General features: G+C 63.6%; 107 protein-coding genes, 1 tRNA gene and 1 pseudogene (2 of these 109 only partly in view). 52 read left to right on the top strand and 57 right to left on the bottom strand.

All coding sequences use genetic code 11. The annotated features are described in order from the left end of the window. Positions 1-679, bottom strand: partial view of an Hsp33 family molecular chaperone HslO gene (hslO, locus tag FS665_RS04320; RefSeq protein WP_145183955.1) — the 5' portion only. It extends 221 nt beyond the left edge of the window; 679 of the gene's 900 nt are visible here — the first part of the coding sequence; it begins with the start codon at positions 677-679; its stop codon lies beyond the left edge, outside the window. A 119-nt stretch (positions 680-798) separates the two neighbouring features. Here hslO and FS665_RS04325 point away from each other — a divergent pair, with 119 nt between their 5' ends. Next, the gene (locus tag FS665_RS04325) at positions 799-1,593 is read left to right on the top strand and encodes a phosphatase PAP2 family protein (protein WP_145183958.1); all 795 of its coding nucleotides are present in this window, start codon (positions 799-801) and stop codon (positions 1,591-1,593) included. 36 nt (positions 1,594-1,629) lie between these two features. Here FS665_RS04325 and FS665_RS04330 read toward each other — a convergent pair whose 3' ends face one another. Beyond that, positions 1,630-2,031, bottom strand: coding sequence for an RNA-binding S4 domain-containing protein (locus FS665_RS04330; RefSeq protein ID WP_145183961.1), 402 nt, complete (start codon positions 2,029-2,031; stop codon positions 1,630-1,632). Positions 2,032-2,140: 109 nt separating this feature from the next. Here FS665_RS04330 and FS665_RS04335 point away from each other — a divergent pair, with 109 nt between their 5' ends. Both FS665_RS04335 and rimK read left to right on the top strand, forming a co-directional pair. Next, positions 2,141-2,623, top strand: coding sequence for an ATP-dependent zinc protease (locus tag FS665_RS04335; protein ID WP_145183964.1), 483 nt, complete (start codon positions 2,141-2,143; stop codon positions 2,621-2,623). Then, entirely contained in the window at positions 2,620-3,525 is a 906-nt protein-coding gene (gene rimK / locus FS665_RS04340) for a 30S ribosomal protein S6--L-glutamate ligase (protein ID WP_145183967.1), read from the top strand. Before FS665_RS04335 ends, rimK begins: the two co-directional genes overlap by 4 nt. Positions 3,526-3,575: 50 nt before the next feature. Here the strand turns inward: rimK and FS665_RS04345 are convergent, their stop codons facing one another. Further along, positions 3,576-4,889 carry an ATP-binding protein gene (locus FS665_RS04345; RefSeq protein WP_145183970.1) on the bottom strand — a complete coding sequence of 438 codons (1,314 nt, stop codon included), beginning with the start codon at positions 4,887-4,889 and terminating at the stop codon, positions 3,576-3,578. A gap of 13 nt (positions 4,890-4,902) precedes the next feature. Next, positions 4,903-5,643: a two-component system response regulator OmpR gene (gene ompR / locus FS665_RS04350; protein ID WP_145183972.1), complete on the bottom strand. Its 741-nt coding sequence runs from the start codon at positions 5,641-5,643 to the stop codon at positions 4,903-4,905. A gap of 216 nt (positions 5,644-5,859) precedes the next feature. Between ompR and FS665_RS04355 the strand changes: the two genes are divergently transcribed. From FS665_RS04355 to FS665_RS04365, 3 genes are all read left to right on the top strand, one after another. Continuing rightward, positions 5,860-8,184: a Tex family protein gene (locus FS665_RS04355; RefSeq protein ID WP_145183975.1), complete on the top strand. Its 2,325-nt coding sequence runs from the start codon at positions 5,860-5,862 to the stop codon at positions 8,182-8,184. Positions 8,185-8,430: 246 nt separating this feature from the next. Then, positions 8,431-10,008, top strand: a complete 1,578-nt coding sequence (gshA, locus tag FS665_RS04360) for a glutamate--cysteine ligase (RefSeq protein WP_178108290.1) — start codon at positions 8,431-8,433, stop codon at positions 10,006-10,008. Then, positions 10,008-10,640, top strand: coding sequence for a TetR/AcrR family transcriptional regulator (locus FS665_RS04365; RefSeq protein ID WP_145183981.1), 633 nt, complete (start codon positions 10,008-10,010; stop codon positions 10,638-10,640). Before gshA ends, FS665_RS04365 begins: the two co-directional genes overlap by 1 nt. A 36-nt stretch (positions 10,641-10,676) precedes the next feature. Here the strand turns inward: FS665_RS04365 and FS665_RS04370 are convergent, their stop codons facing one another. The 7 genes and pseudogenes from FS665_RS04370 to FS665_RS04400 form a co-directional block, all read right to left on the bottom strand. Continuing rightward, complete coding sequence (locus FS665_RS04370) at positions 10,677-10,892, bottom strand: molybdopterin-binding protein (protein WP_003255829.1); 216 nt, start codon at positions 10,890-10,892, stop codon at positions 10,677-10,679. A gap of 45 nt (positions 10,893-10,937) precedes the next feature. Next, a pseudogene (gene ssuB, locus FS665_RS04375) lies at positions 10,938-11,775 on the bottom strand (aliphatic sulfonates ABC transporter ATP-binding protein). Further along, positions 11,747-12,544, bottom strand: a complete 798-nt coding sequence (ssuC, locus tag FS665_RS04380; protein WP_145183986.1) for an aliphatic sulfonate ABC transporter permease SsuC — start codon at positions 12,542-12,544, stop codon at positions 11,747-11,749. The pseudogene ssuB and the gene ssuC overlap by 29 nt, the downstream one beginning before the upstream one ends. Before the next feature lie 10 nt (positions 12,545-12,554). Then, complete coding sequence (gene ssuD, locus FS665_RS04385; protein WP_145183989.1) at positions 12,555-13,703, bottom strand: FMNH2-dependent alkanesulfonate monooxygenase; 1,149 nt, start codon at positions 13,701-13,703, stop codon at positions 12,555-12,557. 60 nt (positions 13,704-13,763) lie between these two features. Continuing rightward, positions 13,764-14,729 (bottom strand): sulfonate ABC transporter substrate-binding protein, encoded by a 966-nt coding sequence (locus tag FS665_RS04390; protein ID WP_145183992.1) that lies wholly within the window; start codon positions 14,727-14,729, stop codon positions 13,764-13,766. 175 nt (positions 14,730-14,904) lie between these two features. Further along, positions 14,905-15,543, bottom strand: coding sequence for a peroxiredoxin (locus FS665_RS04395; protein ID WP_145183994.1), 639 nt, complete (start codon positions 15,541-15,543; stop codon positions 14,905-14,907). 160 nt (positions 15,544-15,703) lie between these two features. Beyond that, positions 15,704-17,059: an OprD family outer membrane porin gene (locus FS665_RS04400; protein ID WP_145183997.1), complete on the bottom strand. Its 1,356-nt coding sequence runs from the start codon at positions 17,057-17,059 to the stop codon at positions 15,704-15,706. A gap of 499 nt (positions 17,060-17,558) precedes the next feature. Here FS665_RS04400 and tauA point away from each other — a divergent pair, with 499 nt between their 5' ends. From tauA to tauD, 4 genes are read left to right on the top strand one after another with little or no spacing between them, the layout of a single operon-like run. Then, positions 17,559-18,530 carry a taurine ABC transporter substrate-binding protein gene (gene tauA / locus FS665_RS04405; RefSeq protein WP_145184000.1) on the top strand — a complete coding sequence of 324 codons (972 nt, stop codon included), beginning with the start codon at positions 17,559-17,561 and terminating at the stop codon, positions 18,528-18,530. A 24-nt stretch (positions 18,531-18,554) separates the two neighbouring features. Continuing rightward, positions 18,555-19,343, top strand: coding sequence for a taurine ABC transporter ATP-binding subunit (gene tauB / locus FS665_RS04410; protein WP_145184003.1), 789 nt, complete (start codon positions 18,555-18,557; stop codon positions 19,341-19,343). After that, on the top strand, positions 19,340-20,179 hold the full coding sequence (gene tauC, locus FS665_RS04415) for a taurine ABC transporter permease TauC (RefSeq protein ID WP_145184006.1): 840 nt from the start codon (positions 19,340-19,342) through the stop codon (positions 20,177-20,179). Before tauB ends, tauC begins: the two co-directional genes overlap by 4 nt. 39 nt (positions 20,180-20,218) lie before the next feature. Beyond that, the gene (gene tauD / locus FS665_RS04420) at positions 20,219-21,052 is read left to right on the top strand and encodes a taurine dioxygenase (protein WP_145184009.1); all 834 of its coding nucleotides are present in this window, start codon (positions 20,219-20,221) and stop codon (positions 21,050-21,052) included. 75 nt (positions 21,053-21,127) lie between these two features. Here tauD and betT read toward each other — a convergent pair whose 3' ends face one another. Beyond that, complete coding sequence (gene betT / locus FS665_RS04425; protein WP_178108300.1) at positions 21,128-23,089, bottom strand: choline transporter BetT; 1,962 nt, start codon at positions 23,087-23,089, stop codon at positions 21,128-21,130. 108 nt (positions 23,090-23,197) lie between these two features. Here betT and FS665_RS04430 point away from each other — a divergent pair, with 108 nt between their 5' ends. Continuing rightward, the gene (locus tag FS665_RS04430; protein ID WP_178108288.1) at positions 23,198-23,371 is read left to right on the top strand and encodes a hypothetical protein; all 174 of its coding nucleotides are present in this window, start codon (positions 23,198-23,200) and stop codon (positions 23,369-23,371) included. A 19-nt stretch (positions 23,372-23,390) separates the two neighbouring features. On the opposite strand, the gene epsC is transcribed toward FS665_RS04430, so the two are convergent. Next, positions 23,391-24,323, bottom strand: a complete 933-nt coding sequence (gene epsC / locus FS665_RS04435; RefSeq protein WP_145184018.1) for a serine O-acetyltransferase EpsC — start codon at positions 24,321-24,323, stop codon at positions 23,391-23,393. Between the two features lie 273 nt (positions 24,324-24,596). Here epsC and tcyJ point away from each other — a divergent pair, with 273 nt between their 5' ends. The 9 genes from tcyJ (at position 24,597) to FS665_RS04480 (ending at position 33,420) form a co-directional block, all read left to right on the top strand. Continuing rightward, positions 24,597-25,391, top strand: coding sequence for a cystine ABC transporter substrate-binding protein (gene tcyJ / locus FS665_RS04440; RefSeq protein ID WP_145184021.1), 795 nt, complete (start codon positions 24,597-24,599; stop codon positions 25,389-25,391). Next, complete coding sequence (tcyL, locus tag FS665_RS04445) at positions 25,388-26,056, top strand: cystine ABC transporter permease (protein WP_145184023.1); 669 nt, start codon at positions 25,388-25,390, stop codon at positions 26,054-26,056. Before tcyJ ends, tcyL begins: the two co-directional genes overlap by 4 nt. Positions 26,057-26,058: 2 nt before the next feature. Then, entirely contained in the window at positions 26,059-26,820 is a 762-nt protein-coding gene (tcyN, locus tag FS665_RS04450) for an L-cystine ABC transporter ATP-binding protein TcyN (RefSeq protein WP_145184026.1), read from the top strand. A gap of 172 nt (positions 26,821-26,992) precedes the next feature. Then, positions 26,993-28,234 carry an SfnB family sulfur acquisition oxidoreductase gene (locus tag FS665_RS04455; RefSeq protein WP_145184029.1) on the top strand — a complete coding sequence of 414 codons (1,242 nt, stop codon included), beginning with the start codon at positions 26,993-26,995 and terminating at the stop codon, positions 28,232-28,234. Positions 28,235-28,309: 75 nt separating this feature from the next. Next, on the top strand, positions 28,310-29,491 hold the full coding sequence (locus tag FS665_RS04460; RefSeq protein WP_145184032.1) for an SfnB family sulfur acquisition oxidoreductase: 1,182 nt from the start codon (positions 28,310-28,312) through the stop codon (positions 29,489-29,491). Continuing rightward, positions 29,491-30,882, top strand: a complete 1,392-nt coding sequence (locus tag FS665_RS04465) for an LLM class flavin-dependent oxidoreductase (protein ID WP_145184034.1) — start codon at positions 29,491-29,493, stop codon at positions 30,880-30,882. The genes FS665_RS04460 and FS665_RS04465 overlap by 1 nt, the downstream gene beginning before the upstream one ends. Then, the gene (locus tag FS665_RS04470; protein WP_145184037.1) at positions 30,875-31,675 is read left to right on the top strand and encodes a MetQ/NlpA family ABC transporter substrate-binding protein; all 801 of its coding nucleotides are present in this window, start codon (positions 30,875-30,877) and stop codon (positions 31,673-31,675) included. The genes FS665_RS04465 and FS665_RS04470 overlap by 8 nt, the downstream gene beginning before the upstream one ends. A 1-nt stretch (position 31,676) precedes the next feature. Beyond that, positions 31,677-32,786 carry a methionine ABC transporter ATP-binding protein gene (locus tag FS665_RS04475; RefSeq protein WP_145184040.1) on the top strand — a complete coding sequence of 370 codons (1,110 nt, stop codon included), beginning with the start codon at positions 31,677-31,679 and terminating at the stop codon, positions 32,784-32,786. Next, complete coding sequence (locus tag FS665_RS04480; protein ID WP_145184043.1) at positions 32,776-33,420, top strand: methionine ABC transporter permease; 645 nt, start codon at positions 32,776-32,778, stop codon at positions 33,418-33,420. Before FS665_RS04475 ends, FS665_RS04480 begins: the two co-directional genes overlap by 11 nt. Before the next feature lie 14 nt (positions 33,421-33,434). Here the strand turns inward: FS665_RS04480 and dibA are convergent, their stop codons facing one another. After that, positions 33,435-35,330, bottom strand: coding sequence for a phosphodiesterase DibA (gene dibA / locus FS665_RS04485; protein WP_145184045.1), 1,896 nt, complete (start codon positions 35,328-35,330; stop codon positions 33,435-33,437). Between the two features lie 148 nt (positions 35,331-35,478). Here dibA and desA point away from each other — a divergent pair, with 148 nt between their 5' ends. After that, positions 35,479-36,663, top strand: a complete 1,185-nt coding sequence (gene desA, locus FS665_RS04490; RefSeq protein WP_145184048.1) for a delta-9 fatty acid desaturase DesA — start codon at positions 35,479-35,481, stop codon at positions 36,661-36,663. Positions 36,664-36,806: 143 nt separating this feature from the next. Continuing rightward, a complete protein-coding gene (locus tag FS665_RS04495; RefSeq protein WP_145184051.1) occupies positions 36,807-37,787 on the top strand; it encodes a sensor domain-containing diguanylate cyclase in 981 nt (326 codons plus the stop codon). A gap of 15 nt (positions 37,788-37,802) precedes the next feature. Here FS665_RS04495 and FS665_RS04500 read toward each other — a convergent pair whose 3' ends face one another. From FS665_RS04500 to FS665_RS04520, 5 genes are all read right to left on the bottom strand, one after another. Continuing rightward, positions 37,803-39,050: a response regulator gene (locus FS665_RS04500; protein WP_145184054.1), complete on the bottom strand. Its 1,248-nt coding sequence runs from the start codon at positions 39,048-39,050 to the stop codon at positions 37,803-37,805. A gap of 138 nt (positions 39,051-39,188) precedes the next feature. Then, positions 39,189-40,466 (bottom strand): 4-aminobutyrate--2-oxoglutarate transaminase, encoded by a 1,278-nt coding sequence (gene gabT, locus FS665_RS04505; protein WP_145184058.1) that lies wholly within the window; start codon positions 40,464-40,466, stop codon positions 39,189-39,191. Between the two features lie 181 nt (positions 40,467-40,647). Next, positions 40,648-42,090: an NADP-dependent succinate-semialdehyde dehydrogenase gene (gene gabD, locus FS665_RS04510; protein WP_145184060.1), complete on the bottom strand. Its 1,443-nt coding sequence runs from the start codon at positions 42,088-42,090 to the stop codon at positions 40,648-40,650. 237 nt (positions 42,091-42,327) lie between these two features. Then, entirely contained in the window at positions 42,328-44,004 is a 1,677-nt protein-coding gene (locus FS665_RS04515) for an aryl-sulfate sulfotransferase (RefSeq protein ID WP_145184063.1), read from the bottom strand. A 19-nt stretch (positions 44,005-44,023) separates the two neighbouring features. Further along, a complete protein-coding gene (locus FS665_RS04520; protein ID WP_145184067.1) occupies positions 44,024-46,360 on the bottom strand; it encodes a TonB-dependent receptor in 2,337 nt (778 codons plus the stop codon). Positions 46,361-46,554: 194 nt separating this feature from the next. On the opposite strand from FS665_RS04520, the gene FS665_RS04525 reads away from it, so the two are divergent. Then, on the top strand, positions 46,555-47,469 hold the full coding sequence (locus FS665_RS04525; protein ID WP_145184070.1) for a LysR family transcriptional regulator: 915 nt from the start codon (positions 46,555-46,557) through the stop codon (positions 47,467-47,469). Between the two features lie 30 nt (positions 47,470-47,499). Here FS665_RS04525 and FS665_RS04530 read toward each other — a convergent pair whose 3' ends face one another. After that, a complete protein-coding gene (locus tag FS665_RS04530; protein WP_145184073.1) occupies positions 47,500-48,405 on the bottom strand; it encodes a TauD/TfdA family dioxygenase in 906 nt (301 codons plus the stop codon). Between the two features lie 36 nt (positions 48,406-48,441). After that, positions 48,442-49,479, bottom strand: a complete 1,038-nt coding sequence (locus FS665_RS04535) for an ABC transporter substrate-binding protein (protein ID WP_145184076.1) — start codon at positions 49,477-49,479, stop codon at positions 48,442-48,444. 297 nt (positions 49,480-49,776) lie between these two features. Here FS665_RS04535 and FS665_RS04540 point away from each other — a divergent pair, with 297 nt between their 5' ends. Next, on the top strand, positions 49,777-51,366 hold the full coding sequence (locus FS665_RS04540; RefSeq protein ID WP_256674967.1) for an ABC transporter permease: 1,590 nt from the start codon (positions 49,777-49,779) through the stop codon (positions 51,364-51,366). Next, positions 51,363-52,226, top strand: a complete 864-nt coding sequence (locus tag FS665_RS04545) for an ABC transporter ATP-binding protein (RefSeq protein WP_145184079.1) — start codon at positions 51,363-51,365, stop codon at positions 52,224-52,226. Before FS665_RS04540 ends, FS665_RS04545 begins: the two co-directional genes overlap by 4 nt. On the opposite strand, the gene FS665_RS04550 is transcribed toward FS665_RS04545, so the two are convergent. From FS665_RS04550 to FS665_RS04585, 8 genes are all read right to left on the bottom strand, one after another. Further along, entirely contained in the window at positions 52,200-52,514 is a 315-nt protein-coding gene (locus FS665_RS04550) for a gamma-butyrobetaine hydroxylase-like domain-containing protein (RefSeq protein WP_145184082.1), read from the bottom strand. The genes FS665_RS04545 and FS665_RS04550 overlap by 27 nt on opposite strands. Further along, the gene (locus FS665_RS04555; RefSeq protein ID WP_145184085.1) at positions 52,514-53,479 is read right to left on the bottom strand and encodes a HEAT repeat domain-containing protein; all 966 of its coding nucleotides are present in this window, start codon (positions 53,477-53,479) and stop codon (positions 52,514-52,516) included. The genes FS665_RS04550 and FS665_RS04555 overlap by 1 nt, the downstream gene beginning before the upstream one ends. Further along, positions 53,476-54,327: an ABC transporter ATP-binding protein gene (locus FS665_RS04560; protein ID WP_145184088.1), complete on the bottom strand. Its 852-nt coding sequence runs from the start codon at positions 54,325-54,327 to the stop codon at positions 53,476-53,478. The genes FS665_RS04555 and FS665_RS04560 overlap by 4 nt, the downstream gene beginning before the upstream one ends. After that, positions 54,327-55,109: an ABC transporter permease gene (locus tag FS665_RS04565; RefSeq protein WP_145184090.1), complete on the bottom strand. Its 783-nt coding sequence runs from the start codon at positions 55,107-55,109 to the stop codon at positions 54,327-54,329. The genes FS665_RS04560 and FS665_RS04565 overlap by 1 nt, the downstream gene beginning before the upstream one ends. A gap of 15 nt (positions 55,110-55,124) precedes the next feature. After that, entirely contained in the window at positions 55,125-56,531 is a 1,407-nt protein-coding gene (locus tag FS665_RS04570) for an ABC transporter substrate-binding protein (protein WP_145184093.1), read from the bottom strand. A 122-nt stretch (positions 56,532-56,653) separates the two neighbouring features. Continuing rightward, positions 56,654-56,899, bottom strand: a complete 246-nt coding sequence (locus tag FS665_RS04575) for a ferredoxin family protein (RefSeq protein WP_046616397.1) — start codon at positions 56,897-56,899, stop codon at positions 56,654-56,656. Between the two features lie 38 nt (positions 56,900-56,937). Continuing rightward, the gene (locus FS665_RS04580; protein WP_145184096.1) at positions 56,938-58,662 is read right to left on the bottom strand and encodes a fumarate reductase/succinate dehydrogenase flavoprotein subunit; all 1,725 of its coding nucleotides are present in this window, start codon (positions 58,660-58,662) and stop codon (positions 56,938-56,940) included. After that, positions 58,659-59,408: a GntR family transcriptional regulator gene (locus tag FS665_RS04585; RefSeq protein WP_145184099.1), complete on the bottom strand. Its 750-nt coding sequence runs from the start codon at positions 59,406-59,408 to the stop codon at positions 58,659-58,661. Before FS665_RS04585 ends, FS665_RS04580 begins: the two co-directional genes overlap by 4 nt. A 205-nt stretch (positions 59,409-59,613) precedes the next feature. Here FS665_RS04585 and FS665_RS04590 point away from each other — a divergent pair. The 6 genes from FS665_RS04590 (at position 59,614) to FS665_RS04615 (ending at position 63,809) form a co-directional block, all read left to right on the top strand. Beyond that, positions 59,614-59,690 (top strand) — tRNA-Arg (locus FS665_RS04590). A 210-nt stretch (positions 59,691-59,900) separates the two neighbouring features. Then, on the top strand, positions 59,901-60,404 hold the full coding sequence (locus FS665_RS04595; RefSeq protein ID WP_178108291.1) for a hypothetical protein: 504 nt from the start codon (positions 59,901-59,903) through the stop codon (positions 60,402-60,404). 10 nt (positions 60,405-60,414) lie between these two features. Next, positions 60,415-60,945, top strand: coding sequence for a DUF5384 family protein (locus tag FS665_RS04600; RefSeq protein WP_145184105.1), 531 nt, complete (start codon positions 60,415-60,417; stop codon positions 60,943-60,945). Positions 60,946-61,001: 56 nt separating this feature from the next. Continuing rightward, entirely contained in the window at positions 61,002-61,325 is a 324-nt protein-coding gene (locus FS665_RS04605; protein WP_145184109.1) for a hypothetical protein, read from the top strand. Positions 61,326-61,475: 150 nt separating this feature from the next. After that, positions 61,476-63,206 carry a dipeptidase gene (locus FS665_RS04610; RefSeq protein ID WP_145184112.1) on the top strand — a complete coding sequence of 577 codons (1,731 nt, stop codon included), beginning with the start codon at positions 61,476-61,478 and terminating at the stop codon, positions 63,204-63,206. A gap of 165 nt (positions 63,207-63,371) precedes the next feature. Beyond that, on the top strand, positions 63,372-63,809 hold the full coding sequence (locus FS665_RS04615) for a CBS domain-containing protein (protein ID WP_145184115.1): 438 nt from the start codon (positions 63,372-63,374) through the stop codon (positions 63,807-63,809). Positions 63,810-63,817: 8 nt separating this feature from the next. Here the strand turns inward: FS665_RS04615 and FS665_RS04620 are convergent, their stop codons facing one another. From FS665_RS04620 to FS665_RS04635, 4 genes are all read right to left on the bottom strand, one after another. Then, complete coding sequence (locus FS665_RS04620; protein WP_145184118.1) at positions 63,818-64,456, bottom strand: NADH:ubiquinone oxidoreductase subunit N; 639 nt, start codon at positions 64,454-64,456, stop codon at positions 63,818-63,820. A gap of 69 nt (positions 64,457-64,525) precedes the next feature. Further along, the gene (locus tag FS665_RS04625; RefSeq protein WP_145184120.1) at positions 64,526-64,768 is read right to left on the bottom strand and encodes a DUF2789 domain-containing protein; all 243 of its coding nucleotides are present in this window, start codon (positions 64,766-64,768) and stop codon (positions 64,526-64,528) included. A 153-nt stretch (positions 64,769-64,921) separates the two neighbouring features. Beyond that, positions 64,922-65,554 carry a LysE family transporter gene (locus tag FS665_RS04630; protein WP_145184123.1) on the bottom strand — a complete coding sequence of 211 codons (633 nt, stop codon included), beginning with the start codon at positions 65,552-65,554 and terminating at the stop codon, positions 64,922-64,924. A 131-nt stretch (positions 65,555-65,685) separates the two neighbouring features. After that, a complete protein-coding gene (locus tag FS665_RS04635) occupies positions 65,686-67,596 on the bottom strand; it encodes an ATP-binding cassette domain-containing protein (RefSeq protein WP_145184126.1) in 1,911 nt (636 codons plus the stop codon). Positions 67,597-67,646: 50 nt separating this feature from the next. Between FS665_RS04635 and FS665_RS04640 the strand changes: the two genes are divergently transcribed. Continuing rightward, a complete protein-coding gene (locus tag FS665_RS04640; protein WP_145184128.1) occupies positions 67,647-68,129 on the top strand; it encodes a TIGR02444 family protein in 483 nt (160 codons plus the stop codon). On the opposite strand, the gene FS665_RS04645 is transcribed toward FS665_RS04640, so the two are convergent. After that, entirely contained in the window at positions 68,105-69,022 is a 918-nt protein-coding gene (locus FS665_RS04645) for an AlgP family protein (RefSeq protein ID WP_145184131.1), read from the bottom strand. The genes FS665_RS04640 and FS665_RS04645 overlap by 25 nt on opposite strands. A 223-nt stretch (positions 69,023-69,245) precedes the next feature. On the opposite strand from FS665_RS04645, the gene FS665_RS04650 reads away from it, so the two are divergent. Then, on the top strand, positions 69,246-69,911 hold the full coding sequence (locus FS665_RS04650) for an FKBP-type peptidyl-prolyl cis-trans isomerase (protein WP_145184133.1): 666 nt from the start codon (positions 69,246-69,248) through the stop codon (positions 69,909-69,911). A 9-nt stretch (positions 69,912-69,920) separates the two neighbouring features. Here FS665_RS04650 and rsd read toward each other — a convergent pair whose 3' ends face one another. From rsd to FS665_RS04685, 7 genes are all read right to left on the bottom strand, one after another. Next, the gene (gene rsd / locus FS665_RS04655; RefSeq protein ID WP_145184138.1) at positions 69,921-70,391 is read right to left on the bottom strand and encodes a sigma D regulator; all 471 of its coding nucleotides are present in this window, start codon (positions 70,389-70,391) and stop codon (positions 69,921-69,923) included. 227 nt (positions 70,392-70,618) lie between these two features. Further along, a complete protein-coding gene (locus tag FS665_RS04660; RefSeq protein WP_145184141.1) occupies positions 70,619-71,131 on the bottom strand; it encodes a disulfide bond formation protein B in 513 nt (170 codons plus the stop codon). Positions 71,132-71,351: 220 nt separating this feature from the next. Further along, positions 71,352-72,590, bottom strand: a complete 1,239-nt coding sequence (locus FS665_RS04665; protein WP_145184144.1) for a heme biosynthesis protein HemY — start codon at positions 72,588-72,590, stop codon at positions 71,352-71,354. Next, positions 72,587-73,687, bottom strand: a complete 1,101-nt coding sequence (locus FS665_RS04670) for a uroporphyrinogen-III C-methyltransferase (RefSeq protein WP_145184146.1) — start codon at positions 73,685-73,687, stop codon at positions 72,587-72,589. The genes FS665_RS04665 and FS665_RS04670 overlap by 4 nt, the downstream gene beginning before the upstream one ends. 35 nt (positions 73,688-73,722) lie before the next feature. After that, positions 73,723-74,490 carry a uroporphyrinogen-III synthase gene (locus tag FS665_RS04675; protein WP_145184149.1) on the bottom strand — a complete coding sequence of 256 codons (768 nt, stop codon included), beginning with the start codon at positions 74,488-74,490 and terminating at the stop codon, positions 73,723-73,725. Next, complete coding sequence (gene hemC / locus FS665_RS04680; RefSeq protein ID WP_145184152.1) at positions 74,487-75,428, bottom strand: hydroxymethylbilane synthase; 942 nt, start codon at positions 75,426-75,428, stop codon at positions 74,487-74,489. Before hemC ends, FS665_RS04675 begins: the two co-directional genes overlap by 4 nt. Before the next feature lie 95 nt (positions 75,429-75,523). Next, positions 75,524-76,267, bottom strand: coding sequence for a LytTR family DNA-binding domain-containing protein (locus FS665_RS04685; protein ID WP_145184155.1), 744 nt, complete (start codon positions 76,265-76,267; stop codon positions 75,524-75,526). A gap of 310 nt (positions 76,268-76,577) precedes the next feature. On the opposite strand from FS665_RS04685, the gene argH reads away from it, so the two are divergent. Further along, a complete protein-coding gene (gene argH / locus FS665_RS04690) occupies positions 76,578-77,972 on the top strand; it encodes an argininosuccinate lyase (RefSeq protein ID WP_145184158.1) in 1,395 nt (464 codons plus the stop codon). A gap of 83 nt (positions 77,973-78,055) precedes the next feature. Here the strand turns inward: argH and FS665_RS04695 are convergent, their stop codons facing one another. Next, positions 78,056-78,718: a glutathione S-transferase gene (locus FS665_RS04695; RefSeq protein ID WP_145184161.1), complete on the bottom strand. Its 663-nt coding sequence runs from the start codon at positions 78,716-78,718 to the stop codon at positions 78,056-78,058. Positions 78,719-78,865: 147 nt separating this feature from the next. On the opposite strand from FS665_RS04695, the gene FS665_RS04700 reads away from it, so the two are divergent. The 4 genes from FS665_RS04700 to FS665_RS04715 all read left to right on the top strand — a co-directional run bounded on the left by FS665_RS04700 (position 78,866) and on the right by FS665_RS04715 (position 83,421). Continuing rightward, positions 78,866-79,165 (top strand): hypothetical protein, encoded by a 300-nt coding sequence (locus FS665_RS04700; RefSeq protein ID WP_145184165.1) that lies wholly within the window; start codon positions 78,866-78,868, stop codon positions 79,163-79,165. Positions 79,166-79,234: 69 nt separating this feature from the next. Continuing rightward, positions 79,235-79,480 carry a TIGR02647 family protein gene (locus FS665_RS04705; RefSeq protein WP_145184168.1) on the top strand — a complete coding sequence of 82 codons (246 nt, stop codon included), beginning with the start codon at positions 79,235-79,237 and terminating at the stop codon, positions 79,478-79,480. 155 nt (positions 79,481-79,635) lie between these two features. Further along, a complete protein-coding gene (locus tag FS665_RS04710; RefSeq protein WP_145184171.1) occupies positions 79,636-82,500 on the top strand; it encodes a class I adenylate cyclase in 2,865 nt (954 codons plus the stop codon). A 78-nt stretch (positions 82,501-82,578) separates the two neighbouring features. Beyond that, a complete protein-coding gene (locus FS665_RS04715) occupies positions 82,579-83,421 on the top strand; it encodes a hypothetical protein (RefSeq protein ID WP_145184174.1) in 843 nt (280 codons plus the stop codon). A 13-nt stretch (positions 83,422-83,434) separates the two neighbouring features. Here FS665_RS04715 and rnk read toward each other — a convergent pair whose 3' ends face one another. The 3 genes from rnk to cyaY form a co-directional block, all read right to left on the bottom strand. Next, a complete protein-coding gene (rnk, locus tag FS665_RS04720; protein ID WP_145184177.1) occupies positions 83,435-83,845 on the bottom strand; it encodes a nucleoside diphosphate kinase regulator in 411 nt (136 codons plus the stop codon). Between the two features lie 132 nt (positions 83,846-83,977). Continuing rightward, complete coding sequence (locus FS665_RS04725; protein WP_371921224.1) at positions 83,978-84,190, bottom strand: DUF1289 domain-containing protein; 213 nt, start codon at positions 84,188-84,190, stop codon at positions 83,978-83,980. Next, complete coding sequence (gene cyaY, locus FS665_RS04730) at positions 84,190-84,522, bottom strand: iron donor protein CyaY (RefSeq protein WP_145184183.1); 333 nt, start codon at positions 84,520-84,522, stop codon at positions 84,190-84,192. Before cyaY ends, FS665_RS04725 begins: the two co-directional genes overlap by 1 nt. 175 nt (positions 84,523-84,697) lie before the next feature. Between cyaY and FS665_RS04735 the strand changes: the two genes are divergently transcribed. The 6 genes from FS665_RS04735 to FS665_RS04760 are packed head-to-tail and all read left to right on the top strand — an operon-like array spanning position 84,698 to position 89,314. After that, positions 84,698-84,913: a lipoprotein gene (locus FS665_RS04735; protein WP_145184186.1), complete on the top strand. Its 216-nt coding sequence runs from the start codon at positions 84,698-84,700 to the stop codon at positions 84,911-84,913. A 9-nt stretch (positions 84,914-84,922) separates the two neighbouring features. Beyond that, positions 84,923-86,170, top strand: a complete 1,248-nt coding sequence (gene lysA, locus FS665_RS04740) for a diaminopimelate decarboxylase (RefSeq protein WP_145184189.1) — start codon at positions 84,923-84,925, stop codon at positions 86,168-86,170. A gap of 4 nt (positions 86,171-86,174) precedes the next feature. Then, positions 86,175-87,005 carry a diaminopimelate epimerase gene (gene dapF, locus FS665_RS04745; protein ID WP_145184192.1) on the top strand — a complete coding sequence of 277 codons (831 nt, stop codon included), beginning with the start codon at positions 86,175-86,177 and terminating at the stop codon, positions 87,003-87,005. Between the two features lie 13 nt (positions 87,006-87,018). Then, positions 87,019-87,723, top strand: coding sequence for a DUF484 family protein (locus FS665_RS04750; RefSeq protein WP_145184195.1), 705 nt, complete (start codon positions 87,019-87,021; stop codon positions 87,721-87,723). Beyond that, the gene (gene xerC / locus FS665_RS04755) at positions 87,723-88,622 is read left to right on the top strand and encodes a tyrosine recombinase XerC (protein WP_145184198.1); all 900 of its coding nucleotides are present in this window, start codon (positions 87,723-87,725) and stop codon (positions 88,620-88,622) included. The genes FS665_RS04750 and xerC overlap by 1 nt, the downstream gene beginning before the upstream one ends. Next, a complete protein-coding gene (locus FS665_RS04760) occupies positions 88,619-89,314 on the top strand; it encodes an HAD family hydrolase (RefSeq protein WP_145184201.1) in 696 nt (231 codons plus the stop codon). The genes xerC and FS665_RS04760 overlap by 4 nt, the downstream gene beginning before the upstream one ends. A 72-nt stretch (positions 89,315-89,386) precedes the next feature. Here FS665_RS04760 and sutA read toward each other — a convergent pair whose 3' ends face one another. The 3 genes from sutA to glnK form a co-directional block, all read right to left on the bottom strand. Further along, positions 89,387-89,716 carry a transcriptional regulator SutA gene (gene sutA / locus FS665_RS04765; RefSeq protein ID WP_011536349.1) on the bottom strand — a complete coding sequence of 110 codons (330 nt, stop codon included), beginning with the start codon at positions 89,714-89,716 and terminating at the stop codon, positions 89,387-89,389. Positions 89,717-90,150: 434 nt separating this feature from the next. Beyond that, complete coding sequence (locus FS665_RS04770) at positions 90,151-91,485, bottom strand: ammonium transporter (RefSeq protein ID WP_145184204.1); 1,335 nt, start codon at positions 91,483-91,485, stop codon at positions 90,151-90,153. 48 nt (positions 91,486-91,533) lie between these two features. Beyond that, positions 91,534-91,872 carry a P-II family nitrogen regulator gene (gene glnK, locus FS665_RS04775; protein ID WP_002555808.1) on the bottom strand — a complete coding sequence of 113 codons (339 nt, stop codon included), beginning with the start codon at positions 91,870-91,872 and terminating at the stop codon, positions 91,534-91,536. Positions 91,873-92,247: 375 nt separating this feature from the next. Here glnK and FS665_RS04780 point away from each other — a divergent pair, with 375 nt between their 5' ends. Both FS665_RS04780 and FS665_RS04785 read left to right on the top strand, forming a co-directional pair. Beyond that, on the top strand, positions 92,248-92,511 hold the full coding sequence (locus tag FS665_RS04780) for an accessory factor UbiK family protein (RefSeq protein WP_145184207.1): 264 nt from the start codon (positions 92,248-92,250) through the stop codon (positions 92,509-92,511). Between the two features lie 99 nt (positions 92,512-92,610). Continuing rightward, on the top strand, positions 92,611-94,101 hold the full coding sequence (locus FS665_RS04785) for a YifB family Mg chelatase-like AAA ATPase (protein ID WP_145184210.1): 1,491 nt from the start codon (positions 92,611-92,613) through the stop codon (positions 94,099-94,101). Positions 94,102-94,104: 3 nt separating this feature from the next. On the opposite strand, the gene FS665_RS04790 is transcribed toward FS665_RS04785, so the two are convergent. Continuing rightward, positions 94,105-94,470 (bottom strand): response regulator transcription factor, encoded by a 366-nt coding sequence (locus tag FS665_RS04790; protein ID WP_145184213.1) that lies wholly within the window; start codon positions 94,468-94,470, stop codon positions 94,105-94,107. Continuing rightward, on the bottom strand, positions 94,467-95,447 hold the full coding sequence (locus FS665_RS04795; RefSeq protein ID WP_145184216.1) for a response regulator: 981 nt from the start codon (positions 95,445-95,447) through the stop codon (positions 94,467-94,469). Before FS665_RS04795 ends, FS665_RS04790 begins: the two co-directional genes overlap by 4 nt. Before the next feature lie 238 nt (positions 95,448-95,685). Here FS665_RS04795 and FS665_RS04800 point away from each other — a divergent pair, with 238 nt between their 5' ends. After that, on the top strand, positions 95,686-100,743 hold the full coding sequence (locus tag FS665_RS04800) for an ATP-binding sensor histidine kinase (protein ID WP_145184219.1): 5,058 nt from the start codon (positions 95,686-95,688) through the stop codon (positions 100,741-100,743). Positions 100,744-100,782: 39 nt separating this feature from the next. Here the strand turns inward: FS665_RS04800 and ycaC (FS665_RS04805) are convergent, their stop codons facing one another. Continuing rightward, positions 100,783-101,409, bottom strand: a complete 627-nt coding sequence (gene ycaC, locus FS665_RS04805) for an isochorismate family cysteine hydrolase YcaC (RefSeq protein WP_145184221.1) — start codon at positions 101,407-101,409, stop codon at positions 100,783-100,785. A gap of 74 nt (positions 101,410-101,483) precedes the next feature. Next, positions 101,484-101,846 (bottom strand): AraC family transcriptional regulator, encoded by a 363-nt coding sequence (locus FS665_RS04810; protein WP_145184224.1) that lies wholly within the window; start codon positions 101,844-101,846, stop codon positions 101,484-101,486. Positions 101,847-101,977: 131 nt separating this feature from the next. On the opposite strand from FS665_RS04810, the gene FS665_RS04815 reads away from it, so the two are divergent. The 4 genes from FS665_RS04815 to FS665_RS04830 all read left to right on the top strand — a co-directional run bounded on the left by FS665_RS04815 (position 101,978) and on the right by FS665_RS04830 (position 107,299). Then, positions 101,978-102,952: a GlxA family transcriptional regulator gene (locus FS665_RS04815; RefSeq protein WP_145184227.1), complete on the top strand. Its 975-nt coding sequence runs from the start codon at positions 101,978-101,980 to the stop codon at positions 102,950-102,952. Positions 102,953-103,081: 129 nt separating this feature from the next. Next, positions 103,082-104,869: a monovalent cation:proton antiporter-2 (CPA2) family protein gene (locus FS665_RS04820; protein ID WP_145184230.1), complete on the top strand. Its 1,788-nt coding sequence runs from the start codon at positions 103,082-103,084 to the stop codon at positions 104,867-104,869. A gap of 138 nt (positions 104,870-105,007) precedes the next feature. Then, on the top strand, positions 105,008-105,919 hold the full coding sequence (locus FS665_RS04825; RefSeq protein ID WP_145184234.1) for a LysR substrate-binding domain-containing protein: 912 nt from the start codon (positions 105,008-105,010) through the stop codon (positions 105,917-105,919). A 111-nt stretch (positions 105,920-106,030) separates the two neighbouring features. Next, positions 106,031-107,299 carry an OprD family outer membrane porin gene (locus FS665_RS04830; RefSeq protein ID WP_145184237.1) on the top strand — a complete coding sequence of 423 codons (1,269 nt, stop codon included), beginning with the start codon at positions 106,031-106,033 and terminating at the stop codon, positions 107,297-107,299. Positions 107,300-107,390: 91 nt separating this feature from the next. On the opposite strand, the gene FS665_RS04835 is transcribed toward FS665_RS04830, so the two are convergent. The 4 genes from FS665_RS04835 to ycaC (FS665_RS04850) all read right to left on the bottom strand — a co-directional run bounded on the left by FS665_RS04835 (position 107,391) and on the right by ycaC (FS665_RS04850) (position 111,429). Next, positions 107,391-109,373, bottom strand: coding sequence for an amidohydrolase (locus tag FS665_RS04835; protein ID WP_145184240.1), 1,983 nt, complete (start codon positions 109,371-109,373; stop codon positions 107,391-107,393). A gap of 144 nt (positions 109,374-109,517) precedes the next feature. After that, entirely contained in the window at positions 109,518-110,336 is an 819-nt protein-coding gene (locus FS665_RS04840) for an alpha/beta fold hydrolase (protein ID WP_145184243.1), read from the bottom strand. Positions 110,337-110,376: 40 nt separating this feature from the next. Next, positions 110,377-110,685, bottom strand: coding sequence for a hypothetical protein (locus tag FS665_RS04845; protein ID WP_145184246.1), 309 nt, complete (start codon positions 110,683-110,685; stop codon positions 110,377-110,379). Positions 110,686-110,799: 114 nt separating this feature from the next. Then, complete coding sequence (ycaC, locus tag FS665_RS04850) at positions 110,800-111,429, bottom strand: isochorismate family cysteine hydrolase YcaC (protein WP_145184248.1); 630 nt, start codon at positions 111,427-111,429, stop codon at positions 110,800-110,802. Between the two features lie 220 nt (positions 111,430-111,649). Between ycaC (FS665_RS04850) and FS665_RS04855 the strand changes: the two genes are divergently transcribed. Then, positions 111,650-113,077 carry a mechanosensitive ion channel family protein gene (locus tag FS665_RS04855; RefSeq protein WP_145184251.1) on the top strand — a complete coding sequence of 476 codons (1,428 nt, stop codon included), beginning with the start codon at positions 111,650-111,652 and terminating at the stop codon, positions 113,075-113,077. 8 nt (positions 113,078-113,085) lie between these two features. Here the strand turns inward: FS665_RS04855 and FS665_RS04860 are convergent, their stop codons facing one another. Continuing rightward, positions 113,086-113,246, bottom strand: partial view of an FAD-binding oxidoreductase gene (locus FS665_RS04860; protein WP_145184254.1) — the 3' end only. The gene runs 1,126 nt beyond the window's last position; the window shows 161 of its 1,287 coding nt (coding positions 1,127-1,287); the start codon falls outside the window, past its right edge — the gene reads right to left on this strand; it ends in the stop codon at positions 113,086-113,088.

Genomic DNA, 113,246 nt, shown 5'->3' on the forward strand with positions numbered 1-113,246 from the left:
TATCGAACAGGCGCACGGCGTCTTCGTGGTACAGGCGGTGCAGCAGGGTTTCGTTGTCCAGGCTCCACTCCTCGGGCTTGAGTGTGCTGGCCAATGCCACCACGTGCTGCCAGCTTTCCTCGCGCTCCTCATCGTCAGGCTGGCGATCGCGCGGCAGCTGCTGCAGCAGCAAGCCACGCGCCTTGCCATCCTGGGCATTGAGCCAGAAACGGGTATTGAGTTGCTGCGACTGCACGAAGTAGTTGGTGAAGCACTCCGACAGGGTGGCGCCGTCGAGATCGACGGTGCCCTGGTAGCGCTGGCCTTTGACCGGGTCGATGGTCAAGGTCAGATGGCCGTCGGGCATCAGTTGCGAAAGAGTGGCATCGGCCGGGATCTGCTCGGCCTCATAGCGGGCCATGCCGCGGATGTCGCGCTCACCTGAGCATTCGACCATCAACAGCGGAATCGGCCCGGCCGAGCGCGCCTGCAGAATCAGCAAGCCGTCGAATTTCATGGCGCCGACCAGCAGGGAAGTGGCGGCCATCAGCTCGCCGAGCAGGGTCTGCACCGGTTGTGGATAAGCATGACGCGCCAGCACCGCGGCGTAGCTGTCATCGAGAGACACCCACTCGCCGCGCACATCGCGCTCGTCGAAGATGAAACGTTGGGTGAAATCGGTATCTGGCATATCGCTCATAGGTTTTGGCTATCTAAAAAATGATGACAAAATGGTTACATCGGGCGTCGGATTTGCCGATGTCCAATGGCGGAGCGTTCTTGAGACGCTCCGGGTCCTGTTTGAAATAGAGGTATTTTATGGACAATCCACCGCTGTTCCAAGCAAGGTGGTCCTGGGGTCCTTTGGCAGTCTGCACGCTGCTGCCCATCGCCCTACTGTGTTTCTGGTTGTGGCCTTTTGGCCAGATCTTGTGCCTGACTTTCGACGAGTGGCTGTTCCACAGCCTCAACGCACCGTTGGCCGACAATACGCTGTGGCGCACGATCTGGACGGTTGGCAGCCTGCGCCCGTTCGACATCGTCGTCGGCCTGATCCTGCTCGCCGTGCTGATCCGTGGCGACTGGGTGTTCAAGGCAGGCCAGGTGCGTCAGGCGTTCTTTGCCTTTCTGGTCACGCTGATCCTGTTAGTGGTGATTCGCGCGCTGTTTTCCAAGTGGGTCGATGCAATGGGTTGGCAGCATGACAGCCCGTCCATGGTGTTCGACAACGCCGTGCACCTGAGCGACTACTACCCGAATCTGGAAAAGGCCTGGGAATTGAAAGACCGCTCCAGCAAGAGTTTCCCAGGCGATCACGCCTCGGTGCTGTTGATCTGGGCGTTGTTCATGAGTCTGTTCAGCCGGCGCCTGGTGCAATACCTGGTGATCTGGGGTTTGGCCTTGCTGTTCATGCTGCCGCGCCTGGTAGCGGGCGCGCACTGGGGGCAGGACGACTACATCGGCGGTCTGCTGATGGCCGTGCTGGCGCTGGGCTGGAGCTGTCACACGCCGCTGGCGGCCAAGAGCAGTGCGGCGCTGGTGCGCTGGACGGCGCCGCTGTTCGCCCTGGGCCGCAAGATACCATTGATCGGCCGCCTGGCCGTGATGCGTTGACTGTACGACGGGGTCGCAGCGCGGCCCCGTCTGCTTTCACTCGAAGCTGCCATGCAGCTGATGGATCTGGCGCCGCTGCTTCTTGTTCGGTCGCCCATCGGTGGTCACTCCCATCGCCCCGGCCTTGCGCAACTGCGCAGCCTGTTCGCGGCGCTGGATACTGGCTTCGGTTTCCTCATACAGCGTCTGCGCCTCAGGCGCACCCCGGCGCACCAGCGACAGTGCCTTGACCACCACGGTGCGCTCATCGAAACCTGTGCGCAGCACGAATTCATCGCCCACCCGTGGCTCCTTGCCAGGTTTGCAGCGCTCGCCGCGGCAATGCACCTTGCCGCTCTCGATGGCCGCCTTGGCCAAGGCGCGGGTTTTATAAAAGCGCGCCGCCCACAACCATTTGTCCAGACGGACCTTGTCGTCGTCCTCGGCTTTTTGTGCCATGTCGTTTCCTCGAATACAGTCGTTCATCGAACTGTACTACCGTAACGGACGGATGCAAAAAGTCGCGGGCCTGCTTACAGTTCACCACCTTACCCACAGGGTGTGCTTAGTGAAGAAATTTGACCATCTGACGGTGATCGGCCTGCGCGAGTGGGTGGCGCTGCCCGACCTTGGCGTCGCCGGCCTGCGCGCCAAGATCGACACCGGCGCCAGCACCTCCAGTCTGCATGCGACCGACATCGAGCCCTTCGAGCGCGACGGCGAGCCCTGGGTCCGCTTCACTGCGCACCTGGGCTCGGTGGTGCAGCTGCGTCATCGCCGCTGCGAGGCACCGCTGGTGACGATGAAAACCATCAAGAGCTCCAACGGTCACGCGCAAATCCGCTATGTCATTCGCACCGCGCTGGCACTGGGCGATGCGGTATGGGAAATCGAATTCACCCTGGCGTGCCGCAAGAGCATGCGTTACCGCCTGCTGCTGGGCTCCAAAGCCCTCATCCAGGGGCAACTTGTGGTCAACCCGGGGCTCAAATACGTGCAAGACAAACCGGCCTATCCGGCCACCCTCTCTCCTGTCACAGGTGCTGCATGAAGATCGCTGTGCTTTCGCGCAATCCGCGTCTGTATTCCACCCGCCGCCTGGTCGAAGCCGGCACCCAGCGGGGCCACGAAATGGTGGTGATCGATACCTTGCGGGCCTACATGAACATTGCCAGCCACAAGCCGCAGATCCATTACCGAGGCAAACCGCTGGAAGGGTTCGATGCGGTCATCCCGCGCATCGGTGCTTCCGTGACGTTCTATGGCTGCGCGGTGCTGCGCCAATTCGAGATGATGGGCGTCTACCCACTGAACGAATCGGTGGCGATCGCCCGCTCGCGTGACAAGCTGCGTTCGCTGCAGTTGCTGTCACGCCGCGGCATCGGCCTGCCGATCACCGGCTTTGCGCATTCGCCGGACGATATCCCCGACCTGATCCAGATGGTCAATGGCGCGCCCCTGGTGATCAAGGTGCTCGAAGGCACCCAAGGCATCGGCGTGGTGCTGTGCGAAACGACCAAGGCCGCCGAGTCGGTGATCGAGGCGTTCATGGGCCTGAAGCAGAACATCATGGTGCAGGAGTACATCAAGGAAGCGGGCGGCGCCGATATCCGTTGCTTCGTGGTGGGCGACAAGGTGATCGCGTCGATGAAGCGTCAGGCCAAGCCAGGGGAGTTTCGTTCAAACCTGCACCGCGGCGGCGTGGCCAGCCTGATCAAGATCACCCCCGAGGAGCGCATGACGGCGATCCGCGCGGCCAAGGTGATGGGCCTGAGCGTGGCAGGCGTGGATATCCTGCGCTCGAACCACGGGCCGTTGGTGATGGAAGTCAATTCTTCACCGGGCCTGGAGGGCATCGAAGTGACCACCTCCAAGGATGTGGCAGGCATGATCATCGAGCATCTGGAAAAGCACGGCGTGCCGAACCAGACCCGCACCAAGGGCAAGGGCTGAACCGAACGAGCGGCCCGGTCGCGCTTTCAAGGCGACCGGGCCGCTAGCCCTCACACCGCGTTACGCGGCAGCAGCAGCCCCAATGGCAAGCGCACTCGCGCTTCGATGCCGCCACCGGAACGGTTGCGCAGCTCGACATTGCCGCCATGCTGTGCGGCGATGCGCTTGACGATGGCAAGCCCCAGGCCAGTGCCTTTGCCTCCCCGCGCGCGGTCGCCACGAATGAACGGGTTGAAGATGGTTTCCAGCTCGGACTCGTCGATCCCGGTGCCGCGGTCGAGCACGCTGAGCACCACATAGGGCGCGCTCTCGTCGCCCGACACATAAGCGGCCACCTCCACGCCCTTGCCAGCATGGTGCAGCGCATTGCCGATCAGGTTGTCGAGCATGCGCTTGAGCGAAACCCGGCGCAGCGGGAACGGCGGGATAGGCTCGAGGCACAGGCGCACGCGCTCTTCTGGCTGGTTGTAGGGCGCTACTACTTCACGCACCAGGTGGGCCAGGTCGACCTCTTCGACCGGCTCGTCCCGGCCATCGCGGATAAACGCCAGGAACTGATCGAGAATCGCGTCCATGTCCTCGATATCGCGCACCATATCGTCACTCAGCTCGCTGTCGCTGCCCAGCAACGAGAGCGACAGGCGCAGGCGCGTCAGTGGCGTGCGCAGGTCGTGGGACACGCCGGCCAACATCAGTTCGCGCTCTCGCCCGGCTTGTTCGACGTCCTCGGCCATTTGATTGAAGGCGCGGTACACCTCGGTCATCTCGCTCGGCGTATCGCTGATCGGCAGGCGCACGCTGCGCCCCTGGCCCAGTTGCCGCGCAGCGAACACCAGGCGCTTGAGCGGCTGGTTGAGCTGACGTACGAAAATCCACGCCGACGCCGTGGACAGTAAACCGATTGCCAGGAACCATCCCAGCACGTTCCAGATTTTTTGCCCGCGCAGCGGGTGCGGATACAACGGCACTTTCAGCCAGCCCGGGCCCAGGCTCGGCGCATTCACCCACAGCGCCGGCGGGGCATGGATGCGCAGGCGCACTTCGGTGTCTTCACCCAGTTCGGCCTGCATCTGGCGCTGGTAGATTTCGCTGTAGGGCCAGTGTTGCTCGCCCTCCGGCACGCCCGAACCCGTCACGCGGATCAGGCCAGCGGCCTCGGCGATCTTGTCCCGGTTTTCTTCGTCGGCCGCCCAATAGGCGCGCAGGGTCAGCGCAACGCCGTGGCTGTACTGGCGATCGACCAGCACGTCCTCGTTCATTAGGAGGTACACCAGCGTCAATGCCTTGGAAAACAGCACGACGATCAGCACCAGCCACAGCGTGCGGGCGAAGAAGCTCTGCGGGAACCACAGCGGCGTTTTCATCGACGACGCTGCATCATTTGCCGGCGTTTCCGTCTGGCACGAACACGTAGCCCACACCCCACACCGTCTGGATATAGCGCGGCTTGGACGGGTCCGGTTCGATCATGCGGCGCAGACGCGAAATCTGCACGTCGATGGAGCGCTCCAGTGCATCCCACTCGCGGCCACGCGCCAGGTTCATCAGCTTGTCGCGGGTCAGCGGCTCGCGCGCATGCATGACCAGGGCCTTGAGCACGGCGAATTCGCCGGTGGTGAGCATGTGCACTTCGTCGCCACGCTTGAGTTCGCGGGTCGCCAGCGACAGCTCGTAGTCGCCGAACGTGACCGACTCGTCCTCGCTGCCTGGGGCACCAGGCACGCTCGGCGCCTGGCGGCGCAACACGGCCTTGACCCGCGCCATCAGCTCGTCGGGGTTGAAAGGCTTGCCCAGGTAGTCGTCGGCGCCCAGCTCCAGGCCCTTGATGCGGCTGAGCTCGTCACCCTTGGCGGTGAGCATGATGATCGGGATCTGGTTGTTCGACTGGCGCAGGCGCTTGCACGCCGAGAGGCCGTCTTCGCCTGGCAGCATCAGGTCGAGCACCACCAGGTTGAACACCTCGCGTTGCAGCAGGCGGTCCATCTGTTCGGTATTGGGCACCGCACGGGCGCGATAGCCCTTGCTGGTGAAGAAACGCTCCAGCAGGCTGCTCAGCCCCGGATCGTCGTCGACGATGAGAATCTTGTCACCTTCAGCGGTGTTCGCAGTGCCGGTCATGAATAACTCCTCTGATGTCGCCGCGCATTATGGCGTAGCCAATGCTGCCCGTTGCGTGAGCATTGTTAGCAGATTTTTCCCCGGGCGCCACTGCCGGGTGGCCGGGCGCCATCACCGCAAGGCGCTGGCGATGGGTATAATGCGCCGCTTCGATCCAGCGCCACTGGGCCAATGCCCCTGCGGCGCCCCCGTATTCACAAATGTCAGGTGGTTCACATGGACAGCATCAACAGCCGTATCGCCGAAGAACTGGGCGTACGCCCCCAGCAGGTCGAGGCGGCCGTGGGCTTGTTGGACGAAGGCTCGACCGTGCCCTTCATTGCCCGTTATCGCAAGGAAGTCACCGGCAGCCTCGACGACACCCAGTTGCGCCATCTGGAAGAACGCCTGCGTTACCTGCGTGAGCTCGACGACCGCCGCGCCAGCATCCTCTCCAGCATCGAGGAGCAGGGCAAGCTGACCCCCGAGCTGGCCCGCGAGATCAAGCTGGCCGATACCAAGACCCGTCTCGAAGACCTCTACCTGCCGTACAAGCAGAAGCGCCGCACCAAGGGCCAGATCGCCCTGGAAGCCGGCCTTGGCGCGCTGGCCGACGGCCTGTTCGAAAACCCCGACCTGGCCCCTGAAAGCGAAGCCGCGCGTTTCGTCGATGGCGAAAAAGGCGTTGCCGATGTAAAAGCGGCGCTCGAAGGCGCCAAGTACATCCTCATGGAGCGCTTCGCCGAAGATGCCGCCCTGCTCGACAAGCTGCGCAACTTCCTCAAGCAGGAAGCCGTGCTCAGCGCGCGCGTGGTGGCTGGCAAGGAAGACGAAGGCGCGAAGTTCCGCGATTACTTCGCCCATGACGAGCTGCTGCGCAATGCCCCCTCGCACCGTGCCCTGGCGATCTTCCGTGGCCGCAACGAAGGCGTATTGAGCGCCTCGCTCAAGGTCGGCGAGGAGCTGCCCGGAACCCTGCACCCGTGCGAGCTGATGATCGGCCAGCATGTCGGCATCGAGAACCGCGGTCGGGCGGCCGACAAGTGGCTCGGCGAAGTGGTGCGTTGGACCTGGAAGGTCAAGCTCTACACCCACCTGGAAACCGACCTGTTCGGCGAGCTGCGCGACAACGCCGAGGGCGAGGCCATCAACGTCTTCGCCCACAATCTGCACGACTTGCTGCTGGCCGCACCGGCAGGCCCACGGGCGACGCTGGGCTTCGACCCGGGCCTGCGCACCGGCTGCAAGATCGCCGTGGTCGATGCCACCGGCAAGTTGCTCGACTACACCACGGTCTACCCGCATGCGCCGAAGAACGAATGGGATCGCACCCTCTCGGTGATGGCGGCGCTGTGCGCCAAGCACTCGGTCGAATTGATCGCCATCGGCAACGGCACCGCCAGCCGCGAGAGCGACAAGCTGGTGGCAGACCTGGTCAAGAAATACCCAGCGCTGAACATCACCAAGATCATGGTTTCCGAAGCCGGCGCCTCGGTGTATTCGGCTTCCGAACTGGCTGCCCGCGAATTCCCCGACCTCGACGTCTCGATCCGTGGCGCGGTGTCGATCGCCCGGCGCCTGCAGGACCCCCTGGCCGAGCTGGTCAAGATCGACCCGAAATCCATTGGCGTCGGCCAATACCAGCACGATGTCTCGCAGGTGAAACTGGCGCGCGGCTTGGACGCGGTGGTCGAAGACTGTGTGAACGCCGTGGGCGTGGACGTCAACACGGCCTCGGTGGCGCTGCTGACGCGCATCTCCGGCCTCAATGCGACCCTGGCCCAGAATATCGTCGCGCACCGCGACGCCAATGGCCCGTTCGCCACCCGAGCGGCGCTGAAAAAGGTCAGCCGCCTGGGCGAGAAGACCTTCGAGCAGGCGGCCGGCTTCTTGCGTGTGATGAATGGCAGCAACCCGCTGGACGCCTCGGCCGTGCACCCTGAAGCCTACCCGCTGGTACAGCGCATCGCCGCCGACACCGATCGCGACATTCGCTCGCTGATCGGTGACAGCAGCTTCCTCAAGCGCCTGGACCCGAAGACCTTCACCGATGAGACCTTCGGCTTGCCTACCGTCACCGACATCCTCCAGGAACTGGACAAGCCTGGCCGCGACCCGCGTCCTGAGTTCAAGACCGCCACCTTCCAGGATGGCGTCGAGGACCTCAAGGACCTGCAGCCGGGCATGATCCTCGAAGGCGTGGTGACCAACGTCACCAACTTCGGTGCTTTCGTCGACATCGGCGTGCACCAGGATGGCCTGGTACACATCTCGGCGTTGTCGGAGAAGTTCGTCAAGGATCCCCGCGAAGCGGTCAAGGCCGGCGATGTGGTGAAGGTCAAGGTCATGGAAGTGGATATCCCGCGCAAGCGCGTCGGCCTGTCGATGCGCATGGGCGATACCCCGGGTGAAAAGGTCGAGGGCAACCGCGGTGGCAGCCGTGGCGGCGCCGGCAACCGCCAGCAACCAGCGCCGCGCGCGCGTGAAACCGCCGCCGCTGCGCCGAGCAACAACGCCATGGCCGCACTGTTCGCCAATGCCAAGCAACTGAAGAAGAAATAGGCCCGTCACGCCCTGCCCTGGGCGGGTCGACGTCGACGTAGCTCAAGGCGACAAGCGCGTCGCCATGGCTAGGGAACCTTCACGGTTCTCTAGCTCACCAAGGGGTAACTGCGGTATTTTTCGGCAGTGGTTGGCACTGCCGGAACCGCGTAAACCAGGCGACAACGCCAGTTCCTTTCTTCCTACCCTTGTAGACCGTCATTTCTACCCCCATATTGGGGCGACTGATGCGTGAAGGAATACACCTTGAGCGACCTCCTCAACCGCCGCCTGAGCCTGCTCGGCGCCAATCTTCCCCTGCTCGAGCAGTGCCTGCACGGTATTGAGCGCGAATGCCTGCGCGTAACCGATGAGGGCCGCCTGGCCCAGACCCCGCATCCCGAAGCGCTGGGATCGGCGCTGACCAACGAGCAGATCACCACCGATTATTCCGAATCGCTGCTGGAATTCATCACCCCGGCCCTGGCCGATCCGGCGCAGGTGCTCGAAAGCCTCGAACAGACGCACCGCTTCGTCTACAGCAAGCTTGCCCACGAGTACCTGTGGAGCCCTTCGATGCCGTGCACCCTGCCGGCAGAAGAAGACATCCCGATAGCCGAGTACGGCAGCTCCAACATCGGCAAGCTCAAGCATGTCTACCGCAAGGGCCTGGCCCTGCGCTACGGCCGTACCATGCAGTGCATCGCCGGTATCCATTACAACTTCTCGTTGCCTGAAGCGCTGTGGCCGTTGCTGCGCGATGCCGAAGGCGACCAGCAGAGCGATCGCGAGTACCAGTCTTCTGCGTACATCGCGCTGATTCGTAACTTCCGCCGCTACAGCTGGCTGCTGATGTACCTGTTCGGGGCATCGCCCGCACTGGACAAAGGTTTCCTGCGCGGCCGCCCGCATCAGCTCGAAGAGCTCGACGCCGATACCCTCTACCTGCCTTACGCCACCAGCCTGCGCATGAGCGATCTGGGCTACCAGAGCAACGCCCAGGCTGGCCTGACGCCGTGCTACAACAACCTGGCCAGCTACACCGACAGCCTGCGCAAGGCCGTCGGCACGCCCTACCCGCCCTACGTCGAAGTCGGTACCCACGTCGATGGCGAGTGGGTGCAGTTGAACACCAACATCCTGCAGATCGAGAACGAGTACTACTCGAACATCCGCCCGAAACGGGTCACCTACACCGGCGAGCGGCCGATCCAGGCCTTGACCTCGCGTGGCGTGCAGTACGTCGAGGTGCGCTGCCTGGACATCAACCCGTTCCTGCCGGTCGGCATCGACCTGACCGAAGCACGCTTTCTCGATGCCTTCCTGTTGTTCTGCGCGCTGGATGAAAGCCCGCAGCTGGACAACGCCGAATGCGGCCAATGCACGCATAACTTCCTGGCCGTGGTCAAGGAAGGCCGGCGTCCGGGGTTGCATTTGCAGCGCCATGGTCAGCCGGTCGCGCTCAAGGAATGGGCCAGCGCCCTGCTGGCCGACATCGGCCAACTGGCGCAACTGCTCGACCAGGCCCACGGCGGCGATGCCCATGCCAAGGCCATGGAAGCGCAGCAGGCCAAGGTCGACGACCCGTCGCTGACGCCTTCCGCGCAAGTGCTGGCGCGCATGACCGAACACGACGAGAGCTTCATCGCCTTCTCCCTGCGCCAGAGCCGCCTGCACGCCGAGAGCTTCCGCGAACAGCCGCTGCCAGCCGAGCAGCAGGCGCATTTCGAAACCCTCGCCCGTGAGTCGCTGGCCAAGCAGGCTGAACTTGAGCAAGAGGAGGTCGGCGACTTCGACCTGTTCGTCGGCGCCTACCAGGCTAGCATCCTGGCAATCAGCAACTGATGAACCGTGTCGCCGCCCCGCGCCGACCGCGCGCCAGTAGCCAGGCGAGGATCGAAGCGATTCTGGCTGCGGCGCGGGCGCTGCTGGCCGAGCATGGGATGGCAGCGCTGTCGATCTACAGCGTGGCCGAACGGGCGCAGATTCCGCCGTCGTCGGTGTACCACTTTTTCGCCAGCGTGCCGTCCCTGCTCGAAGCCTTGACCGGCGATGTGCACCGGACGTTTCGCGAAGCCTTGAGCGCGCCAATCGACAGCAGTGCGTTCAGCACCTGGCATGAACTGGCGCGACTGATCGAACAGCGCATGCTGGATATCTATCACCAGGACACTGCCGCACGGCAGCTGATCCTGGCCCAGCATGGGCTTAGCGAAGTGGTGCAGGCCGACCGTCACCACGACCTGGAACTGGGCGAACTGATGCACAGGCTGTTCGACCAGCACTTCCATTTGCCGGTGATGCCGCTGGATGTGGATGTGTTCACCCTGGCCATGGAGCTGAGCGACCGGGTGTATGCGCGCTCCATGCAATTGCACGAAAGCATCACCCCACGCATGGCCGAAGAAGGCAAACGCGTGTTCGAGGCTTATCTGGGCCTGTATCTACCGCCCTTTCTGGCCAAGCGACACGCCTGAGCTGCTGGGACTGCCAGGCAGTCCCAGTTCGCGCCATCACAACTTGGCGATGGACACTTCCGTCGATTTCACGAAGGCAATCACTTCACTGCCCACTTGAAGCTCCAGCTCACGCACCGAGCGGGTGGTGATCACCGAGGTGACGATGCCCGAGGCGGTTTGCACGTCGATTTCCGACAGAACCGGGCCTTCGAGGATTTCCTTCACGGTGCCTTTGAACTGGTTACGCACGTTGATCGCTTTGATAGTCATGGCTTGTTTCCTTCTCGTTGGCGTTGAGTCTGATAGGTAGGGGATTCAGTGCGCCCAACGCAGCTGCGTGGGCAATGGGGCTACAGGGTCGGGCTCGGGCGCGGTGCCCGGCACCGACAACACACGGTTGAGCACTTCGCTTTCCAGCGCGGCCAGGCGATGCGAACCTCGCGCCCTGGGCCGGGCCAGTTCGACCTCGAGGTCCAGGCCGACTTCGCCGTCCTCGATGAGAATCACCCGGTCGGCGACCGCCACCGCCTCGCTGACGTCATGGGTGACCAGCAGCACGGTAAAGCCATGGGTGCGCCACAGCCGCTCGATCAGTTGCTGCATTTCGATGCGCGTCAGGGCATCCAGCGCGCCGAGCGGTTCATCGAGCAGGAGCAGGCGCGGTTGATGGATCAATGCCCGGGCCAGGGCCACGCGCTGCTTCTGGCCACCTGACAAGCCGGCGGGCCATTCATTGGCGCGATCTGCCAGGCCTACTGCTTCGAGAGCATCGAGGGCGCGCTGGCGCCAGTCACCGGTCAGCCCCAGGCCGACGTTGTCGATGACTTTCTTCCAAGGCAACAAGCGTGCGTCCTGGAACATCAAGCGGGTTTCTTCGCGGGCGTCGCTCAGCGCGGCGGCACCGGCCAGTAGCTGCCCGGACGTCGGCTGGTCGAGCCCGGCCAGCAGGCGCAGCAAGGTGCTCTTGCCACAACCACTGCGGCCCACGATGGCCACGAACTGGCCGGCAGGAATGTGCAGGTCGATGCCCTTGAGCACTTCGCGGGCGCCGAATGCCTTGCGCACGCCCTTGGCCGCCAGGGGGATGCCACGCAACAGGCGTGGCGGCTGATCCTTGAGCACAGTCATGCGCCCTCCTTCTTCGCGGTCTGATAGGCCGGGTGCCAGCGTAGCCACACCCGCTCCAGGCCTCGGGCAGCCAGGTCGGCAAGCTTGCCGAGCACCGCGTACAGGACAATGGCCAGTACCACCACGTCGGTTTGCAGAAATTCACGCGCGTTCATCGCCAGGTAGCCGATGCCGGCGTTGGCCGAAATGGTTTCGGCGACGATCAAGGTCAACCACATGAAGCCCAGGGCGAAGCGCACACCAACCAGAATCGACGGCAGGGCGCCAGGCAGGATCACCTGGCGAAACAGGCCAAACCCGGACAGGCCATAGCTGCGCGCCATTTCCACCAGCGCCGGGTCGACGTTGCGGATACCGTGATAGGTGTTCAGGTAGATCGGGAACAGCGTGCCCAATGCGACCAGAAAGATCTTCGCCGACTCATCGATGCCGAACCACAGGATCACCAGCGGAATCAACGCCAGGTGTGGCACGTTGCGGATCATCTGCACCGAGCTGTCGAGCAGGCGCTCGCCCCAGTTGGACAGGCCGGTGATGAAGCCCAGCGCCAGGCCCAGGCTGCCGCCAATGACGAAGCCCAACCCGGCACGCCAGCCACTGATGGCCAGGTGGGTCCAGATTTCACCGCTGCGCACCAGCTCGACGCCGGCGCTGACCACCGCGCTCGGTGCCGGCAGGATGCGCGTGGACAGCCAACCGGCGCTGACCGCCAGTTGCCAGATCGCCAGCAGCAATACCGGCAGGGCCCAGGGCGCCAGGCGCTGGCTGAGGGTAGTGGAAGTTGCACGACTCATGATCCGGCCCTCAGCTCTGCGCGACCGACTTGGGCAGGATGTCGTTGGCGACCATCTCGCCGAACGGGCTTACGTAGCCGCCGCTCTTGGCCTGCTCCGGGCGTTGCACGTCCAGGTGCGGGAACAACAGCTCGGCAACCCGGTAGGACTCCTCCAGGTGGGGATAACCCGAGAAGATGAAGGTATCGATACCGAGTGCCGCGTACTCCTTGACCCGGGCAGCCACGGTCGGCCCATCGCCAACCAGCGCGGTGCCGGCGCCACCGCGCACCAGGCCGACGCCGGCCCACAGGTTGGGGCTGACCTCCAGCTGGTCGCGGTTACCGTTGTGCAGGGCCGCCATGCGCTGCTGGCCGACCGAATCGAAGCGTGCCAGCGAGGCCTGGGCCCGGGCGATGGTTTCGTCGTCCAGGTGCGAGATGAGTTTGTCGGCCGCCGCCCAGGCTTGTTCGTTGGTTTCCCGCACGATTACGTGCAGGCGGATGCCGAAGCGCACCTGACGCCCCTGTGCGGCGGCCTTTTCCCGCACCTGGGCGATTTTTTCAGCCACCGCGCTCGGCGGCTCGCCCCAGGTCAGGTACAGCTCGACCTGTTCGGCAGCCAGGTCCTGGGCGGCTTCGGACGAGCCACCGAAATACAGCGGTGGACGCGGCTGCTGGATGGGTGGATAGAGCAGCTTGGCGCCTTTGACCTGGATGTGCTTGCCGTCGTAGTCGACCACTTCCCCTTCGAGCACCTTGCGCCAGATACGGGTGAACTCGACAGACGCCTCGTAGCGTTCCTGATGATTCAGGTGCAGGCCGTCGCCGGCCAGCTCGTCCGGGTCGCCGCCGGTCACCAGGTTGAACAGGGCGCGGCCGTTGGACAGCCGATCCAGGGTTGCCGCCTGGCGCGCGGCCACGGTCGGCGAAATGATGCCCGGGCGCAGGGCGACCAGGAACTTCAGGCGCTGGGTCACCGGGATCAGCGATGCGGCCACCAACCAGGAGTCCTCGCAGGAACGCCCGGTGGGGATCAGCACGCCGCCGAAACCGAGGCGGTCGGCAGCCTGGGCGATCTGTTGCAGGTAACCATGGTCGACCGCGCGGGCGCCGTCGGCGGTGCCGAGGTACTTGCCATCGCCATGGGTGGGCAAGAACCAGAAGATGTTAAGGCTCATTGGAGTTGTCTCCTCAAGGGTAACGCTGGTCAGGGCATGGCCCTGACGCAGGCGAGTCATTCAAGGCGCGCTGGCGACCTTGGCGGGGGGTGTCCAGATCACATCCTTGATACTCAGCGGCTTGGGGATCAGCTTGAGCGCTTGGAAAGTGTCGGCAATCTTCTGCTGCGCTTGCACCACTTGCGGAGTGAGCGGCGCGGCACCGTAGCCCTGGCGCTTGACCGAGGTCAGGGTGATGTCGGCGGGCAGGCCCAGCAGGGGCGCAACCTGATCGGTCACTTGCTGGGGGTTGGCCTGCGACCACTGGCCCACGGCGCGCACTTCGTCGATCAAGGTGCTGATCACTGCCGGGTGCTGGGTGGCGTAGTCCCGGGTCGCCAGGTAGAACTGATGGTTGTCGACAAGGTCCTGACCGTCGCGCAGGGTCCGCGCCTGCAACTGCTGCTCGGCAGCGGCCTGGTAAGGATCCCAGATGACCCAGGCGTCGATGCTGCCGCGCTCGAAGGCGGCGCGGGCGTCGGCCGGGGGCAGGTATACCGGCTGGATATCGCTGTACTTGAGGCCCGCGTCTTCCAGGGCGCGAACCAGCAGGTAGTGAACGTTGGAGCCCTTGTTGAGGGCGACTTTCTTGCCTTTGAGTTCCTTCACCGAGTGGATCGGCGAGCCCTTGGGCACCAGAATCGCTTCGCTGTGCGGGGCCGGTGGTTCATAAGCCACATACAGCAGGTCGGCCCCTGCCGCCTGGGCAAAGACGGGCGGCGTTTCACCGGTCACGCCGAAGTCGATCGAGCCGACGTTGAGGCCTTCGAGCAACTGCGGGCCACCGGGGAACTCGGTCCACTGCACCTGCACACCTTGCTCGGCCAGGCGTTTTTCCAAGGTGCCTTTGGCCTTGAGCAGCACCAGGGTGCCGTATTTCTGATAACCGATGCGCAGGCTTTCGGCCTGGGCTTGAGTAATGACGCCGAAGGACACAGCCGCCGCAAACAGGGCGACCAGACCACGACGCAAGAAGACAGTGCGCATGGCGCTCTCCTGTGCGGATTGGGTTCAGGTTGCACCTGCTTGCCTCGTTGTCGGGCGAGTAAGGTACTGGGGAGCAGCAGCGGCAAGTTTCAGGGGCAAGCTGCAAGAAGAAGCAGTCGCCCATATCGCTCATACTTGCCGCTTGCCGCTTGCCGCTTATGACTTGCAACTGCTTTCAGCGATTGGGTTGAGGGGTCAGGCGCAGGTAGGGTTTGACTGCGCGGTAACCCTTGGGAAAGCGTTGCTTGATCTCGTCTTCGTCTTTGAGCGAAGGCACGATCACTACATCGTCGCCGTCCTGCCAGTTGCCTGGGGTGGCCACCTTGTGGGTGTCGGTCAGTTGCAGCGAGTCGATCACTCGCAGGATCTCATTGAAGTTACGCCCGGTGCTGGCCGGGTAGGTGATGGTCAGGCGCACCTTCTTGTTGGGATCGATGACGAACAGCGAGCGAACGGTCAGCGTATCGCTGGCATTGGGATGGATCAGGTCGTACAGATCAGAAACCTTGCGGTCGGCGTCGGCGATGATCGGGAAGTTGACCACGGTGTTCTGCGTTTCGTTGATGTCCTCGATCCACTTGTGGTGCGAGTCGACCGGGTCTACCGACAGCGCAATGGCCTTGACGCCGCGCTTGGCGAATTCATCCTTGAGCTTGGCGGTCAGGCCCAGCTCGGTGGTGCACACCGGCGTGAAATCGGCCGGGTGGGAGAACAGCACACCCCAGCTATCGCCCAGCCATTGGTGAAAGCGGATCTTGCCTTCGCTGGAGTCCTGCTCGAAGTCGGGGGCGATGTCGCCGAGTTTGAGGCTCATGGGTGCTGCTCCTGTGCTGTCCGGGCTTATGGGATAAATGTGCCTGCATTCGAACCAAAAGAAAAAGAATAAATAATGATTTATTTATAACTTTTAGGGATACAAAATTGCAGGCACAAAAAAGCCTCGCGCTAGACGAGGCTTTTGGGTGAATCGACGCTTACATGAAGTTGTAAGTGTAGTTCACGATGAAGCGAGTCTGGTCCTTGTCGACAGGAGCCTCACCTTCGCCGCGGTAGATACCGTGGCGCAGGCTGGCGCCCAGACCCTTGAGGGTGCCTTCCTGAATCACGTAGTCGACGCGAGCATCACGTTCCCACTCGTGGTAGGTGCCGTTGCCCGAAGCATTGCGAATATCAGTACCGCGCAGGTACGAAATCGAAGCTTTCAGGCCTGGCACACCCAGACGTGCGAAGTCATAGCTGTACTGACCGAAGGTAGTGTTGGTACCCGCACGCGCGAACTGGTTGATCATGCTGTCGGTGAACAGGTAGAAGCTGGCACCACCGGCACCTTCCGGACGACCGTTGCCGTCGACCACGGAGCCTTGGTTCAGCCAGACGAAACCACCGTCGTCGCTAACTTGCTGATGACCGAGCATCAACGCGTGGCTACCCAAGGTGTACGTGAACATGGCCGACCAGGTCTTGTTGTCGACCTTGCCGTCGTTCTTTTCGTAACCACCGTTGTTGTTGAAGTTGTACGCGCCCGGACCGCCGTTCTTGCCATCGCTGCTGCTATCGAAGTAACGCAGGTCGGTCTTGAACGACTGATCGTCAGCGATCTTGAACACGTGAGTCGCGCCCAGGAAATGCTGCTTGTAGAAATCTTTGAGGTTCGAGTAGTAGTACTGCAGGGTCAGGTCAGGAGTGAGCTTGTAGTCCAGACCGCCGTAGACGAACTTGTTGCTGTCGGCGGTGGCGCCGTTGACAGACAGGCCGGTACGGTTGCTCGATGCACGACCCATTGCGTGGGTCAGCTGACCAGCATTGACGGTCAGGTTATCGATTTCCTTCGACTGGATGGTGCCCCCCTCGAAGGTCTGCGGCAGCAGACGACCATCGTTGGCTACGAGGATTGGCAGGTTCGGTGCCAGTGCACTTCCGTAGTGAACTTCGGTCTTGGAGAAACGAGCTTTAGCGTTGCCGCCGATGCGCGCCCACTGGCTAACAGCCGACCCATCGGTGTCGCTTGGGAAGAAGGTGCTGTTGTTCGGGTGCTTGCCGCGGCCACCATCAAGGTGAATACCCCACAGCGCCTGCACATCGACACCAAAACCTACGGTGCCCTGAGTGAAGCCCGACAGGTAATCCAACTTGAAGCCTTGACCAACTTCTCGGCTATCGCCACCACGGCCGCGGGCCGAGGCAGGAAGATTCACCTCACGGTTATCATCATTGAAATACATGGTGCGCGAGCTGAGCGACAGTTTGCTGTCTTCAACGAAACCGGCAGCGCCTGCAGATTGGGCGATAACCCCCATTGCCACGGCCAGGGCCAGGCTGGACTTGTACATGTCTTGCTCCTCTACGTTCTAATTCTTGTGTATCTCTGGCGGCAGGATCTGATGCCCTGCTCTACCGTGGATGGGCGATTAGCCCCAAAGCGTGACCATTTAGTCAATCATTTCTAAACGTTTCTCGACTTTGGTCTAAGACGCCCCCTGCGCTACAGGATAATGACAATCCTATAAATCCAAAATGACCGTTTTGTGAATTTCTAAGATTTTTAAGGAATATCCAAGGAACCTTTACTACCAAACGGTGTATCGACCTCGTCAACCATACCTTTAGGTTATTTGCAAACGTTTGCCGACCGTCTGCTCAACGTCGCTGCCTCGCGAGCGATGCAAGGCTAGCAGCAATTCTGCCGCGCGCCATTGCGCCGCATCAGGCGCAGACACCCTCCTGCGCTTCCTTCCTAAGCTAATTCCTAAAAGTTATTTATTTTTCAATTCTTATATCATTTAGCCTTCTCGCCATCCAAGACATCGCTTGCCTGCCGAGAGGTTCACCATGATCCCGCATGCTCCATTGCGTCTAATCGCAGCCCTGACCCTCGCCAGCGCCAGCTGGTTGGCGCACGCCGCTGACTTGACGGTCGCCTACCAGACCACAGTCGATCCGGCCAAGGTCGCCCAGGTCGATGGCACTTATGAAAAAGCCAGCAAGGCCAGCATCGACTGGCGCAAGTTCGATAACGGCGCCGATGTGATCACCGCCGTGGCCAGCGGCGACGTACAGATCGGCTACCTCGGCTCCAGCCCACTGGCGGCAGCCGCTACTCGAAAGCTGCCGGTGGAAACCTTCCTCATTGCCACCCAGATCGGTGCCGGCGAAGCGCTGGTCGCGCGTGACAGCATCACGACGCCGCAGGACCTGATCGGCAAGAAAGTCGCCGTGCCCTTCGTCTCCACTGGCCACTACAGCCTGTTGGCCGCGCTGAAGGCCTGGAACATCGACCCTGGCAAGGTGCAAATCCTCAACCTGGCGCCCCCCGCGATCATCGCTGCGTGGAAACGCGGCGATATCGATGCCACGTATGTCTGGGACCCCGCCCTGGGCGTGGCCAAGGAAAACGGCAAGGTGCTGATCACCTCGGGCGAGCTCGCCAGCAAAGGCGCGCCTACCTTCGACGCCTGGATCGTGCGTAAGGACTACGCAGACAAACACCCTGACGTGGTCAAGGCGTTCGCCCAGGTGACCCTGGATGCCTACGCCGACTACCGCAAGGATCCCCAGGCATGGCTGGCGAACAAGGACAACGTCGCCAAGCTGGTCAAGTTGTCCGGCGCCAAACCCGCAGACATTCCAGTGTTGTTGCAGGGCAACGTGTACCCGCTGGCCGGCGATCAGGTCCAGGCGCTGGGCGCACCCACCACCCAGGCGCTGACCGACACCGCCACTTTCCTCAAGCAACAGGGCAAAGTCGATGCTGTGCTGCCGGACTATTCGCCCTACGTCAGCGCCCAGTTCATCCCCAACTAAGCCTGCCACCGTACGGAGCCTGCCATGGCCTTGCTCGAACTGGAGCGCATCAGCGCACAGTACCCCGGCACCACCGCCCCGGTGCTGACCGACATCAACCTGAGCCTGGGGCCGCGCCAGTTGCTGGTGGCCCTCGGGCCATCGGGCAGTGGCAAGACCTCGCTGCTGAACCTGATCGCAGGCTTCGTCACCCCCAGCGCCGGACGCATCAGCCTCGACGGCGTAGCGGTCACCGGGCCGAGCGCCGAGCGCGGCGTGGTATTCCAGGACGACGCCTTGCTGCCCTGGCAGAACGTGCTGGGCAACGTCGCCTTCGGCCTGGAGCTGGCCGGCGTACCGCGCCCCCAGCGCGAAGCCAAGGCACGCGAAATGCTGGCATTGGTCGACCTGGATGGCTTCGCCGAGCGCCGCATCTGGCAACTGTCGGGCGGTCAGAGACAACGCGTGGGCCTAGCCCGAGCGTTGGCGGCCGACCCGCGGGTGCTGCTGATGGACGAGCCTTTCGGCGCCCTCGACGCCTTCACTCGCGAGCAGATGCAGGCGCTGCTGCTGCAAGTCTGGCAACGCACCGCCAAGCCGGTATCGCTGATCACCCATGACATCGAGGAAGCGGTGTTCCTGGCCACCGATCTGATCCTGCTGGCCCCCAACCCAGGCCGGGTGGTCGAGCGTCTGCAACTGGACTTCGGCCAGCGCTATGCCGCTGGCGAATCGGCACGCGCGATCAAGTCCGATCCGCGTTTCATCGAAACCCGCGAGCACGTGCTGGCGCGGGTGTTCTCACAACGGCAGAACGCCCAGGAGCGCGCATGAACAGCCTGAATCTACCGGTCGCCGGCAGCCGCGAAAAAACGCCCGCGCCTGCCTGCAAGGCGCGCCGCCCTTGGCCTACCCGCTGGATCAGCGCCGTCACCCTGGCCAGCTTGCTGAGCCTGTGGTGGCTGGTCACCGCGGCCGGTTGGGTCGAACCACTGTTTCTCCCCGCGCCTGGCGACATTCTGGCCAAGGCCTGGATCCTGCTGACCCAGGGCTACATGGACGCAAGCCTGTGGCAACACCTGGGCGCCAGCCTTGGGCGCATCGGCCTGGCCTTGATCGCCGCGAGCCTGACCGCCATTCCGGTCGGCTTGGCCATTGGCTCCAACCGCGTAGCGCGCGGCATTCTCGACCCGCTGATCGAGTTCTACCGGCCGATCCCGCCCTTGGCCTACCTGCCGTTGATCGTCATCTGGTGCGGTATCGGCGAGCTGTCCAAGGTGCTGCTGATCTACCTGGCGATCTTCGCCCCGATGGCCATCGCCACCGCTACCGGCGTGCGCACGGTCGACCCGGCCAAGCTGCGCGCGGCGCAATCGCTGGGTGCCAGCCGGGCCCAGCTGATTCGCCACGTGATCTTGCCCAGCGCCCTGCCCGACATCCTCACCGGCGTGCGCATCGGCCTGGGCGTCGGTTGGTCGACCCTGGTCGCTGCCGAGCTGATCGCGGCCACCAGCGGCTTGGGTTTCATGGTGCAGTCGGCCGCGCAGTTTCTGGTTACCGATGTGGTGGTGCTGGGCATCTTGCTGATAGCGCTGATCGCCTTCGCCCTGGAAATGGGCCTGCGCGCGCTGCAGCGCAAGCTGGTGCCCTGGCACGGGCAGAGCCACTGATACCGACTTCCTTGACGCAAGCTGATTGAAGAGACCGCCATGAGCCTGACCATCACTCCCCTGAGCCCTGCGCTCGGTGCGCAGATCAGCGGCGTGGACCTCAGCCGCGAGCTGAGCGACGCGCAGCGCGATGCCATCGAGCAGGCACTGCTCGAGCACCAGGTGCTGTTCTTCCGCGACCAGCCCATCGAGCCGCAGCAGCAGGCACGCTTTGCCGCCCGCTTCGGCGACCTGCACATTCACCCGATCTACCCGAACGTGCCGCAAACGCCCCAGGTGCTGATCCTCGACACAGCAGTCACCGACGTGCGCGACAACGCCGTATGGCACACCGACGTCACTTTCCTGCCGACCCCGGCACTGGGCGCGGTGCTCAGCGCCAAGCAGCTCCCTGCGTATGGCGGTGACACGTTGTGGGCCAGCGGCATCGCGGCCTTCGAGGGCCTGTCGGCGCCGCTGCGCGCGTTGCTCGACGGCCTCACCGCCACCCATGACTTCACCAAGTCGTTTCCGCTCGAGCGCTTCGGCACCACACCCGAAGACCTGGCGCGCTGGGAGGCGACCCGGCGCAACAACCCGCCGCTGTCCCACCCCGTGGTGCGTACCCACCCGGTCAGCGGGCGCAAGGCGTTGTTCGTCAATGAGGGGTTCACCACCCGTATCAACGAGCTGAACGAGCTGGAGAGCGAAGCACTGCTCAAGCTGCTGTTCGCCCATGCGACGCGGCCGGAGTACAGCATCCGCTGGCGTTGGCAGGAGAATGACGTGGCGTTCTGGGACAACCGCGTGACCCAGCATTTTGCCGTCGATGACTACCGGCCCAATCGGCGGGTGATGCATCGCGCCACCATTCTGGGCGATGCACCCTATTGAAACGTCTGGGCGAGGCCGCGAAGGGGCCTCGCCGCAGCGGTCGGTGCAGGGGGCCGCAAAACGGCCCCCGAGGCTCTAGCGAACCAGGTGCAGGAACTGCATGTGCCGTTCGTACTGATCGAGGATGTCGTTGATGATCTGCTCCTTGCTGTAGCCCACCAGATCGTAGTTCTGGCTGCCTTCGCTCAGGTGCACCTCGGCGCGGTAGTAGCGGCGGTTCTTCAGCTCCTGCGAGCCGATCCCACCCAGGGCGAACGACGGCGTGAAGTAACCGCGCATCTGCACCTGGTAGATGAACGGCTGCTCCTCGCCATGGCCGACCTTGAGGCTGACGTTGTCATGGCTTGGGTCATCCTGGGTCACCAGCACCAGGCCTTTCTGCTCGAATACCTCGCGCACCTCGGCAATCGCCGGGCGCACCACGTCATCCATGAAGCGGTACACCTCATCGCGCGAGGGGAAGTACACCGCCTGGCTCAGGCGCTGACGCCAGCCTCCACGGCCGCGGCGGGTCTGGGCGAACGGCGCCAGCGAGTGCATCTGCGCGATCTGCCGCTGGCCTTCGAGATAGAACGCCTTGTGCAAACCCCACATCATGCACAGCAGGATCAACGAGAACGGCAGCGAGGTCAGCACCACCGCCGATTTCAGCGAGTCGATGCTGCCGGCGAACAACAGCCCGCTGGTGATCAGCGCAGTCATCGCGCCCCAGAAGATGCGCAGCCAGTTCGGCCCGTCTTCGTCGGCATCGCCACCCTTGGCCGACAGCGTCGACAGCACGACGGTGCCGGAGTCGGCGGACGTGACGAAGAACACGAAGCTGATGAACACCGTCACGGCGATCACGGCCTTGCTCCACGGGTAGGTTTCCAGCAGCAGGTACAAGCTCATCGACGGGTTGTCCAACGCCGACTGGCCAAGCGCGGTCAGGCCGTGGTTGAGCACCTGGTCCAGCGCGCTGTTGCCGAAGATCGACATCCACGCCAGGGTGAAGCCCAAGGGAATCAGCAACACGCCGAAGACGAATTCACGAATGGTGCGGCCACGCGAAATGCGCGCAATGAACAGCCCCACGAACGGCGCCCAGGCAATCCACCAGGCCCAGTAGAACACCGTCCAGCCACCCAGCCAGTCGCGCTGCTCACCGTAGGCGTAGACATCGAAGCTCTTGCGCGGCAACGCGCCGAGGTAGTCGCCCAGGTTCTGGATCAGGGTGTTGAACAAGTGTTGGGTCGGCCCGGCGAACAGCACGAACAGCAGCAGCGCACAGGCCAGGAACAGGTTGATGTCGCTCATCACCCGCACGCCCTTTTCCACCCCGGCTACTGCCACGGCCACCGCTGCCCCCATCATCAGCGCGATCAGCGTCACCTGCACCCACTGGCTGTGGCTGATGCCGAACAGGTAGTCCAGGCCGGCATTGAGGTGCAGCACCCCAAAGCCCATGTCGGCGCCCAGGCCGAACACCGTGGCGATGATACCGAAGCCGTCCACCGCATAGCCGATCGGGCCATTGATGCGCTTGCCGATCAGCGGGTACAGCGCCGAGCGCAACGCCAGCGGCAGGTTATGCCGGTAGGCGAAATAGGCCAGGGCCATGCCAACGAAGGCGAACACGCCCCAGCCATGCAGGCCCCAGTGCAGGAACAGGATCTGCATGGCCTGGCGCCCGGCCTCGGCAGTGCCGCCCTCGCCCTGAGGCGGGGTGAGCATGTGGGTCAACGGCTCGGAAACGCAGAAGAAGAACAGCGTGATGCTGATGCCGGCAGCGAACAGCATGCCGGCCCACGACAGGTAGCTGAATTCCGGCTCGTCATGATCGGCGCCGAGCTTGATCTTGCCATAGCCCGACAACGCCGTGACCACCACGAATACCAGGTACAGACTCATGGCCAGCATGTAATACCAGCCAACCGTATTGGCCGCCCAGTTTTGCGCGGCCATCAGCCACTGCCCGGCAGCCTCCGGGAAGGCGATCACGATCAGGCCAAAGAGCAGAATGAAGCTTGCCGCGAAATAGAACACCGGCGGGTTCATGCGGACCTTGCCAGCGGCAAGGGAAGAAGACGGTGCACTCATGAATCAGGCACCTCGTCGCTCGACGTGAGGTTCGGAATAAACGGGTTCAGCAAAGGAATCCTCCTGTTGAACACCGGCAACGGACCAGCGTTATTTTTAGTTGAACAAGCGTTCAAGTTAAACATGGATTGTCGGACATTGCTAACCGAGGCGCCGACCGGTGCCTGCTGCGACAGTCAGATCCCGGCCACAGCAGTGCTGCACGACGCACACGACGTTGCGCAGAAACTGCTTGAGTAGAGAGGCTGTGCCAGCTGCTTCAGTGTTTGTCCTGACAATCGAGCTGAAGGTTCGCTTGAGTGATGTTGCTGTCGGCCGGCACGCTGCGGGTCAGCCAGACGTTACCGCCGATGGTGGACCCTTTGCCGATGGTGATGCGCCCCAGAATGGTCGCCCCGGCGTAGATCACCACGTCGTCCTCGACGATGGGGTGGCGCGCCAGGCCTTTGTGCAGCGTGCCGGATTCGTCGCTCGGAAAACGCTTGGCGCCCAGGGTGACCGCCTGGTAGATGCGTACCCGTTCGCCAATGATCGCGGTTTCGCCGATCACGACGCCGGTACCATGGTCGATGAAGAAGCTGGGGCCGATCTGCGCGCCAGGGTGGATGTCGATGCCGGTGGCCGAGTGCGCCAGCTCCGAGCTGATCCGTGCCAGCAGCGGCAGGCCGGCGCGGTACAGGTGGTGAGCCAGACGGTGGTGAATGATTGCCAGAATGCCCGGATAGCACAGCAGCACCTCATCGACACTGCGCGCGGCCGGGTCGCCGTGATACGCCGCGAGCACATCGGTGTCGAGCAACACGCGCAGGGCTGGCAAGGCGGCGGCGAAATCCTGGACCAGGCGCAGGGCCTGGGCGTCGATACTGGCGGTCTCTTCCTTGCTCTGGCGCGCGGCATAGCGCAGCTCCAGGCGCGCTTGGGTCAGCAGCGAAGTCAGCGCGGTATCCAGGGTATGGCCGACGTAGAAATCCTCGCTTTCTTCTCGCAGGTCAACCGGGCCCAGGCGCATCGGGAACAACGCCCCGCACAATTGTTCGAGAATCTGCCGCATGGCCTCGCGCGAGGGCAGCTCGCGCCCGCCTTGCTCGCCAATGCTGCGGCCATTGCGGCTACGCCATTGCTCACGGGCACCGCGCAGGCCATTGACGATACTGTGCAACTGCCAATGGGCAGATGTGGGTTGTTCGCTCACGGTCTTCTCCTGGCTCTGTTGGCCAACGTTTTTTTCGACAAACCAATCTACGGCAAATTCGTCCCTTGGAAAAAACAACGCTTTATTCCATTCTTCGCCAACCCCGGCATAAGGCCGCCATGACGACGGCAGCAACCTGGCCTACCCTCATAGCAAGGTGCGTCCGATATACCAATATCGGTAATAACAAAATGCTTTTTTAGTATTTCCTGGCCTAACCGGCCGCCCATATAGTCGCCACCCACTACTTTCACAACAAGCGCGGGGCCTGACATGTCGAAATTCGCCAAACCGCTACTCAACGCCAGCCTGGCCATCCTGCTGGGCACCGGCCTGCTCGGCCAGGCCTTCGCCGGCGAGCAGCTCAAGACCATCCAGGAAAAAGGCGTGATCAACGTCGGCCTCGAGGGCACCTACCCACCGTTCAGCTTCCAGGACGAAAACGGCAAGCTGACAGGCTTCGAGGTTGAGTTGTCGGAATTGCTGGCCAAGGAGCTGGGGGTCAAGGCCAAGGTGCAGCCGACCAAATGGGACGGCATTCTCGCCGCGCTGGAGTCCAAGCGCCTCGACGTGGTCATCAACCAGGTCACTATCTCGGATGAGCGCAAGAAGAAATACGATTTCTCCGAGCCCTACACCATCTCCGGCATCCAGGCCTTGATCCTGAAGAAAAAGGCCGATCAGCTGAACATCAAGACCGCGCAGGACCTGGCTGGCAAGAAGGTCGGCGTAGGCCTGGGCACCAACTACGAGCAGTGGGTCAAGCAGGACGTGCCCAAGGCCGAGGTGCGCACCTATGAAGACGACCCCAGCAAATTCGCCGACCTGCGCAATGGCCGCATCGACGCCATTCTGATCGACCGCCTGGCGGCCTTGGAATACGCGCAGAAAGCCAAGGATACCGAGCTCGCCGGCGAGGCCTTCTCGCGCCTGGAAAGCGGCGTGGCCCTGCGCAAGGGCGAGCCTGAGCTGCTGGCGGCGATCAACACCGCCCTCGACAAGCTCAAGGCCGACGGCACGCTGGCCAAGCTGTCGGAAAAATATTTCGGTGCTGATGTCACCCGATGATCCCTGAGAGCCTGCAACTGGTTGCCGATTCTGCGCCCTTTCTGCTCAAGGGCGCAGGTTACACGGTACTGCTCAGCGTCGGCGGCATGTTCTTCGGCTTGCTGCTGGGCTTTGCCCTGGCGCTGATGCGCCTGTCGAAGATCTTGCCGCTGGACTGGCTGGCACGCCTCTATGTGTCTTTTTTCCGCGGCACGCCGTTGCTGGTGCAGCTGTTCGTGATCTACTTCGGCATGCCGCAGATCGGCATCGAACTCGACCCGATTCCGGCGTCGCTGATCGGCTTGTCACTCAACATGGCGGCGTACGTCTGCGAGATCCTGCGCGCGGCGATCGCTTCGATCGACCGTGGCCAGTGGGAAGCTGCCGCCAGCATCGGCATGACCCGCACCCAGGCCATGCGCCGCGCGATTCTGCCCCAGGCCCTGCGCACCGCACTGCCGCCGCTGGGCAACAGTTTCATTTCGCTGGTCAAGGACACCGCGCTGGCGGCGACCATCCAGGTGCCCGAGCTGTTCCGCCAGGCGCAGCTGATCACGGCGCGCACCTTCGAAGTGTTCACCATGTACCTGGCCGTGGCAGTGATCTACTGGATTCTCTGCAGCATCCTCGCGCACTTTCAGAACCGCATGGAAGCGCGCGTCAACCAGCATGACCGGGAGCAATGAACATGATCGTCGTCAAAGGCCTGACCAAGCAGTTCAAGGGCCAGGTCGTGCTCAACGGTATCGACCTGACCGTGCAACCGGGCGAGGTCGTGGCGATCATCGGCCCCAGCGGCTCGGGCAAGACTACTTTCCTGCGCTGCCTGAACCTGCTGGAAACGCCGGATGCCGGGCAGATCCAGATCGGCGCCATCAGCATCGATGCCGATCGGCCGCTGGGCGCGCAGCAACGCGCCATCCGCCGCTTGCGCCAACAGGCCGGCTTCGTGTTCCAGAGTTTCAATCTGTTCCCGCACCGCACCGCGCTGGAAAACGTCATCGAAGGCCCGGTGATCGTCAAGAAGACGCCCCGCGCGCAAGCGCTGGAGCTGGGTCGCCAGCTGCTGGCCAAAGTGGGCCTGGCGGGCAAGGAAGACGCCTATCCTCGGCGCCTTTCCGGCGGCCAGCAGCAACGGGTGGCGATTGCCCGGGCGCTGGCCATGGAACCTGAGGTGATCCTCTTCGACGAGCCGACCTCGGCGCTCGACCCGGAACTGGTGGGCGAGGTACTGGCGACCATCCGCGGGTTGGCCGAAGAACAGCGCACCATGATCATCGTCACCCACGAGATGAGCTTTGCGCGCGACGTGGCCAATCGGGTGATCTTCTTCGACAAAGGCGTGGTGGTCGAGCAAGGCGAGGCCAAGGCATTGTTCGCAGCGCCCAAGGAAGAGCGCACGCGGCAGTTCTTGCGCAAGTTCCTGAGCACCACGGCGGCGCCGGACTGAACATTGCCTGGGGTCGCTGCACCGACCGCAGATCCCTCTTCTAACCATATTCCAAAGCGTTAGTTCATAAACCTTTAATAAGCCATTAGGGTATATACACCGGACCACCGGACCAGCACATGCCTGTCGCCATCAGCTGAAGCGACGCAACCATTTGTGAGGTTCGGTTCTGATGACCACCCAGCCCAACACCCTGTTCCACAGCGATCTCGACAGCTCGCCCCTGCTGCTCCCGGCCAAGGTGCTGCGCAATGATGCACAAGCCCTGCAAGCCGCTCGAGAGCTCGCTGCCAGTGCTCGCCAGCACGCCGCCCAGCGTGACCGTCAACGCAAACTGCCCTGGGCAGAAATCGAACAGTTCACCCGCAGCGGGCTGGGCAGCATCAGCGTGCCCAAGGCCCATGGCGGCCCCGACGTATCGTTCGAAACGGTTGCCGAGGTGTTTCGCCTGATCAGCGCTGCCGACCCGGCCTTGGGGCAGATTCCGCAGAATCAGTTCGGCATGCTGCAACTGTTGCGCCTGACCGCCACCGAGGCCCAGCAAGCGCGGATCTTTCGCAGCGTGCTGGACGGCTGGCGCATCGGCAACGCCGGCCCCGAACGCGGCACCAAAGACACCCTGACGCTCAAGGCGCGGATCACCCGCAGCGGCGACGGCTATCGCATCAGCGGTGAGAAGTTCTACTCCACCGGCGCCCTGTTCGCCCATTGGGTGGCGGTCAAGGCGCTGGATGACGAAGGCCGCCAGCGCCTGGCCTTCGTCCGCCGTGGCAGCCCTGGGCTGCGCATCGTCGACGACTGGTCGGGCTTCGGCCAGCGCACCACCGCCAGTGGCACCGTGCTGCTCGATGACGTGCCGGTGGAGGCAGAGCTGGTCATCGACAATTGGCGCCAGCGTGAGATTCCCAACATCCAAGGCGCCGCCTCGCAATTGATCCAGGCGGCGATCGATGCCGGCATCGCCGAAGCGGCCATCGCCGACGCCATTGCCTTCGTACGGGAAAAATCTCGCCCGTGGATCGATGCCAATGTCCAGCGCGCCAGCGACGATCCCTATGTGATTGCCGACATCGGCCGACTGCAACTTGAACTGCATGCGGCCCAGGCACTGCTGCGCAGAGCCGCGCGGGTGCTCGATGAGGTCAACGCCGGGCCGATCGACGCCGCCTCGGCAGCGCGGGCCTCCATCGCTGTGGCCGAGGCCAAGGTGTTGACCACCGAGGTGTCGTTGCAGGCCAGCGAAAAGCTTTTCGAGCTGGCCGGCAGCCGCGCAACCCTGGCCGAGTTCAACCTGGACCGGCACTGGCGTAACGCACGGGTGCACACCCTGCACGACCCGGTGCGCTGGAAGTACCACGCGGTCGGCGCTTATTACCTCAACGGCACCCTGCCCGCCCGGCATTCCTGGATCTGAATCGAAGGTCCTGGGGCGGCGGCGGTACAGCTTCTGTGCAAGCAGCCCGGCAGCCCCACGACCGTGGAGAACAGCATGACAATCTCGGTTATCAGCAACGACAGCCAGGCCCTGGCTGCCGCCGAACACATCGCCCAGCAACTCAGACGCGACAGCGCCCTGCGCGACCGCGAGCGGCGCCTGCCGCACGCCGAGCTGGAACTGTTCACCCGCTCAGGCCTGTGGGCCATCAGCGTGCCGAAAGCGTTCGGCGGCGCCGGCGTATCCAGCGTCACCCTGGCTCAGGTCATCGCCCGCATCGCCCAGGCCGACGCCTCCCTCGGCCAGATTCCGCAGAACCACTTCTATGCCCTCGAAGTGCTGCGGGTCAACGGCAGTGCCGAGCAGCAACGGCGCCTGTATGCCGAGGTACTGGCTGGCCGCCGATTCGGCAACGCCCTGGCCGAACTGGGCACCAAGACCGCCCACGATCGCACCACCCGCTTGACCCGCGACGGCAGTGGCTACCGCATCAACGGGCGCAAGTTCTACGCTACCGGTGCCCTGTATGCCCAGCGCATCCCTACCTCGGTAATCGACGAGCAGGGCCGCCAGCAGCTGGCCTTCGTGCCTGCCGACAGTCAGGGCCTGCAAGTGATCGATGACTGGAGCGGGTTTGGCCAGCGCACTACCGGCAGTGGCTCGGTGGTGTTCGACGACGTATGGGTCGAGGCCGACGATGTGGTGCCGTTCGAGAGTGCTTTCGAGCGGCCGACGCCGGTCGGTCCACTGGCGCAGATTCTCCATGCCGCCATCGACACCGGTATCGCCCGCGCCGCGCTGGACGATGCGCTGAACTTCGTGCGCACGCGCAGCCGACCGTGGGTCGACGCGGGCCTGGACAAAGCCAGCGATGACCCGCTGACGTTGAAGAGTTTCGGTCAACTGGTGATTCGTCTGCATGCCACCGAAGCATTGCTCGAACGCGCAGGCGAATACCTTGACCGCGCCCAGGCCCAGAGCGATGCCGACAGCGTCGCCGCAGCGTCGATCGCCGTGGCCGAGGCGCGCGCGATCAGCACCGAGATTTCCCTGGCCGCCAGCACCACGCTATTCGAACTGGCCGGCAGCCAGGCCACCCTGGCCGAGCACAACCTCGATCGCCACTGGCGCAATGCCCGCGTCCATACCCTGCACGACCCTGTGCGCTGGAAGTACCACGCCATCGGCAACTACTACCTCAACGACGAGAAGCCGCCACGCCGAGGGACCCTCTGATGGCCAAGCAGATTTTGCTCAACGCCTTCAACATGAACTGCATCGGCCACATCAATCATGGGCTCTGGACCCACCCGCGCGACACCTCGACCGAGTACAAGACGCTGCGCTACTGGACCGACCTGGCGCGCCTGTTGGAGCGTGGACTGTTCGATGGCCTGTTCATCGCCGACATCGTCGGCACCTACGATGTCTATGGCAAATCCCTGGACGTGCCGCTCAGGGAAGCGATCCAGGTGCCGGTCAACGACCCGTTGCTGCTGGTGTCGGCCATGGCTGGCGCTACCCGTCACCTGGGCTTTGGCCTCACCGCCAACCTGACCTACGAGGCGCCCTACCTGTTCGCCCGGCGCCTTTCGACCCTCGACCACCTGAGCGACGGTCGCATCGGCTGGAACATCGTCACCGGTTACCTCGACAGCGCCGCGCGCGCCATGGGCCTGGCCCAGCAACCGGAACACGACCGGCGCTACGACCAGGCCGATGAATACCTGCAGGTGCTGTACAAACTGCTCGAAGGCAGCTGGGACCAGGACGCCGTGGTCAATGACCGCCAGCGCCGGGTGTATGCCGAGCCAGGCAAAGTGCACAAGGTCCGCCACCAAGGCGAGTTCTACACCGTCGAGGGTTACCACCTGTGCGAGCCCTCGCCGCAGCGCACCCCGGTGCTGTTCCAGGCCGGCAGCTCGGCGCGTGGCCTGGCCTTCGCCGGCAACCACGCCGAGTGCGTGTTCATCAGCGGCCAGGACAAGCCAGCCACGCGCGCCCAGGTCGACAAGGTGCGCGCGGCGGCCAGGGCCGCTGGCCGCGACCCGCATGCGCTGAAGGTGTTCATGGGCATCACCGTGGTGGTTGCGGCCACCGAGCAGCAAGCCCAGGCCAAGCACGCCGAGTACCTGCGCTACGCCAGCGCCGAGGCCGGGGTGGCGCACTTTGCCGCGTCCACCGGCATCGACTTCGCCGCCTATGAACTGGACGAGCCGATCGGGGCCAACCAGGGCAATGCGATCCAGTCGGCGACCCGCCAGCTCCAGGAAAACCCCTGGACCCGCCGGCGCCTGCTCGAGCAGCACGCCCTGGGTGGGCGCTATGTGACCCTGGTCGGCGCGCCCGAGCAGGTAGCCGAGCAGCTGATCGCCTGGATCGATGAAACCGGGCTGGACGGCTTCAACCTGACCCGCACCGTCACGCCGGAAAGCTACGAGGATTTCATCGACCTGGTGATTCCGCAGTTGCAGCAGCGGGGCCGCTACAAGACTGCCTACTGCGAGGGCACCCTGCGCGAGAAGCTGTTCGCCAGCGACCATCCGTACCTGCCGGCCGACCACCCCGGCGCCGGTTATCGCACCACCCACACCCCTGCCCCGACTGGAGCCCTGCACCATGCTTGAACGACTGATTCGGCCCGTCGCGGCCATTGCATTGAGCCTCGGCCTGACAGCCAGCGCCCTGGCTACCGAACCGCTGAAGATCGGCACCACCTCGGCGTTCGCCATTCCCTTGGAAGCGGCAGTCGAAGAAGCGCACAAACAAGGTCTGGAAGTGAAGCTGATCGAGTTCAGCGACTGGATCGCGCCCAATGTCAGCCTCAACAGTGGCGACATCGACGTGAATTATTTCCAGCACATTCCCTTCCTGGAAAACGCCAAGGCCGCTGCCGGCTTCAAGCTGGTGCCCTATGCGCCGGGCATCATCAACAACGTCGGCCTGTATTCGAAGAAGTACCACAGCTTCGACGAGCTGCCGGTCGGTGCCAGCGTGGCCATCGCCAATGACCCGATCAACAGCGGCCGCGGCCTGCAGTTGCTGGCCAAGGCCGGGTTGATCAGCCTCAAGCCAGGCGTCGGCTACAAGGCTAGCGAAGACGACATCGTCGCCAATCCCAAGCAGCTGAAGATCCTTCAGGTCGAGGCGGTGCAATTGGTCCGCGCCTATGACGATGCCGACCTGGTCCAGGGCTACCCGGCCTACATCCGCCTGGCCAACAGCTTCGATGCCACCTCGGCGCTGCTGTTCGACGGCCTGGAGAACAAAGAGTACGTGATCCAGTTCGTCATTCGCCCGCAAAGCCAGGACGATCCACGCCTGGCCAAGTTCGTCGACATCTACCAGCATTCGCCTGCGGTGCGTGCAGCGCTGAACAAGGCCCATGGCAACCTCTACCAGGCCGGCTGGGAAGGTTGACATGAGCCAGGCCAACGCGCTCAGGGCGCCTACCCCGCAACCGACCCGCAGCAGCGCCCGGCAACAGGCGCTGCGCCCAGAGGTCAACGATGCCCATGTGCGCTTCATCGGCCTGGGCAAGACCTATCCCGGCCAGCCGCAGCCCGCGCTGCAGGGCATCGATCTGAACATCCGCCGTGGCGAGATCTTCGGCATCATCGGCCGCAGCGGCGCCGGCAAGTCGTCGCTGCTGCGCACCATCAATCGCCTGGAGCAGCCGAGCCAGGGCCGCGTACTGATCGACCAGGTCGACATCGCGGCATTCGACGAGGCGCGTCTGGTCACCCTGCGCCGACGCATCGGCATGATCTTCCAGCATTTCAACCTGATGTCGGCCAAGACAGTCTGGCAGAACGTCGAGCTGCCCTTGAAAGTGGCCGGCATGGCCAAGCCCGAGCGGCGCCGCAAGGTGCAAGCGCTGCTGGAACTGGTGGGTTTGCAGGACAAACACCAGGTTTATCCGGCGCAGCTGTCAGGCGGCCAGAAACAGCGCGTCGGCATCGCGCGGGCATTGGTGCACGACCCGGACATTCTGCTGTGCGATGAAGCCACCTCGGCGCTGGACCCGGAAACCACCGCCTCAATTCTCGAATTGCTGCGCGACATCAATGCGAGGCTGGGCCTGACCGTGGTGCTGATTACCCATGAAATGGCGGTGATCCGCGATATCTGCCACCGCGTGGTGGTGCTCGAGCGCGGTGCGGTCGTGGAGCAGGGTGATGTCTGGCGCGTGTTCGGCAGCCCACGGCATGAGGTGACGCGCACGCTGCTCGCGCCGTTGCAGGCCAGGTTGCCGGCAGCGTTGCAGGCCAGGCTGCAGGGCAGTCCCTCCGCCCAAGGCAGTGCCGTGGTGCTGAAACTGAGCGTGCTCGGCGAGCCGCCATTGTCCGAGCTGTTCGCTGACCTGGGTGGGCGCGTGCACCTGCTGCAAGGCGGCGTCGAGAGCATCGGTGGGCATGTGCTTGGGCAATTGATCCTGGCGGTAAAGGATTCACCGCACCCGCCTGCGCGGTTGCTCGAACGCGCCCGCAACTGGGCTGAACACGCGGAGGTACTCGGCCATGTGGATTGACCGCTTGCTCGAAGGGCTGCTCGACACTTTGCTGATGGTTGGCGTGTCTTCGCTGGTCGCGTTGCTGGTGGGCGTACCGATGGCTGTGCTGCTGGTGACCAGCGACAAGGGCGGCATTTATCAGGCGCCGCTGCTCAACCGCGTGCTGGGCGCCTTCGTCAACCTGTTCCGCTCGATCCCGTTCCTGATCCTGATGGTCGCGCTGATTCCCTTCACCCGCCTGGTGGTGGGCACCACCTATGGCGTGTGGGCCGCAGTAGTACCCTTGACCATCGCCGCCACGCCGTTTTTCGCGCGCATTGCCGAGGTGAGTCTGCGCGAGGTCGACCACGGCCTGGTGGAAGCCGCCCAGGCCATGGGCTGCCGGCGCTGGCACATCGTCTGGCATGTACTGCTGCCCGAAGCATTGCCGGGCATCGTCGCTGGCTTCACCATCACCTTGGTGACGCTGATCAACTCATCGGCCATGGCCGGGGCGATCGGCGCCGGCGGGCTGGGCGACATCGCCTATCGCTACGGCTATCAGCGCTTCGACAGCCAGATCATGCTCACCGTGATCGCCATGCTGGTGGCGTTGGTAGCGCTGATCCAGCTGGGCGGCGATCGCCTGGCCAAAGGTCTGAACAAGCGTTGAGTCGTGCGCGGCCATCAGCCCCACTGCAGATCCGCAGCGGGCACCGGCCGGCCGAACCAGTAGCCCTGGCCCAGCTGGCATTGCTGCTCGAGCAGAAAACGCGCCTGCTCAGCCTGCTCGATGCCCTCGGCGTGCACCTGCATGCCCATGCTGTGCGCCAGCGCGATGATCACCCGCACGATGGCGACATCGTCCTCGTCCAGCGGTAGCCCGGCGACGAAGCCCTGGTCGATCTTGAGTTTTTGCACCGGCAGGCGCTTGAGCCGCAGCAGCGACGAGTAGCCGGTGCCGAAATCGTCGATGGCCAGGTTCAGACCCAGTTCGCGCAAACGATGCAACTGCTCGAGCGCTGCCTCAGGGTCTTCCATGACTGCGCTTTCGGTCACCTCCAGCTCCAGCAAGGCCGGGTCCAGGCCAGTTTCGTGCAACACATCGGCCACTTGCCGGTACAAGGCATGCTGGCCGAACAGCCGGCTGGAGATGTTCACCGCCACGAAGGTCAACGCCCGCCCATCCAGCTGCCAACGCACCATCTGCCGACAGGCTTCGCGCAGGACCCAGGCATCGATCTCGGCGATCAGCCCGGTTCGTTCGGCAATCGGGATGAATTCGCCCGGCGGCACCAGCCCGCGCTCGGGGTGTTGCCAGCGCACCAATGCCTCGACCCCGACGATCTGTGTGCTGAACAAATCGTGCACCGGCTGATAGAACACCCGCAGTTCGTCGGTGGCCAAGGCGCGGCGCAGCTCGCTGGCGGTTTCTACCCGGTGTTGGGCATGGGCGGTCAACTCCTCGGTGTACAACGCATAGCAGGCGCGGCCGTTGCCCTTGGCCTTGAACAACGCCGAGTCGGCATTGCGCAGCAGCTGCTCGGCGCTCAAGGCGTCGTTGGGGAACAGGCTGATACCGACACTGGCGCTGATGAACAGCCGGTGGCCATCGAATTCGAAGGGCTCGCGCATGCGCTCGATGATGCGCTGCGCCAATTTGCCGGCCTGGCCGACCTGATGACAGTGTTCGGCGAGCACGCCGAATTCATCCCCGCCCAGGCGCGCCAGGGTCACGTGGGTGCCGACGGCATCGAGCAAGCGCTCGCCGACCAGCTTGAGCAATTGATCGCCGACGGTATGGCCGAGGCCATCGTTGATACTCTGGAAGTGGTCCAGATCCAGCAGCAACAAGGCGCAGCCGCGCTTGTTGGCCTGCGCCGCCGCCAATGCCTGCGCGACCCGATCACTGAACAGCAAGCGGTTCGGCAGACCGGTCAGCGGGTCGTGGTGCGCCAGGTAGGCCAGCTCTTTTTCCGAATGCTTGATCGCACTGATGTCGCTGAACACCGCCACGTAGTGGCTGAGCTCACCGTCGTCATCGCGAATGGCGCTGATGGTTTGCCACTGCGGGTAGATCTCGCCACTTTTGCGGCGGTTCCAGATCTCGCCGCTCCATTCGCCCTGTTCCGCCAGGGTCGCGTAGATCGCCTGGTAGAACGGCAGACCATGGCGCCCGGACTTGAACTTGCTCGGGCGCTGGCCGAGGACCTCGTCCTGCTGATACCCGGTGATGCGCATGAACGCGCGATTGACGTGCACGATCAGGCCTTGGCGGTCGGTGACCAGCACCCCTTCGAGGGTGCTGTCGAACACCGCGGCAGCCATGCGCAGGCGCTCGCGGTCCTCGCTGCGCAGGCGCGCGCCGATACCGATGAAGGTGAGCAGACGGACTCGCGAGACGTAGATCAGCAGCGCACTGATCAGCACCCAGACCACCACATTGATCTGCCGTCCCACGGTCAAAGCCAGGGGATCGTCAGACATACTGCGCAGGACCACCTCGGCCAGCGCCAGCCAGAGGAACGAGAGCACCACGTAGAGCGCTGCCATGCGCAAGGCGTCGCGAACGGAAACAGACATGTCGGGGGGAAAAGCCCATAAAAAAGAATGGGGCATTATAAAGGCTGAAACATGCCGTGACTTCCTATCTGAAAGGGTGACTGGTTTTATTTCCCTGCCAAGGGATAATCACCTTTTTCCCCTGCATTCGCCGAGGGCATCTACACCTATGTGGTACAACGGTCTGCTCGACTTGTCGGCCTGGCAACTGGTTGGCGTCACCTTGCTGATGACTCACGTGACCATCGTCAGCGTCACCATCTACCTGCATCGCTATTCCGCCCACCGCGCCCTCGAGCTCAACGGCGCGCTCAAGCACTTCTTCCGTTTCTGGCTGTGGCTGAGCACCGCGCAGAACACCCGCGAATGGACGGCCGTGCACCGCAAGCACCACGCCAAGTGCGAAACCGCGGACGACCCGCACAGTCCGGTATACAAAGGCCTGGGCACGGTACTGCGCAAAGGCGCCGAACTTTACCGGGAAGAGGCAGCCAACCCCGAAACCCTGCGCATCTATGGCAAGAACTGCCCGGACGACTGGATCGAACGCAACCTGTACTCGCGCTTCAAGCTGGGCGGTATCGTGCTGATGGCGGTCATCGACCTGCTGCTGTTCGGCACCATCGGCATCACCATCTGGGCGGTGCAGATGATGTGGATCCCGTTCTGGGCCGCCGGAGTGGTCAACGGCCTGGGTCACGCCGTCGGCTATCGCAATTTCGAGTGCCGCGACGCCGCCACCAACCTGGTGCCTTGGGGCATCATCATCGGCGGCGAAGAGCTGCACAACAACCATCACACCTACCCCAACTCGGCCAAGCTTTCGGTCAAGCGCTGGGAGTTCGACATGGGCTGGGCCTGGATCCGTGTGCTGAGTTTCCTGCGCCTGGCCAAGGTGCAGCGGGTCGCGCCGATCGCCCACCGCGTCGAAGGCAAGGCCAGCCTGGACATGGACACGGCCATGGCGATTCTCAATAACCGCTTCCAGATCATGGCCCAGTACCGCAAACTGGTGATTGGCCCGCTGGTCAAGCAGGAACTGGCCAAGGTCGATGATTCGGTACGCCACCGCTTCCGCCGGGCCAAGCGCCTGCTGTCGCGCGAAACCAGCTTGCTCGAAGACCGTCACCACCTGCGCATCGAAACCATGCTGGCCCACAGCCAGGCCCTGAAGACCATCTACGAGAAGCGCCTGGCGCTGCAGCAGATCTGGGCGCGCACCAGCGCCAACGGCCACGACATGCTCGCCGCGATCAAGGACTGGGTACACGAGGCCGAGGCCAGCGGCATCCAGTCGTTGCGCGACTTCGCCGAGCAACTGAAAACCTATTCCCTGCGCCCCACCGCGGGCTGATCACCGCTGATCGGCACGCCCTGCAATGGGGCGTGTCACTGGGAACTTCCGCTTTGAAAATCCACTCAAAATCGGCATATCGCCCCGCGTGGCGGGCCGGTTAATGGCCGCGCGCCTCATCGTTGAGATCCTGCTCCGTGCACATGGCCAAGACTCCCTCGTTGTCAGGTACCCCGCCGCCTGAAGCTGCGCAAACGTTGCTCGCCCTGCTCCACGCCCAGGGCGAAGTCGCGCGCCTGAGCGAACGTGAACAGCTGTTCAGCGCCTTGCTCGACAGCGTCAATGCCGTGCTGTGGGCCTTCGATTGGGAAACCCGCCAAGTGCTGTATGTCAGCCCGGCCTACGAACGCATCTTCGGCCGCCCGGTGAGCCTGGTGCTGGCCGACTTCAATGAATGGCGCGACAGCATCTACCCCGACGACCTGGAATTCGCCGAAAACACCCTTTCGCAAGTGCTGGTCAAAGGCGCCGTGGAAGACCGCGAGTACCGCATCATCAACGCCAGCGGCCAAGTACGCTGGCTCAGCGACAAGTGCTACATCAACCAGCACCGCACCGGCGAGCGGGTGATCATCGTCGGTATCGCCGAGGACATCACCGAAAAGAAGCAGTTGGAGGGCGAGTTGCATCGCCTGGCGACCACCGACGTACTGACCCAGACCAGCAATCGCCGGCATTTCTTCGAATATGCCCAGCAGGCCTTCGACAGCGCGCGCCAGGACGGCGCGCCGCTGGCTTTCCTGCTGCTGGACATCGATGATTTCAAGCGTATCAACGACACCTACGGCCATCAGCAGGGGGATCAGGTACTGCAGCGCGTGGCTGAAAGTGGCCGGGCGGTGCTGCGCCGTGGCGACATGTTCGGGCGCATTGGCGGTGAGGAGTTCGCTGCCGTGTTTCCGGGGTGCAGCGCGCAGCTGGCCGAGCAGATTGCCGAGCGCTTGCAGCGCGAAATCCAGCGCCAGGTTTTCAACCACGGCGAGCAGACCTACAACGTCACGGTAAGCCAAGGGCTGACCGGCCTCACTGATGCCGACGAGTCGCTCGATACCCTGTTCGCCCGCGCCGATGCGGCGATGTATCAAGCCAAGCGCCAAGGCAAGAACCAGATTGTCCTGGCTTGACCGCCACGCGCCGGCTCAGGCGTCTGGCTCGCTAGCCTCATGCGCGCCATGGGTGTGCTGCGTGTCGACCTTGCGCAGTCGACCCAGCTCGGGCATGCCCATGCGCAGCAAGCGCGCTGTCTTGTTGCTGGCGATCTTCTCCAGCCCCTGATCCGCTGGCAGACGCGCCAGTTGCCCAGCCAGGTTCATGGCCAGGATCTCTCGGGAATACACCCCGCCACCCAGCTGATAGATCGCCGCGATCAACTCGCGCAGGCTCAACGGCAAGCGCCAGCGGGTGCGTAGCGCCGAACCGAACGCTGCGCCGAACTCACTGAGCGCCTGCTGCACATCGCGCGGCCCCAGCTCACCACCGGCCAAGCGCCACTCCTGCAGACAGCGCAGCACCGCCAAGTCACCCAGGCAATGCAGCAGCCCCGCGCAATAGCAGCGCTCCTGATCGACGTCGAGCAGGCGTGCCAGCGAGCGGGCGTATTCGGCAGTGTGCAGCGACAGGTTCCAAAAATGGGTGGCGTGCTCGGTCAGCAGCGGGTCACTCAAGCGCGCGCTGCGCTTGAGGGTCAGGCCCAGGATGAGATTCATGCTCTGGGTACTGCCGAGCTTGTGCAACGCCTGCATCAAGGTTTGCACCGGCGCGTCGCGGTGCAGGGCGGCGCTATTGGCCGCGGCGATGAGCACGGCAGTGATCTGCGGATCGTCGCCGACCTGCTCGGCGAGCACCTTGAGGTCCAGCCCGCCAGGATTGAGTGCACGCTTGATGGCTTGCTGGACATCGGCGAACAACGGCCCGCCATCGGCATTGGCCCGACGCTGCTCCAGGTAGGCCGGCAACTGCGCGCCGGGCTGCAAAGGCGGCACCGGACAGGCGACTTGCTGGCCCACCGCGAGCAGCAGTTGCTCAAGGCTCTTGCGCAGTTTTTCCAGGTTCAACGGCTTGCTCAGGTAGGCCGTCGGGTGCAATGGCAGCGCCTCGCGTACGCTGGCGCTGTCACTGCGACTGCTCATGAGAATGAACGGCAGGCCTGGGCCCTTGGCGCGTACCTTGCGCAACAGGTCCAGGCCATCGAGCCCGGCCAGCTCGCGGGCAGCGATGATCAGGTCGGGCTTGCTCGCCAGTGCGGTGAGTGCCTGCGAGCCGTCGGCGCACACCTGCAGGCGCGCATCGCAGCGCACGCTGAGGAGCATTTCGCTGAGCATCTCGCGCACCCAAGGGTCACCTTCTGCGATCAGCACGCAAGGGGGGGCGATATCTGCAGCGTTCATGGCCAACTCCTGAATGTCCCTGTCCTACCAGGCCCTGTCACCGTGCAAGGCCGATCCCTTGCCAACCATAGCGCCAGCGGCCGGCACTGGGCATAAAAAAAACCCGCCTAGGCGGGTTTTTTTGTGACGCAGATCACATCAGGCGAGTTCAGCGAAGCACTCTTCGATGATGGCCAGGCCTTTCTCCAGCAGCGCGTCTTCAGCGGTCAGCGGGACCAGAATACGCAGGACGTTGCCGTAGGTGCCGCAGGACAGCAGGATCAGACCCTTGTCGCGCGCCTTGGCCACGACTTGGGCAACGGCAGCTGCGTTCGGGGTGTGGGTACCTTTCTCGAAGACTTCGACAGCGATCATGGAGCCCAGGCCACGCACGTCACCGATGATCGGGTGCTTGTCCTGGATCTTGCGCAGGCCCGCGGTCAGCAGCTCACCGACGCCCTTGCTACGGTCCAGCAGCTTCTCTTCTTCGAACACCTGGATAACGGCCAGAGCCGCAGCGCAGGCAATCGGCGAGCCGGCGTAGGTGCCGCCCAGGCCGCCTGGCGCAATGGCGTCCATGTACTCGGCCTTGCCGCACACACCGGCCAGCGGGAAGCCGCCAGCGATGGATTTGGCGAAGGTGGTCAGGTCAGGCGCGACGCCCATCTGCTCCATGGCGAAGAAGGTGCCGGTACGGCCAGCGCCGGTCTGCACTTCGTCGGCGATCAGCAGGATGCCGTGCTTGTCGCACAGCTCGCGCAGGCGCTTCATCAGCTCTTTCGGCGCAGGCAGGAAACCGCCCTCGCCTTGCACCGGCTCCAGAATGATCGCAGCGATGTCACGTGGCTCGGCGTCGTTCTTGAAGATGCGCTCGACCGAAGCAATGGCGTCGTCGACGCTCACGCCGTGCAGCTCGCTCGGGAACAGGGCACGGAACACGCCGCCTGGCATCAGGCCCATGCCAGCGGAGTACGGCACGACCTTGCCGGTCAGGCCCAGGGTCATCATGGTACGGCCGTGGTAGCCGCCGGTGAAGGCGATCACGCCAGCGCGGCCAGTGGCGGCACGGGCGATCTTGACGGCGTTCTCGACGGCTTCGGAGCCGGTGGAAACCAGCAGGGTCTTCTTGTCGAAGTCGCCTGGGACCAGCTCGTTGATTTTTTCGCACAGCTCTACATAGGGTTCGTAGGCCAGCACCTGGAAGCAGGTGTGGCTGACTTTGGTCAGCTGCTCTTGCACCGCTGCTACCACTTTCGGGTGCAGGTGGCCGGTGTTGAGTACGGCGATGCCGCCAGCGAAGTCGATCAGTTCGCGGCCTTCAACGTCGATCACCGTGGAGTTCTTCGCCGACTCGACGAAGATCGGGTGGATCTGGCCTACGCCACGTGGGACGGCGGCTACACGACGTTGCATCAAAGATTCGTTGGTCTTGCTCATAATGCCCTCATTTGCGCCGATCAGCGGCGCTTTTATTCGGGGGTGGCCGGGTGGGCTCGCGGACAGTATTCGTTGATCGACTGCCGTGAACGCCCTGACCACCAGGTGCTGCGATGTCAAAAAAGCCAGCGAGACGTCGCTCTCGCGCCCCGCTGGCGAGGTAAAACGGTCTACCGGGTGATCAGACGCTGATGCACAGGTATTTGATTTCGAGGTAGTCCTCGATACCGTACTTGGAACCTTCGCGGCCCAGGCCGGAGGCCTTGATGCCGCCGAACGGCGCCACTTCGTTGGAGATCAGGCCGGTGTTGATACCCACCATGCCGTATTCCAGCGCCTCGGCGACACGGAACACACGGCTCATGTCACGGGCATAGAAGTACGAGGCCAGGCCGAACTCGGTGTCGTTGGACATGGCGATGACCTCAGCCTCGTCCTTGAAGCGGAACAGCGGCGCCAGTGGGCCGAAGGTCTCTTCCTTGGCCACGGCTGCGGTTTTCGGCACGTCGACCAGAATGGTCGGCTCGAAGAAGTTGCCTTCGATCAGCTTGCCACCGGACAGTACCTTGGCGCCTTTGCCGACGGCGTCTTCGATGTGTTCCTGGACCTTGGCCACGGCCTTGCCATCGATCAGCGGACCGGTGGTGGTGCCTTCTTCCAGACCGTTGCCGATCTTCAGCTTGGCGACGGCTGCCGCCAGCTTCTGGGCGAACGCGTCGTAGACGCCGTCCTGCACGTAGATACGGTTGGCGCAGACGCAGGTCTGGCCGTTGTTACGGTACTTGGAGATGATCGCGCCCTCGACCGCCTTGTCCAGGTCGGCGTCGTCGAACACGATGAACGGGGCGTTGCCACCGAGCTCCAGGGAAACTTTCTTGATGTCCTTGGCGCATTCTTGCATCAGCTGACGGCCGATCTCGGTCGAGCCAGTGAAGGACAGCTTGCGCACCAGGGCGTTACCGGTCAGCTCGCCGCCGACTTCGCCAGCGCTGCCGGTCACCACGCTCAGCACACCCGCCGGGATACCGGCACGGTTGGCCAGCTCGACCAGGGCCAGGGCGGAGTACGGGGTTTGCGAGGCAGGCTTGAGCACCATGGTGCAGCCAGCGGCCAGGGCCGGGCCGGCTTTACGGGTGATCATCGCGGCCGGGAAGTTCCACGGGGTGATGGCCGCGGTAACACCGATCGGCTGCTTGATGACGATCAGGCGCTTGTCTGGCTGGTGGCCAGGGATGGTGTCGCCGTAGACACGCTTGGCTTCTTCGGCGAACCACTCGATGAACGAGGCGGCATAGGCGATTTCGCCCTTGGCTTCGGCCAGTGGCTTGCCCTGCTCGGTGGTCATCAGGCGGGCCAGGTCGTCCTGGTTTTCGATCATCAGTTCGAACCAGCGACGCAGCTTGGTCGAACGCTCCTTGGCGGTCAGTGCACGCCAGGCCGGCAGGGCCTTGTCGGCGGCTTCAATGGCGCGGCGGGTTTCCGCAGTGCCCATCTTCGGTACGGTACCGATGACTTCACCGGTGGCCGGGTTGGTCACATTGATGGTCTGGCCGCTGTCCGCATCCAGCCACTCACCGTTGATGAAGGCTTGCTGGCGGAACAACTGAGCGTCTTTGAGCTGCATGTCGGCTTCCCGAATTGTTGATTGTATGAAAAGCGCCCAACGCAGGGCATCGAGCGTTTGAAATCTCAAACGAATGCTAAGCGTGTGCTGGGGGGTTGGACAATAGCCTGTTCGAAAAAAAGAACGAACGGTTGAACACCCCGGCGCAGTTTCAGGATGCGCGCCGGCACCGGGAGAGGTTAGACGGGAGGCTTGAAACGTAGACAGGGAGGACCGAAGGCCCTCCCAAGCAATCCATCAGAACGCGCGCGCCACATCGATCACCAAGGCCCGGTAACCCACCGAGCCAGGTTGGCGACTGTGCACCTTCAGCTCCACCAGCACGTCCTGGGTGCCGCGACGCACCTCGTTGAGTACGGTCGTGGTGAGCTTCTCAGGGGTCAGGAAATCCACCGAGGCCGAATAGATGAACTGGGTATCGGTTTCAGGCCGGTACGCCAACACTGACGTGACCGGGCTGTACCACTGCTCGCCACGCTCCTTGCCGTACTCCCATACCTGCTCGACGGTGCCTTGGCCTTCGTCGATGCGGTACTCCACCGCGCGGCTGTAGTTGCCGCTAAGCTTGGTCGGAGCGAAGTCACGGCCCCAGCCATTGTCGAACACGGTCAACGTGCCTTTGCCGGTCAGCCAGGCGGTATGCTGCGTCCATGCCCAGTCGAAATCCGGCCCTCCCAGCGGGGTCAGTACCTTGTCGCGCAGCCGCTCGGGCCAGCCCTGAGGCGAGGCGAGAATCCACTTCACCTGTTTGTCGCGGCCAATCTTGACCACGCCTTGATGCCTGGCTGAAACGATGATGCTGTCGTCATCGGCGTCGTAGTCGATGGCGTTGACGTGCGCCCAGTTGCGCCCGGTGCCGACGCCCGGGGTGTCACCGAACGGCAGGTCACCCTCGGCCAGTTCGTTGGCCAGCCGGTCATCTTGCTTGGCCACCCCTGGCGGCAGCTGGATCGCAGCCTTGCCCAAGGTTTCCAGCAGGTCGCCGCGATAGGGGTCGAGGATCTGGTTCAGGTCCCAGAAATCGAGCACGTCACCGGTTTCATCGACTTCGATGATATGGTCGCGGATCGAGCGCACACGCTTGCCATCCGGGCGTCGATAGTCGCTGGTGCCGACCCGCAGCAAGTAGGTGCCGTTGGCGGTTTCGCGGATCTCGTGGGAGAAGTCGGCGAATTTGTCCGGCAGGTTGCGTTGCCAGATGCGCCGCCCCAGCAAGTCGTATTTCGAATAGGTCTGGCCCTGCCCCCAGATCAGCTTGCCGTCGCGGGTCTGCTGGAAGCCCATGGTTCCGCCGAGGCCATCGCGGCGATTGGAGTCGTGAACCTGCTCGATATCCAGGTACCAGCGCACATCGCCATTGCTGTCGCTGATCCAGTTGCTGCCAACCTGGTCCCATTCGGCAGCGCCGCCCAGGCCGTTCCACTTGAAGGCGCGACCACCGGGGATGTCGCCTTGCAGATGGTTGAACAGATACAGCCGTTGCTCGAAACCTGGCGCTACTGTCACCGGCTCCACTTCAGGCAGCGCGGCGGTCTGCCTGGCCACCACCGGCAGGCGCACGGCCGGGGCATAGATCTGGTACTGCTCGCGGATGCGCTCGTCGTCGAGCTTGTAGGTCACTTCGACCTGGTTGACGTAATCCGGGTACAGGCCGAATACCGGGATGCCGCCATAAGTCCATAGCGAGCGGTCCGACACGTCATAGGCAATGTCGACACCGCGCTCGCCTTTGCCGCGCACCCGCACATGGGCAGCGCTCAGCCGGCGCCCACCGTCGCGGATGACCGCCGTCAGCGGCGCCAGGCGGTACGGGTTGACCACGACATCGCCGAGCAGCGCCTGGTCACGCGCGGGGACCTTGGCCGTCAGGCAGGCGCCTTCGGGGAGTACGGGATGTTCAGTCTTGGCATTCATGGCAACGCTCCTTTTTTACTCAAAAGTCGTAACGCGCGGTGGCGCCGAAGGTCCGTGGGGTGCCGAGCACGCCGGCGTAACCGCCGTTGGCGGAGTTCCACAGGCTGGTGAAGTAGGTTTTGTCGCCAGCGTTCTTCACCCACAACGACAGGTCGACCACGCCGTCGCCCTGGTCCAGACGCACACCGGCGGAAAGGTTGATCAGCGCATAGCTGGGAATCTGGCCGTAATCGGAATCGTCGATGGTGCCCACCGCCTTCGAGCGAAACGCATAGCTGGCAGTGACGTATGGCTCGACATGCTGGCTGGCCTGCCATTTGTATTCGCCATTGAGATTGGCGATGTACTTGGAAGCGCCGACCACCTGGTGGCCGGACAGGTCGCAGGTGGCAGCGGCGTTGGCCAGGCTCACCTCGGGCGGGCACGGCGCATCGTCGTACTTCAGGTAGCGAACGTCGTTCCACGAACCGTTGAAATTGAGCGTCAGGCCACGCACCGGCAACGCCGTGGCCTCGAACTCCAGCCCGCGTGAGCGCACGCTGCCGGCGTTGGCCAGGTACTGCACGCGGTTGATCTGGTCGTAGACATTGGCCTGGTAGCCATGCACCTCGGTCCAGAACAGGTTGGTGTTGAGTTGCAGGCGGTTGTCCAGCAGCGTGCTCTTGAGGCCCAACTCGGCGTTGTTGGCGCGCTCGGTGCCGACCAGCAGAGAATCGGTGCCCAGGCGCGGCGCGGCGCCGACGGTGAGGTTCACGCCCCCGGACTTCTCGCCGTGGGTCAGGGTCGCGTAACCGAGCAATTGCTCATTGAAGCGGTAGCTCACGCCGAGCAACCCGGATGGGCTGAAGCCATATTGGTTGAGGTCACCTGAATCATAGGCGCCGACCCGGGCCTGGCGCGCAGCAGCGGCGCCAGCGCTTAAACCAGCGCCGCCGGTTGGCGCGTCGCGGGTCACCCAGGCGCTCTTTTCTTCGTAGGTGCCGCGCACGCCTGCGGTGAGGTCCAGGCGGTCGGTGACGTGCCAGGTACCCTGAGCAAACAGTGCATAGCTATCGGTATCGATATGACCGTTGCCGACGGTATCGACGTTGGCCAGCGCACCGGCCGGGGTGAGGTTCCAGATGTCCGCCTGCGGGCCGTAGTAGGTGAAGGACTTGTTGTCCAGGTCTTGCTTGAAGTAATAGGCGCCAAGCACGTAGTCGAACGCGCCACCGGTGGGCGAGGCCAGGCGGATTTCCTGCGAGTACTGCTTGTCGCGCACCGAGACCCCAGCGCTGTAGAACACCGGCACATTGAGGCCGTCATCGTTGCGCGGGGTGAAGTCCCACCAGCGGTAGGCGCTGATCGAGGTCAGGGTGAAATCATTGGCCAAGGTCCAATTGGCCTCCACCGAGGTGCCGCCTTGAAACACCGTCACCTGTTGATCGGCATCGAAGTTGACCTTGCGGTCTTTGCCCGACACCAGCGTCGCGCCAGCCTGGGCCGCCAGGCTTTCGTAACGGTTCACACCGTTGAGCGTCGGGCCGGTGCTGTACAGGCTGAGGATGCCGTTGTTGGAATCCTCCTCGTTGTACTCGCCGATCCAACGCAGGTTGAAGGTTTCGCTGGGTTCGAACAGCAACTGGGCCCGAAAGCCCTGGCGCTTGCCGCCGTTGAGCTCATCGCCGTTGTGGACGTTCTTCACATAGCCATCGTCCTCGCTGCGGTAGGCGCTCAGACGCCCCGCCAGGGTCTCGCTGATGGGGCCGGAGAAACTGCCCTGGGTCTGGCGATAACCGTCTTCGCCAATCGACTGCTGCACGCTGCCTTCGGGATGAAACGTGGGCTTGCGCGTGGTGATGTTCAGCACCCCGGCCGTGGTGTTCTTGCCGAACAGCGTGCCTTGCGGGCCGCGCAGCACTTCCAGTTGCTCGACATCGAGCAGGTCGAAGACCGCCATCCCTGGGCGACCGAGGTAGACGTTGTCCAGGTAGATGCCGACGCTGCCTTCCAGGCCATCGCTGGCCGGGTTGTTGCCCAGGCCGCGGATCGAAATGCTCGATTGGCGGGCGTGGACATAGGCGACATTGGTGCTGGGCACCAGTTGCTGCAGGTCCTGCACGCGATAGATGCGCTGGCTTTCCAAGGTCTGGCTGCTGAGCACACTGATCGGCATGGGCACATCTTGAGCGGTTTCTTCACGGCGGCGGGCATTGACCGTGACGGTGCCGAGGGTGGCATCCTGCTCCAGCGCCGGGGTGGGGGTGAGCGGCTGATCGGCGTAACTGCCGTTGGCAATCGCGAGCAAGACACCTGCGGCCAGGGGCTGCAGGGTGCAACGCGAGCCGCGCACTGGCCTGCGGAAAAAGTCGTACATGCAAATGCTCCTTGAGGCACTGGCCCTGTGCGAGCATTTCCGTTGGCGGAATCGAATCGCGGTGTGTTGGGCTTATATTCTTTTAAGAGATATAAATAGTTTTAAATCATATTTTGTGGAATAAGTAACAGCCTTTATAAGGGTGGCTAACCCTTGTCAGCAATTGCATTTCACCGAAAGTTTTCATGTAGAAAATGCATATAGACCTCCGCCAGCTCCGACACTTCATCGCCCTTGTGGAACACCGCAGCTTCGTAGCGGCGGCGGCGGCGGTGAACTTGTCGCAATCGGCCTTCAGCCGCAGCATCCAGACCCTGGAGCACAACATCGGCTGCCGCCTGGTCGACCGCGCCAGCAAGGAGCTAGCGCCTACCCGTCAGGGGCTGTTGGTGCTGGAGCATTCGCGGCGCCTGGTGCACGGCGCGCACAATCTGGTCAACGAAATACACCAGTTCAATGGGGCGACCACTGGGGTGGTGCGTTTCGGCTGCGGCCCGGCCCCTGCTGGCGGCCTGGTGCCACGAGCGGTGGCGCGCTTCGTGGCGGAATTTCCAGCGGCGCGTACCTGTTTTCAGGTGGATCACTGGCAGGCACTGAACCGCAAGCTCATGGCCGAAGAGATCGAATTCTTCGTGGCCGACACCCGCCAGTTCGAATCCGACCCCGATTATCAGGTTCACCGGTTGGCGCCGCAGCGTTGGCACTTCTGCTGCCGCGCAGGTCATCCATTGACCGAACAGGCAGAGGTACGCGCGCGGGACGTATTCGATTACCCGCTGGCGACCACTTTCCGGCCACCGAACATCCGCAAGATCCTCAGCGACCTCAGCGGGCGTCAGGATTTTCTCCCGACAGTGGAGTGCGAGCATGGCTATGCACTGTTGAACGTGGTCATGCACTCGGACACCATCGGCATCGCCTGCAACGCCAACTTGCGGCCTTATCAGTCAGAGCATGGGTTGGTAGCACTGCAGCTGGCAGAGTTGACGCCCAGCCAGGAAGAGGCGTTCTACACCCGTTACGGGGTGGTAAGCCGGGTGGGGTATGGCTTGTCGCCATTGGCTCAGGGACTGGTCAGGCAGTTGATTGCCTGTGATACCGAGGTATAGCTGGCGGGGCCGCGATGCGGCCCGCCAATATCAACCCTTGCGCGTGGTCCGACTCAACTGCCCATCGACGCCGACCGGCACTTCACCGGCCAAGGTCACGCGGCGCACGATGCGGGGCTGGGTGCCGTAATCGTCGACGGCGTAGTGCTGCGTCGCACGGTTGTCCCAGATTGCCACGTCACCCGCCTGCCAGCGCCAGCGCACGGTGTTTTCCAGCCGCGTCACATGGCCCTGTAGCACCGTGAACAGGTGCTGCGAGTCAGCCAGCGAATAACCCCTGATGCGCTTGACGAAATGCCCCAGTTGCAGCGCCCGCTCACCGCTGATCGGGTGCACGCGCACCACCGGGTGCTCGGTTTCGTACACGGTCGAGGTGAACACCTTGCGGTAGCGCTCGAGCTTGCTCGGATCGACATCGGGCTTGGCGCTCGCGTAGTCGTATTCGTTGCTGTGCACCGCCCACAACTGGTCGGCCAACGCGCGCAATGCCGCTGGCAACGCCTGGTAGGCCGCTGCGGTGTTGGCCCAGACCGTGTCGCCGCCGTGCGTCGGTGCCACCACGCTGCGCAGGATCGATGCCTTGGGATAGGCATCGACGAACGTCACGTCGGTGTGCCAGGAGTTGGCCCGCTGCCCTTCGGCGCCGTCCAGTTGCAGCAGGTAGGTAGTACCGTCCACCACCGGCACGGTGGGGTGCGCGACCGGCTCGCCCAGCAGCTTGGCGAAGCCTTCCTGGCTTTGATCGTCCAGGTGTGTCTGGCCGCGGAAGAACAGCACCTTGTGCTTGACCAAGGCCGCCTGGATGGCCTCGACAGTGGTGGCATCAAGGTGGGCAGACAGCTTCAGCCCCCGGATTTCGGCGCCGATGCGGCCGGCAACCGGGTGGATGTCGAGTTCGACGGCATTTGGCGCTAAGGCCTGTGCGGCATTGCTCATGGTCGTGGTCCTTGCGGTCATGGTTGAAAGTTGGGTTCAGCGGGCGGCCTGCGCGGCCTGTGGGTGTTGCAGTGCGGCATCGAGAAAACGCGGCTCGATCCACTCGGAAACCTGGAAGCCACGGCGGATCAGGCGCTCGCGGGCAGCAAGGTCGACACCCTGCTGCAACTGCGCGATAAAGTCGGCGTCCAGGCGCGGGTCGAAGTAATCGGCCAAGTCTTCCTTGGCCAGGTCATCGGCAAGGATGCTGCGCGGCCAGCTGGCGTTGTCGGCCACCAGATCGACGTACGCATCGCGGTTGTGCTCGTCGCGCAACCAGCTGCTGGCCTGTTCCTGAGCATCGACCAGGCGCTGCACCAGCTGCGGGTATTTGCGGATGAAGTCGCCGGTGCCCAGCAGCACCGCCTGGGTACTGCCGGCACCTTGCAGATCGCGAGAGTTGACCGGCAACTCGACCAAGCCGCGTTCGCGCAACGAGAGCAGATTGGAAAGCCCCCAGGTCGCATCGATCTGCTTGCCGGCAATGGCGGCATTGGCCGCGTTGAAATCCAGGTTGATGACTTTCAGGTCGCGCTCCGACAACCCTTGGCTTGCCAGTGCACTGGCGAAGGACAGTTGGTTGGCCGTACCGCGGAAAACGGCAACGCGCTTGCCTTTGAGATCATGCAGGCTGTGGATGCCAGAGCCGGGCACCACGCCCAGATAGCTCTTCACCCCACGCACACCGGCAGCCAGCACGCGAGTGTCCAGGCCATTGGCCTTGCCGACGATTGCGGCCAAGTCGCCCAGGTAGGCGAAGTCGGCCTGGCCATTGGCCAATGCTTCATTGACCACCGGGCCTGCGCCTTTGAAGAAAAGCCAGTCGATGCGTATGCCGTCTTCGCCGAAGGCTTTCTCCAGCAGTTGCTGGTCACGCAGTACATCGACCACACCGCCAGCGCTGTGCTTGCTGCCAGCGCTGAGGTCCGGCACGGCGATGCGGATGCTCTGCGGTTTGGCGAGCTCCGCCGCAGGGGCACTTAGGGTGACAGCCAGACCGAGGGCGGCGATCAGGTGGCGTAGAGGGGTTTTCATGGCAAGGCTCCTTGGCAGGCTGCCACCGACGATGGCCAGCGCTTTGTCCAGAAGCTAGGCAGGTCTGGTTAGAACCTACAAAGATCAAAACTTCATTTTTTAGTAACTGAAAGACATAAATGAGGATCCATGCGGTGCGCCGGGTTACTTGCGGGAAACGCATGGAAAATATGAGGAAAACGCAAGGGAAAAGGGGTTACGCAAGCGCGGCGTGCATGTTCTTATCTCTTGAAAGTCACTTTGAGGAATTTTTAATTCTATAAGTGAATAACAATGGAACACTTGGAGAGACTGCCGATGAATGGAGTTCTGAGTGGCAACCGGAGGCGGTTTCACCGCCTCATCCTGACACACGGCCCCTCTCAAATAGGCCGCGACCGCTTGCTGCCTTTATTGCTGCCTGGGCTGATTGCGCTGCTGTGGGTCGTGGCGAGCCGGCAGCAGTGGATGAGCGAGCAGATATTGCCGGCGCCTTCACTGGTGTGGCAGAGCGCGCTGGAATTCGGCTCGGGTGAGCTTTGGGGCCACGTGTGGATAAGTCTGCAACGGCTGGTCTGGGGGCTGTTGGCAGGCATCGCTAGCGGCTTGCTGCTCGGCACTTGGCTCGGCACCTCGCGGCAAGCGCAAACCTGGGTACTGCCAACATTCGTGGCGCTGGCGCAGATCCCCACCCTGGCCTGGATTCCGCTGTTCATGCTGTTCTTCGGTATCGGCGAACTGCTCAAGCTGGTGGTGCTGGTGAAAGCTGTGGTGGTACCGGTCACGCTGCACACGTTGGTTGGCGTACGCGATGCCCAACCGAAACTACGCGAAGCCGCCGCCGTGCTGCGTCTACCACGCCATCTGCTGTGGCTGCGCATGCTGCTGCCCGCCGCCCTGCCCGCCTTTCTCACCGGCACCCGACTGGCATTGGCAACCGGCTGGACTTCGCTGCTCGCCGTTGAGTTGCTGGCCTCCAGCGAAGGCATCGGCTACCTGATGGTCTGGGGCAGGCAGCTGTTCATGCTCGACCTGGTACTGCTGTGCATCCTGGTCATCGGCCTGGTTGGCGCACTGCTGGAACGTGGCTTTTCGGCCCTTGAAAAGCGCCTGCTGCACTGGCCGCAACCGGCCACTGGCGAACAACAGCGCGGCCCGGTGCCGCGGGGCTGGCAAAGCCTGCTGCTGCCAGCGGCATTGCTGGCGCTGTGGCAGGTGAGCAGTAGCCTGGGCTGGATCGACTCGAACATCCTCACCTCGCCACTGGACGTCTTGCGCACCCTGGTCCGCGGTCTGGCCGATGGCTCGTTGCCGCAAGCCATGCTGCTAAGCCTGCAACGTACCTTGACCGGCCTGCTAGTGGGCGGCAGCGCAGGTCTGTTGAGTGGGCTGTTACTGGGATTGTCGCCGCGCGCCGAACGCTTTTTCGGCCCAAGCTTTTCTGCGTTGAGGCACGTGGCCTTGTTTGCCTGGGTGCCGTTGCTCACAGCCTGGTTTGGCCTCGGTGAAGGGGCCAAGCTCGTGTTCGTCGCCCTGGCGGCATTCTTTCCGCTGCTGATCGCCACCCAGCGCGGTATCGCCAGCCTCTCGCCGCAACTGGGCGAGGCGGCCCGCACACTGCGCCTGAACCTGTGGCAACGTCTGCGCCTGTTGGTGTTGCCTGGCGCCGCAGCGGCCATATTCGCCGGCCTGCGCCTGTCGCTGATCTACGCCTGGCTGGGCACCATCGGGGCCGAATACTTCATGCCCTCGGACGGTGGCATCGCCAGCCTGATGATCGGCGCGCAGCAACTGTTTCGCATGGACCAGGTCATGGCCGCGATGGTCTTGATCGGCCTGGTCGGTGCCCTGCTCGGCATCCTCGGTCAACGCCTCGAATCGCGCGCCACGCGCTGGAGAAACGCATGAATGCCTTCAATGCTTCACACCTGCTCGCGGCCAATCAGGCCGACACCACGCCGCCGCTGGTCAGCTTCGAAGGCGTTGGCAAAGTGTTCCACGTCGATGGCCAGCCCCTCGAAGCCATCCGCAACTTCAACCTCGCCATCAACCAGGGCGAGTTCATCGCCATCGTCGGCGCCTCGGGCTGCGGCAAGTCGACCCTGCTGCGCCTGTTGGTCGGGCTGGACACCGACTACAGTGGCAGCATCCGCGTCGATGGCCAGGCGGTCAGCGGCATCGGCAGTGAACGCGGCATCGTGTTCCAGGAGCATCGCCTGTTTCCCTGGCTGACGGTGGCGCAGAACATCGCCCTAGGCCTGGTCAACGAGCACCTGACCCAAGGTGAGCGTGCCCGCCGGGTGCATGAGTTCGTGCTGCTGGTCGGCCTGGTCGGCTTCGAGTCGGCCTACCCGCACCAGCTCTCCGGCGGCATGGCGCAACGTGTGGCAATTGCCCGGGGGCTGGTGGCCAGCCCGCGCATCCTGTTGCTCGACGAGCCGTTCGGCGCCCTCGATGCGCTGACCCGTCAGCAACTGCAGGACGAACTGCTCGCCATCCGCGACCGCGCCGGCATCACCACCTTGCTGGTGACGCACGATGCCGAAGAAGCCACCTACCTGGCCGACCGGGTAATCGTGCTGGAGCCGCGTCCGGGGCGGATCAAGTCGGTGGTGGACATCGAGCTGGCGCATCCGCGCCTGCGCACGAGCGTGGCCTTGCACGGGCTGCGCGAGCAGGTGCTGCATCAGATCACCGGTGACGGCGGTCGCCTGCCGCCGCCAGCACGCCGAGTGGAAGGCTTACGGCCTGAGTTGATCGCCTTGTAGCAGTGGTACTGGCTCGGCAAGCGTGCGCAGGTACGCCCAGGGATAAATCCCCCGATCATGGCCATCGCTGAACATCAGCTGCACGCCGTAACCTTGCGCCACCACCTGCTCGATACGCACCGCCTCATTGACCAACGGCAGGCGTCCCTGCAAGCGCGCTGCCCGGCACTGCGAGCAGGGGCAGGCCCCCCGTAGCCGGACATGACTGATGACAGCTTCGCCATCGCGCCACTGCAACGTCAGTACGCCAAGTGCGCGGCGATTGCCGATTGCACGCGGGCTATCCATTACGCGGCACCGCGCAATTGGGCCAGGGCAATACGCACCGCTTTGCGCACTTCCGGATCGCTGTCGGCCTCGGCTGCCTGGAGTGCGGGCAAGGCTCGGCCAAGGCCCAGCTCGCCCAGCGCCAGCGCCGCTTCCTTGCGCAGGTTGGCGATGCCGTGGTCGAGCAAGTCGACCAGGCTATCCAGCGCTTGAGCATGGCGAAGGCGACCCAGCGAGCGGGCGGCGCGCAAGCGCACTTGCCAGAAGCCATCAGCCAGCGCCGCCACCAGTGCCGGCCCCGCCTGCGCGTGGCCAACCTTGCCCAGGGTAGTGGCAGCTTCTTCACGCACCTGCCAGGCGGGATCGCGCAGAGCGCCCACCAGCGCCGGCAGTACCGCCGGATCACGCGCAAGCCCCAAGGCACCAATCGCTGCGCGACGCACCTCAAGATCGGCCTCGTGTTCCGCCAGATTGGCCAAGGCGGGGAGCGCCGGCTGGTGCTTCAGCCAGCCCAGAATACCGACGGCTTCGCGCCGTACTGCCGGGTCGTGGTCTTGCAGTGCCCGCAGCGCAGGTTCGGCGGCGTCCGCCAGGCGCAGTTCGCGCAGGGCGCGCAGGACACTGGCGCGAACGAAGGCGTCGGCATGGTTCGTCCACGGCAGAATCAACTGACCGGCCTGTGCACTTTTCAATTCACTGAGGCTCTGTGCGGCAGCCAGACGTACCGCCTCGGCGCCGTCGGCCAACGCCGCGCACAGCGCCTGCACCACGTGTGGCTCCTCCCAGGCTTCCAGCAGGCGCGCGGCCTCGGCGCGCACATGCTCGGCGCCATCGACTAACAAGGCATCGGTCAGCCAGGGCAACGCTTCGGCGACCTCAAGATCGGCCAGCTCGATCAAGGCGATGCGTCGCACGCCGGCGTCGTCAGCTTCGAGACGCGGCAGCAGTTGGAGAATCTCGGGGTTGTCGGTGCTTCGTTCGGTCATAGCGCGATCCTTAACGGCGGGTGTTCGCTGGTCGGCAAGCCAAGGGGCGTCAGCCGCGGCAGTTCGCGGCCTTCTTCATGACGCAGCAAGGCCAGGCAATGGCGTTTGAGATGGGTGAATTCAGGGCTCGTCAGCAGGCTGGCGCGGCGCGGGCGCGCGAAGTCCAGGCGCAGGTCTTCAATGAAGCGACCAGGGCGTGGGCTCATCACCAGAATGCGGTCGGCCAGGAACAAGGCCTCGTCGATATCGTGGGTGACGAACACCACGGTAGTGCGGATGCGCGTCCAGATATCCAGCAGCAGTTCCTGCATGCGCGAACGGGTTTGCGCATCCAGGGCACCGAAGGGCTCGTCCATCAACAGCAGGCGCGGGCGGTTGATCAGCACCCGGGCAATCTCGGCGCGCTGCTGCATGCCCCCGGACAACTGGCTGGGCCAGCGCTCGGCGAAGTCCGCCAGGCCCACCAGTTGCAACATTTGCCGTGCCTGTTGGCGGCGCTCGGCCTTGCCCAGGCCTTGCATCTTCAGGCCGAAGGCGACGTTGTCCAGCACGCTGCGCCAGGGCAGCAAGGTGTGGTGCTGAAACACCATGCCGCGCTGCGGCGAAGGCCCCTGCACGGCCAGGCCGTCGACGCACAGCTGGCCGCTGCTGGGCACCAGGTGCCCGGCCAACGCGCCAAGCAAGGTCGATTTGCCGCAGCCGGACGGCCCGAGGATGCAGACGAACTCCCCCGCCTGCACGGCGAAATCCAGGCCCTGCACCGCCTCGAAGGCCTCACCGCCCTGCCCCAGCCGAATCGACAGGCCGTGCCCATCGATCCGCCCCGGTGCTTGTTGATGAAGATTCATCAGGCAGCTCTCCGGGTGCGATACCAGGGCGTTGCCAGTGCCCCCAGGCGCTTGATCAGCGCACTGCTGCCCATGCCCAGTACGCCGATCAACAGCATGCCGACGATGATGTTCGGGTAGTTCTGCAAGGTGTATGACTCCCAGGTGTAGTAGCCGATGCCGAACTGCCCGGCGATCATCTCGGCCGTCACCAGGCAGAACCACGAGGTGCCCATGCCAATCGCAAGGCCGGTGACGATGCTCGGCAGCGCACCAGGCAGCACCACCTCGCCGAGGATTGCCCAACGCCCTGCACCGAGACTGCGCGCCGAGGCCACCAGGCGCGGGTCGACGGCCTCGGCGCCGTGCACGGTGTTGAGCAGGATCGGGAACAGCGCGCCGGTGAAGGTGATGAACACCATCGACAGCTCGGACGACGGGAACATCAGGATCGCTAGCGGGATCCACGCCACCGCCGGTATCGGCCGCAGCACCTCCAGGGGCGGCAGCAAGGTGTCTTCGGCCCATCTCGAACGGCCGATCAACAGCCCCAGGGCCACGCCCAGAACTGCCGCGGCGGCATAACCGGCAAACACCCGCGTCAGGCTGCTGCCCAGGTGCGCCAGCAGGGTGCTGGAGGTCAGCAACTGCCAGCCCGCACCCAGCACCGCCTGGGGTGTGGGCACATAGCTGAAAGTCAGCAGGCCAAGGTCCAGCTTGACGCTGGCCGCCACCTGCCAGAACAACAGGCAGGTCAGCAGCGATACCAGGCGCACGGGCCAGCGCTTGAGGTCGCGGGTCATCTCGGTGCCTCCCGATCAGCGCTGGGCGAGCAGCTTCTGGTTGGCGCTGACGAAGTCCAGCGCCTCCCCGCCATGCGCTTTGGCGTATTGCTCGGCCTGGTCCTTGAGCAGGAAAGCCGCCAGCTCGCCATTGCCATCACGGACGAACCAGGCCTGGTTGGCCAGCAACTTGATGCCGCTGTCGGCAGCCTGGGCGTAGACGGCGCGGATGTCCTTGCCCTCGTGCTCCAACTGGGCCAACGCGCCAAGGGCAGCTTGCGGCGAAGCGTAGTGACGAACTTTGCCTTCACCGCGTACCCATACCTGCGCCAGGCGGCTGAAGTCGGTGATCGGCTTGCCCGTGAGCGCGTCATTGGCCTTGAGCGGCTGCGGCTCGTAGTTTTTTAGCGCCTGGTCATAATCCAGGCCGGCCTGGGCGAAAGCTGCACGAATATAGCGGTCGTCGATAAACTGCTGCGTGTCGAGGCCGCGATCGGTTTTCTTCAGCAGTTTCAGCGTGTCAATGGACGTCGCCACGGCCTGGCGGTATTCCGGCTTCCAGGTCAGGTCGCGGGTCTGTAGGCCGAGCGGGCCGTGGAACAGGTAATTGACCTCGGCTTCGATGCCGGTGACCTTCTCGATGAGCTCGCTGTACTTTTCCGGTTCGGCCGCGATCAGGCGGTCTGCTTCGAGGCTGGCGCGCAGGTAGGCGGTTACCACTTCCGGGTATTTCTGCGCATAGTCGGCATCGACCAGGGCGCCGTGAAACGTAGGCGCGTTGGCCTGGGCGCCGTCGTAGATCTTGCGGGCAAAGCCGCGGTTGGGGAACAGTTCGGCGAACGGCACGAAGTCGGCATGGGCTTCGATGCGGTTGCTGCGCAAGGCGGAGCCGGCGATTTCCGGGGCTTGGGCGATGATTCGCAGATCCTTCTGCGGGTCCCAGCCTTGCGCCGCGACGGCCCGCAGCAGCATGCTGTGGGCGGTGGAGGCGAAGGGTACGGAAATGGTCTTGCCCTTCAGTTCGGCCAGCGACTGCACCGGCGAGGCGGCCGGTACGACGATCCCATTGCCGCTGCCATGCACACTCCCCGACAGCACGCTGATGAACAGGCTGCGTTTGCCGGCATCCAGATGCGCGACCCCGTTGAATGAGCCAGGGAAATCGGCCATGGCACCGAAATCCAGCTTGCCGGCGACCATCTCGTTGGTCAGTGGCGCGCCGCTGGTGAAGTTCTTCCATTCGACCTGGTACTGGGCATCCTTGTACTTGCCATCGTGCGGCAGGTACTTTTCGAGCAGGCCCAGCTCACGGATCAGCAAGCCGCCGGTGGCGCAATTGATGGTGGTGTCCTGGGTGCCGATGGCGATGCGTATGGTTTCGGCGCTGGCATTCAGGCCGGTAAGCGCCAGCGCGAGGCCGGCCAGGGTTGCTACAAGGCGCATGGATGTTTCCCCTCGAATCGTTGTGGATGCTGAAATCGTCTCCGCCGCCCGGTGCGGGGGGTGGGAAACGAGGGGCGAGGCAGGAAGGCGCGTCCGGTGGTTCGCCGGATGGCGGGGATGAATCAGCGCAGCAGGTACGGGATATCGACCTTCACCGCGCCCGTGGGGCAGTCTTTTTCGCAGGGCATGCAGTACCAGCACTCGTCGAAGGCCATATAGGCTTTTTGCGTGGCCGGGTTGATCGCCAACAGGTCCATGGGGCAGACCTCGACACAGACGGTGCAACCTTTATCGGCGATGCACTTGTCTTCGTCGATGGTCACCGGGGCACTGCTGCGAAAGAAGATTTCCTGGGGCTGGTAAGCCATTTCACGGAGTCCTTGGGGCCTTGAGCCCTCGGTTTTATTCAGGCAGCGTCGGCTTTCACGCGCAGCCGGTCATAGGCGGTCTGTTCCTGGGCGTCCAGCGCGATCAGGTAAGGCTCGACGGCCTTCTTGAAGCTGGTCATTTCGCCGTTCTGGTCTTTTTTCAAATGGCAGTGGCAGAACCACTCACTATCGTTGCGCTTGGGGAAATCGACCCGATGGTGGTACAGGCCCCAGCGGCTCTCCTCGCGAAATAGCGAGGCCCGCGCGGCCATTTCGGCACAGTCGCGGATGACCGAGACCTCCATCGCACGCATCAGCTCATGCGGATTGCTGGCTTTGATCTGTTCGAGATCTCGCTCGATCTCGGCAAAGCGCGCCAGGCCGATCTGCATCTTCTTGGTCACCTTCGGTGGCTGCAGGTAATCGTTGACCATGCGCCGCAACTTGTACTCGACTTGCGCTGGCGGTAGGCCATGCTCACGCTGCAACGGGGCGAACACCCGTGTGCGCTCGCGCTCGACCTGCCCATCATCGACCTCGGCAAACGCCCGCCCGGCCACGTAGTGCGCCGCGTTCACGCCGGCAAACCATCCGTAGGTGAACGCGCCCAGCATGTAGTTGTGCGGCACCGCCGCCATGTCTCCGGCGGCATACAGGCCCTGAACGCTAGTCTCGGCCTTCTCGTTGACCCACACCCCCGAGGCCGAATGGCCCGAGCAAAAACCGATCTCGGAGATATGCATCTCGACCATGTGCTGGCGGTAGTCGGTGCCACGCCCGGCATGGAACTGGCCACGGCTGGGGCGCTCGTTGCTGTGCAGGATCTCTTCGATGTTCTGAATGGTTTCCTCGGCCAGGTGATCGAGCTTGAGAAACACCGGACCATTGCCGCCTTCGAGTTCCTGATGAAACTCCCACATCATCTGGCCGCTCCAGTAGTCGCACTCGATGAAGCGCTCGCCCTTGCTGTTGGCGGTGTAGCCGCCGAGCGGGCCGGTCACATAGGCACACGCCGGGCCGTTGTAGTCCTTGATCAACGGGTTGATCTGGAAGCATTCGAGATTGGCCAGCTCGGCCCCGGCATGGTAGGCCATGGCGTAGCCGTCGCCGGCGTTGGTCGGATTCTCGTAGGTGCCCATCAGGTAGCCCGACGAAGGCAGGCCCAAACGCCCCGCCGCGCCACAGGCGAGAATCACCGCCTTGGCACGGACCACGCGAAATTCACCGCTGCGGCAATCGAAACCCATGACACCGGCAGCGGCGCCCTGTTGATCGAGCAATATGCGGGTACAGACCATGCGATTGGTGATGTCGACCCGGGCGCGCTTGAGCTGGCGATACAGCACTTTCTTGATGTCGTGGCCTTCGGGCATGGGCAGTACATACGCGCCCATGTGATGGACCTTCTTCACCGCGTAATCGCCGGTTTCATCCTTCTCGAACTTCACGCCCCAGCGGTCGAGCTGCTCGATGGTTTCAAAGCTGTGCGTCGCATAGGCATGCACGGTGGCCTGGTTGACGATGCCGTCGTTGGCGACGGTGATTTCCTTGGTGTACTGCTCGGCGGTGGCATGCCCGGGAATGATGGCGTTGTTCAGGCCATCCATGCCCATGCTGATGGCACCGCTGCGTTTGACATTGGCTTTGTCGAGCAACAACACGCGCAGGCTCTTGTCCTGCTCCTTGGCCTTGATCGCGGCCATGGGGCCGGCCGTGCCGCCGCCGATGACGATGATGTCGTAGTCCTGGGTTTCGATACTCATACGTTGCTCCCCTTCTGGCGGTCGATGCGCAGGCGGTACTGGAAGGCATCGCCGCGGTAATACAGGTGCTCGAAGTCCAGCGGCGTACCATCGGCGGCATGGGTCAGACGCTCGATACGCATGATCGGCGCGCCCTCCTGCACCTGTAGCGCCTGGGTCAAGTCGCTGTCGGCGAGCACCGCATCGATGGCCAGGTCAGCGTGACCCAGGGCGATGCCGCAGTCGTTTTCCAGCAGCAGGAAAATGTCGCGGGTGACCAAGTCGGCCTGCTCCAGTTTTTCGCCGACAGCCTTGGGCAGCCAGGTGATTTCCAGAGATACCGGCTCGCGATTGATCAAGCGCACGCGGCGAATTTCAGTGACCAGGCTGCCTTCCTCGAGCTGCAAGCGCGCAGCGACCACGGCGTTGGCAGGCACATGGCGCAGGCTGCGCAGGCGGTTGATCACCTCATAGCCCCTCTGCGTCATCGACTCGCCCAGGCCCTGCAGGGTGCTGACGTTCTGGAACGCCTTGGGCTTGGCGACGAACGTGCCTTTGCCATGGATCTTGAAAATCAGTCCTTCTTTCTGTAGGTCACCAAGCGCCTGGCGCACGGTGATGCGGCTCACCGCAAAGGCCTTGCCCAGTTCGCTTTCCGAGGGCATGCGGCTGTGCGGTGCATAGCTGCCATCGAGAATGCGCTCGCGCAGCAGGTCCTTGAGCTGGGTGTAGAGCGGAACGGGAGAAAACGGGAGCAGGTCGGCCATGGATCTCTTCGCTGATCGAATACTTGTTATAACAAGTTGTGACCAGATGCTATGCGGGCCTAGGCCAGTAGCGGAAATACCGAGTTGGCATATGGTTAGATTGTTCTCGAGGCCACGACCGGCCGATGGCGACACCGCCGGAAAAGTAACCTTAGATCAAGGCCATGGACGTTCTCGCAGGAGATGGGTATCATGCCTGCGCGTTGCACTCGTAGCTCAGCTGGATAGAGTACTGCCCTCCGAAGGCAGGGGTCGTGGGTTCGAATCCCGCCGAGTGCGCCATACCTTCCAGAGCCCGCCTTGAGCGGGCTTTGTCGTTTCTGGGGTTTGAGTTTTGCGTAATTGACGCTGGCGACGCGACATCCCAATTCAAAATTAGTTCCATCGACTTTACCTGATTGGATCCATCCCGCTAGAATGATGGCACTTTGCCGTACCCGTAATTTGATCGCTTGCCGATCAATCACTCTCTCCAGGGATCCAGGAATGAAAATGCTGAAACACTGTCTGGCTTTGACCGTTGCCGCTGCGCTGGTGGGTTGCCAAGCGACCGGCGAGCAGTACCAAGCCGATGTGTTCGATGCCAGTCAGGTGAATACCCAGCAAGAAGCCAAGACCGTGAAAATCATCACGGTGTCGCCGACCCGCATCAAGGTCAGCAACGAAAAGAACCAGAAAGCGGCCATGGTCATCGGCGGCGTGTTGGGCGCGCTGGGCGGTGCAGCGCTGGGCGCTGGGCACAACAAGGACACCGCCATCGTCGGTGGCGTGGCAGGCGGCGGCGTTGGTGCGCTGGCGGGCTCGCTGGTCAGCGATACCACGCTGGTACCAGGTGTACTGATCGGCTACGCGGAAAACGGTAAGGTCTATACCTCGGCGCAGGTGGGCCGTCCGTGCGATTTCAAGGTCGGTGACATCTCGCTGATGGTCATGACCCTGTCCAACGAGACGCGCATCCAGCCGAACGCCACCTGCCCCGATCCCAAGACCACCTGAGGCCTGAGCCATGAAGCGAGTAGTTCTGGCCACCACCCTTGTCTTGGCGGCGACTGGCGCTGCGGCCGGTCAGTTCGACCAGCTGTACCAGATCGAGCAGCAGACCAAACAATCCCAGGCGGCATTGGAAACCGAGCGTCTGCGCCAGGCAGCCGCCGCCGAGCAGCGCGCCGAAGCGCGCGAAGCCGCTGCGCGCCAACAGCGTGCGGCAGCCCAGCGTGCGGCTTCCCAGCGCGCCGCCGAGCAGCATCAGGCACAGGCAGCTGAGCGCAAGCGCGTGCAAACCCGCGAGGAATCGTTCGAGGACGAACTGCGGGCGCTGGAGCTCGAAGAACGACGCCTGAAGCTGCAAGCGAAAAAAGCCCAGGTGGCCCGCGCCAACGACTACATCGATGCCGAACTGCGCGACAGCGCCGCGCGTACCGACATGATTCAGTCCAACGCCGATGCCGCGCGCAACGTCAGCTCGGGCGCCAAGTCCTTGCTCGAAGACGTCGGCAAGGCCGAAGTGAAACGCGCGGGCGGCCTGTTCGGCGAGTGACCATCCATGGCGCTGCCCACGCGCTTGCCTGGGCAGCCCGAAGCTGAGACAACATCATGCTACGACTGATCATGCTGGCTACGGCCGGCCTGCTGCTGGGCGGCTGCCTGCAGGAAGAACCTGCATTCCCCAACGTGGACTTGCATGGCCGCCTGGTCGTTGACCAAGAAGTCACCGGCGCGCGTCAGGCACAGGGTATTCAGGGCGAGTACTACAAGCGGGTGCTAAGTGTGAACGGCCAGGACATGGCCTTCAACGACTTCGTCCGCCACTACTGCCCTGACAGCAACACCCGCAACGAAACCTGCATCAAGGCATTTCGTATCAAGAAAATCGACGATGTCAGCGGCGCCACTCGGTTCTTGCCCAACGGGCTGTGACTCCAGGCAACGCTCGAGTAGAGAAAGGCCCGCTTGGACAAAGCGGGCCTTTTTCATTTGTGCGACATGTCGCATCAGCAGGACTCCCGTACCAGAAGCAATGGTGTTAGCGTGGCTTTTCTTACCCGCTTGCGAAGGAATGCGCGACACATGTCCCTGAACAAACTCACCGCCACGGCCTTGCTGCTGGCCAGCCTCGGCCTGTCCATCCAGTCGGCACAGGCCAATCTCACCCAGCAGCAGTCCAGCGCCATCGTAGGTGCCTTCGCCGATAGCCAACCGGCCGATTTCAAGCAGTTTCTCGGCAAGCTCAAGGCCAGCGACTTGGCCAAGGTCGACGATCTTGCGGCCACCTTGGACGCCTACCTGGCCGGCAAGTCGCTGGACGCCGAGCAGCACAACCAGATCAATCGCCTGTTGGGCCTGTACACGCGCATCAAGTACGCCAATGCTGCGAAGCAGGATTTGCGCGAGCTGGTCGCCATCCCCACCTTCGCCGTCGAGGGCGTGGCACAGCACGAAAATCCCGAGTTCGTGAAGATCGCCGACAAGATCAAGGCCCTGGCCGATCGCTTCGGGCTGGCGTTTCGCAACGTCGACAATCGGGTTTACGAGATTTCGCTAGGCCAGGGCAAGGAAGTGGTCGGCATCCACGCCCATGCCGATGTGGTGCCGGTCAACCCGGATAACTGGAAGCTCGCCGACGGTACCCGCCTCGATCCGTTCAAGGTCACCCTGGTGGGCGACCGCATGTACGGCCGTGGCACCGAAGACGACAAGAACGGCATTATCGTCGCGCTGTATGCGCTCAAGGTTGCCAAGGATGAAAACCTGCCGCTGGCCCGACAGTTCAAGTTGCTGATCGACACCACTGAAGAAACCAGCGGCGACGCCATTCCCTACTACTTCGAGCGCAACCCGACGCCGGACTACAACCTGGCGCTGGACGGCGGTTATCCGGTGGTGATCGCCGAGAAGGGCTATGGCACGGTCATGGCGAGCTTCAGCAAGCGCCCAGCCACCGGCGCAGGCGCAGAGATCACCGACCTGACCGGCGGCCTGGCGACCAACCAGATCCCCACCACCTCGGTGGCGACCCTGCTCAGCGACCAGCCCGCCGAGTTGGCCGCGCAGCTGCAAAAGGCTGGCGCAGATTATCGCCAGCGCAACGGCGAGGACTTCAGCATCGAGGCCAAGGCCGAAGACGGCAAGGTGGTGCTGACCGTGACCGGCGTGTCCGCGCATTCCTCGGAGCCTGAGTCCGGCGTCAACCCCGTGGCCCGCATGCTCGACTTCCTTGCAGGCCTGGGCAAGCAGGTGCCGCTCAAGCACAACCACTTCACCGACGCGGCCCATTACGCGGCCGACAATTGGGGGCTGGATTACCTGGGCGGCAAGCTCGGCATCGGTTTCAAGGACAGTTTCATGGGCCCGTTGACCGCCTCGCCAACCTTCGTGGGCGTGGATGACAAAGGCGTGAAGCTGGCCGTCAACCTGCGCATCCCCAAGGGCAAGCCACTGGCAACGCTCAAGGACCAGATTGCCGACAAGCTCGGCCAGTGGACCCGCCAGCAGCACACCTCGGTCGCCTTCGACTACAGCCTCGACGAGCCGATGTACCGCAACCCCGAGGGCGAGTGGGTCAAGGCCTTGCTCGACGTGGCCAGCGAAAACCTCGGCATGAAGCATGAGTACGGCACCTCCGCCGGCGCCACCTCGGTGCACGACCTGCCCAACGGCGTGCAATTCGGCCTGGCGATGCCAGACGTGAAGTACACCGGGCACAACGACAACGAGTTCAAGACGGTGGAGCAGTTCGAGCTGGACCTGCAGGTGGTCAGCGAGATGGTGGCGCGGATCGGGCAGATGCCTTCACTCTGAGCCGCACGTCCGATCAGCCGCTGCCGGCATCCAGTCGGCAGCGGCTGTAGCTCGTCATGACGTTTTTCAATCGGCTCGATGCCGTTTCCTGCATTGCCGTGCAAGCCGGCGTACACGATGCTTTAGTTACATCCAGCACTCGTATTCTCCCCCGCAGAGGCCCGTATGAAGACCGTCGAACAAATCCTCAAGTCCAAGTCCGATCACCACACCGTCTACACCATCGGCCCGGATGATTCGGTGCTCGACGCGTTGAAACTGCTGGCGCAGAAGAACGTCGGCGCGCTGCCGGTAGTGCAGGACAATCAGGTGGTGGGGATCGTCAGTGAACGCGACTACGCCCGCAAGCTGGTGCTCAAAGGGCGCTCGTCAGCGGCCACCCCGGTGCGCGATATCATGAGCGCGCCAGTGGTCACGGTAGAGCCCAAGCAGAATCTCGAGTTCTGCATGAACCTCATGACCAATCGTCACCTGCGCCATTTGCCGGTGGTGGCCAACGGCGAATTGCTCGGGCTGCTGTCGATCGGTGACCTGGTCAAGGAAACCATTGCCGAGCAGGCCAATCTCATCGTGCAACTGGAGCAGTACATCCGCGGTGAGTGACAGGCCCTTCAGTGGTAGGCGCGCTCCAGCTCGTCGAGCTGATGGTCGAAGCTGCGCAGACGTGCCGACCAGGTATAGACCAGCACTTCGAGATCCCGGTTGAGCACCGCAGTGTTGCCTTGGCGGTTGCCTGACGGCTCACCGAGGTCCAGCTGATAGCGCTCGCGGGCCATGGCCGTGGCTACGCTGGAAAGGTCGCGGGCATTGGCCAGCCAGTGGTGATGGTGATCGTGGATCTCCCGGTCGAGTGCGCGGCACTGGTGCTTGAGCGCGTCCAGGCTCTGCTCGAGCGGCGTGCCTTTGAGTTCGCCCATGACCTCTTCGAAGGTACGTCCGGAATGCCAATAGCTGCCCCAGAAGTAGCGATCGAACACGGTCTCGACTCGGCGTAGTGCCACCTTGGTATTCCAGATGGTCAGCAGTGTGCGGCCCTGAATCACTTCACGCTTGTTCAGGTGCAGTTGCTGCCAGGCTATCCAGGTTAGTGTGGCCAGCGCCACTGCGGCAGTGACCGCAGCGGCGGCATACAGGAACTGCACGGCCTGGCTCATCTGGTGGGTATGACGGATGCCGTAGAAATAACCGGCCGTCAGGGTGCCCAGGACTGTCACGGCGCACCAGAACGCCGGTGCATAGGGATCTTTCATCACGCTATCCCCTATTGTTTTACCTGAGCATAGCAACGGCCGATCAGTCGTCAGGTGCCACTCGGCGCTTTATTTCTTCTTCTCGTGCAGCGCCTCGTTGAGCTGGTCGATCATCGGGATCCAGTCTGCATCGGCGGTATAGCTTTCCTTCAGAAACGCCCGCTGCCCTTCATTCCAGAATGGGGCGTCGACCAGCTTCACATCGTCTTCCAGCGGCGAGTGCGTGGTGATGAAACGCTCGATTTCCACCGGATCGTCAGGCAGACCCAGTTGCTTGAAAATTTCCGAGAAATGATGGTTCGGTTGTTCCATGGTGCCTCCTCCACCGGCCGATCACCCAGGGCGTCGGCGCGGCTTGGTTGATGGTAAGCAGATGATCGTGGCCACCCGCCTTCGGGTAGACACCTGGCAGGCGAGTACGACTCGATTCGATCATCGGCTTTGTCGGGCAGGCACCTGGGCGCGTCAGATCGGCGCGCGGCGCAGGGTTGCGAGGAAGGTGGCGGCGCCGATGAACAGACCAGCAAAGGTTCGGTTCAGACGCTTTTGCTGCTTGGGCGTGCGCAGCAGGCGCAGTACCCGCGAAGCCAGGCCGGTGTACCCCGCCATTACCAGCAAGTCGACGCTGACCATGGTCACGGCGATGGCGATGTACTGCGCCAGCAGGGGGGCATGCGGGTCGATGAACTGCGGCAGCACGGCGAGCATGAACACCAGCGCCTTGGGGTTGCTGACGTTGACCAGAAACCCCCTGAACACCAGGCTCAGCGGCTTGCCGATCGGGCGCAGCGTGGAAGGATCGGCCATGTCCATCGGCAGTGCCCGCCACTGTTTGTAGGCCAGATAGACAAGGTAGGCCACCCCGAACCATTTGATCAGCTGGAACGCGGTGGCCGAGGCGGCGAGAATCGCACCAACCCCGGCAGCGATGATGGCGATCTGAGCGACCAGGCCGATCTGCAGGCCCAGGGCATTCCAGTAACCGCGCCAAAAACCATATTGCAGGCCGCTGGACATCGAGGCGATGGCCCCAGCGCCTGGCGACAGGCTGATGACCCAGCACGCAGCAAAGAAGCCCAGCCACACTTCCATCGACATCCCACACCTCGCTCGAGCAACTGTTGCAAAAGGTTAAAGCTAAGGTGTCGGCGAAAAAATAACCAGCGGATTCTGTCGCCTGCAATGGTATTCGCGCGGGGCTCGGCATCATCGCCCTACCCCGCGCTCACTCAGGACAGCGCTTCGAGCTCGGCCTGCATGCTCTCCAAGGTTTCCAAGGCCTCCATCCAGGCCTCCTCAAGCTCGCCTTCGCGTTGCTTGAGCGTGCTCTGGCGCCCCAGCAGATCGCGCAGTTCGTCCTTGCGCGCTGCCTCGTACACGCCGGCATCGCCCAGTGCTGCCTCGACCTCGGCCAACTGGGCATGGACCTGGTTCAACTCGGCCTCGAGCTTGTCCGCGGCCTTCTTGTGCGGCGCCAACTGCTGGCGCAGGGCGGCAGCGGCCTGACGCTGGGCTTTCTTGTCGGTCTTGTCCGGGTTCACCGACGCGCTACTGGCCGGTGCACTGCGCTGGCGGTACTCGACCAGCCAGCGGCTGTAATCGTCCAGGTCGCCATCGAAAGGCTCGACCTTGCCATCGGCCACCAGCAGGAAATCGTCGGTGGTGCTCTTGAGCAGGTGTCGATCGTGAGACACCACCACCACGGCGCCGGCAAACTCCTGCAAGGCCATGGTCAGGGCCAGACGCATCTCCAGGTCCAGGTGGTTGGTCGGCTCATCGAGCAGCAGCAGGTTGGGCCGCTCCCAGGCGATCAGGGCCAGCGCCAGGCGGGCCTTTTCGCCACCGGAGAAATTCACCACCGGCTCGTCGACGCGGTCACCGTGGAAATCGAACCCGCCCAGGAAGTCGCGCAAGGTCTGCTCGCGCTCGGTCGGGGCGATGCGCTGCAGGTGCAGGAGCGGGCTGGCTTTGTCGTCCAGCGAGTCGAGCTGGTGCTGGGCGAAGTAACCCACTGCGAGGTTCTCGCCGCGCACCAGACGGCCGCCAAGCGGCTCGAGTTCGCCGGCAAGGTTCTTGATCAAGGTCGACTTGCCTGCGCCGTTGGGGCCGAGCAGACCGATGCGTGCACCCGGCACCAGTTGCAGCTTGACCTTCTCCAGGATCGCCTTGTCGCCGTAGCCCAGGCGACCCTCGGACAGGCTCAGCAGCGGGCTGGAAATCTTCTGCGACTCGCGGAAGACGAAATCGAATGGCGAGTCGACGTGGGCCGCCGACAGCTCCTCCATGCGCTCCAGTGCCTTGATACGGCTCTGCGCCTGCCGGGCCTTGGTGGCCTGGGCCTTGAAGCGGGCGATGTACTTTTCCATGTGCGCGCGCTGCGCTTGCTGTTTCTCGTACGCCTGTTGCTGCTGCGCCAGGCGCTCGGCACGGGTGCGCTCGAAGGCGCTGTAGCCGCCCTTGTACAGGTTGAGCTTGCGCTGTTCGACGTGCAGCACGTGGTCGACCACGGCGTCGAGGAAATCACGGTCGTGGGAGATCAGCAACAGCGTGCCGGGATAACCTTTGAGCCAGTCTTCCAGCCACAGGATCGCGTCGAGGTCGAGGTGGTTGGTCGGTTCATCGAGCAACAGCAGGTCGGACGGGCACATCAGCGCCTGGGCCAGATTGAGGCGCATCCGCCAGCCGCCGGAGAAGTCGCCGACGCGGCGATCCATTTGCTCGTTGGTGAAGCCAAGGCCGGCCAGCAACTTGCGCGCGCGGGCGTCGGCGGTATAACCGTCGGCCACTTCCAACTCACTGTGCAGGCGCGCCAATACCGTGCCGTCGTGGGCCTGCTCGGCCACCGCCAACTCGGCCTGGACCTTGCGCAGGCGCGCATCGCCGTCGAGCACATAGTCCACCGCCAGGCGCTCGAGGGTGTCGACCTCCTGGCGCATGTGGGCAATGCGCCAATCGCCGGGCAGTTGGCAGTCGCCGGCGTCAGGCGAAAGCTCACCGCGCAGCAGCGCGAACAGGCTGGATTTTCCGGCGCCGTTGGCGCCGATCAGGCCGGCCTTGTGACCGGCGTGCAGGGTCATCTCGGCGCCTTCTAGCAAGCGCTGCGGACCACGCTGTAAAGTGAGGTTGGATAGTCTGATCATAGTGGTCGCGGAGTCTACCAGCTTCCTCGGCCCGCAGCGTGAGTGGAATCATGTGCACCGACCTGTGGAATCATGCCCTGGCGCTCTACGCACGCCCAGGTATCGAAGCGGCCTGCCTGGAGCTGCAGGCGCTGGGCGGCGACGTCTGCCTGCTGCTGTGTGCGACGTGGCTACAGCGCCGTGCGATCGCGTTCAGCGACGCACGCGCCGGTCAGTTGCAGGCCATCGCCGGGCCATGGCAGCAAGATGTGGTCACGCCATTGCGTGCATTGCGCCAGCAATGGCGCACGGCAGCCCTGCACGATCGGCAGCTGGCCGCAGTACGTGAACAGCTCAAGGACTTGGAGTTGCAAGCGGAGAGAACCCTGCTGCACAGGCTCGAGCAATGCGCTCAGGGCTGGTCAGGCGAGAACGCCGAGTGTGCGCATGATTGGCTGGATCGGCTGGCGCCGGAGCAGGCCCGTGGCCACGACGCGCTGGGCAGCTTGCGCGTCGCGGCCACAGGGCTTCAGGAGGCCGAAGACGGCGCCTGAGTCGAGCTGGCCGAGGGATTGGCCGAGTTGGTCATCGGTTTATCGGCATCCGCCGTAGCCGTGGTGCCTTGCTCAGCTTGCGCAGCGGCCGGCTTGGCAGAGGCCCTGGTTGCAGGCTTGGCTGCTGGCTTGCCGGGGCTTGCCTTGGCTGGCGCCTTGGCAGCAGCGGGCTTGGTTGCAGGCTTGGTTGCAGCGCCAGCCTTGGCAGGTGCCTTGGCTGCAGCCGGTTTCGCGCCAGCGCGCGCTGGTGCCTTGACGGCAGCTGGCTTGGCGGCAGCGGTCCGGGTAGCGGCTGGTTTGCTCGCAGGCTTGGCAGCAGCAGCGGCTTTGGCCGGCGCTTTAGCGGCAGCTGGTTTGACTGTTGGCTTGGCCGCAGCACGCGCAGGTGCTTTGCGGGTAGCCGGCTCGCTTGCAGGCTTGCTCGCCGCCGCTTTGCTGGTGCTGCGGGTCGATGCTTTGGCTGCGCCCGGTTGTGTGGCAGTGGCTGCGGCGGCACGTTGGTCGAGGGCCTTGCCAGCGGCCTCGCGTACCTTGCCAACGCCCTGAGCCAGCTTCAGGCTTTCCTGTGCGTCGCGCTTGAGCTGTTGGATATAAATGCGCGTTTGGGTCTGACGGTCCTTGAGCGAGTCGAGCAACTCTTCGAGTTCGCCGACGGCCTTTTGCGCCTTGTTCTGCGCCTTGGCTTTGCCAGCCTTGGCTGAATCCTGCAACTTCAGACGCCCATCGTGCAGTTTTTCCTGAGCTTTGCCGCGCTGCTTTTCCAACTTGGCCAGCAGTTTCTCCGCATCAGCCAGCGCTTGCGCACAGGCTTCTTCCAAATGTTCGAGCAGGCTGCCCGAAAGTTGCTGGAGCAGGTGTAACGGCGTACTTACTGGCTTCTTTTTTGCCGACATGGTTTACCTCCTGACTGATGAGAGTGCGGCCCATACTATGCTTGTGCTGCTGCCGCCGCTAGGGCATGTGGACAGTAGCGCAAGCACCGCGTTGCATGCCTGGGCAAAGTCGTCATCGGGCAGCTTGTTGCAGGGTAGTTGTTTAACAAGACGTTGCTGATATTTACCTAAGCACCTGCAGCAACGCTGGCATAATCACGCGTTCACCGAGCTGGAGTTACCCATGCTGCGTTATTTTGCTATCGGTTTGTGCTTGTTGGCGCCCCATGGGCTGGCAGCACCCGCTGTCATACCTGCCAACGACCACGATCTGGCCTACAGCCTTGGCGCAAGCCTGGGCGAGCGCCTGCGCCAGGAAATGCCTGGCTTGCAGCTCGATGCGCTGGTAGAAGGCCTGCGTCAGTCCTACCAGAACCAGCCACTGAGCCTGGACCAGGCGCGCATCGAAGCGATCCTGCAGGCGCATGAAGCGCAAGCCAGCAAAGCGGCGGAGCAGGCCGAAATGGACCGTGTACAAGCGGTGGAAAGCCGTTTCATGGCCAGCGAGCGAGCCAGGCAAGGCGCGCAGGCGCTGGCCGAGGGCGTGCTGTACACCGAGGTGAAGCACGGCACCGGTGCGCAGCCGAAAGCCGGCGGCAAAGTGCAGGTGCGTTACACAGGAAAGCTGCCCGACGGCACGGTTTTCGACCAAAACCAGCAACCACAGTGGTTCAGCCTGGATTCGGTGATCGAAGGATGGCGCATCGCGCTGCCGCACATGACAACCGGCTCGACCTGGCGCCTGGTGATTCCGTCAGCGCTGGCCTACGGCGCCGAGGGCGCAGGCGATCTGATCGCGCCGTATACGCCCTTGGTGTTCGAAATCGAACTGCTGGCGGTCGCCGACTGACGGCGACCTTCAGGCCTGTACCGCGCCTTCTTCCTTGTGCGCGTTGTGCAGCACTTCGATCAGGCAGTCTTCCAGCTCGAAGCGCTCATGCAGCAGGCTACCCAGCTTGCCGAGTTTTTCGGCAAAGCGCTCGGTGTCCTTGCATTCGCCCTTTTCGCAATGGTCGTTGAAGGCCAGGGCGATCTGGGTGATGTCGTTGATGCGCGGATTGATCTCTTCGGCCAGTTTCAGCGCTTTCTCATCACCGAAGGCTTTGGCTTCGGTCACCAGTTGCTCGCTGACTTCAAAATGCCAGGCCGAAACGTAGTCGACCAGAATCGCGCAGAAATCGCGGTTCTGGTCCTTGTCGGCGAAGGCCGGCTTGGCGTCGCGCAGCGCGCGGAACGCCTGCACCAGGTCATGGCGCTCATTCAGCCAACGGTCGATCAGCTTGTGAACCCCACCCCAGCGTTCCTGGGCGTTCTGACAACTATCGAGCATGGCGATCTCTTCCCTTCTGGGTGGATGCCGCTGCACCTGGCACCACGACCGTGCGGCACACAGGTGACATCAGCAGAACGGCATCGGGCAGTTGTGTTTTCAATAGGCGTGCAGGGAGATTATTCCCGCAGGTGCTGAGCATCAAGGTACGCAGCCGACTAAGTTCATACAAGCGTTTAATACGCTCGCCGGGCACCGCTGGTCGTGCCAGCTGCAGCGGGCGAAGATCAGGCTGGATAATTGCGCAGTGCACGAAACCGACACGCCAGCAGGCAGCTCAGCGGCAGCGCCGCCAGCAGCAAGAAGGCCAGCAGGCTCCATTCGGGCAGGGTCAGGTCGATGAAGCTCCAGGTCAACGCACTGCAATCAGGGCCACCAAACAGCAGCTGTCGGGCGACCTCGCGCCAGGACATCTCGAATATCCGGCCGATCGGCAATGGGCAGACAGGGCTTATGGCGTTGGCGCCCTGCAACCAGACATGCCGTGCCGCCAACAAGGCGCCAGCGGCAGCGCACGACAGCGCCGTGCGCGCATACAGGCGCAGGCCGGCAATACCGGGATCATGCAGCGCCGCACCGAGACATACCGCCGCATAGCCACCGAGTAGTACGCGCTGGCTGAAACACAACGGGCAGGGCACCAGCCCAATAACGCTTTCCAGATAAAAAGACGCGCTCAGCACCGCCAGCGAGGCAAGGCATGCCCAAATGAATAAAATGCGCGGACTGGCCGTCGGCATGGGCAGTGATGTCCCAGAAGAAATGAATTGATTTGGAACGGTAGAGGAAAGCCCGGTCTTGTTTCAAGGCGCTACTGGAATGAGAAGTCGCTGTATAGCGAAGGAAGTTTCTATTAGTGCTGTAGGAAACTTCCGGGGAGGCCGCAGCATAACTAACGAAGTGCCTCGGCTTAATTACCGAGCCCATGGGCCCGCGCACTTGGCGGGGCCCATGACTGCCTCAGGCGCGTGCCGTTTCTGGCAGCGGCAGCGCCAACAGGCGCTCGTCGAGCAGGCCCAGGCCTTCTTGGAACAACTGGTTGCTGCGCTCGGTTTCACCCAGGCTGGCCAGCAGCCGGGCCAGTTCGGCGCAGGTTTCCGGGTTGCGCTCCAGGCGCAGGCTGCTTTCCAGGTAGTCGCGCGCCTTGCCCCACAGGCGGTTTTGCTGGCTCAACCGGCCCAGGGTGAGGAGCAGGCTTGGGTCTTGCGGATGTTCCTTGAGCCAGCCTTCGGCCGTCTGCAACTGACGCGCCGGATCATCGCCGCGCACCAGCCCATAGAGACGTGCCAAGTGGCTCTCGTACTGGCGCTTGAGCGCAGTGCGCAACACCTGCTCCGCCTCGCCCTGAGCACCGACCTGACGCAACTGTTCGGCATAGGCCAGCACCAGTTGAGGCTCCTGGCGTTGCGCTGAGGTCAGCTGCTGCCACGCCAATTCCAGCGCCTGTCGCGCGGCCTGCGCATCGTCGCCGCGGGTAGCGGCCAGACCCAGGTTCTGGCCCCAGGCACGCTGTTCCAGCGCCGCCAGTTCTGCCGCCGGCAAGACCTTGGCCTTGCGCAGGTCAGGCAGCAGGCGAATCAGCGACGACCAGTCGCCACGCTCCAGATGCAGACGCTGCAGCAGGCGCAGGACCTGGGTGTTCTGCGGGTGGCGGGCCTGCATGGCCAACAGCGTTTCCAGTGCTTCATCGCGCTCGCCACGGTCCATTTGCAGCTGCGCATGGGTCAGGGCGATCGCCAGCTCAGCCTGCGGCTGGCGCTCCAGGGCGCGCTCGAGCAGGTTGTCGCTGTCTTCCTTGCGGCCTTGCTCGTTGGCCGCGCGGGCGGCACCGAGGTAATACATCAAGGGCTGGCGCTCAGCTTCGGCAGCGCGGTGCAGGTGGCGCTGGGCGCTGGCCCAGCGGCCTTCCGCCAGGTCCAGCTGGCCCTGTTCGATCGCCACGCGCACGCGACGGCTACGGTTGCGCCGCGACCAAGGGTTGAGCACGCCACTGGAGGTCAGCACCAGGACGATCAGGTAGCGCAGCAGCAGCACCACCAGCACCAGGACGAGCAACGCCGCCAAAGCCGCCCACAAGCCCGACTGATAGCGGAACCCACCGTAGGCGATCAGCACGTAGCCCGTATGCTTGGCCACGGCGATACCCAACGCCGCCGCTACCACGATTGCCAGCACCGCCAGCAGGTACATGCGCTTCATGGTTTGCTCCCTTCAGCCTCGGCCGGCAGGTGGCGACGCTGGATATACGCTTGCACTGCAGCCAGGCTTTCGCTCAGGTCCGGGGTGGCAACCGCAACCGGCTCGTCGGCCAATGCGTTGAGGCTGTCGAGCATTGCCTTGCTTTGCGGGTTGTCGGCGTTGAAATTGGCCAGCAGCACGCTGCGCGCGTCGTCCAGCGCCTGGCTGTAGACCTTGGCCTCGCCGTTGAGCGCCGCCCACTGGGCCTGCTCGATGGTCAGGCTCAAGGCCAGGCGCAGCTGGTTCAGCTGCTGACCGGCCAGCAAGGGCCGCACGTTGTCATCGGCGTTGAAATCGACCTGGAAGTACTTGGAGATCTCTGCCCACCATTGCGACAGACGACTGCTGACATCGCCATCGGCGCTGAGCGCGCCCAGCGCATCGGCGTCGCTGGCGAATTCTGGTGACTGGGCGCTGAGTTCCTGCACCAGGTCGCGCTGGGCGGCGAGCTTGAGGAACAGCCCGGTGCGGTCTGGTTGCTGGGTGTTGTTGAGCATGGCCAGGCTGCGGGCCAATTGCTCGCGGGCGGCGAAACTGCCGGGGTCGCTCTGCTCGCGCAGGATCTGATCGGCGCCTTCGACCAAGGCCTTGGCGCTGGTGATGTCCTGCAGGGCCGAGAGACGCAAGGTGGCCAGACGCAGCAGGTGCTCGGCCTCGGCCAGGCGCCACTCCTTGCGGCTTTCGCCCAACACGGTTTCCAGCTTCTGGCTCAGGCGTTGCTGATCGCCCTGCAATTGCGCCACCAGGCGGCGGCGGTCTTCGAGTTCGTTGGCGGCCGGCAGGCTGGCCAGCTGCGCGCTGATCTGCTGCTCACGCTGCTGCAACGCCTCGGCGCGTTGGTTGAGCGCTTCGATGTGCTCGCCTTGATTGAATTCGTTGCCTTGCAGCTGCCGAACCTGCCACACACCCCAGCCGCCGACGGCGACGCCGGCAGCGCCCAGCAGCAGCGCCAGCACGGCCAGACCGTTGCCAGAGCGCTTTACGGGCTTGTCGGTGATGGGGTGCGTCGGCTCCGTTGCCGACGGCTGATCATTGTTGGACAAGACAGTTTCGCTCACGTATCCATCCTTTGCATGGGGGCGCTCACAGCGCCTTAGGAGGCAGGTGCAGCACTGCGCTGCACAGCTGCCAGCAAGGCCGTGGCGTTCGCGCCACGGCAATCCACAACTTGTTGGGCTCCGGCGGCCCGGGCGTGTTCAGCCACCCGCGCGCTCGGTACGAACAGTGTCAGGCTGGCCACCTGCGGCCAATCGGCGCCCGCCATCTGCTGCAAGTGTTCAAGACCCTGTCCACTGCTGACCACCAGGCCATTGAGGCGTTCCGCTTGTATGCGACGTACCAGGGTGCCGGACGGATAGTCCGGCAGGCAGCGCCGATACAGTTCCAGATAATCGACACTAGCACCTTGCTCTGCAAGACGCTCGGCCAGCAGTTCACGACCTCCCACGCCGCGCACGATCATCACCTGTGCCCTGGCGCCAGCGATCGCCTGGCGCAGGGCCGGCAGCGCGAGCAGCGCCTCGCTGTCGTCGCCCAGGGCCGGATATGTCACCTGCAAACCTGCCGCCTGCAAGACTGCCGCCGTGGCTTCCCCGACGCTGAACCAGCCTCGCGGTGGCGCCTGGATGCCCGCTTCGTGCAAGCGCTCGAGCAGCAAGCGTGCGGCTGGCTTGCTGACCACGATGATCGCCTGGCAGCCGGCGAGTGCGGCCAATTGCCGAATGTGCGCGTCACTTCGCGGCAGCGGCTCGATGGCCAGCAACGGCAGGCTGCTGCTGGCGATACCTGCGGCGGCCAGTGTCTGCGCCAGTGCCGCGCAGTCCGCTTCGGGCCGGGTCAGCAACAGGCGCCAACGACTCACGGATGGCCTGCCTCGCCGTAGACCGCCTTGAGAATGGCTTCGGCACCCTGGCCCAGCAAGTCTTCGGCCACCTGTACACCGAGGGTTTCGGCGTTCGCCCGTGGTGCGCGGGCGTCGGCCATCAGCAAGTTGGCGCCATCAGGCTGACCGACCAGGCCGCGCAGCCACAGCTGATCGCCTTCAAGCACCGCATAGCAGGCGATCGGCACTTGGCAGCCGCCATTGAGGCGCTTGTTCAAAGCACGCTCGGCAACCACACGGTCAGCGGTATCGGCATGGTGCAACGGCGCCAACAGCGCATGAATTTCGCTGTCAGCGCTGCGGCATTCGATACCCACCGCGCCCTGGCCACCAGCCGGCAGACTGTCCTCGACGCTGATAGCAGCGGTGATGCGCTCCTCGAAGCCCAGGCGGATCAGACCGGCAGCGGCGAGGATGATGGCGTCATATTCGCCAGCATCGAGCTTGGCCAGGCGCGTATTGACGTTGCCGCGCAGGAAATGAATGGTCAGGTCGGGCCGGCGGGCCAGCAGCTGCGCCTGGCGACGCAGGCTGGAGGTGCCGACGATGCTGCCTGCCGGCAACGCGTCGAGGCTGGCGAAATGGTTCGAAACGAAGGCGTCGCGCGCGTCTTCGCGCTCGCAGATGCAGTACAGGCCCAGCCCCTGCGGGAAGTCCATGGGCACGTCCTTCATCGAATGCACGGCGATGTCGGCTTGATCCTCCAGCAGGGCTGTTTCCAGCTCCTTGACGAACAGGCCCTTGCCGCCAATCTTGGCCAACGGTGCATCGAGCAGCTTGTCGCCGCGGCTGACCATGGGCACCAAGGTCACCTGCAGGCCGGGATGGGCCTGCTCGAGACGGGCTTTGACGTATTCGGCCTGCCACAGGGCCAAGGCACTTTTACGGGTGGCGATGCGGATTTCGCGAGTGGACATGAAACGCCCCGATGCAGAGAAATGCCGCTGATGATAACAGCATCACCGGCATCGCTTGCAGACCTGGGTCAGGATCGGGCGGGACTGCTAGCGGCTCACAGCGTCTGCATCATCTTGCGCACACCCGCTACATGCCGACGGCTGACGGTCAGCGCATCGCCCTCGAGCCCCTTGAGAAACAGCTGGAAGTGCCCAAGCGGCGTGCGTTGCAAGCGTTCGATGCGCTCACGGGCTACCAGTGCGTTGCGGTGGATGCGCACGAAGCGCTCGCCGAACTCGTCTTCCAGTGCCTTGAGCGGCTCGTCCAGGAGCACTTCCCCGGCCTCGTGGCGCAGCGTCACGTACTTGTGATCGGCAATGAAATAGATCACCTGCGGCAGCGGTATCAGCTCGATGCCTTTGCGCGTGCGGGCACTGATATGACTACGCGGACTGCCGCCCTCAGTGCCCGGGCGGGTCAGTGCGGCCAATTGAGCACGGTTGGGCTTGTCGGCCTTGCGCAAGGCATCGCGCAAGGTCTGCGGCTGGATAGGTTTGGTCACGTGGCTGAGGGTGCTGTGCTGGAACGCCTCGGCTCCGTATTCATCGTCACCGGTGCAAAACACCACCGACGGCGGCGCTTCACGCTCGCACAAGCGTGCGGCGACCTGCAGGCCATCCAGGCCAGGCATGCCGATGTCCAGCAGCACCACATCCGGTTTGAGGCTCTCGATCAGCGCCAAGGCCTCTTCGCCGTTGGTGGCGCTGGGCTCCAACACGGTGTAGCCCTCCAGTTCGGCGAACAGCCGGGTCAGGCGTTCGCGGGATTGGGGTTCGTCATCAACGATCAGGACATTCATAATTGCTCTGGATTCCTGAGTGAGTCTCGCACGGGTGTAGCGTAGACAAGAGCAGGTCGAGCGACACTGCGGTCACGCTCTAGACCGGTGCGAAGGCCAAAGATTCACTGAGCCGGCAGAAACACTGCCAGTGCTCTGTCCAACTGTAGACGGTCCATGGAACACTGCCGTTCAATCCGTGAATATCCTCAACACCCATCTTTGCCGAGGGTTCGCAGCGTTTTCTGCTGACCGATGCCCTGCGGCAGCGGGCTCAACCCTGCTATCATCGGCGCCAATTTTTTCGTTCACGCCTGCAATGAGTGAATCCATGAGCACTGACAAGACCAATCAGTCCTGGGGCGGCCGCTTCAGTGAGCCCGTCGACGCTTTCGTCGCCCGTTTCACCGCGTCGGTCGACTTCGACAAGCGCCTGTACCGCCACGACATCATGGGTTCGATCGCCCACGCCACCATGCTGGCGCAGGTCGGCGTACTCAGCGATGCCGAGCGTGACACCATCATCGATGGCCTGAAGACCATCCAGGGCGAAATCGAAGCAGGTAGCTTCGATTGGCGCGTCGACCTCGAAGACGTGCACATGAACATCGAAGCGCGCCTGACCGACCGCATCGGCATCACCGGCAAGAAGCTGCACACCGGTCGCAGCCGCAACGACCAGGTCGCGACCGATATCCGCCTGTGGCTGCGTGATGAAATCGACCTGATCCTCGGCGAGATCACCCGTTTGCAGCAGGGTCTGCTGGAGCAGGCCGAGCGCGAGGCCGAAACCATCATGCCCGGCTTCACCCATCTGCAGACGGCCCAGCCGGTCACCTTCGGTCACCACCTGCTGGCCTGGTTCGAGATGCTCAGCCGCGACCACGAGCGCCTGCTCGATTGCCGCAAGCGCGCCAACCGCATGCCCCTGGGCAGCGCCGCGCTGGCTGGCACCACCTACCCGATCGACCGTGAGCTGACCTGCAAGCTGCTGGGCTTCGAAGCGGTATCGGGCAACTCGCTGGACGGCGTTTCCGACCGTGACTTCGCCATCGAATTCTGCGCCGCTGCAAGCATCGCGATGATGCATCTGTCGCGCTTCTCCGAAGAGCTGGTGCTGTGGACCAGTGCGCAGTTCCAGTTCATCGACCTGCCTGATCGCTTCTGCACCGGCAGCTCGATCATGCCGCAGAAAAAGAACCCCGATGTGCCGGAGCTGGTACGTGGCAAGAGCGGCCGCGTATTTGGCGCCCTGACTGGCCTGCTGACCCTGATGAAAGGCCAGCCGCTGGCCTACAACAAGGACAACCAGGAGGACAAGGAGCCGCTGTTCGACGCCGCCGACACCCTGCGCGATTCGTTGCGCGCCTTCGCCGACATGATCCCGGCGATCAAGCCCAAGCACGCCATCATGCGCGAGGCGGCGCTGCGCGGATTCTCTACCGCCACCGACCTTGCCGACTACCTGGTGCGCCGCGGCTTGCCGTTCCGCGACTGCCACGAGATCGTCGGCCACGCGGTGAAGTATGGCGTTGACACCGGCAAGGACCTGGCCGAAATGAGCCTGGACGAGCTGCGTCAATTCAGCGATCAGATCGAGCAGGATGTGTTCGCCGTGCTGACCCTGGAAGGCTCGGTGAATGCGCGTGACCACGTCGGTGGTACGGCGCCGGCGCAGGTGCGTGCGGCCGTGGTGCGCGGCAAGGCCTTGCTCGCTTCACGTTAAAACGCCAGTGCGAGGGCCTGGCCCTCGCCCTCGCTCGCGGGCACGCCAGTTGCTGGCTTGCCCGCGTGGGCTGTGCCGCGGCGTCAGCGTTTGCCGCTGCGGATGAGCTCCATGAAGGCCGGCATTGCCGCCTCCTTGTCTGCCACGATCCGCGCCATGTGCGGGTTCTCGCCCAGCAGTTGCAGCAATGCCTTGGCCTGCGGGAAGTCCGCGAGAAAATCGATGCCCAGCACTTTCTTGCCGACCGCACAGGCCAGGTCTACCGAAAACGCGAACATCAGGTCAGCCTGCGTCAACGTCTCCCCGGCGACATAAGGCGCAAAACGCCCATTGCGCTTGAGTGTGGCGAAACCCGCCAGCAGCTCTGTGCGGGCCCGCTCCTTGATCAGCGGCTCGACCGGCATGCCGAAGAACGATTCGGCGTAGCAGGTACGGGCTGGCAGCTCGATGTACAGCTCGATTTCCTTCACCAGCTCGCGCACTTTCGCCTGGGCGAACGGGTCGCTCGGCAGCAGGGCCTTGCCCGCTTGCGTCTGCTCGATGTAGTCGAGAATCACACTGGTTTCGCTGAGAAAGCCCTGTTCGGTCTCCAGCACTGGCACCTTGCCGCGCGGACTGACTTCCAGCGCCCCCGGCGCCTGGCCACCGTAGAAGGTGACTTCTTCGAAAGGCACACCTTTCTCCAGCAGCGCCAACTTGACCATGTTGTAGTAGTTGCTGACCGAGAATCCGTGAAGCTTGAGCATGGGTTACAGCCTCCAGGCCGTATGGGGATGGCTGGGCTGTTATAGACCTTCGGCCAGCCCTTGACCAGCGTCATGCACCTGGTCGATGACCGGGCATTGCCGGCACGGGCGTGGCAAACTGTGCCCCCCCACCACAGGAGTAGCGCCATGAGCGAGCACGACGAGATCGAAAACGACGAAGAAGCATTCGCCGAGGCGACACTGACCGAGGCCATCGAGAACCAGATCGAAAGCGGCGAGCCGGCAGCTGCCAAGGCCACCTTCAACAAGCTGAGCCTGGTCGGCTATGCCCGTGAAGATATCCTCAACCTAATGGCCCACGTGCTGGCGATCGAAATCGACAACATGCTCAAGGACGATCGCCCGTTCGACGGCCAGTGGTATGAAGACGCCCTGCGCGCCCTGCCGGAACTGCCACCTGAGGCAGATCAAGGCGACGCCGAATAACCCGACTACACTCCAGGGTCAGGCACCGCTGGCGGTGCCGCCGTCCTTGTCTGGAAGTCAGGAGTCGCCATGTCCTTCACCCCCGAACTGATCGCCGAACTGGAAGTGCTCGCCCTGTTCAACCTGGACAGCAGCCAGGAAGGGATCAAGATACACGCCAACGCATCCCCTACCCTGGTGGCCGCTGCTCAACGCCTGTATGACAAGCAACTGACCGATCAGCCCGATGGCGGTTACCTGACCAGCCTGGGCCACGATGCCGTGGAAAGCGTGCAGCTGCTGCTCAATGTTTTGAAGAACCCGCAACCCGCCTGAGCCTGCACCGACCCCTTCGCGGGTGGCGCGCCTTGCCCGCGACAGGGGCCAGACCAGCGGTAGAAAAATGGCGTCAATAATCCATTTTCCGCTTATCCGACCCTTCTACTCAGGCTAAACTCGCCGCTGCTTCCGCAGCCTGCCCTGAGTGCGCAATGAAACACCCCCATGAAATTCGCCTTGAACTGGACGAAGGCATCGACCGCAAAGTGCTGTCGACATTGCGCGCGCGTTTTCTGCAGATCAACCAGCGCAGGCTGCAACGGGCCATCGACGGCTTGTCGAGCCGACAACAGCAGGTATTGACGCTGCTGCCGTTGTTGTTTCATGTCAACCACCCGCTGCTGCCAGGGTATGTGTCCGGCACTACACCCGCAGGCGTTGCGGGCTTCGAACCCAGCGCCGAGCACATCGCCGAGGCTCAGCGCCTGACCCGCTCGTTCGCCTACCGCGCGCGCCACGGCAACCCGCCTCGGCCGATCCAGGGTGTTTTCCTGATGGGCAGCCTCGGCTCGCTGGCGCAAGCCGAGCAGAGCGACATGGACCTGTGGGTGTGCCATGCGCCAAGCCTGGAGCAGGCCCAGCGCGAGGAGTTGCAGCGCAAGTGCGAGCTGCTGGAAGCGTGGGCTGCCAGCCTGGGCGCCGAGGCTCACGTCTTTCTGGTCGACCCCCAGGGCTTCGCCCAAGGCCAGCGCGACAGCCCGTTGAGTACCGAGGATTGCGGCAGCACGCAGCACTTTCTGTTGCTCGACGAGTTCTACCGCACGGCCATCTGGCTGGCCGGGCGTACACCGCTGTGGTGGCTGGTGCCGGTGTATGAAGAGCACAACTATCAGGCTTACACCCAAACCCTGTTGCGCAAGCGTTTCATAAGCCCCCAGGAGGCCCTCGATCTGGGCAACCTGGCGCAGATTCCCGCGGGCGAATATGTCGGCGCGGGGTTGTGGCAGTTGTTCAAAGGGATCGACTCGCCCTACAAGTCGCTGCTCAAGCTGTTGCTCACAGAAACCTACGCCAGCGAGCATCCCTCTGTCCGTTGCCTGAGCCTGGACTACAAGCAGGCGGTGTATGCCAACCAGCTGGACCTCGACGAGTTCGACCCTTACGTCATGGTGTACCGCCGCATCGAGCGCTACCTGCAGCAACGTGGCGAAACCGCCAGGCTGGAGCTGGTGCGGCGCAGTCTGTACCTGAAAGTGAACAAGAAGCTGAGCTTGCTCGACCGTGCACGCCACACCGACTGGCAGCGCCGGTTGCTGCAGCGCCTGACCGACGAATGGGGCTGGAGCGAGCAGCAACTGACGCTGCTCGACAGTCGCAGCCAGTGGAAGGTGCGCCAGGTCGCCGTGGAGCGCCGCGACCTGGTCGCCGAGCTGACCCGCAGCTACCGCTTTCTAACCCAATTCGCCCAGACCCAGGGCGCCGGTAGCCGCGCCAAGCTGCGCGACTTGAGCGTGCTGGGTCGGCGCCTGTACGCCGCCTTCGAGCGGCGGGCCGGCAAGATCGAGGTGATCAACCCAGGCATCGCCCCAGACATCGCCGAAGACACCTTGACCCTGGTGCAGTCGCCCAATCGCAAGGAGCCAGGTAGTCATCATTGGGGGCTGTACAACGGCAACCTTGGCGTGCACGAGTGGGAATATTTCAGCCCGATCAAACGCTGCCGCGAGCTGCTCGAACTGCTGGCCTGGGCTCACCGCAACGGCGTCATCGACAGCAGCACGCGCCTGGCTTTGCATCCCGGCGACAGCGATCTGAGCGAATTCGAGCTGTTCAACCTGTTGGGCAGCCTGCAACAAAGCATCGCGCTGCCGCTCGAACCGGTCAGCGAGGCACGCTTGCTGCAGCCGAGCGTGGCTGACGAGGTGCTGCTGTTGGTCAACGTCGGCATCGACCCGCTGCGCCACCATCGTGACCTGAACATTCTCATGACCACCGAGCGCACCGATTCGCTGAGCTATGCCGGCGTGCGCGAGAACCTGGTCCTGACCGTTGACCAGGTCACCCGCAACAGCTGGAATGAAGTGCTGGTGCAGCGCTATGACGGTGAGCATGCGCTGCTGCGTTGCTTGCGCGAACTCCTCAACAGCCTTGTGCATTCCAGTCATCGACCGCGCGTGCAGGTGCGCTGCTTCTGCCATAACCGTGCCCAGGCCATCGCCCAGCGGGTCGAAGAGATCGTCGAGACGCTCCAGGCGTTGCTCGCTCGAGGTTCGGAGCAGCGCTATGTGCTACAGGTGGCGCAGCACACCCACGTATTTGAGCTGCTGCCTGATCAAGTCAGCCTGGCCACACTGAACGGACACGATGCGTTAGTGCAGTACCTGGGCCAGGAGCGCCATCGCTACAGCCCGCTGCATCTGGACCGCCATGCTTTGCAGGACAGCGACCTGCCGCTGGTATTGGAACAGGGACGGCGCAATTGCATCCAGGTGTTCTACCGCCTGCTCGACGACTGCGCCGATCTGTATGTACTCGATGAATACAACGTCCTTTGGCAACAGCGCGTGCCGCTGTTCGACGAGGGTCATCTGCTGCTGCCGGTGCAGCGCTTTCTGCGCTCGGTACTGATGCGCCACGCGGCGCGCCAGCCGCTCGAACCTGTGAAGCAAGCCCACCTGGGTATCCACTACGCCCAATTGCTACCGTCCGGTCCCGGCAAGGCCCGCAGCCTGGAAGCCCGCCCTGCGCCTAGCGCAGACCTCGACCAGCCGTACTACGAGGTGCAGGCGATCATCCAGGCCGCGGCGCAAGGCAAGGTACACGTGACGCTGTACTGCGACCAGCAGGAGTTCTCGGAGCTGGAGCATGGCGATCAGCTGTACGAAGTGGTCGCCCGACAGATCCTCGGCCAGCGCCGCAGCGCCGGGCATTATCGGTGCTACATCACCGACCTGGACCTGTCCGAGTTACTGGCGGATGAACAGGGATCGACCAGCCTCTACCTGCGCCACAAGCGCCAGCTGGAGCAGGCGCTCAACCAAGGGCTCGAGGCGCTGCAGCCGACGCTGACGCCCTGAGCCCAGCGGCGCTTCCCTCTGCTTCGCGCGGGTTGCCATCTGCATGCTGCGCGCTTCTTGGACAATCGGAAGTGCGACATGAACAAGCAGAACTGGATGGCCGCCTCACCCGAGCTGGGTCGCCTGCGTATCGATCAGCTGATCCTGCCCGGCAGCCATGACTCGGGCATGGACAAGCAGGCCGACAACATCGTGCCGGCTCAGGAAGTGACCCAGGATGTCTCGTGCATCGAGCAGATTCGCGCCGGCATCCGCGTACTGGACCTGCGCGTCAGGGCCAATCGCGAATACACCCCAGATTCGCCCTACCGCTACAAGCTCTATCACATGAGCACATCCGGCCGGACCGTGTTAGGTGATGTCGTGACCGAGCTGAATCAGTTCTACAGCGACCCGGCCAACGAACGCGAAATCGTCATCCTCGACTTTCATCAGTTCGACAACTTCAGCGCCCAGGAACACCAGTGGTTGCTGATGTCGCTGGACAAGCACCTGGGCCAGCGCATCATCCCCTACGAGCTGCATGCACTGACCCTGGATCAGCTGTGGAACGAGCATCCCGGCAAAGCCGTGGTCATCGCCTACAACCACGGCGCACGCGCAAGCCATTGGGATGGCGTGGACCAGGTGTGGATCGGTGAGAACACACCGTCCACCGAGGAGTTGAAGGCGTTCATGGACCAGCATCGGGGACAGCACAAGCCTGTCGGCAGGCTACGCTCGATTCAATGTGCCAAGTACAACAAGATCGTTTTCACGGCGGACGATTTCAGCGACAAGGTCGATGAGTGGTTCGACTCCCAGGATCTGCACAGCTACATCCAGGGCTTTCACATCATCAACACCGACTGGTCGCTGCGTAGCCGCATCGTCGACAACTGCATACATGCCTGCAAGCTCAAGGCGCTGAACACACCTTGATCGCTTGGCGGGTTCAGAGGGCGTAATCGCCTGCCGCTTCTGGCTGGTACTCGACTTCCAACAGTTCCAGCTTGAGCGTCTTGCCCCCTGGCGCCGGCCAATCGATCTGCTCGCCTACCGACAGGCCCAGCAAAGCGCAGCCGATCGGCGCCAGGATCGACACCTTGCCCTCGCCGCCCGCATCCTTGGGATAGACCAATGTCAGGTGGTAATCCTTGCCACTGCCCTGCTCGCGGCAATGCACGCGCGAGTTCATGGTCACCACGCCTGCGGGCACTTCATCGTGGCCGACCACCTGACCGGCACGGTCCAGCTCCTCCTGCAAAGCGAGCACACCCGGGGTGCTTTCATCGAGGCTATCGATCAGGCGCTCGAGACGTTGCACGTCCAATCGGGTGAGGATGAGGGAAGGCTTGGTGCTCATGATCCAGTCAGACTCCTTGGTACAGGCGGTTTGCTGTGGGCAGATAAAGCAAAACCCCGCCCAAGGGCGGGGTTTGTGAATGCATCGGCGTCACCGACACATGACCCGACACTACCACAGCGCAGCAAATACTCAACCCCGTGCGCGCAGGGCCTCGGCTTCGCGCAGGATCTGCCGGCGGCGCTCGTCATCGGCCGAGCGCCACTCGCGGATATGCTCGACATGCCGATGGCAACCGGTACACACCCGCTGCTCGTCCAGCCGGCAGACGCTGATGCACGGTGACGCCACCGCAGGGCTGACGTTGCTGTAGAGCGGCTTCGGCGCTCGTGCTGGGCTGGTCATCAGATATCGTCGAAGTCCAGCTTTTCGCCGGCACGTTCCCAGACGATGCGCTCCAGCATCTCACCGAGCAGTTCTTCGCTCTTCTCGCAGACCCACTTGCCGCTCTCTTCGTCGTAGTCGAAGTGAAAGCCACCGGAGCGGTCGGCCAACCACAACTGGCGCAGCGGCTCCTGGCGGCTGAAGATCAGTTGGGCGCCGCCTTCGAAGGTGACGGTGAGGACGCCGGCGGAGTTTTCCATGTCCAGGTCCATTCCGCTTTCATCGAACAGGTCTTCAAGAGCCTGTTGGGTCGCATCGACCAGATCATGGAAACGCGCTTCGCTCAAACTCATTGCAGGAACCTCGAAATTGGCTGCGGTACGGCAAGCCCGGCACGATACGGGCGCATGGCGCCAGCTGCAAGCTGCACCTCGCGCTGCCCGCCCGACGGACCGGCCCTTGCATAGGCAAGCCGCCGGTCGCTCGGTATACTCGGGCGCAATACTGCATATTTCAAAGGATTTCACCATGAAGCGCCTGATTTCCTCGCTCGCGGCGCTGGTCGCGGTTGCCTGCCTCGTTTCGGCCTGCGGTCAGAAGGGCCCTCTGTACCTGCCGGAAGACGGCAAGGATGGCAAGGACTCGAAACACGCTCACCAGCATCAGCATGCTCCAGCGGTCCAAGCCCAGGACGAGCAGCCCATCCAGCCCGAGCAGACGCCTGAGCAAACGCCAGAGCAGTAAGGAATTCAGATGAACGCTTTCAACTACCGCGACGGCCAACTGTTCGCGGAGGGCGTGGCGCTTGCCGCCATCGCCGAACGTTTCGGCACGCCAACCTACGTGTATTCGCGCGCGCATATCGAAGCCCAGTACCGCAGCTACACCGACGCCCTGCAGGGCACCGAGCACCTGGTCTGCTTCGCCGTCAAGGCCAACTCCAACCTCGGCGTGCTGAACGTGCTGGCGCGTCTGGGCGCAGGTTTCGACATCGTTTCCGGCGGCGAGCTGGAGCGCGTTCTGGCCGCCGGCGGCCGGGCTGACCGCGTGGTGTTCTCCGGCGTTGGCAAGACCCGCGAAGACATGCGCCGCGCGCTGGAAGTCGGCGTGCACTGCTTCAACGTCGAATCCACCGATGAGCTGGAGCGCCTGCAAGTGGTGGCCGCCGAAATGGGCAAGGTGGCCCCGGTCTCGCTGCGGGTCAACCCGGACGTCGACGCCGGCACCCACCCGTATATCTCCACCGGTCTGAAAGAGAACAAGTTCGGCATCGCCATCGCCGATGCCGAAGCCATCTACGTACGTGCTGCGCAATTGCCGAACCTGGATGTGGTGGGCGTCGATTGCCACATCGGCTCGCAGCTGACCACGGTCGACCCCTTCCTCGATGCCCTCGACCGCCTGCTGGCGCTGGTCGATCGCCTCGCCGAATGCGGCATCCACCTGCGCCATCTGGACCTGGGTGGTGGTGTCGGGGTGCGTTATCGCGACGAGGAGCCACCGCTGGTCGCCGACTACATCAAGGCCATCCGCGAACGCGTCGGCAGCCGGGACCTGGCGCTGGTGTTCGAGCCTGGGCGCTACATCGTGGCCAACGCCGGCGCCCTGCTGACCCGCGTGGAATACCTCAAGCACACCGAGCACAAAGATTTTGCCATCATCGACGCGGCGATGAACGACCTGATCCGTCCGGCGCTGTACCAGGCCTGGATGGGCGTCAGCGCGGTGATTCCACGCGCCGGCGAAGGCCGTGCCTACGACCTGGTCGGCCCGATCTGCGAGACCGGCGACTTCCTGGCCAAGGATCGCGTGCTGAACCTGGCCGAAGGCGATCTGCTGGCCGTGCAGTCGGCAGGCGCCTATGGTTTCGTCATGAGCTCCAATTACAACACCCGTGGCCGTTGCGCGGAAATTCTGGTCGACGGCGACCAGGCTTTCGAAGTTCGCCGCCGCGAGACCATCGCCGAACTGTATGCCGGCGAAAGCCTGCTGCCGGAGTGAGCCCATGCTGCTGCGCTTTACCAAGATGCATGGGCTGGGCAACGACTTCATGGTCCTCGACCTGGTCAGCCAGCACGCGCACATCCAGCCCAAGCACGCCAAGCAGTGGGGCGACCGCCACACCGGGATCGGCTTCGATCAGCTGCTGATCGTCGAAGCGCCGAGCAACCCGGAAGTGGATTTCCGCTACCGCATCTTCAACGCCGACGGCTCCGAGGTCGAACAGTGTGGCAACGGTGCGCGCTGCTTCGCTCGCTTCGTGCTGGACAAACGCCTGACTGCGAAGAAACGCATCCGGGTGGAAACCAAGGGCGGCGTCATCGAGCTGGACGTGCAGAACGACGGCCAGGTGTGTGTCGACATGGGCCCGCCGCGTTTCGTCCCGGCAGAAATTCCGTTCATTGCCGATGCGCAGGCCAGCAGCTACCCGCTGGAGGTCGACGGTCAGGTGCACTCGATCGCCGCGCTGTCGATGGGTAATCCGCATGCCGTGCTGCGCGTCGATGACGTGCTGACCGCGCCCGTGCACGAGCTGGGGCCGAAGATCGAACATCACCCACGCTTCCCGCAACGGGTGAATGCCGGTTTTCTGCAGGTCATCGACCGCCACCGCGCCAACCTGCGGGTGTGGGAGCGTGGCGCTGGCGAAACCCAGGCCTGCGGCACCGGCGCCTGCGCCGCGGCAGTGGCCGCGATCAGCCAGGGCTGGATGGATTCGCCGGTCGCCCTTGACCTGCCAGGTGGCCGCTTGCACATCGAATGGGCAGGTCCCGGCACCTCGGTGTTGATGACCGGCCCTGCCGTACGCGTCTTCGAAGGACAGGTTCGTCTCTAAGCGAGTAACCGCCATGACCGATCAGCCAGTAGCAAAGCAGTCCGATGAGCTCGATGCCGACGCAGTGGTCGCCTACCTGCGCGCCCACCCGACCTTCTTCGCCGAGCACGATGAGTTGCTGATCGAGCAACGCATCCCCCACCAGCGTGGCGACAGCGTGTCGCTGGTCGAGCGCCAGCTCAAGCTGCTGCGCGAACGCAACATCGAGATGCGCCATCGTCTTTCGCAACTGATGGACGTGGCCCGCGACAACGACCGGCTGTTCGACAAGACGCGACGGCTGATCCTCGACCTGCTCGACGCCAGCACCTTGGAAGAGGTAGTGATGGCCGTCGAAGACAGCCTGCGCCAAGAGTTTCAGGTGCCGTTCGTCAGCCTGATCCTGTTCGGCGACAACGCCGCGCCGGTCGGCCGCTGGGTCAGCAACGCCGAGGCCCAACAGGCCATCGGTGGCCTGTTGGGCGGTGGCAAGACGGTCAGCGGCAACCTGCGCGAACATGAACTGCTGTTCCTGTTCGGCAAGGAGCAGCAGGCGCAGGTCGGTTCAAGCGCCGTAGCCGCCCTCGAATACCAAGGTTTGCACGGAGTCCTGGCGATTGGCAGCCGCGACCCGCAGCACTACAAGAGCAGTGTCGGCACCCTGTTCCTCGGCTATATCGCCGAAGTATTGGGGCGCGTCGTGCCGCGCGTGACCCAGACCTTGCGCTCGGTGCGCTGATGGAACGTCAGCTGGAGGCTTATTGCGCACACCTGCGCAACGAGCGCCAGGTATCGGAACATACGCTGCTGGCCTACCGCCGCGACCTCGACAAGGTCATCGCCTACTGCGCCAGCCAAGGCATCGACGGCTGGGGCGCGCTGCAGATCCAGCAGCTGCGCCAGCTGATCGCTCGCCAGCACCACCAGGGGCAGTCTTCGCGCAGCCTGGCCCGCCTGCTGTCGGCAGTCCGCGGGCTGTACCGTTACCTCAACCGCGAAGGCCACTGCCAGCACGATCCGGCTTCAGGCCTCAGTGCGCCCAAGGGTGAACGGCGACTGCCCAAGGTGCTGGACACCGACCGCGCCTTGCAGTTGCTCGACGGCGGTGTCGACGACGACTTCATCGCCCGCCGCGACCAGGCGATCCTCGAGTTGTTCTATTCCTCCGGCCTGCGCCTGTCTGAGCTTACCAACCTTGACCTGGAACAGCTGGACCTGGCTGCTGGCCTGGTCCAGGTGCTCGGCAAGGGCAGCAAGACCCGCGTACTGCCGGTCGGGCGCAAAGCGCGTGAAGCGCTGCAGGCCTGGTTCAAACTGCGCGGCATCGGCAACCCGCGCGATGCTGCGGTGTTCATCACCCGCCAAGGCAAGCGCATGAGCCCACGGGCCATCCAGCTGCGGGTCAAGACCGCTGGCGAGCGCGAGCTGGGCCAGCACCTGCACCCGCACATGCTCCGCCACTCCTTCGCCAGCCATGTGCTGGAATCGTCCCAGGACCTGCGTGCGGTGCAGGAAATGCTCGGCCACGCCGACATCAGCACCACGCAGATCTACACCCACCTGGACTTCCAGCACCTGGCGGCCGTGTACGACAGCGCCCACCCCCGGGCCAAACGCAGCAAAGGCACAGACTCATGAGCATCCAGCTGATTACCTTCGACCTCGACGATACCCTGTGGCACACCGCGCCGGTGATTGCCAGCGCCGAGGTGGTGCTGCGCGACTGGCTCGAAGCCAATGCGCCGAAGCTCGGCGGCGTACCGGTCGAGCACCTGTTTGCCATCCGTGAACGCCTGGTGCAGGCCGAGCCGGCGCTCAAGCATCGCATCAGCGCGCTGCGTCGGCGCGTGTTGTTCCATGCCCTGGAGGCGGTCGGCTACAGCGACCAGCACGCCCGTGAACTGGCCAACGAAGGCTTCGAAGTGTTCCTGCATGCCCGCCACCAGGTCGAGATATTCCCTGAAGTGCAGCCCATGCTCGAGGTGCTGCGCCAGCGCTACACCCTGGGCGTCGTCACCAATGGCAATGCCGATGTCAGCCGCCTTGGCCTCGCCGATTACTTCGCCTTCGCCCTGTGCGCCGAAGACCTGGGAATCGGTAAGCCAGACCCGGCGCCGTTCCTCGAAGCCCTCAAGCGCGGCAACGTCGAGGCCCATGCGGCAGTGCACGTGGGCGATCATCCCGGTGATGACATCGCCGGCGCCCAGCGCGCCGGACTGCGTGCGGTGTGGTTCAACCCGCAAGGCAAGGCCTGGAGTGCAGAACAGGCCCCGGATGCCGAGATCCAGCGCTTGTCGCAGCTCCCCGATGTGCTGACCCGTTGGGCCTGACAGGGCCAACGCGGTCTCGACGACAGGCACAAAAAAGCCCGCAGCGACGGCGGGCTTTTTGCGTTCAGCCACTCAGATAGGGCGGCTGCCGTACTTGTTGTCTGGCTTCTTGGGCGGATCGGCGACGACGTTGGCCTCGACTTCCTGCACCTTGCCACCGCGCGACAGGAACTCTTCCATCGCCTTGGCCAGGGCATCACGCTCCTTCTGCTTGGCTTCCATGCTCGGCATCTCGTCTACCGAGACAGCCGCCTTGGATTTACCCTTGGCAGCGGGGGCCGGGCTGCTGTCGTCGTCGCCAGCATCTTCGGCGCCATCGTCAGCCGCCGCTTCGAGGCCTTCGTCAGCCTCGTCTTCGTCGCCTACTTCGAGGTCGTCGTTTTCCAGATCGTCGTCGCTCATGTTCTACCTCATGACTTGCGAAAAGCAGGTTAGTTATAGACCAATGCAGCCGTAGACCGGCGGTCACTGGTGAAAATTCAACTGGCCGTGGGTATGGGTGTGGCCACTGCCTTTGGGACTGCGCTGTGGTTGGCATGCGCTGCCCAGCAGGCCCTGCTCCTGGCAGGCCCTGACAAATCCATGAACCGTTGCTGGCTTTACGCTATTGGCAAGCCTAGCAAAGGCTGGCGAAGGGTGTGGACTACGCGTCAACACCCTTCGGCGCGCATTCTAGCGCGCCCGCAGAAAAAGCAAAGCTCCATAAACGCCCTGCAACTTGTAAGTTTTTGCCCTACGTCGCGAACGTGTCAGATAAACCGTTTGCACTGCGGGAAAAGGCAAAATCCAGGCAAAAAAATGCCCGGTAAACCGGGCAAGATTTTCCAGCGTCGCAGTTACAGGTTGTAACCACGTTCGTTGTGCTGAGCCAGGTCGAGGCCGACCGACTCTTCTTCCTCGTTGACCCGCAGGCCCATCACCACATCCAGCACCTTGAGGATCACGTAGGTGACGATGGCGGTGTAGACGACGGTGAAGATCACGCCCTTGGCCTGCACCCAGACTTGGGCACCAATGTCGGTCACTGCGCCGAAGCCGCCCAGCGCCGGGGCTGCGAACACGCCAGTGAGGATGGCACCGATGATGCCGCCCACGCCGTGCACACCGAAGGCGTCGAGCGAATCGTCGTAGCCGAGCTTGCGCTTGAGGGTGGTGGCGCAGAAGTAGCAGACCACGCCCGAAACCAGGCCGATCACCAGCGCGCCCATCGGGCCGACAGTGCCGGCTGCCGGGGTGATGGCGACCAGACCTGCCACCACACCCGAGGCGATGCCCAGTGCGCTGGGTTTGCCATGGCCGATCCACTCGGCGAACATCCAGCCCAAGGCGGCGGCGGCGGTGGCGATCTGGGTCACCAGCATGGCCATGCCGGCAGTGCCGTTGGCGGCGGCGGCAGAGCCTGCGTTGAAGCCGAACCAGCCGATCCACAGCATCGCCGCGCCCATCAGGGTGTAACCCAGGTTGTGCGGGGCCATTGGCGTGGTCGGGTAGCCTTTGCGCTTGCCCAGCACCAGGCAGCAGACCAGACCGGCGATACCGGCGTTGATGTGCACCACGGTGCCGCCCGCGAAGTCGAGCACGCCCCAGTCCCACATCAGGGCACCGTCACCGCTCCACACCATGTGCGCGATCGGCGCATAGACCAAGGTGAACCAGATACCCATGAAGATCAGCATCGCCGAGAACTTCATGCGTTCGGCGAAGGCACCGACGATCAGCGCCGGGGTGATGATGGCGAAGGTCATCTGGAAGGTGATGAACACCGCTTCGGGGAACAGCGCGGTGGCGGAGGTCAGGTTCTCGGGGGTCACGCCGCTGAGAAACGCCTTGGAGAAGCCACCGACGAAGGAGTTGAAGTTGAGCACGCCCTTTTCCATACCGGTGGTATCGAAAGCCATGGTGTAGCCGTAGACGACCCAGAGAATGCTCATCAGACCGGTGATGGCGAAGCACTGCATCATCACCGACAGGACGTTCTTGGAGCGCACCATGCCGCCGTAGAACAGGGCCAGGCCTGGAATGGTCATGAACAGCACCAGCGCCGTTGCGGTCAGCATCCAGGCGGTGTCGCCGGAGTTCAGCGCGGGGGCAGCTGCTTCCTCGGCCAGGGCGAGGCCTGGCATTGCGAGGGACAATAGGGCTCCTAGCCCTGCGATCTTACGCAGAGTCATGTTGTTTTCTCCTGGGGCGTTGGGTTTGGTGAGGCGTTGTTGCGGCGCTTAGATCGCGTCGGTATCGGTCTCGCCGGTACGGATGCGGATCGCCTGCTCCAGATTCACCACGAAGATCTTGCCGTCACCGATCTTGCCGGTGTTGGCTGCCTTGGTGATGGCTTCGATCACACGGTCGAGGTCCTTGTCGTCGATGGCGACGTCGATCTTCACCTTGGGCAGGAAGTCGACCACGTACTCGGCGCCGCGATACAGCTCGGTATGGCCCTTCTGCCGGCCGAAGCCTTTTACCTCGGTGACGGTAATGCCCTGCACGCCGATTTCCGACAGCGACTCGCGCACGTCGTCCAACTTGAACGGCTTGATGATGGCTGTGACTAGCTTCATGAAACTCTCTCCCGATTTGGTGGACTTGCCCCAGGAAAACAAACCCGTCTCAAGTCTAAGCGCAGCGGTTGGCTTTGTAACGCGTCGTCGGTGTCCGGCTGCGCGTGCGCACTGCCTGGTCACAGGGAACCGCATCAGTGCATGGCTCGATCTGGTCTTTGCAGAAACCTTGCCAGGTCGGTTAACCGAAGCGAAAACAGCGGGTTAGGCCATTCGACGGTGTTTGGCCAGTCGCCAGCATGGAAAAGATGCACAACTTAGGTGCAGCGCCGGGCCGAGCGTTGCGCAATAAGTGTGCAGCGGCGCAGCGCAACGGATCCGCTGCCGCGCCATGCTAGACTGCACGCCCATTTCACAACTTATGGACGACCGCCGATGCTCGCGCCCAAAGACTTTCTCGATGCCCTGAGCGACCAAGCCTCGCGCCTGTTCAGCGGCGACACCGCGCAACCTCGCGCCGAACTGGAAAGCCAGTTCAAGGTGTTGATGCAAGGCGCGTTCAGCAAGCTTGACCTGGTCAGCCGTGAAGAATTCGACAGCCAGATGGTGGTCCTGGCCCGCACCCGTGCCCGCCTGGAGGCCCTTGAGAAACAAGTGGCCGACCTGGAGGCGCGAATGGCACCGGCCAGCCGCGACTGAAAAGCCCTGTCGCACACTTGCCAGGCGCCGCGGCATCCGTCGCACTAAGCTTCGTCGCACCGCAGGAAGCGGTTTCTCCCCAGCGACAACGGAGCGTCCATGTCACTCGCCCTCGTTCACAGCCGCGCGCAGGTTGGCGTGCAGGCCCCGGCAGTCAGCGTCGAAACGCACCTGGCCAACGGCTTGCCCCATCTCACCCTGGTCGGCCTGCCGGAAACCACGGTCAAGGAAAGCAAAGACCGGGTGCGCAGCGCCATCGTCAATTCCGGGTTGAACTACCCGCAGCGGCGCATCACCCAGAACCTGGCACCGGCCGACCTGCCCAAGGATGGCGGGCGCTACGACCTGGCCATTGCCTTGGGGATCCTCGCCGCTGACGCTCAGGTGCCCGTCGCCGCCCTGGCTGAACTGGAATGCCTCGGCGAGCTGGCGTTGTCGGGCAAGTTGCGCCCGGTACAGGGCGTACTGCCAGCCGCACTGGCGGCCCGCGAGGCCGGCCGGGCACTGGTGGTACCGCGGGAAAACGCCGAAGAGGCCAGCCTGGCCGGCGGGTTGGTGGTGTATGCCGTGGGGCATCTGCTGGAGCTGGTCGCGCACCTGAACGGTCAGGTGCCATTGCCCCCGTTCGCTGCCAATGGCCTGGTACTGCAGCAGCAGCCCTACCCTGACCTCGGCGAAGTGCAAGGTCAGGTCGCCGCCAAGCGCGCCTTGCTACTGGCGGCTGCCGGCGCGCATAACCTGCTGTTTACCGGGCCCCCGGGCACTGGCAAGACTCTCCTGGCCAGCCGCCTGCCCGGCTTGTTGCCGCCACTGGATGAGCACGAAGCACTGGAAGTGGCCGCGATCCAATCGGTCAGTGGCCACACCCCGCTGAGCAGCTGGCCGCAGCGGCCATTTCGTCATCCCCATCATTCGGCTTCAGGGCCTGCGCTGGTAGGCGGCGGCAGCCGACCCCAGCCGGGCGAGATCACCTTGGCGCACCATGGCGTGCTGTTTCTCGATGAGCTGCCTGAATTCGAACGCCGCGTGCTCGAGGTGCTGCGCGAGCCGCTGGAGTCGGGCGAGATCGTGATTGCTCGGGCGCGCGACAAGGTGCGTTTTCCGGCGCGGTTTCAGCTGGTGGCGGCGATGAACCCATGCCCCTGCGGTTACCTGGGCGACCCAACAGGACGCTGTCGTTGCAGCACCGAGCAGATCGCCCGCTATCGCAATAAACTGTCAGGTCCTTTGCTCGATCGCATCGACCTGCACCTGACCGTCGCCCGCGAAGCCACCACGCTCGACCATCAGCCCAGCGGCCAGTCCAGCGCCGAGGTCGCCGCTGAAGTGGCCCAGGCGCGCGACCTGCAACAACGCCGCCAAGGGTGTGCCAACGCGTTTCTCGACCTGGAAGGCTTGCGTCGTCATTGCGCCCTGGCGGCGGCGGACCAACGCTGGCTGGAAAGCGCCTGCGAGCGCCTGACGCTGTCATTACGCGCCGCACATCGGCTGTTGAAAGTGGCGCGCACCCTGGCAGATCTGGAAAGAACCGAGCTCATCGGTAAAAGCCACCTGGCCGAGGCCTTGCAGTACCGACCCGGCAGCGGCTGAACGCTAGCCGCTGGCCAGTGCCTGTTCCACCAGCTTGAGCAACGCCTCTTCGGTAAAGGGCTTGCCCAGACACGCCAGCGCCCCGTTGCCCAGCGCCGCGCGGGTTGCCGCTTCGTCCCAATGCGCGGACATGCAGATCACCGGCAGGTGCCAGTTCAGCAATGCCAGCTCACGCTGAACGTCCAGACCGCTCATGCCGGGCATCTTCCAATCGAGCAGCACGCAGCCGGCCTCTCGGGCTGCCGCCGATTTCAAGAAGGCAGTGCCGGCCGCGAACGCCATGCTGTCAAAACCGGCAGAGCGCAACAGGTTGGCCAGGCTTTTACGTACAGAAGCATCGTCATCGACGATACATACCGCGCTGCTCATGGGCCAGACCGAGCCTCGACGATGCTGTGCATGGCCACCAGTTCGAGCAACGAGCGGGACTGCATCTTGTTCATGATGTTCTTCTTGTGCACTTTGGTGGTCACCTCGCTGGTGCCGATCTCACGGGCGATCTGCTTGTGCGAAAGGCCACCGACCACCAGCGAAAAAACCTGACGCTCACGCTGGGTCAGGCGTTGGTACTTGTCCTCGACCTGGCGCGCGTTCTGCCATTTGCGACCCTCCTCGACAGCCCGCGTGCGCACTGCGTCCAGCAGTGCCAGCAACTGGTCTTCATCGAACGGCTTGGTCAGAAACTCCATGGCGCCAGCGCGCATCGCCTGCACGGTCATGGGAATGGTGCCGAAGCCGGTCATGAACACCACCGGCCAGGGCAGTTGCAAACGGCGCAGCGCCGCTTGCACCTCCAGCCCGCTGGTGCCAGGCAAGTGCATGTCCAGCAGCAGGCAGGCATACGGCGTATCGAGGCGGGCCTCGAACAGCTCTTCGGCTCGGGCAAACAAGCGATGGGGGATGGCCTGCGAGCGCAGCAGACGGCCCAGTGCGTTGCGCACCGAAACATCGTCATCGACCACCAGCACCGGCACCTGGGCGGTGTTGTCGAGCGTGGCCATGGCGTTGATCAGCGCTGGCTCGGGCAGATGATCCAGGCTAGCCGTCGGCCCTTCCAGGCTGATCTCGGTCGCCAGGCGATAACCCCGGCGCGGCACGGTCTGGATCAGCGCACGGTTGCCAAAAGCCTTGCGCAGCAATGAGACCTGCACTTGCAGGTTGTTGTCCTCGACCACGGTGCCGGCCCAGACCTGGCTGAACAGCTCGTCCTTGTCGACCACCCGCCCCTTGGCCCGGATCAAGGTCGCCAACACTTCGAACGCCCGCCCGCCCAAAGCGATCGGCTTGCCGTCGAGAAAGGCCTCGCGCCGTTCCAGGGATACCTGGGCATTGCCTAATCGGATCATGATTTCCTCGCGCGTGCACAGGCGTTTGTGCAGCCTTGGCAGGCTAAGGCTGCGAACGCGGACAGACAATTATCCCGAGGGATAGGGGCTAACTGAAACTATACAAGCACCGCTCGTGGGCCCTGGGCGGATAACGGACAACAGTGTGCCCGTTCCTGCCAAGCAGGCTACAGGCCGCATCGTTGCTGGGCTTGCTGCGTATACTCGGATTTCGAATGTCGCTAGCAGGAGGTGCGTGATGCTCGATGAGCGCCCCGCCCAGCGCCCGGTCGACTTCGACCAGTCGATCGACGACGCCTGGTTGAATCGTTGCGCCATCACCCAACTGGCCCAGGAAGGCGAGCTTGCCTACTTTCGCCTGCTCGACCGCGACACCGGGCACAGCTGGATCGCGGTACGCGCGCCGCTCGAGCTACCCGCTGCCTGCCAACGCTTGGAGCGTGACTACCGGCTGCAGCTGGACCCACAGTGGGCGGTGCTGCCTTCGGCCTTCGTCCGCTCCGCCGAAGGACCCTTGCTGGTGTACCCGGGCGGTCGCTCGATCGCCGACCTGCTCGATCACGGACCCGCCGAGCTGACGCCGTTCTTCGAGATTGCGCTCAACGCAGCCAATGCCCTGGCGCAGGCCCATGCCTGCGGGGTGTTGCACGGGGCATTGCAGCCACAGCACGTACGCCTGCTGCCCGGCAACCGGGTGCGCCTGGGCTTCTTCCGTGCCGAGCCCCCCGCGCTGCACAGCGGCCTGGGCAACCTGCTGGGCAATTGGGCTTATCTGGCCCCTGAGCAAGTCTGCCCGCATGGCAACAGCAACGATCAACGCAGCGATATCTACGCCCTAGGCGCAATCCTTTACCAGCTGTTGCTCGGCGAGCTGCCGCTGGCCGGGCGCGACCCGCAGCACTGGCGGCAGTTGCATGCCGGGGTTCAACCTCGCCAGGCCTGCGACATCGACAGCCGCGTGCCGCAGCCGCTGAGTCGTATCCTGGCCAAGACCCTGGCCAAGGAGCCGGATGCCCGCTACCAGAGCGCCCGCGCCCTGGCAGTGGACCTGGCCCACTGCCGTCGGCAATGGGCAGCAGGCAAGCACATTGCCCAGTTCGAGCCCGGCGCAGCCGACCCGGTGTCGCTCGAGCATGAGCGGCTCTACGGCCGCAGCGCCGAACTGCAGGCCATCGCTCTGTTGCTCAACGGCATGCGCCGCCCGTGCAGGCCTCAAGCGCTGCTGGTCAGCGGTGCCGCTGGCATGGGCAAATCGAGCCTGGTAAGCGAGGCCCTGAAAGCCAGCGGCGCCGGCTACTGGGCAATCAGCAAATGTTCGAGCCCAGAACAAGCAGTGCCCTACGCGCCTTGGGTAGACATCCTCGGTGCGTTGACCACCCAGTTGCTGGCCAAGAACAGCGATGAGCTGGACGAGCTGCGCGCGCAGTTCCTGCAGCGCAGTCAAGGCCACGGACGGTTGCTGGGCAAGCTGGCAGCCGACCTGCAACTGGTGCTCGGTCCGCTGCCTGATCTAGCGGAACAGCCCTCGCGCCTGGCCTTGCTCAAGGAGCAGCGCGCCATCGTCGAGTTGCTGCGGATGCTGAGTCGGCCAGGCCAGCCGCTGGTACTGTGTTTCGACGACGTCCACTGGGCGGATGATGCGAGCCGGCAAGTGCTGGGGCAGCTGTTGGCCGACACACCCGATAATCTGCTGCTGATCCTGATCCAGCGCGACGACGCGCCTGCGGTCGGCGCTGCGCTTGCCTTGCCAGCAGCGCTGAAGGCCACCGCGCTGAAGCTGCGCCCGCTGAGCGTGGGTGCCGTCACCGAGCTGATCGCCGAGCGCTACCATGTCAGCCCGGAGCAGGCCAGGCAGGTCGCTGAGCAGGTGCATACCAAGACCGCAGGCAATCCGTTTTTCATTCACCAGATACTCAAAGCCATGGTCGAGGACGGGCTGTTCAGCTTCGATGCCCAGTCAATGCGCTGGTCGTGGTCCCTGGAGGCGGTGGCGCGGCACCGCTACGCCGATAATGTCGCCGACTTGACCATCGGGCGCATGACGCGCTTGCCAGTTGCGCAGCGCGACGTCCTGCGAATCGCCAGCGCCGCAGGCAGCCGCTGCGATGAGCGGCTGCTGCAGCGCTTGCTCGCGGTACCGGTCGGCGAGCCGCTTAGGGCGCTGATCGACGCAGGCTTTCTGCTGCGAGGACCGAGCGGCCTGGGGTTCGCCCATGAACGCGTGCAGCACGCCGCCTATGCGCTCACCCCCGCCGAGGCGCGCGCGTCTCTGCACGCGCGTATCGCCCAGGCCATGCTGCAGGTCTGGCGCAGCGGCCTGCAGGACGCACTCTTCGAGCTGGCCAATCAGCTGCAACGCGTCAGCCCATGCGCGTTTGCCGCGGCCGACAACGAAGCATGCCTGTACCTGTTGCGCGAGGCGGCGCTGCGCTCACGCGACAGCGGTGCCTATGAGCAGGCCGCAGCTTACCTGCACGCCTGCGAGCAGTTCCTGGCCCACACGAAAAACCCGCAAAGCCACGCCACCCATGGCTTTGCCATGGCCTGCATAGCCGCCGAATGCACGCTGCAGATGCCCTGCAAGCTCGCCGCCGAGCATGCCTTGATGCGCTGTCGCCTGCGGGCCTGTTCAGCGCTGGAACAGGCTCAGGTCTGCCGCTTGCAGGCGCGTTTGCATAGCCTGCGCGGCGAATACCAGGAGGCCATCAGCGTTGCTCTCGACGGCCTGATGTTGCTGGGCATTCAATTGCCGCGCGGCCTCGCCCCGCAGCAAGTCGAGGCCAGTCATGCACGTATCCAGGCCCTGATCGACGAAAAAGGCCGGCACTGCCTGGAGTCATTGCCGCGCACCGACTCAGAACAGGTGGCGGTCGCGATCGGCTTGCTGGCAACGTTGTCGTCGTCGTTTTTCGTCAAGGACGATATCTGTTTTCTGCACCTGGCCAAACTGATGGAGCTGTCGCTGCTGCACGGTGTTGCGCCAGGCAGCACCTATGGCATGGCCTGGTATGGGGTGATGGTCGCAGAGCGCTTCGCCGGCTACCACGATGGCCACGCCTATTGCCTGGCCGCGCTCAAACTGATCGAGCGCCACGGCCTGGAAACCGACCTCACCAGCGCACTGCTCGCCCTGGAACAGGTCAGCGCCTGGACGTCGTCCATCGACTTGGCACATCGGACTGCACACGAGGCGCTGGAATCAGTGCGAGTGAGTGGCGACCTGGCCATGACCAGTTATGCCTGGGTGCACCTGGTCGCGGATTCGCTGTTCATGGGGCAGCCGTTGCCCGCCGTCGCCGAGCAGGTGCAACAGGGCCTGGCCACTGTCGCTGGTTATGGTTATGGTTACCCGGAAATCGCCGAGATCCTGCAGGCTCAGCAATGCCTGGTCGCCGACCTCAGCGGTGTTGCCCGCGCGGCTGCCCTGCCGACAGCGGCCACTACGCCCGCCACGCTGTTCTTCAAGCATCTGTTCGGCGCCATGGCAGCGTTCCACCTGGGCGACGCCCGCCACGCCCTGCGGCAGTTGGACAGCGCGGGCGCGCATACCTGGGCGGTGCCCGGACACATCAATCTGGCCGACTACCATCTGTTGCGCGGCCTGGCGCTGGGCACTCCCGAGGCGCCCGGCAGCCTCGAGGCCAAACACGCCGAGCTGTACAGTTTGCGCGAGCGCTTCAGACGCTGGGCTGCGTTCAATCCGACCACCTTTCGCAACAAGCTGCTGCTCATCGAGGGCGTGATCGCCAAGCTCGACGGTGACGGCCTGGCGGCCATCCGTTGTTTCGACCAGGCGCAGATTGCCGCGACCGCCGCCGGCTTCATTCACGAACAGGCGCTGGCCCATGAACAGCTGGCCGAGGTCTGCATTCCCAGCGGATTGATCTCTGGCGCCAACCTGCACCTGCGCATCGCACGTGACTGCTTTCATCTCTGGGGCGCTGCCGGCAAGGTGCATCAGCTCGAAACCCTGCACCCGTTCCTGCGCACTCAGCCGGTGCAGGAAACCCATCGCTCCAACCAGCAGGCCAAGCTCGACCTTGAGGCCGGTATCGAGGCGGCACGGGCGTTGTCCGAGGAGGTCTTGCTCGAAGGCCTGATCGAAACGCTGATGGGCCACCTTACCGAGCATTCTGGCGCCGATCACGGTGTGCTGCTGATCGTCAGTGGCGCCGAGTTCCAGATGGCCGCCCTGGCCTACATCGATGATGCCGGGCTGCAGGTGAGCATGGACAACTGCCAGAAGTTCATGACCCAGGCGCCATTGTCAGTCATCAACGCCACCATGCGCACCCGCAAGCCTTTGGTGCTCAACGATGCGCTGCACGATTGCCCTGGCGCCTTCAGCCAGGAGCTGCAGGCACGCCAGGCGCGTTCGGTGCTGTGCCTGCCGCTGGTGATCCAAGGCGTACTGATCGGCCTGGTGTACCTGGAAAACCGCCTGGTGCCCAACCTGTTCGGCGGCCAGCGCCTGGCCATGCTGGAGATACTCGCCGCCCAGGCCGCGGTGTCGCTGCAGACCGCCAAGTTCTATACCCGCTTGGCCGAAGACAACCAAGCCCGCGCGCAGATTCAAGAGGAGCTGCGCCAATCACGCGCTGAACTGGCGCGCAGCGCGCATGTGCAGGTCATGAATGAGCTGTCGGCATCGATCGCCCATGAAATCAGCCAGCCGCTGCTGGGCATCGCCTCCAACGCCGCCGCCAGCCTGCGCTGGCTCAAACGCCCGAGGCCTGATCTGGAGGAGGCGATCGCCGGCCTCGAAGACATCCGCAACGACAGCGAGCGCGCCGCCAACATCGTCCGTGCCCTGCGCGCCCTGGCCAAGCAGGCGCCGATGCAGCTCAAGGCGGTGGTGCTCGATGAACTGATCGTCGAAGTGGTGCGCCTGACCTCGGCGGATGCGGCGCGCGCAGGGGTGCAGGTGCAAACACAGGTGCTGTCCGGCCTGAAGGTCATGGCCGATCCGGTGCAAGTGCAGCAACTGGTGTACAACCTGATCACCAATGGCCTGGAGGCGTTGGCCGGTTACCGCTCTGACGCCGTGCTGCAGATCAGCTCCAGGCTACACGGCGAGCAGGTGCAGATATGCGTCGACGATAACGGCCCCGGTATCGCCGCGCACGACCGCGAACGGGTCTTCGAAGCATTCCATACCACCAAGCACCACGGCCTGGGCATGGGCCTGGCAATCTGCAGCTCGGTGGTGCGCGCCCATGGCGGGCAGTTGCAGGCGCTGCAGGCACCGCTTGGCGGTTGCCGGATCCGCTTCAGCCTGCCCCGTGCCGATGCTTAGCGGCTGCCGGCCCCGGGGCGAGGCCAGCAGCGGTACATCTCAGCGTGCGGTCAGTGCCGCGTAGCTGTTCATCAGGTTGCGGTAGTTGGGGATGCGCTGCGACAGCAGGTTACCCAGCCCTTCGATATCGTTGCGCCAGTCGCGGTGCAGCTCACACGCCACCGAGAACCAGTTCATCATCTGCGCGCCCGCCTGGGTCATGCGTACCCACGCCGCCTGTTGCACGGTCGGGTTGAAGGTGCCGGAAGCATCGGTCACCACGAACACGTCAAACCCTTCAGCCAGCGCCGACAGTGTCGGGAAGGCCACGCAGACATCGGTAACCACGCCAGCGATGATCAGTTGCTTGCGACCGGTCGCCTTGATTGCCTTGACGAAGTCTTCGTTGTCCCAGGCGTTGATCTGGCCTGGGCGTGCGATGTACGGCGCATCGGGGAACATTTCCTTGAGTTCTGGAACCAGCGGGCCATTGGGACCTTGTTCGAAGCTGGTGGTAAGGATGGTCGGCAGGCCGAAGAACTTGGCCAGGTCGCCCAAGGCCAGCACGTTGTTCTTGAACTCATTGGGGGAAAAGTCCTGCACCAACGAAATCAGGCCGGTCTGGTGATCGACCAGCAGCACCACGGCGTCGTCTTTATTAAGGCGCTTGTAATCGGCTTGGCTCATTGCAATGACTCCTTGGGTGGGGTGGGAAGCAGCCGGCCCTGTTCCTCAGGGTTATACCGGCGGGTAGTGACGTTTTAAGAATGGCCCAGCGCCTGGCGCCACGCCTTCGGTGGTTGGCCGACCAGGCGGCTGAAGGCGCGGGTGAAATGGGCCTGGTCGCAGAAGCCGCACTCCAGGCTTACGTGGGTGATCGGCGCTTCGGTTGCGAGCAGACGCTTGGCCTTTTCCATGCGCGCCAGCAGCCGCCAGGCCTGCGGCGAGAGACCGGTGGCGACCTTGAAGGCGCGGGAGAAGTGACTGCGGGTAAGGTTGCAGACGCTGGCGATCTCGATGATCGACAGCGAGCTGCGCAGCATCAGTTCCTTGGCCTGGCGCAAGCGCGCCGGGGTCAAGGCGCCGGGGGTTGGCGCAAGCGCATGGGACGGGCCGTGGTGCATGGCGACTCTCCTGTTCGTTAGGGAAAGTTTCGCTGCCTACTTATTACAAAGTCCTAAGCCAAAACTGAATTTTTCTTAATTGGCACTGCTGGCCTAAGATGCTCCGCTACAGGTATAGAAGGTTTAGCGGCATGCAGGAAAATCGCGCTCATCGCACCGTCGCCATGGTGCTGTTCGACAATGTCTTATTGCTGGACGTGACCGGGCCGATGGATGCTTTCGCCATCGCCAATCGCTTCCTGCCTGAAGACCAGCGCTATCGCCTGCTCACCGTCGCCTGCGAACCCGGCGCGATCCGTGGCTCGTGCGGGTTGCAGGTGGTCGCCGATCTGCCACTGGCGGCGCTGCCGGGCGCCGTCGACCTGTTGCTGGTGCCTGGCGGGCCCGGTGCCTACGACATCACCCTGCCTGAACTGGAGCACTGGTTAGGCCAGGCTGCGCGCCAGGCCAGGCGTTTCGGGGCGATCTGCACCGGGGTATTCCTGCTCGGGCGGGCCGGGCTGCTGGGCGGGTATCGCTGCACCACCCACTGGAACTACGTCGAGCGCCTGGCGCGGATGTTTCCCGAGGCGCAGGTCGAAACCGAGCAGATCTATGTGATGGACCGCAACCTGATCACCTCTGGCGGCATCACCGCCGGTATCGACCTGGCCCTGGCCGTCGTTGCCGAGGACCACGGCAAGGCATTGGCCCTGGAAGTGGCCAAAGTGCTACTGGTGGCGCGCCATCGCCAGGGCGGGCAGACGCCATACGGGCCGCTGCTCGCCGCCGTGCCGCGCGACGACTCACCGATTGCGCGGGTGCAGGCGTATATCGTCGACCATATCGACCAGGCCTACACCGTGCAGAAAATGGCCGAGATGGTGGCCATGAGCGGGCGCAACTTCGCTCGCACCTTTCAGCGCGAGGTCGGCATCACGCCCTTGCAGTACCTGCAGAACGCGCGCATCGACCAGGCGCGCAAGCTGCTCGAGGGCAGTGAGTTAGCGCTGAAGGTAGTCGCGGCACGCTGCGGATTCGGCAGTGATCGGCACATGCGCAAGGTATTTTGCGAGCGCATCGGCATGACCCCAGCCCAATACCGAGCGCAATTCGGCGGGGTCTGAGGCTGGACTGTCAGCTGATTAGGGACAATGTTTCTCCGAGCAGGTAGATTGTCTGGCATCGACACATTGCGCAGAATGGCTCGTCTATCTGTTCACACGCTGCCGCGGCAGCTCATGGAGTACGAGCCAATGCCACACGAAGGCAGCCTTCTACAAACCGCAGTGATCTTTCTGCTCGCCGCCGTGCTCGCCGTGCCCTTGGCCAAGCGCCTGCAACTGGGCGCGGTGATCGGCTATCTGCTGGCCGGCGTGGCCATCGGCCCCCAAGCGCTGGGGCTGATTCGCGACACTGAAAGCGTTGCCCACATTTCCGAGCTGGGCGTGGTCCTGCTGCTGTTCATCATCGGCCTGGAATTATCACCCAAGCGTTTGTGGCTGATGCGCAAATCCGTGTTCGGCGTCGGCACGGCCCAGGTGGCAGTGACCGGCGCGCTGATCGGCGCCATTGCCTGGTTCGGCTTTGGCCAATCGCTGGCTGCGGCGATCGTGCTGGGCCTGGGACTGGCGCTGTCGTCTACCGCGCTGGGCTTGCAGAGTCTGGCCGAAACCAAGCAGCTCAATGCCCCGCACGGGCGCTTGGCATTCGCCATTCTGCTGTTTCAGGACATCGCCGCGATTCCGCTGATCGCCCTGGTGCCACTGCTGGCCGCCAGCGGCCCGGACACCCGCCATGGCGACAGCCTGCAGCACGCTGTGCAGGTGTTCGCCAGCATTGCCGTGGTCATCGTCGGCGGCCGTTATCTGCTGCGGCCGCTGTTTCGCATCGTCGCCCGTACCGGTCTGCCGGAGGTCTCGACCGCCACCGCTTTGCTGGTGGTGATCGGCACCGCCTGGCTCATGGAAGAGGCTGGCATCTCCATGGCTCTGGGGGCTTTTTTGGCTGGGCTGCTGCTGGCCGACTCGGAATACCGGCATGAACTGGAATCGCAGATCGAGCCCTTCAAAGGCTTGCTGCTGGGGCTGTTTTTCATGAGCGTGGGCATGGGCGCCAACCTGCGCCTGCTGTTGGACATGCCGCTGGTGCTGCTGGGCCTGACCCTGCTGCTGGTGACGGTCAAACTGCTGTTGCTGATGGGCATCGGCCGCCTGGCCGGTGGCCTGAATCAGGCCAGCGCCCTGCGCCTGGGCGTGGTGCTGGCAGCCGGCGGCGAGTTTGCCTTCGTGGTGTTCAAGCTGGGCAAGGACCAGGGCTTGTTCGACGCCCAGACCTACGACCTGCTGTTGATGACCATTACCCTGTCGATGGCCATCACGCCGTTGCTGATGCTGGGCGGCGCACGTCTGCTCAAGCGCCCGCCAGCCCCTGCGCAAGTGCCTGAGCACTACAAGGCCATCGACGCCGGTACGCCAAGGGCGGTGATTGTCGGCATGGGCCGCATGGGCCAGATCGTCGCGCGCATCCTGCGGGCCCAGCAGATTCCGTTCATCGCCCTGGAAACCTCGGTGGACGCCATCGAGATGACGCGCATGTTCGAGCAGGTGCCGGTGTTCTACGGCGACCCCTTGCGCCCGGAAGTGCTGCACGCGGCCAAGGTCGGTGAAGCGGAGTACTTCATCATCACCATCGATGACCCAGATGCCGCCATCCACACCGCTGAGCGGGTCAAGCGCCTGTACCCGCACCTGAAAGTGCTGGCCCGCGCGCGCAATCGCCAGCATGTGCACAAGCTGGCGGATGTCGGCGCCGAACCGATCCGCGAGATGTTCTATTCCAGCCTGGAGATGAGCCGCCGTGCCCTGATCGGCCTGGGCTTGAGCGAGGCCCAGGCGACCGACCGCATTCGACGCTTCGCCCAGCACGACGAGGAAGTGCTGGTGGCCCAGGGGCTGGTGCGCGACGACCGCGCCAAGGTGATGCAGACCGCCAAGGAAGCGCGGGTCGAACTGGAGCGGTTGTTCGCCTCGGACAGGGACTGACCCTTCAGGCGAATATCAGTCGGGTTATTTGGCCTCAAGCTTTGGCGTCTTTACGCCTTCCGCACACTCTGTAGGAGATTTCGCAACTGCGGTTAAACTGCGCTCATTGCGTCAAGCTTCGTTAGCCAGGAATCGCCCGTGGAAGACCTCAACTCCCTCTACTACTTCACCCAGGTCGTGGAACACGGTGGCTTTGCGCCTGCTGGGCGCGCGTTGGACATGCCCAAGTCGAAGCTCAGCCGGCGCATCGCCGATCTGGAAGAGCGGCTGGGCGTGCGCCTGCTGCACCGCACCAGTCGGCATTGTTCGCTTACCGAGATCGGTCAGGCCTACTACAACCGCTGCCTGGCCATGCGCGTGGAAGCCGAGGGCGCGGCCGAGATCATCGAGCGCAACCGCAGCGAGCCACGCGGCCTGGTGCGCATCAGTTGCCCGACCACCCTGCTCAATTCCTGGGTCGGGCCGATGCTGACCCGCTACATGCTCAAGTATCCCCAGGTCGAACTGTTCATCGAAAGCACCAACCGCCGCGTCGACCTGCTGCACGAGGGCTTCGATATCGCCCTGCGCGTGCGCTTTCCGCCGCTGGAAAACACCGACATGGTGATGAAGGTGCTGAGCAACAGCACCCAGTGCCTGGTGGGCCAGCCCCAGTACCTGCAACGGCTGCCTGAAAGCTTCGACCCGCAACTGCTCAGCACCTTGCCCAGCGTGCATTGGGGCAGCGTCCAGCGCGAGTATCACTGGGAGCTGTTCCAGGGTGAAGACAGCAGCCACAGCATCGTCATACCGCATACCCCACGCATGGTGACCGATGACCTGTTCGCCTTGCGCCACTTCGTGGTGGCAGGCGTGGGCATCGCTCACCTGCCGCGGGTGGCGGTGCGCGAAGACCTGGCCGCAGGCCGTCTGGTGGAGCTGCTGCCGGACTGGCACCCGCGCTGCGGCATCGTCCATGCGATCTTTCCGTCGCGGCGCGGTTTGCTGCCATCGGTGCGCGCCTTGATCGACCATCTGGCCGAAGAGTTCGCCATCAGCGACATGGCATAAGCCTGCATGCCCTCGACCGAGGGGCATCGTTGCGCTGCGACCAGCACACCCTTACAAGACCTTCGGTCGCCCCTTGGCCGACAGTTTCGGTTCATCGTTCCCGGAGCCGTCATGATCCGCGCAACCCCCGGCCCAGGCCGTGCCCTGCTCGCCACCCTTGTCTTCTGCCCGGCCGTCGGCCATGCCGAGGAGCCCGGCTGGTCGCTGCTCAGCCGCCACTATTTTTTGCACAGCGATTTTCGCTCACCCTCCGCCAGTGGCCAGAACTACCGCCAGGAGTGGGCGCAGGGATTCATCGGCGAGGTCCGCTCGGGGTTTACCGACGGCGTGCTGGGTGTGGGTGTGGGTGTGGATGCCCATGGTTTTGTGGGCGTCAAGCTCGACGGCGGTCGTGGCCATGCCGGCACAGGCTTGTTGCCACGCGACAGCGACGGCCGCGCCGCCTCCGACTACGCGAGCGCCGGGGGTGCGTTGAAACTGCGCCTGGGCAGCACCCGCCTGCGCTACGGCGAGATGATGGTCGAAACGCCAGTGTTCGATACCGGCGACAAACGCTTGCACCCTGAATATGCGACCGGCTGGCTGATCGAGAATGATGATCTGCCCGATTGGCACCTGCAGGCGGGGCGCTTCGGCGCCTTCAACAATCAGGACGACAGCTCGCGCCATGATGATTTCCAGGGTTACGGCGCCAGTACCCATGGCCACGCCATCAGCCTGGCGGGTGCGACGTTCGTGCCTGGCGGCGCCTATGGCGGGGCGCTGTATGTGGGGCAGTTGCAGGACACCTGGCGCCAGACCTATCTCAACCTTAATTGGACCGAGGGCCGCTGGCGCCTGGATGGCAACCTCTACAGGACCCGCGATACCGGCAACGCCAGCGCGGGGGCGATCGATACCCTGGCCTACAGCCTGCTGGGCAAATACCACGCAGGTGCGCAGGCGGTGAGCCTGGCCTATCAGAAGATCGACGGCGACACACCGTTCGATTTTGTCGGGGGCGATTCCATCTACCTGGCCAACTCGATCAAGTACGCCGACTTCAACGGCCCCGGCGAGCGCTCCTGGCAGCTGCGCTATGACCTTGATTTCACCTTCTTCGGCGTGCCCGGATTGAGCGTGATGGGACGCTACGTCAGCGGTCGCGGCATTGACGGTAGCCACGCGCCGCAAGGCGGCGTCTACGCAGGCCAGTACGGCGCAGGCGGCAAGCACTGGGAACGCGATATCGACCTGAAGTACGTGGTGCAGGCAGGGGCTGCCAAAGACTTGAGCGTGGCGTTATCGCACGTCAGCCACCGCGCGAACCGTGCACAGGCTGGCGACGACATCGATCGCCTCTACCTGATTATCGAGTACCCGCTGACTGGCCGTTTCTGAGCCCACGGCGCTGTAATCGCCGCCCTGTCGCCAGCTGCCTGGGCAGTGCGCGACAAAAAGGGCCGCAACGCGGCCCTGTACTCATCCTGGCTCAGAAGGCAAAGCACGAGCAGCCCAAGGCACCCCAGAAGCCTTGGAAATCATTGACCGGAACGCTAGATTGCCGCGCCTTGTCGTGGCTGTGGGCATGCACACCGCAGGGGCCGGAACATTGGTGCACGGTTGCCGCCAGTGAAGGCGTGCCTACCCGCCAGTGCCCAGGCACCTTGGCCACCGGCGACCATTCCGGCAGCACCGGCACCTGTGGCGGGCCAAGGCGATCGAATTCAGCAGCGGCGTAGACCACTTTGCCGTCGACGATGGTCAGCACCGATTCGATGCCTTTGATCGCTTCTTCATCGACGCTGAAGAAGTCCAGCGACAGCGCCGCCAGGTCGGCCAGCTGACCGACCTTGATCTGACCTTTCTTGCCTTGCTCACTGGAGAACCAGGCACTGCCCTGGGTGAACAGCTGCAGCGCGGTGTCCCGGCTCAGACCCTCCGGATACAGCTCCATACCGCCCACGGTCTTGCCACTGACCAGCCAGTACAACGAGGTCCACGGGTTATAGCTCGACACCCGCGTGGCATCGGTGCCAGCACCCACCGGCACCCCCATTTCCAGCATGCGCTTGATCGGTGGCGTCTGCTCCGCCGCCTTGGCCCCGTAGCGGTCGACGAAGTACTCACCCTGGAATGCCATGCGGTCCTGGATCGCGATGCCGCCGCCCAGCGCGCGCACGCGCTCGATGTTCTGCGCGGTGATGGTTTCGGCATGATCGAAGAACCACGGCAGGCCGTTGAACGGGATGTCCCGGTTGACCTTCTCGAACACGTCGAGCATGCGCGTGATCGATTCGTTGTAGGTGGCATGCAGGCGGAACGGCCAGCGTTGCTCGACCAAATGGCGAACCACAGGTTCCAGCTCTTGCTCCATGGTCTGCGGCAGATCTGGACGAGGTTCGAGGAAATCCTCGAAGTCGGCAGCGGAGAACACCAGCATTTCGCCAGCACCGTTGTGGCGCAGGAAGTCGGTACCGCTGTGCAGCTTGACGCTGGAGGTCCACTTGCGGAAATCGTCCAGCTCTTCCTTGGGTTTCTGGGTGAACAGGTTGTAGGCGATGCGCACGGTCAACTGATCGTTGTCGGCCAATTCCTGGATCACCGCGTAGTCGTCGGGGAAGTTCTGGTAGCCGCCGCCGGCATCGATGGCGCTGGTCAGGCCCAGGCGGTTCAACTCGCGCATGAACTGGCGGGTGGAGTTGACCTGGTATTCGAGCGGCAGCTTCGGCCCCTTGGCCAGGGTGGCATACAAGATCATGGCGTTGGGCCGGGCGATCAGCATGCCGGTCGGGTTGCCGAACTTGTCGCGCTGGATCTCGCCGCCCGGCGGGTTGGGCGTGTCCTTGCTGTAGCCAACGGCCCTGAGGGCGGCGCGGTTGAGCAGTGCACGGTCATACAGGTGCAGGAGGAACACCGGGGTATCGGGCGCCGCCTGGTTGATTTCTTCCAAGGTCGGCATGCGCTTCTCGGCGAACTGGAATTCGTTCCAGCCACCGACCACCCGTACCCATTGCGGGGTCGGCGTGCGCGCCGCCTGGTCCTTGAGCATGCGCAGGGCATCGGCCACCGACGGCACGCCTTCCCAGCGCAGCTCCAGGTTGTAGTTCAAGCCGCCACGGATCAGGTGCAGGTGCGAGTCGTTCAGGCCAGGGATCACCGTGCGCTGCTTGAGATCGACGATCTGCGTGGCGCTGCCTTTGTGAGCCATGGCCTCAGCGTCGCTGCCCACGGCAATGAAGCGGCCGTCCTTGATGGCAACGGCGGTGGCGGTGGGCTTTTCGCGATCAACGGTGTGCAGTTTGCCGTTGAACAGGATCAGATCGGCGGTCATGGAACCTCCTTGGTTGGATGCGTAAGCAGAACCGGCTTGCCCGGAAAAGGGCAATGCCGACCACAGTGCGCCGGCGGCACCCAGTACGGTGCTGGTGGCGAGGAACTGGCGACGGGTCTTGTCGTTGCGGTCCTGGGACATGGTGATCTCCGTCTGGATGCGGCGGCTGGGACAGCTGTGCAGCATGCCGGCTGCGGCACATTCAGGGCTTGCATGGATGTGCGGTGGCTACGGCGAGATCGGCCCTGCCCAGGCGCTGGGCCGGCAGGGCCATGCGGCGTGCCGTTAGCGCTGCAGGAAGGCGAGCAAGTCCTCGTTGAGCTGCTGCGCATGGGTCACGGCGAAGCCATGGGGGGCGCCGGCATAGACTTTCAATTCGGCGTTGCGGATCAGCTGCGCCGCCCGTTTGCCGGTGGTCTCGAAGGGCACGATCTGGTCGTCGTCACCGTGAATCACCAAGGTCGGCACGTCGATCTTGGCCATGTCCGGACGGAAATCGGTTTGCGAGAACGCGCTGACGCAATCCAGGGTGGCCTTGATCGATGCCAGCAAGGCGATGTTCAGCGTCTGCGTCTGCACGCCCTGGGACACCTGCTGCCCATGGTTCAGGCCATAGAACGGCGTGGCGAAGTCGGCGATGAACTGCGCACGGTCAGCCCGCAGGCCAGCGCAGATGCCCTCGAACACCGACGAATCGACACCATCGGGGTTATCGTCGCGCTTGCCGAACACGGGCGTGACCGCACCAAGCAATACCAGGCCTGCGATCCGCTCATTGCCATGCCGGGCGATGTAGCGGCTGACATCCCCGCCGCCCATCGAGAAGCCCACCAGCGTCACTTCGCGCAGGTCGAGGTGCTCGATCAGCTCGGCGATGTCGTCAGCGAACGTGTCGTAGTCGTAGCCGCTCCACGGCTGGCTCGAGCGGCCGAACCCACGGCGGTCGAAAGCGATGGCGCGGTAGCCGCGGCTGGCCAGGAACTCCATCTGCGAGTCCCACATGTCGGCATCCAGCGGCCAGCCGTGGCTGAACAGCACCGGTTTGCCAGTGCCCCAGTCCTTGTAGTAGATCGAAGTGCCGTCGCGGGTAACGAGAGTGGTCATGTCGGTAGCTCCTTGAAGGTGGCGAAATGAAGGCGTTGGCTCAGCCGCGCAGCCAGTTGGCGCAGCGGCGGGTTACCCACGGCATGATGTAGAACACCACGGGCAGGATGACGAACAGGTTGACGATCAGATTGCCGCTGATGGCCCCGCCCAGTTGCGGGAAGCGCGCGAACAACGGCGCCAGCAGCAGCGGAACGATCATGGTCATCGGGCAGATCACCAGGTAGGTCAGCAGGGCCTGCTTCCAGCGAGGTGGCTGCGCTGCGCTGGCGCCATGGGTGTTGTCGAGCACCTGGTGCTGCAGGCAGACGGTGACCACTTCGGGTTTGGCGTGGAGTGCGGTGTTCATCGGCGTTCCTTGGGATGAGCTTGCCCGCATCCACTGTGCAACGGCGGACGGGCGGAGGATTGAATGGGTGTGCTGCGCTGGCTGGGCGCCGACTGGCGGCGCCCGCTACGTGGCTTACTTGTTGGCGTTGAAGGCGTTGTAGCTGGTCATCAGGTTGCGGTAGTCGGGGATGTGGTTGGAGCACAGCGCGGCCAGGCCTTCGATGTCGTTGCGCCAGTCGCGGTGCAGCTCGCACGCCACGCCGAACCAGGTCATCAGCTGCGCGCCGGCACGGCTCATGCGGTCATGGGCGGCGTCACGGGTCATGGCGTTGAACGTACCGGAGGCGTCGGTGACCACGAAGACCTCGAACGCTTCCTCCAGGGCTGCCAGCGCCGGGAAGGCCACGCACACTTCAGTCACTACACCGGCGATGATCAGTTGCTTCTTGCCGGTCGCCTTGACCGCCTTGACGAAGTCTTCGTTGTCCCAGGCGTTGATCTGACCAGGGCGAGCGATGTAAGGGGCGTCCGGGAACAGCGCCTTGAGCTCCGGCACCAACGGGCCGTTGGGACCTTGCTCGAAACTGGTGGTGAGGATGGTCGGCAGGTTGAAGAACTTGGCCAGGTCCGCCAGGGCCAGGACGTTATTCTTGAAGGCGTCTGGCTCGATGTCACGGACCAGGGACAGCAGCCCAGCCTGGTGGTCGACCAGCAGCACAGCAGCGTCGTCTTTGTTCAGGCGGTTGTATTTGAATGGGGTCATGGCGGTTGCTCCTAAGGGGTTCGGTATTCAGTGAGTTGGGTGTTTCGCGTTGATGGGAGAAGATTAAAAGCTAACCCTTTGGTGCGGTAGATAGCAGTTTTTGGCTTTAGCGTTCCATTTGGCGAACGATGGCATCACCCGGCTTTTGCTCGCCCCATTGCCTGGCCGAGCAACCTGCACTATTACTACGCAAGCCCTCCCCTGCTCTTCCGAGACCATCATGCTGGCGTTCATCCAGTCGTTCCCGTTGTTGCTCGGCACCGCCCTGATCCTGCTCGACCTCATACTCTGGCAACTGATACCGATGCAGCGCCGCGCCTGGCGTATCGGTGCCCGACTGGTGATATTCCTGCTCTTCAGCATGGTCTTGGTGGCAGCCGGTATGAGCCCGCTGCAGCCGCCACCCTGGCCAGACGATGTGCCGCGCAACCTGATGGCCACGGTGTTGGCCATCGGCTGGTGGCTGTTCGGTGCGCGCACCGTGACGGTGGTCTTCGGCCTGCTGCTGGTGGCCCGTGGCAGCCATGGCGGACGCTTGCTGCAAGACGTGTTGGGGGCACTGATCTTTCTGGTGGCCGTCGTCGCTGCGGCAGGCTACGTGTTGCAACTGCCAGTGAAGGGCCTGCTGGCGACTTCCGGGGTGATGGCCATCGTCATCGGCCTGGCGTTGCAAAGCACCCTGGCCGACGTGTTCAGCGGCATCGTGCTCAATACCACGCGGCCCTATCAGATCGGCGATTCGATCGCCATCGACGGCACCGAGGGCAAGGTGCTGGACATCGACTGGCGCGCCACCCGCCTGTTGACGGGCAGTGGCAGCCTGGCGGTGATTCCCAACTCGGTAGCGGCCAAGGCGCGCCTGCTCAACCACAGCCGCCCGCCGGATGTGCACGGTGTTGCGATCAGCGTGGTGGTACCGGCCAAGATCCGCCCCAAGCGCGTATTCGATGCGCTGGAAAAGGCCCTGCAAGGCACCAGCGCTATTCTTGCCACTCCCAAGCCCAAGGTGTCGGTCAAGACCTCGACACTGGAATCGGTGGAATACGAAGCCAGCGGCTTCATCGCCGACATGGCCGGCAAGACCGATGCCCGCAATCAGCTGTTCGACCTCGCGCACCGCCACCTTGAGGCCAGCGGCGTGATGTGGAACGTCGACCTGGCCACTGCGCCACGCAGCCGCCAGCGTGAAGTGCTGGATGAGGTCAGGGTGTTCCGCTCGCTGAGCGACGAAGAGCGCGATGCCCTGAGCCAGCGCATGACCACCGTGGAGTACTTGGCCGACCAGGTCATCCTCGAGGTCGGCGCGACCTCCGAACATCTGCTGGTGATCGGCAGCGGTGTGGTGTCGGCTTCGGTGCGCGATGGCGACACGTTGCTGGAAGCCGGGCGCATGGGTCCGGGCGAGGTGCTGGGGATCGAGGGCATCATCGATGAAGAGCAGTCGCTGGCGGAATTTCGCACCCTGACCAGCTGCGTGCTGTACCGCATCGAAAAAGCCCAGGTGCAGAGCTGCCTGAAGCAGCGCGGTGAGGTGCAGACAGCATTGACCAAGCTGCAGCATGTCCGGCGCCAGAGCCGCGAGTCGCTGCTGCTGCAAAAGCCGCTTTCAATCAAGAAAGGCGGCTTTCTCAGCTGGCTGCACAGGTGATCCGCTGGCTACAGCACCACTCTCAAGCATTGGCCGGCGTGGTACAGCGAGAACCCCGACTCGTAGAACGCGGTACGCAGTGACGGCGCCCGCACACCGAGCATCGGCGAGAACGGCACCGGCAGGCTACTCGCCTCGCCTTTGAGCAGAAACTCGGCAAATGCCCGGC

This window comes from Pseudomonas sp. URMO17WK12:I11 (assembly GCF_007677725.1).
In the GTDB taxonomy this organism is placed as follows: Bacteria; Pseudomonadota; Gammaproteobacteria; order Pseudomonadales; family Pseudomonadaceae; genus Aquipseudomonas.

Bases quoted from the DNA above. Each gene is read 5' to 3' on its own strand.
- FS665_RS04715 (WP_145184174.1), top strand. From the start codon at position 82,579: ATGAACAAGCAGAACTGGATGGCCGCCTCACCCGAGCTGGGTCGCCTG.
- FS665_RS04650 (WP_145184133.1), top strand. From the start codon at position 69,246: ATGCTGCGTTATTTTGCTATCGGTTTGTGCTTGTTGGCGCCCCATGGG.
- FS665_RS04810 (WP_145184224.1), bottom strand. From the start codon at position 101,846: ATGCACCACGGCCCGTCCCATGCGCTTGCGCCAACCCCCGGCGCCTTG.
- FS665_RS04500 (WP_145184054.1), bottom strand. From the start codon at position 39,050: ATGAACGCTGCAGATATCGCCCCCCCTTGCGTGCTGATCGCAGAAGGT.
- FS665_RS04610 (WP_145184112.1), top strand. From the start codon at position 61,476: ATGTCCCTGAACAAACTCACCGCCACGGCCTTGCTGCTGGCCAGCCTC.
- FS665_RS04570 (WP_145184093.1), bottom strand. From the start codon at position 56,531: ATGCGCCTTGTAGCAACCCTGGCCGGCCTCGCGCTGGCGCTTACCGGC.
- FS665_RS04365 (WP_145183981.1), top strand. From the start codon at position 10,008: ATGAACCGTGTCGCCGCCCCGCGCCGACCGCGCGCCAGTAGCCAGGCG.
- FS665_RS04495 (WP_145184051.1), top strand. From the start codon at position 36,807: ATGGCCAAGACTCCCTCGTTGTCAGGTACCCCGCCGCCTGAAGCTGCG.
- ycaC (WP_145184248.1), bottom strand. From the start codon at position 111,429: ATGACCCCATTCAAATACAACCGCCTGAACAAAGACGACGCTGCTGTG.
- xerC (WP_145184198.1), top strand. From the start codon at position 87,723: ATGGAACGTCAGCTGGAGGCTTATTGCGCACACCTGCGCAACGAGCGC.
- FS665_RS04550 (WP_145184082.1), bottom strand. From the start codon at position 52,514: ATGGATAGCCCGCGTGCAATCGGCAATCGCCGCGCACTTGGCGTACTG.
- FS665_RS04705 (WP_145184168.1), top strand. From the start codon at position 79,235: ATGTCCTTCACCCCCGAACTGATCGCCGAACTGGAAGTGCTCGCCCTG.
- tauA (WP_145184000.1), top strand. From the start codon at position 17,559: ATGATCCCGCATGCTCCATTGCGTCTAATCGCAGCCCTGACCCTCGCC.
- betT (WP_178108300.1), bottom strand. From the start codon at position 23,089: ATGAACCCGCCGGTGTTCTATTTCGCGGCAAGCTTCATTCTGCTCTTT.
- FS665_RS04685 (WP_145184155.1), bottom strand. From the start codon at position 76,267: ATGAATGTCCTGATCGTTGATGACGAACCCCAATCCCGCGAACGCCTG.
- FS665_RS04520 (WP_145184067.1), bottom strand. From the start codon at position 46,360: ATGTACGACTTTTTCCGCAGGCCAGTGCGCGGCTCGCGTTGCACCCTG.
- FS665_RS04780 (WP_145184207.1), top strand. From the start codon at position 92,248: ATGCTCGCGCCCAAAGACTTTCTCGATGCCCTGAGCGACCAAGCCTCG.
- ssuD (WP_145183989.1), bottom strand. From the start codon at position 13,703: ATGAGCCTTAACATCTTCTGGTTCTTGCCCACCCATGGCGATGGCAAG.
- FS665_RS04795 (WP_145184216.1), bottom strand. From the start codon at position 95,447: ATGATCCGATTAGGCAATGCCCAGGTATCCCTGGAACGGCGCGAGGCC.
- FS665_RS04600 (WP_145184105.1), top strand. From the start codon at position 60,415: ATGAAGCGAGTAGTTCTGGCCACCACCCTTGTCTTGGCGGCGACTGGC.
- FS665_RS04475 (WP_145184040.1), top strand. From the start codon at position 31,677: ATGAGCCAGGCCAACGCGCTCAGGGCGCCTACCCCGCAACCGACCCGC.
- sutA (WP_011536349.1), bottom strand. From the start codon at position 89,716: ATGAGCGACGACGATCTGGAAAACGACGACCTCGAAGTAGGCGACGAA.
- FS665_RS04620 (WP_145184118.1), bottom strand. From the start codon at position 64,456: ATGAAAGATCCCTATGCACCGGCGTTCTGGTGCGCCGTGACAGTCCTG.
- FS665_RS04330 (WP_145183961.1), bottom strand. From the start codon at position 2,031: ATGGCACAAAAAGCCGAGGACGACGACAAGGTCCGTCTGGACAAATGG.
- FS665_RS04460 (WP_145184032.1), top strand. From the start codon at position 28,310: ATGACAATCTCGGTTATCAGCAACGACAGCCAGGCCCTGGCTGCCGCC.
- FS665_RS04830 (WP_145184237.1), top strand. From the start codon at position 106,031: ATGATCCGCGCAACCCCCGGCCCAGGCCGTGCCCTGCTCGCCACCCTT.
- FS665_RS04660 (WP_145184141.1), bottom strand. From the start codon at position 71,131: ATGCCGACGGCCAGTCCGCGCATTTTATTCATTTGGGCATGCCTTGCC.
- tcyL (WP_145184023.1), top strand. From the start codon at position 25,388: ATGATCCCTGAGAGCCTGCAACTGGTTGCCGATTCTGCGCCCTTTCTG.
- FS665_RS04725 (WP_371921224.1), bottom strand. From the start codon at position 84,190: ATGACCAGCCCAGCACGAGCGCCGAAGCCGCTCTACAGCAACGTCAGC.
- FS665_RS04785 (WP_145184210.1), top strand. From the start codon at position 92,611: ATGTCACTCGCCCTCGTTCACAGCCGCGCGCAGGTTGGCGTGCAGGCC.
- FS665_RS04345 (WP_145183970.1), bottom strand. From the start codon at position 4,889: ATGAAAACGCCGCTGTGGTTCCCGCAGAGCTTCTTCGCCCGCACGCTG.
- FS665_RS04695 (WP_145184161.1), bottom strand. From the start codon at position 78,718: ATGCTCAAGCTTCACGGATTCTCGGTCAGCAACTACTACAACATGGTC.
- FS665_RS04325 (WP_145183958.1), top strand. From the start codon at position 799: ATGGACAATCCACCGCTGTTCCAAGCAAGGTGGTCCTGGGGTCCTTTG.
- FS665_RS04710 (WP_145184171.1), top strand. From the start codon at position 79,636: ATGAAACACCCCCATGAAATTCGCCTTGAACTGGACGAAGGCATCGAC.
- FS665_RS04515 (WP_145184063.1), bottom strand. From the start codon at position 44,004: ATGAATGCCAAGACTGAACATCCCGTACTCCCCGAAGGCGCCTGCCTG.
- rsd (WP_145184138.1), bottom strand. From the start codon at position 70,391: ATGCTCGATAGTTGTCAGAACGCCCAGGAACGCTGGGGTGGGGTTCAC.
- FS665_RS04625 (WP_145184120.1), bottom strand. From the start codon at position 64,768: ATGGAACAACCGAACCATCATTTCTCGGAAATTTTCAAGCAACTGGGT.
- FS665_RS04820 (WP_145184230.1), top strand. From the start codon at position 103,082: ATGCCACACGAAGGCAGCCTTCTACAAACCGCAGTGATCTTTCTGCTC.
- tcyN (WP_145184026.1), top strand. From the start codon at position 26,059: ATGATCGTCGTCAAAGGCCTGACCAAGCAGTTCAAGGGCCAGGTCGTG.
- FS665_RS04480 (WP_145184043.1), top strand. From the start codon at position 32,776: ATGTGGATTGACCGCTTGCTCGAAGGGCTGCTCGACACTTTGCTGATG.
- FS665_RS04750 (WP_145184195.1), top strand. From the start codon at position 87,019: ATGACCGATCAGCCAGTAGCAAAGCAGTCCGATGAGCTCGATGCCGAC.
- gabD (WP_145184060.1), bottom strand. From the start codon at position 42,090: ATGCAGCTCAAAGACGCTCAGTTGTTCCGCCAGCAAGCCTTCATCAAC.
- FS665_RS04855 (WP_145184251.1), top strand. From the start codon at position 111,650: ATGCTGGCGTTCATCCAGTCGTTCCCGTTGTTGCTCGGCACCGCCCTG.
- FS665_RS04565 (WP_145184090.1), bottom strand. From the start codon at position 55,109: ATGACCCGCGACCTCAAGCGCTGGCCCGTGCGCCTGGTATCGCTGCTG.
- FS665_RS04845 (WP_145184246.1), bottom strand. From the start codon at position 110,685: ATGAACACCGCACTCCACGCCAAACCCGAAGTGGTCACCGTCTGCCTG.
- FS665_RS04470 (WP_145184037.1), top strand. From the start codon at position 30,875: ATGCTTGAACGACTGATTCGGCCCGTCGCGGCCATTGCATTGAGCCTC.
- FS665_RS04630 (WP_145184123.1), bottom strand. From the start codon at position 65,554: ATGTCGATGGAAGTGTGGCTGGGCTTCTTTGCTGCGTGCTGGGTCATC.
- FS665_RS04545 (WP_145184079.1), top strand. From the start codon at position 51,363: ATGAATGCCTTCAATGCTTCACACCTGCTCGCGGCCAATCAGGCCGAC.
- FS665_RS04645 (WP_145184131.1), bottom strand. From the start codon at position 69,022: ATGTCGGCAAAAAAGAAGCCAGTAAGTACGCCGTTACACCTGCTCCAG.
- tauD (WP_145184009.1), top strand. From the start codon at position 20,219: ATGAGCCTGACCATCACTCCCCTGAGCCCTGCGCTCGGTGCGCAGATC.
- FS665_RS04465 (WP_145184034.1), top strand. From the start codon at position 29,491: ATGGCCAAGCAGATTTTGCTCAACGCCTTCAACATGAACTGCATCGGC.
- tauB (WP_145184003.1), top strand. From the start codon at position 18,555: ATGGCCTTGCTCGAACTGGAGCGCATCAGCGCACAGTACCCCGGCACC.
- FS665_RS04640 (WP_145184128.1), top strand. From the start codon at position 67,647: ATGTGCACCGACCTGTGGAATCATGCCCTGGCGCTCTACGCACGCCCA.
- argH (WP_145184158.1), top strand. From the start codon at position 76,578: ATGAGCACTGACAAGACCAATCAGTCCTGGGGCGGCCGCTTCAGTGAG.
- FS665_RS04370 (WP_003255829.1), bottom strand. From the start codon at position 10,892: ATGACTATCAAAGCGATCAACGTGCGTAACCAGTTCAAAGGCACCGTG.
- FS665_RS04530 (WP_145184073.1), bottom strand. From the start codon at position 48,405: ATGAGCAATGCCGCACAGGCCTTAGCGCCAAATGCCGTCGAACTCGAC.
- FS665_RS04835 (WP_145184240.1), bottom strand. From the start codon at position 109,373: ATGTCCCAGGACCGCAACGACAAGACCCGTCGCCAGTTCCTCGCCACC.
- FS665_RS04605 (WP_145184109.1), top strand. From the start codon at position 61,002: ATGCTACGACTGATCATGCTGGCTACGGCCGGCCTGCTGCTGGGCGGC.
- FS665_RS04535 (WP_145184076.1), bottom strand. From the start codon at position 49,479: ATGAAAACCCCTCTACGCCACCTGATCGCCGCCCTCGGTCTGGCTGTC.
- FS665_RS04840 (WP_145184243.1), bottom strand. From the start codon at position 110,336: ATGACCACTCTCGTTACCCGCGACGGCACTTCGATCTACTACAAGGAC.
- rimK (WP_145183967.1), top strand. From the start codon at position 2,620: ATGAAGATCGCTGTGCTTTCGCGCAATCCGCGTCTGTATTCCACCCGC.
- FS665_RS04395 (WP_145183994.1), bottom strand. From the start codon at position 15,543: ATGAGCCTCAAACTCGGCGACATCGCCCCCGACTTCGAGCAGGACTCC.
- FS665_RS04770 (WP_145184204.1), bottom strand. From the start codon at position 91,485: ATGACTCTGCGTAAGATCGCAGGGCTAGGAGCCCTATTGTCCCTCGCA.
- ssuC (WP_145183986.1), bottom strand. From the start codon at position 12,544: ATGAGTCGTGCAACTTCCACTACCCTCAGCCAGCGCCTGGCGCCCTGG.
- FS665_RS04735 (WP_145184186.1), top strand. From the start codon at position 84,698: ATGAAGCGCCTGATTTCCTCGCTCGCGGCGCTGGTCGCGGTTGCCTGC.
- FS665_RS04665 (WP_145184144.1), bottom strand. From the start codon at position 72,590: ATGAAGCGCATGTACCTGCTGGCGGTGCTGGCAATCGTGGTAGCGGCG.
- tauC (WP_145184006.1), top strand. From the start codon at position 19,340: ATGAACAGCCTGAATCTACCGGTCGCCGGCAGCCGCGAAAAAACGCCC.
- FS665_RS04595 (WP_178108291.1), top strand. From the start codon at position 59,901: ATGCTGAAACACTGTCTGGCTTTGACCGTTGCCGCTGCGCTGGTGGGT.
- FS665_RS04760 (WP_145184201.1), top strand. From the start codon at position 88,619: ATGAGCATCCAGCTGATTACCTTCGACCTCGACGATACCCTGTGGCAC.
- FS665_RS04575 (WP_046616397.1), bottom strand. From the start codon at position 56,899: ATGGCTTACCAGCCCCAGGAAATCTTCTTTCGCAGCAGTGCCCCGGTG.
- FS665_RS04560 (WP_145184088.1), bottom strand. From the start codon at position 54,327: ATGAATCTTCATCAACAAGCACCGGGGCGGATCGATGGGCACGGCCTG.
- FS665_RS04390 (WP_145183992.1), bottom strand. From the start codon at position 14,729: ATGCGCACTGTCTTCTTGCGTCGTGGTCTGGTCGCCCTGTTTGCGGCG.
- FS665_RS04800 (WP_145184219.1), top strand. From the start codon at position 95,686: ATGCTCGATGAGCGCCCCGCCCAGCGCCCGGTCGACTTCGACCAGTCG.
- tcyJ (WP_145184021.1), top strand. From the start codon at position 24,597: ATGTCGAAATTCGCCAAACCGCTACTCAACGCCAGCCTGGCCATCCTG.
- FS665_RS04400 (WP_145183997.1), bottom strand. From the start codon at position 17,059: ATGTACAAGTCCAGCCTGGCCCTGGCCGTGGCAATGGGGGTTATCGCC.
- FS665_RS04790 (WP_145184213.1), bottom strand. From the start codon at position 94,470: ATGAGCAGCGCGGTATGTATCGTCGATGACGATGCTTCTGTACGTAAA.
- FS665_RS04525 (WP_145184070.1), top strand. From the start codon at position 46,555: ATGCATATAGACCTCCGCCAGCTCCGACACTTCATCGCCCTTGTGGAA.
- dapF (WP_145184192.1), top strand. From the start codon at position 86,175: ATGCTGCTGCGCTTTACCAAGATGCATGGGCTGGGCAACGACTTCATG.
- FS665_RS04635 (WP_145184126.1), bottom strand. From the start codon at position 67,596: ATGATCAGACTATCCAACCTCACTTTACAGCGTGGTCCGCAGCGCTTG.
- hemC (WP_145184152.1), bottom strand. From the start codon at position 75,428: ATGTCCACTCGCGAAATCCGCATCGCCACCCGTAAAAGTGCCTTGGCC.
- FS665_RS04700 (WP_145184165.1), top strand. From the start codon at position 78,866: ATGAGCGAGCACGACGAGATCGAAAACGACGAAGAAGCATTCGCCGAG.
- FS665_RS04540 (WP_256674967.1), top strand. From the start codon at position 49,777: ATGAATGGAGTTCTGAGTGGCAACCGGAGGCGGTTTCACCGCCTCATC.
- desA (WP_145184048.1), top strand. From the start codon at position 35,479: ATGTGGTACAACGGTCTGCTCGACTTGTCGGCCTGGCAACTGGTTGGC.
- lysA (WP_145184189.1), top strand. From the start codon at position 84,923: ATGAACGCTTTCAACTACCGCGACGGCCAACTGTTCGCGGAGGGCGTG.
- ycaC (WP_145184221.1), bottom strand. From the start codon at position 101,409: ATGAGCCAAGCCGATTACAAGCGCCTTAATAAAGACGACGCCGTGGTG.
- FS665_RS04615 (WP_145184115.1), top strand. From the start codon at position 63,372: ATGAAGACCGTCGAACAAATCCTCAAGTCCAAGTCCGATCACCACACC.
- glnK (WP_002555808.1), bottom strand. From the start codon at position 91,872: ATGAAGCTAGTCACAGCCATCATCAAGCCGTTCAAGTTGGACGACGTG.
- ompR (WP_145183972.1), bottom strand. From the start codon at position 5,643: ATGACCGGCACTGCGAACACCGCTGAAGGTGACAAGATTCTCATCGTC.
- FS665_RS04455 (WP_145184029.1), top strand. From the start codon at position 26,993: ATGACCACCCAGCCCAACACCCTGTTCCACAGCGATCTCGACAGCTCG.
- cyaY (WP_145184183.1), bottom strand. From the start codon at position 84,522: ATGAGTTTGAGCGAAGCGCGTTTCCATGATCTGGTCGATGCGACCCAA.
- FS665_RS04555 (WP_145184085.1), bottom strand. From the start codon at position 53,479: ATGACCGAACGAAGCACCGACAACCCCGAGATTCTCCAACTGCTGCCG.
- rnk (WP_145184177.1), bottom strand. From the start codon at position 83,845: ATGAGCACCAAGCCTTCCCTCATCCTCACCCGATTGGACGTGCAACGT.
- FS665_RS04815 (WP_145184227.1), top strand. From the start codon at position 101,978: ATGCAGGAAAATCGCGCTCATCGCACCGTCGCCATGGTGCTGTTCGAC.
- FS665_RS04585 (WP_145184099.1), bottom strand. From the start codon at position 59,408: ATGGCCGACCTGCTCCCGTTTTCTCCCGTTCCGCTCTACACCCAGCTC.
- FS665_RS04355 (WP_145183975.1), top strand. From the start codon at position 5,860: ATGGACAGCATCAACAGCCGTATCGCCGAAGAACTGGGCGTACGCCCC.
- dibA (WP_145184045.1), bottom strand. From the start codon at position 35,330: ATGTCTGTTTCCGTTCGCGACGCCTTGCGCATGGCAGCGCTCTACGTG.
- FS665_RS04580 (WP_145184096.1), bottom strand. From the start codon at position 58,662: ATGAGTATCGAAACCCAGGACTACGACATCATCGTCATCGGCGGCGGC.
- gabT (WP_145184058.1), bottom strand. From the start codon at position 40,466: ATGAGCAAGACCAACGAATCTTTGATGCAACGTCGTGTAGCCGCCGTC.